Source organism: Streptomyces sp. NPDC087859 (assembly GCF_044742595.1).
Taxonomy (GTDB): domain Bacteria; phylum Actinomycetota; class Actinomycetes; order Streptomycetales; family Streptomycetaceae; genus Streptomyces; species Streptomyces canus_F.
Genome location: NZ_JBIUUU010000003.1, coordinates 220548 through 330166 on the forward strand (window position 1 = coordinate 220548; position 109619 = coordinate 330166).

Sequence of the window (109619 nt, forward strand, 5' to 3'; positions counted from 1 at the left end):
TGCCAGGGCCGAGGGTGAAAGGCCCGGTGCGAGAGGCCCGGGGCCAGGGCCGAGGGTGAAAGGCCCGGTGCGAGGGATGGGGCCAGGGCCGAGGGTGAGAGGCCCGGTGCGAGGGATGGGGCGGTTGGCCGATGTGTCCCAGGCCTGGGGCGGAAACGTGCAGGTGGGGTGGGCTGAAGGCCGGGACGGGTCTGGTGATTGCCGGTCTGTGGGGTGGGGTGGGTCAGAAGTGCGTGGGGATGTCGAAGGCGCGGCGGAGTTGTGCCATGTCGTGGCGGTCTCGGGGCGTCGGCTCGTAGCCCTGGTGGAAGTGGACCTGCTGGGCGGCGGAGAGGCAGGGGACCGGGGTGGAGCCGATCGTGCCGGTCGCGAAAGCCGAGGCGGGGTAGCGGAAGGGGTGCCGCGGGTCGAAGGAGGCCTGCGTCGCGGAGCCGTCCCCGTCGAAGGTGAGCGGGTGCAGATCGATCTCCCTGGCGTCCGGGGCCGTCACGACGAAGCGGACGGGGCGCCGGTCGAGGCTCTCCACGTACCCGGCCCCGGACAGGGCCGCCGTGACAGTGGGCTCCTGCTCCAGGCGGTGCATCAGGTCGAGGTCGCGATGGTCCCGGGTCTGCTCACCGACCAGCGCGTCGATGCCCCAGCCCCCACCGACCCAGACCTCCACACGGGCCCGGCGCAGCAGGGCGAGCACGGACAACACGTCATCGGCCGACATCACTTGGAGCATGTTAGGTGCAAGGCACACCCGCACGACTCCGCACCGAGCGCACCCGGCCCCCGCGCCCTACCCTTGGGCCGTGAACGAGATGCCCCGGGACTACCGGCCCGCCAAGTCCATCAGGGTTCTGCTCGCCGAGGACCAGGGGATGATGCGGGGCGCCCTCGCGCTGCTGCTCGGCATGGAGGCGGACATCGAGGTCGTGGCCCAGGTCGGGGCCGGTGACAAGATCGTGGACGCGGCGCTGATCCACCGCCCGGACGTCGCGCTCCTCGACATCGAACTGCCCGGCAAGAGCGGCCTCGACGCCGCCGCCGAGCTCCGCGACCAGGTCCCGGACTGCCGGGTCCTGATCCTCACCACCTTCGGCCGCCCCGGCTACCTCCGCCGGGCCATGGAGGCAGGCGCCGCGGGCTTCCTCGTGAAGGACGGCCCCGTCGAGGAACTGGCCTCCTCCATCCGCCGCGTCCTGACCGGCGAGACGGTCATCGACTCCGCCCTCGCCGCGGCCGCCCTCAGCGCCGGCCCCAACCCCCTCACCTCCCGCGAGTGCGACGTACTGAGTGCCTCGGCGGACGGGGCGACCGTCGCCGACATCGCCTCCGCCCTCCACCTCTCCGAGTCCACCGTCCGCAACTACCTCTCCTCCGCCATCGGCAAGACCGGCACCCGCAACCGGATGGAGGCGCTGCGGGAGGCCCGACAGCAGGGGTGGGTGTGACGGGAGGCCCCCGACGCACCCGCCACCGCCGTCACCTCACCGCCGTCACCTCCGCCGAACTCGCTTCCGTGCCCTTCGGGGCCAGGCAGACGAACCAGTCCACCGGGGAGCCCTCCGCCGGGCGGATCGCCGGGACGTCGGTGCTGGTGTCCTCGTTCTGCGGGGCCCTGTCGACCTTGGTCGCCGTGCCGTTCTTCCAGTTGCAGGTGACCTGCTGGACGTCCTTGCCGACCATGCCGATGACCAGGCGTTCCAGACCGTCGGGGTCGACGTCGAAAAAGGGGATCGAGGCGGTCTGGAGGTCCGTGCCCGACATGGTGTCGTCGTTCCCGAACGGGTTCAGCAACGGCGGCCAGCGGCGCAAAAGGTTCGAGGAAAGCCACACGAGGTACGACCTCTTGCCGATCAGTTCGGAGGGCTTGGTCCCGGCCGGCGCATCGCCGTACTCACCCATCGCCTCCAGCTGACCCGCCGCCTGCGCCTCGGTCCGCGGCGCCGCCCAAACGTCGATGGCGACCCGCCACTCCTTGCCGTTCTCCGTGCCGGTCGCGAGGGTCGTCCGGGCGGGGGTGAACAGGTCGGGTGCCGGCGACACCGACCGGGTCGCCGCCGGTGGTGCCACCGTCCCGTCCCCGCCCGGCAGCCCCGCCACCGCGAGCGTCGCCGAGGAACCGGCGAGTACCAGGGCCGTGGCCGCGGCGACCGCCCAGCGGCGGGCCTTGCGGCGGCGGCCGCCGCGGATGACCGCCTCGTAGGGGGCTATACCGATCTCGACCTCGTCCGCGGCTCCGGCCAGCATGGAGGCGATGTCACCGTTCGTCATGTCGTGGTTCGTCTCCCGGTCCGCGTTCATCACTTCCGCCCTCCCTGCGTCACGACGTCGGCCAACCCCGGTATGGCGCGGAGTTTCGCGATTCCCTTGGCCGCGTTGCTCTTCACCGAGCCGACGGAACAGCCCATCGCCTCGGCGGTCTGTGTCTCGGTGAGGTCCTCCCAGTACCGCAGGACGACCGCCTCGCGCTGCCGTGGCGGCAACTGGGACAACGCCTTCAGCAGCGCGTTGCGGTCCTCGGCCTGGGCGATGCGGTCGCCGGTGTCGGCGATCTCGCGCACGAGACCCGAGTCGTCCTTGGGCGCCAGGAACTCCCGGAGCCGTCGGCGGTGTTTTCGAGCGTGCGCGTTGATCATCACGCGCCGTACATAAGCCTCCGGGTCGTCGGCCGAACCGACTCTGCGCCAGGCCACGTAGACCTGTTCCAAGGTCGACTGGACCAGGTCCTCCGCGCCGTGCTGCTCCCCCGTGAGGAGAAATGCCGTCCGCATCAGCCGCGGCCAGCGGCCGATGACGAAGCTCTGGAACTCCTCGTCCCGAGCCTCTTTGCGATCCCCCATGGGCACCTCCCACCTCCTAGATGTCTAAAGGAGTCCATGAGCCGCCCAGACCGTTGCCTCAGCCGGCGGACAACTTTTCGCCCGCCCGCATCCTCCCGCCGGTCCCGGAAGCGCCGCCCCGCCTCATCCCCACCGCACAGGTCGCCTCACACCCCACCAGGCCACCCCGCGTTCGCCGCGCTCCCCGCCGATGACACCGAGCCGGAGTGCCGACGCGCGGGGCCGATGACCGAACCGGACTCGGCACCGACACGGCCGACACATCCGCCCCCCTCCCTCGGCAGCCTCCGCCTCGCCCCGCACACCGCCCGCCGCGCCCTGGAGCCGGCGCTCACCGCCCGTGTCCCGCACCCCGCGCACTGCTCCGGCCAGCGTCCGAGACGGTACGGATCGACGCCGACGAAACCGAGCCCCCCGCGCCGAGCGGGCCCCGCGCACCGGAACCACCGCCCACCTGGCCACCTGGCCACCGCCCTCGATACCGAAGCCTTCACCGGCGACCGCTCCCCCGCCCCCGTCTCACTCGGCGGAGAACTTCCCACCCGTCTCCGCCTCTGACCCCGCCTCCGCCTCGGCCTCGACGCCCACCCCCACCTCGTCCCCCGCCTCCCCCGACGCCGGAACCGCCACGGGAACAACCCCCGAAACCGCCCCCGGAACCGCCACCACCGCCGCCGGAACCCTCCGCGGCAGCCACACCAACATCACCACCGCCCCACCCACCAACACCCCGGCCCCCGTCCGGAACACCAGCGCATACCCCTCCGTCAGCGCCTCCCGCCCCGTGCTCCCCGCCGTCCGTGCCGCCGCCAGTGTCGACATCACCGCGAGTCCCAGTGAGCCGCCCATCGTGCGGGAGGTGTTGACCAGCCCCGAGACCAGTCCCGCTTCCCCGGGCGCCGCCCCCGACGTGGCCAGCGCGGCCAGGGGTGTGGTGGCGAGGCCGGCTCCGAGCATCATCAGGATGCCGGGGATCATGATGGTGACGACGTAGTCCCCGTCCACGCTCATCGTCGACTGCCAGGCGAACCCGGTCGCCGCGACGAGCGTCCCCAGCACCGCCACGTTCCGCTCGCCGAGCGCCCGCATGAACCGGGGCGCCGCCTTCGACGCCAGCACGATCGCCAGGGAGCTCGGCACCAGTGCGAGACCGGCTTCGGTCGGGGAGTAGCCGAGCACGTTCTGGGCGTACAGCGTCATGAAGAACCACATGCAGAACATCGCGGAGCCGCTCAGGAACATCGCGACGTTGGCGGAGGCCACCGAGCGCCGCCGCAGCAGTCCGAGGGGCATCAGCGGGGCCGCCGTACGCGCCTCGACCAGCAGGAACACCCCGATCAGCGTCAGGCCGGCCATGAGCGGGACCGCTGTCGCCGTCGACGTCCACCCCTCGGCCTCCGTCTGCGAGATGCCGTACGCCGTGGCCCCCAGCCCCGCCGTCACCAGTACCGCGCCCGGCAGGTCGAGCCGGCGCCCGTCCCCGGCCCGGCTCTCGGTGAGCCACCACAGGGCGCCGAGGAGGAGGACCGCGCCGACCGGCACGTTGACCAGCAGCGTCCAGCGCCACGACCACACGTCCACGAGGACCCCGCCGACGAACCCGCCCGCCGCCCCGCCGCCCGCGCCCACCGCCGTCCAGGTCGCTATGGCACGCGCGCGTGCCGCTCCCTCGGGCACCGCGGACGTGACGATCGTCAGCGTCGAGGGCGCCAGTACCGCCGCGCCCAGTCCCTGCACGGCCCGTGCGACCAGCAGCTGCCAGCCGTCCTGGGCCAGTCCGCCGCCCAGCGAGGCGAGGGTGAACAGGCCGAGCCCGACCAGGAACATCCGCTTGCGCCCGTACAGATCGCCGGCCCGCCCGCCGAGCAGCATGAACCCGGCGAAGGCGATCGCGTACGCGTTCACCACCCACTGGAGGCCCTGCTCGCTCAGGGCCAGGTCGGCCCGTACCGACGGCAGTGCCACGTTGACGACGGACATGTCGAGCACGACGAGGAACTGTCCGGCGCACGCGAGCGCCACGACCAGCCAGACGGGAGGTGTCGTACGGGGGCGGGGGGCACGGGTCAGTGCGGCGGCTTCCGGCATGGCCGTCATGGTGTCAACCGCCGAATGTCCCCGGCATCGGGATTTCGGCCCAGCCCGCCTCCGCAGGAGGACCTAGGCCGGGCCTGGGCCTGCCTCTTCTTCAAGAGAAGATAAAGAATTCGTTAGCTGGCCAAAGCATCGGAATAGTTGCCCCAGCACACCGGGTTGGCCACTGACATGAGATCTACGCCGACCGATCAGCACAGCCGCCCGGCGAGCGGCGCCCTCGTCCCGGTGCTCGCCTTCGCGGGCATCGTCGTCGCGGTGATGCAGACCCTGCTCGTCCCGGTCATCAAGGACCTGCCCCAGCTCCTCGACACCGAGCCCAGCAACGCCACCTGGGTCCTGACCTCCACGCTTCTCTCGGGCGCCGTGGCCACGCCGATCATGGGCCGCCTCGGCGACCTGTACGGCAAGCGTCGGCTGCTGATCGCCAGCCTGTCGGTGATGGTGGTCGGCGCACTGGTCAGCGCGCTCACCAGCGACCTGATCGTCATGATCGTCGGCCGTACCCTCCAGGGCTTCGCGATGGGCGCGATCCCCCTCGGCATCGGCCTGATGCGGGACATGCTGCCGCGCGAGAAGCTCGGCTCGGCGATGGCCCTGATGAGCTCCTCGATCGGCGTCGGCGGCGGCCTCGCTCTGCCGCTCGCGGCCCTGATCGCCCAGCACGCCGACTGGCACGCCCTCTTCTACGGCGCCGCGGGCCTCGGCGTGCTCTCCATCGTCCTCACCCTCCTCGTCGTACCGGAATCCCCCATGCGCGCCGAGGGATCCTTCGACGGGCTCGGCGCGTTCGGCCTCTCCACCGGCCTGGTCCTCTTCCTGCTGCCCATCACCAAGGGCAGCGACTGGGGCTGGACCTCGGCCACCACGCTCGGCCTGTTCGCCGCGTCGGCCCTCGTGCTGCTCCTGTGGGGCGTCTTCGAGCTGCGCACCAAGGCGCCGCTCGTCGACCTGCGCACCACGGCCCGCCCGGCCGTCCTCTTCACCAACCTCGCGTCGATCATGGTCGGGGTCAGCTTCTACGTCGTCTCGCTGGTCCTTCCCCAGCTCCTCCAGCTCCCGAAGGCCACCGGCTACGGCCTCGGCCAGTCGATGGTCGTCGCCGGTCTGCTGGTCGCCCCGCTGGGCCTGACGATGATGTTCACGGCGCCCGTCTACGCCCGTCTGTCCGCGAAGTACGGCCCCAAGACCACCCTCATCCTCGGCATGCTGATCATCGCGATCGGCTACGGAGCGGGTCTGGGCCTCATGAGCGCCGCCTGGCAGAGCCTGGTCATCGCCGTCGTCCTCGGCGCGGGCATCGGCCTCGCCTACTCCTCGCTGCCCGCCCTGATCGTCGGCGCGGTCCCGGCCTCGGAGACGGGCGCGGCGAACGGTCTCAACACGCTGATGCGGTCCATCGGTACGTCGGTGTCGAGCGCTGTCATCGGCATGGTGCTGGCCAACACCGCGAACACCGTGAACGGCGTCGCGATCCCGACCATGCACGGCTTCCGCGTCTCCTTCCTCATCGCGACCGGTGCGGTGGCGATCGGTCTGCTGATGGCCCTGTTCCTGCCGAAGCCGAACCGTGCGCCCCAGCTGCGGGCGAGCAGCGAGGAGGAGGACAACCTGGCGCGCGCCGAGGAGGCCCTGCGCGGATTCCGCGGCCGGGTCCTGGACGCCGAGGGCGCCCCGGTCCCCCGCGCCAAGGTCACGCTCATCGACCACCGCGGCCGCCAGGCGGGCGCGACGCTCTCCGACGAGGACGGCGGTTACGCCCTCGCGGTCCCGGCCCAGGGCGCGTACGTACTGGCCGCCCGCGCCACCGGCCACGGGCCGCTCGCCTCGTCGGCGACCCATGCGGGCGACGAGAGCGCGGTCGCCCTGGATCTGTCGCTGCCGGGCGAGACGGTAGCCACCTCCTGACACCACCCCCTGCCCCTACCTCGGTATTTCCCCTCCTCGTCACTGCCCGCACGACGCAACCACGCGGAAGCGGAAGCGGTCATATCCAGACGTGTGCCCGGCGACAGCACGGGTGCGGAATCAGCGTGGGGAGCGGGATGATCAGAACGGTGTTCCGGACTACGGACGTGCCGACGGAGGACCGGTTCGAGTACTGGCGGGAGTTGATGAGCCGGACGATCGCACCCAGTGAGCTCAGTAGCCACCATTCCGCCGACTTCTGGGCGGAGCAGCGACTGGTGAAGCTGGGTCCGGTGATCGTGTGGTCCGGGGGGCTCCTGCCGACGCGCTACCGACGGAACCCGAAACTGATCCGGCAGTCCGACCCCGAGCAGTACCACCTGCAACTGCTGCTGGGAGGCGGGCTCGGCCTCGACCACGTCGGGCGAACCGACACGTACGGCCCGTGTGATCTGTGGGTGTCCGACAGCTCGCGGCCCTACGACGTACGACCGCCGAGGGACGAGAGCCGTCACGTCGTCACCGGGGTGGCAGTGGAGTTACCCAAGGCGTCGCTGCCGCTGCCCCCGGACCAGGTCCGGGGACTGCTGAGCAGACGTCTGTCGGGCCGCGAGGGGAGCGGCGCTCTGCTGACGGATTTCCTGATCGGGCTGGACCGGCAGTCGGCCGTCCTCCAGCCGTCCGACACACCCCGCCTCAGCAGGATCCTGCTCGACCTGGTCTCAGTCTGGTTCGCCCAACCGCTGGAGGCGGAGGCCGCGCTGCCACCGGAGACCCGCCAGCACGCCCTGACCGTACAGATCCGGGCGTTCATCCAGCAGAACCTGCACGACCCGGGGCTGACACCGCCGGTGATCGCCGCCGCCCACCACATCTCCCTCAGCTATCTGCACCGGCTGTTCCAGCAGCAGACGCAGGGCGAGACGGTCGCGGCCTGGATCCGGCACCAGCGGCTGGAAGGGGCCCGCCGCGACTTGGCCGACCCCACGCAGGGTGCCACGCCGATCTACACGATCGCCGCCCGCTGGGGCCTGTCCCGCGCGTCCGACTTCACCCGTGCCTTCCGCGCCGCCTATGGGGTACCGCCGAGCGAGTACCGGCACCAGCCGGACTAGACGCACTGCCAAGTCCCAGTGCACTCATCGTTAACGACAGTCCCGGTGGCCACCTCGCATGCTGGTCGGGCAGTCGCTCTACCCGATCCGATCAACGGATACAAAGGAGCCCCCCAACTGTCATGACCATGAAACTGCTCACAAGAGTCTCCGCAGTCGCCGCCACCGCCGTGTCCGCCGTGGCCTTCGCCACACCGGCCAACGCGGGAGCAACCGCCTACGACACGCTCCTCAACTACGGGACCGCGAAGTGTCTGGCCGTCCCCAACGCGAGCACGGCCAACGGCGTCGGCGTGATCCAGTGGGGATGCAGCGGCAACAGCGAACAGCAGTGGCAGCTGGAGTCGGTAGCAGGCGGAAACGGTGACCGCTACCTCGTCAGGAACCTGAACAGCAACAAGTGTCTCGCCATGCCGAACGCCAGCACGGCCAACGGCACCCAGGCCATCCAGTGGACCTGCGACGGCGGCAGCGAACAGATCTGGATCCACGACAGCGCCGACCGCCTGCGCAACCTGAACAGCGACAAGTGCCTGGCCATCCCCAACGGCAGTACCGCCAACGGCACCGGGGCCGTCCAGTGGACCTGCACCACCAGCGACGACCAGGTGTGGCTCTGGTAGAGAGAACCACCGGAGCGGCCCTCCCCACGAGGGCCGCTCCGCCTTTGGGAACAGCAGGAACAGCTAAGGAAGCTCCCGAATGAGAAGACGCATCGCCGCCACCATGGCGGCCATCGCCATGCTGAGCGCACCTCTGCTCACAGGCTCCGCCCTCACCGGAACGGCGTCGGCGGCCGAGACAGCCGAGGCGGTCACCAACGCACGCCTCTACAACATGGGCACCGGCCTGTGTCTGGCCAACCCGAGCTCCAGCCAGACCAACGGCACCGTGATGATCCAGTGGACGTGCAGCAACAGCGACAGCAACTACTGGTCCCTCCAGCCGATGACCGGTGGCGGCTACCACGTGGTCAACAAGGCGAGCGGCCAGTGCCTGGCCATCCCCAGCGGGAGCACGACGCTCGGCGTCAAGGCCATCCAGTGGCCGTGCCAGACCACGCAGAACGACGAGCAGGTCTGGGTGCACGACGGGATCGACCAGCTGAGGAACGTCAAGACCGGACTGTGCCTGGCCATCCCCAACAGCACCACGACCGCCGGCACGGAGGCCATCCAGTGGAACTGCGACGCCGTGACCGACACGACTCCGAACCTGGACCGGGAATGGCTGTGGTGACCCGCAAGCGCGGCTGGACCGCGCTCCTGACCGCACTCGTCCTCGCCGTCCTGACCGGCCTCCTGATGCCGGGCCCGGCCTCCGCCGAGGGCACGTCGGCCGAGAAGACCGTGTACACCAACACGGCGACCGGAGGCGATGGCCCCCGCACCCCGGACATCATCAGCACGAGCGCCAGCAACGCGGTCGTGGCCTGGCGTGAAGGCCTGCGGCCCGGCAACCGGGACATGGGCTACATGCGGTACGCCTACACGACCGACGGTGGTGCGACCTGGAGCCGCCCCCAGACGCTGGCGCAGGAGACCGACCAGTACGCCTGGCACTACGTGATGCTCTACAAGTCGGGCAGCGAGCTGTTCGCGTTCCTCGGGCGCACCCCGATCGCGGACCCGACCGACGAGGACAACGACGGCGACACCTGGAACAACAACGGGCTGCCGATCACCGCCACCGTCGTCAAGCGCAGCACCGACGAGGGCCACACCTGGCAGGACTACCCCGTCACCATGCCGACCATCGGCAATCTCGCCATCTCCGGCCGCCCGATCAAGCTGGCCAACGGCAACACCGTCCTCCCGTACTGGGGCACGGGCCGGGAGAACGGGGTGCTGATCGCCACGAACCCGGACCTGAAGACCTGGACGAAGGGCGGCACCGTCTCGAACGGGAACGCCACCGGCGTCAAGGCCGGTGAGAACCAGATCGTCGTCTCGCCGGACGACCCGAACACGCTGATCATGGTCGCCCGCGCCGACAACGCCAACGCGATGACGGCCACGAGCACCAACGGCGGCACGAGCTGGACGGCCTTCACAGCCGCCACCGGTCTGCCGAGCAACAACGCTGCCAGGAGCTACTTCGGCAAGGACAGCAACGGCCAGCTCCTGTACATCTACACGACCGGCGACACCAACACCCGCCCGGCCCTCTACTACAAGACCAAGCGCCCCGGCGCGACGTCCTGGAGCGCGGCCAAGTTCTTCGCCGACGGTCCTGCGAGCCAGGAGGACCCGACACCGGCCGGCACCGGCGCGGGCTGGGACACGTACCCGATGGCCGACGAGTACGCCCCGGGCAAGTTCTTCGTCACCTGGGAGTTCGACACCACCCGCATCAAGGTGAACAAGCTGGACATCTCCGACGCGCCCTGATCGCGTTCCGGTCCCACCCCGCCGTACCCCCTGTCGCCCGCCGACCAGGGGGTACGGCAGCATGGGGCGCCCACGGACCCGTACGACCGGAAGGCCCCCGCCCATGACCGCGGCACCCAAGCCCGAGATCCTGGCCGCGTTCGAGGCGGCGAAGGGATTCATGCCGGTGGACGAGGGCCTCGCCTTCTACACGGCCGCCGTCGAGGCCGGCGCTCTCGGGCTGCCGCTCCTGGAGGTCGGGACGTACTGCGGCCGCTCCGCGATCCTGCTCGCCGACGCGGCCCGCTCGGCCGGCGTCACCGCGCTGACCGTCGACCACCACCGCGGCAGCGAGGAGCAGCAGCCCGGCTGGGAGTACCACGACCCCGGGACGGTGGACCCCGAGATCGGCCTGATGGACACCCTGCCGACGTTCCGCCGCACCCTGCACAAGGCGGGCCTGGAGGACCACATCGTCGCCCTGGTCGGCCGTTCCCCGCAGATCGCGAAGATCTGGAACTCCCCCCTCGCCCTCGTCTTCGTCGACGGCGGCCACACCGACGAGCACGCGAGCGCCGACTACGAGGGCTGGGCGCCCCACGTCGCGGAGGGCGGACTGCTCCTCATCCACGACGTGCACCCGGACCCGAAGGACGAGTTCACCGGCCAGGCGCCGTACCGGATCTATCTGCGGGCGCTGGAGTCGGGGGCGTTCACGGAGGTCTCGGCGACCGGCACGCTGCGCGTGCTGCGGCGGGTGGGTGCGGGGATCTGAGGTGCCGCGGGTCTCAGGGCTGCACGTTGATGTCGATGTCGACCGGGGTCTGGACGACATTGCCCGTGCCGACGCCCGGCTGACCGTAGACGTGGTCGACGGCACAGACGTCTTCCGGCGGCGCGCAGGGGAACGCGGCGGCCTGGGCCGTCGGCGCTCCCAGCGCGACCGCCCAGGCGACAAAGACGGCGGTGAGAACGCCCGCCATGACACGCATATATGAACTCATGGGCGATTCTCGGCATATCGCCCAGCCGTGAGCGACACCGACGGTGCCGTTCGGATGAAGCGACCCGCTCGGCGGCCGCCGGTCTGCCGCGCCGGTGACCCGCCGCTAGGGTGGCTGTCGTGTCGTACGTAGGCCCGGACTTCGATCCTCCCCAGCCCCGCCGCCCCCGGCGCCGCCCCCTCACCGTCGCGGTCGCCGCGCTCGTCCCGGGCGCGCTGCTCGGGTGGCTGGCGTACGAGACGGTGGGCGGATCCGGTGGAGGTTCCGAGGAGGCGGCGGGGACACCGACGTCGTCGTCGAGCGCACCGGCCTCTCCTACGACGTCCTCGACGCCGTCAACGTCCTCGACCTCCGCGCCCGACGACGACAAGCCGAGCCCCACCCGCACCACTTCGGCACCCGCCGCCTCCGGACCCCTCAAGGGCAAGGTCGTCGTCATCGACCCGGGCCACAACCCGAACAACTTCCAACACACGGCCGACATCAACAAGAAGGTGAACATCGGCACGGGCTGGAAGGAGTGCGACACCACGGGCACCTCCACCAACTCCGGTTACGCGGAAGCCAAGTTCACCCTCGACGTCGCCCACCGTCTGCGCACCCTGCTGGAGAAGCAGGGCGCCACGGTGAAGCTGACGCAGGACGGCGACCGGACGTTCGGCCCGTGCATCGACGAGCGGGCGAGCATCGGCAACAAGGCGGACGCGGACGCCGTGGTGTCGATCCACGCGGACGGCGCGGGCGCCGGCCAGCGCGGCTTCCACGTCATCCTCCCCGGCAAGGTCAAGGCGGGCAGCGCCGACACCGGCCCGATCATCGCCTCCTCCGCCGAACTCGGCGAGCGCATCGCCGGCAACTTCGTCCGCGTCACGGGCAGTGCCCCCTCCAACTACGTCGGCGACGGCACCGGGCTGGTCACGCGTAAGGACCTCGGCGGTCTCAATCTGTCAACGGTTCCCAAGGTGTTCATCGAGTGCGGCAACATGCGCGATAGCAAGGACGCGGCACAGTTGACCAGCGGTGCCTGGCGACAGAAGGCGGCGCAGGGGATCTCTGAGGGAATCGTGAGTTTCCTGCGCGGGTAGTGGTCCGCGGGTTGATCCCCGGGGACAGCCTCGTCGGACGGACGATAAGGTCGTCTTTACGATGAGGGGCCACCCCCGCGCTTCACACCGGGGCCTTACGGCGACATGGTGACAGCGACGCCTCCAACGAAGCCGATGACGAGACGACTGAACCGAAGGACCTAGAAGTGAATATCCGCTCCCTCACTCGAGGCGACGGCGTGGTGATCGGAGCAGCGGTACTGCTCTTCATCTCGTCGTTCCTCAAGTTCTACACCGTCGACGGGTACAGCAGCATCTCCGTCACCGCGTGGGACAACCTGGGCTACGGCCTCGGCACCTACATGGGCGGTGTCATCGGCGCCGCGCTGATCGTCGTCAACCGCCTCCTGCCGCAGCCGCGCAAGGTTGCCGGTCTGGACCTCGGGACGGTGGGCGCGGCGTTCGCCGTGCTCGTCACGTGGAGCCTGTTCTGGACCCTGGTGGACATCAGCGACGGTTCCAGCGCTGCCGCCGGTCTCATCCTCGGCTTCATCGCCGCCCTGGTCCTGACCGGTGGCGCCATCGCCACCCCTCTCGTCCCCGCCCTCCAGGCCGCTCTCGTCCCGGCCCCCCGCCCCGCCGCCCCCCAGCCCTACGGCGCCCAGCCGCCCGGCGGTTACGGCTACCCGGGCGCGGGCGCTCCGCAGCCGGGTCAGCCGCAGCCCTACGGTGGTCAGCCGCAGCCGGGCCAGCCGTACGGCGGCCAGCCGCAGCCCGGTCCGAGCCAGCCGCAGCCCCAGGCGCCCCAGCCGGCCGGGGACTTCTCCCCGTTCTGGTTCGCGGTGCCGGTGGCGCGCCCCCTCTTCGCCGAGGACGGCTCGCAGTCGCCGATCGCCGAACTCGCCCCGGGTACCTGGTACCTGGCCGTCGAGCAGCGCGGCGCCAACCTGGTCGCGCAGACGCAGGACGGCCGTCGCGGCGTACTGCAGGACACCTCGGGCATCCAGCGCGGCTGATCCCGAAGCGACATCAACGCACGGCCCCTCGCCCTTCCGGGCGGGGGGCCGTTGTCGTACAGTCGCCTCCCTCGACCGGCGAACTGACACACCGTCAGGAGGCGGCTATGCGGCTCGGTCTCGCACTCGGCTACTGGGGTCGCGGCCCCAACTCCGATCACGTACCGCTGGCGCAGGAGGCGGAGCGGCTCGGCTACGACTCCGTGTGGACGGCCGAGTCCTGGGGCTCGGACGTCTTCACCCCGCTGACCTGGATCGCCGCCCAGACCTCAAGGATCAAGCTGGGCACGGCGGTTGCCCAGATGGCGGCCCGCTCCCCGACCACGACGGCGATGCACGCGCTGACCCTGGACCACTTGTCGGGCGGCCGCATGATGCTCGGCCTGGGGCTCTCCGGCCCGCAGGTGGTCGAGGGCTGGTACGGCCGCCCGTTCCCGAAGTCACCGCTGACCGCGACGCGCGAATACGTCGACGTCGTACGCCAGGTCCTCAGGCGCGAGGCCCCCGTCGAGGTCGAGGGACGGTTCCACTCCCACCCCTACCGGGGTCCGGACGCCACGGGCCTCGGCAAACCCCTCAAGCCGATCACCCATCCCCTGCGCCCCGACCTCCCCATCCTCCTGGGCGCCGAGGGTCCGAAGAACGTCGCCCAGACGACCCGCATCGCCGACGGCTGGCTCCCCCTCTACTGGTCCCCGACCCGCCCCGAGGTCTACGAGGCCTCCCTCTCCGACGCCCCGGACGGCTTCCTCGTCGCCCCCATGGCCCAGGTCCGGGTCTGCGACGACGTACGCGAGGGCCTGCTCCCCGTGAAGACCATGCTCGGCTTCTACATCGGCGGCATGGGCCACGCGGCCCGCAACTTCCACGCCGACCTGATGGCACGCATGGGATACGAGGAGGAGGCCCGCCGCATCCAGCGCCTCTTCCTCGAAGGCCGCCGCGAGGAGGCGGTACTGGCGGTCCCCGACGCCTTCGCCGACGAGATCTCCCTGGTCGGGCCGCGCGAACGCATCGCCGGACGGCTGGAGTTGTGGCGCAAGGGCCCGGTGACGGATCTGCTGGCACTGTCACCGGACCGGGAGTCGCTTCGAGTACTGGCCGAGCTCAACCCGTGAGCTTTTCCTGTCGTGCGACCGCTCTTGCTTCACGATCCGGTTTCATACAGGAATGAGCGGCAACACGCTGGTTATGTCCTCTCGATATAGCGGTGCCAACTCGGCCGGCACGGTCATAGCGATCGTCGCCGACATCATGGCCCTCATCCTGGGCCTCTGGATCGTGATGTACCTGCTGGACGCGAACCGTGCGAACGACTTCGTGCAGTTCATCCACGACGCGGCTCGCTGGCTGGCGGGCTGGAGCCACGACCTGTTCACCTTCGACGAGGCGTGGGCAAGGGTGGTGGCCGGGTACGGCTTGGCGGCAGTGGTCTACCTGTTCATCGGACACGCCATCGCCAACCGGGTCCACCGCCACTGAACCCACCCGGGCTCTCAGGCGCAGCAGTCCGGGTCCAACCCATTCGGCAGGCGGTCGCCGCCGAACACAGCGCACGTGGCCTCATGACCACCCAGCGCGGCGACCGCCAACAGTAGCGACCCGGCCGTCCACGTGGTCAGTTCCCGGGGCCAGATGGCGCCGTCGTCGAAGACGTACCCGGTCCAGTACAGGCCGCTCTCCGGGTCCCGCAGATGCTGGATCGACTGGAGAATGTCCAGCGCACGGTCGGACTCGCCCATCGCCCAGAGCGCGAGGGCGAGTTCGGCGGATTCGCCGCCCGTGACCCACGGGTTGGGGACGACGCACCGCACTCCGAGTCCGGGTACGACGAAGCGGTCCCAGTCCGCCTCCATGCGGGACTTGGCCTCGGCGCCGGTGAGGGCGCCGCCGAGGATCGGGTAGTACCAGTCCATGGAGTAGCGGTCCTTGTCCAGGAACCGCTCCGGGTGGCGGCGGATGGCGTGCCGCAGCATGCCCAGCGCCAACTCCCAGTCCGGCTGCGGCTCTTCGCGCTGTTCCGCGATCGCGAGCGCGCACCGCAGCGCGTGGTGGATGGACGAGGAGCCCGTCAGCAGCGCGTCCGTCGTGAACGTGCCGTCGTCCTCGCCCTTCCAGCCGATCTGGCCGCCGGGCTGCTGGAGGCGCAGGACGTATTCCACCGCTGCGTGGACCGTCGGCCACATGCGGTCGAGGAAGGTGTCGTCGCCCGTCGAGAGGTAGTGGTGCCACGCGCCTACGGCTATGTAGGCGACGAAGTTCGTCTCCCGGCCCCGGTCGGTGACGTCGTCGAACGCCCCGTCCTGGTAGGCCGCGTACCAGGAACCGTCCTCGTTCTGGTGCCGGGCCAGCCAGTCGTAGGCCCGCTCGGCGGCTTCGTGCTCGCCCGCCGCGTCCAGGGCCATCGCGGCCTCGGTGTGGTCCCAGGGGTCGAGATGGTGGCCGCGGAACCACGGGATCGCCCCGTCCGCGCGCTGCGCGGCGAGGATGCCGGAGACGGTCGCGGCGGCCTCCTCGGCGGTGAGGACCCCGGACAGGACGAGGTGTTCGGTACGGGGAGTGGTCACCGCGCATCCACGGCAGGCAGGTGCGGCTTGGTCGCGTACGCCACGAAGCTCTTGCCGATCAGGGGGTTGAGGGCCTGCTCGGCGACCCTCGTCGCCAGCGGCTTCTTCATGATGTCCCAGACCAGCAGCTTGTGGTACGCCTTCACCGGCAGCGCCTTGTCGTTGTCGACGCCGAACGCGCACTTCAGCCACCAGTACGGTGAGTGGAGGGCGTGCGCGTGGTGGGTGCCGTACGGCTTGAGGCCGGCCTCGCGGATCTTCGCGAGGAGCTCGTCCGCCTTGTAGATGCGGATGTGGCCGCCCTCGACCTCGTGGTAGGCGTCGGACAGGGCCCAGCAGACCTTCTCGGGGCCGTAGCGCGGGACGGTGACGGCTATCCGGCCGCCGGGCCTCAACACCCGCACCATCTCGGCGAGTACGCCCTTGTCGTCCGGGATGTGCTCCATGACCTCGGAGATGATCACGACGTCGAAGGACTCGTCGGGGAAGGGCAGCGCCAGGGCGTCGCCCTCCATCGCGGTGGCCGTCGCGCCCTCGGGGGCCTCGCCGGCCTCCTTCATCGCCGCGAACCACTTGGCGACCTCGCGGATCTCCTCGGCGTTCTGGTCCAGCGCGACGACCTGCGCGCCGCGCCGGTAGCACTCGAACGCGTGCCGGCCGGCTCCGCAGCCGAGGTCCAGGACGCGGTCGCCCGGGGCTAGCGGGAACCGGGAGAAGTCGACGGTCAGCACGTGGCCCTGCTTTCGCGATCGGATACAACGTCAACAACTTCTTCGGCCGCGGGTGCGACGCGGCCGGCGTGCGGGGCCGCGGGCGGGAGGGCCATCGCCTCGCGGTACCGGGCGGCCGTTCCCTCGGCGGCCCGGGCCCAGGTGAACCGCGCCAGGACCCGTTCACGTCCCGCGCGACCGAGCCGCGCCCTGAGGTCACGGTCGCCGAGCAGCCGGCTCAGGGCGGTCGCGAGTGCCCCGGAGTCCCCCGGCGATACGGCCAGACAGGTCTCCCCGTCGCGCCCTGCGACCTCCGGGATCGCGCCGCCGGTCGTCGCGACCAGCGGTGTCCCGGTGGCCATGGCCTCCGCCGCGGGGAGGGAGAAGCCCTCGTACAGGGAGGGCACGCAGGCGACCTCCGCCGAGCGGACCAGGTCGACCAGTTCGGCGTCGGTGATGCCCTTGACGAAGCGGATGGCGCCTTCGAGGCCGTAGCGCTCGATGGCCTGGGCCACGGGGCCGTCCTCGGCGCGCTTGCCGACGACGACGAGGTGGGCGTCGGGGTGCTCGGTGCGGACCTTGGCGAGGGCCTCGACCAGGAATATCAGGCCCTTGAGCGGGACGTCGGCGCTGGACGTGGTGACGATCCGGCCGGGGACCACGGCCACCGAGGGATCCGGCGAGAAAAGGTCGGTGTCGGCGCCGATGTGGACGACGTGGATGCGGTCGTCGCGGACGCCGAGGTGGTCGACGATCTCCTGGCGGGAGGTGCCGGAGACGGTAAGGACCGAAGGGAGCCTGCGTGCCGCGCGCTTCTGCATGCGGGTGAAGGCGTACCAGCGCCGCTTGGCCAGGCGCTGGCCCCAGCTCCCGGCCGCGTCCAGCTCCAACTGGCGGTCCACGGTGATGGGGTGGTGGATCGTCGTGACCAGGGGGGCGCCGAGGTCGCCCAGGAGGCCGTATCCCAGCGTCTGGTTGTCGTGCACCACGTCGAACTCGCCGCGCCGGGCGCGCAGATGGCGGCGGGCGCGCAGGGAGAACGTCAGCGGCTCGGGGAAGCCGCCGGTCCACATCGTCGCCACTTCGAGGGCGTCGATCCAGTCGCGGTACTCGTCGCGCTTGGGGGTGCGAAAGGGGTCCGGAGACCGGTACAGGTCAAGGCTCGGGAGCTCCGTGAGGCTCAGCCGGCCGTCGATGTCGTCGCCCTCGTCGAGGACGGGGTAGGGCTGGGAGCCGATGACCTCGACGCGGTGGCCGAGGCGGGCCAGTTCGCGGGAGAGGTGGCGGACGTAGACGCCCTGGCCGCCGCAGAACGGGTTTCCCTTGTAGGTGAGGAGTGCGATGTTGAGCGGTCGCTCGCCGTCCGCGGCCGGGTCCGCCTGGGAACCCGCCCGACTGGCCTCAGCGGTCACTCCGGGCCCCCTTCTCCCTGCTATTTCCCGCGAGATTACGCCGGGACGCTAATCTAGAACAAGTTTCAGACTTGATCGTTCAAGAGGCTCTGAATCTACCGGCAGGTAGGGGCACTGTGAGCAGTGGATCAGGTGATTCACGCCACCACCGACACCCCTGCCATGCTGTGTGATCACTCGCCCTCACCGACTGTCACGGACGGGACCCATGCCTGCGGAAGCCATCACCCAGCGCCCCGCCTCTGCGCCCCTCACGGAGCGGCAGGAGGCCCGTCGTCGCCGCATCCTGCACGCGAGCGCGCAGCTGGCGAGCCGGGGCGGTTTCGACGCGGTGCAGATGCGGGAGGTCGCGGAGTCCTCGCAGGTGGCGCTGGGCACGCTGTACCGCTACTTCCCGTCCAAGATCCATCTGCTGGTCGCCACGATGCAGGACCAGCTGGAGCACATGCACGGCACGCTGCGGAAGAAGCCGCCGCAGGGCGAGACGGCGGCCGAGCGGGTGGCGGAGACCCTGATGCGCGCGTTCCGCGCCCTCCAGCGCGAGCCGCATCTCGCCGACGCGATGGTCCGCGCCCTCACCTTCGCCGACCGCAGCGTCTCCCCCGAGGTCGACCAGGTCTCCCGCCAGACCACGGTGATCATCCTGGACGCGATGGGCATCGAGGACCCGACCCCGGCCCAGCTCTCCGCGGTCCGCGTCATCGAGCACACCTGGCACTCGGCCCTGATCACCTGGCTCTCGGGCCGCGCCTCCATCGCCCAGGTGAAGATCGACATCGAGACGGTGTGCAAGCTGATCGACCTGACGGCACCGGATAACTAGCCCACCGCCTCCAGCCCGCTCCAGCTCCGCCCGACCAGGGCCTCCCCGGCCCACAGCTCCAGCAACCGCCGTGCCTCCTCCGGCGGGGCGGCGAGCGAGACCGACTGGGCGCCTGCCTCGGCACTCCGCTCCTGCTGGTGCGTGCCCTCGCTGCAGCACGCGCACAGCATGCGTACGGAGCTGGCGGGCTCGGCGCCGTAGCCGTGCTCGGCGAACAGCACGAGGAGCGCCTCCAGGTCGGTCCGCTCGCCCGCGTTCACGGTGACCTCCAGGGTGGGCACCTCGGAGGCCTCGAAGAGCAGCAGCTCGTCGAAGACGGGGTACGTCGTGCCGTCGACGATCCGCTCGCCGTTCGGCACGCCGTCGTGGACGACGATCTCGCCGTACCGCCGCCCGCCGGTGACGGGCACGTTGACCACACGGCCGCGCGTCGGGCAGAGCCGCTCGATCCACACGACCTCCTGCTGTCCGCCGGTGTCGAGGCGTACGCACGCGTTCCCGAGGCGGGCTTCGATCTCGCCCTCCCCGTCGGGGAGTTCGATGCCGAATCCCGCCCAGGCGTCCCGTGCGGTCGCCCACTCCCGCTGGATCGTCGCGGCGATCCCGAGGTTCCAGAACGCCGGTTCGCCCTCGCCGCGCGGGGCGCGGGCGGCGGCCTCGCGCCCCAGCTCGTACGCCTTCTGCCAGTTGCGCAGGAACTTGTGGGCGAGCGCGGCGTCGTACCACCACTCCGCGCTCGGCTTCTCGTCAGGGAAGTGGGCGAGCACCTGCTCGAAGAGCTCGGCGGCGCGCAGCCACTCCTCGGCGTCCCACGCCTGGTACGCCTGCTCGATCAGCTGCCTGGCCTCGCTCTTGTCCACGTTCCCCTGCCCGGATCGGTCCTGTGACGACCGCAGGAGCGTAAGCCGCTACTCCTCCGGCGGGAACACCGGCTCCCCGCTCCCCAGCAGCGTGATCATGATCGCCTCCACCGGGCAGCTCTCCGCGGCGGCCAGGATCTTTTCGTTGGCGTCCGTTTCCGGGTCGACGGGGTGGGACTGGCGGCCGGTGTCGAGGTGGAAGCCGTCGGGGGCGTGGTGGATGCACTGGGCCGAGCCGATGCAGATGGAGCGGTCGACCTCGACCTGCCAGCGGTCACCCATGGCCGTTCATCCCTCCCAGCCGGCCGGGAGGTGGATCATCTTGTGCTCCAGGTACTCGCCGAAGCCCTCGGGCCCGAACTCCCGTCCCAGGCCGGAGTTCTTGTAGCCGCCGAACGGGCCCAGCATGTCGAGGCTGAAGGTGTTCACCGAGTACGTGCCCGTACGGACTTGGCGGGCGACGTCGATGCCGTGCGCCACGTCGGCCGTCCAGACGCTGCCGGAGAGGCCGTAGTCCGAGTCGTTCGCGATCTTCAGGGCCTCGGACTCGTCGCCGTAGGGAAGGAGGCAGATGACCGGGCCGAAGATCTCCTCGCGGGCGATCCGCATGGAGTTGTCGACGTCGCCGAAGAGGGTGGGCTCCACGTACCAGCCGCGGTCCAGGCCCGGCGGGCGGCCGCCGCCCGTCAGGATCTTGGCGCCCTCCTCCTGGCCGATGCGGATGTAGTCGAGGTTCCTGCGCTGCTGGCGCTGTGCCACCAGCGGGCCCACCTGCGTGGCGGGGTCCAGCGGGTCGCCGACGACCAGGGCGCTCGCCGCGGCGGCGAAGGCGTCCGCGAACTCGTCGTAGCGCGAGCGCGGCAGGAGGATGCGGGTCTGGGCCACACATGCCTGGCCGTTGTTCATCCAGGCCGCCGACACGATCCCGGGGACGGACGTCTCGATGTCCGCGTCCGGCAGGACGACCGCCGCCGACTTGCCGCCCAACTCCAGTGTCACGCGCGTCAGATTGCGCGACGCCACCTCCATCACGCGCTTGCCGGCCGCCACCGACCCGGTGAAGGAGACCTTGTCGATACCCGGGTGCCCGACCAGGTATTCGCTGACCTCCCGGTCGGCGGGCAGGATCGACAGCACCCCTTCCGGCAGCCCGGCCTCGCGCGTGATCTCGGCGAGGAGATACGCGTCCAGCGGCGACTCGGGCGACGGTTTCAGCACCACCGTGCAGCCGGTGAGCAGCGCGGGCGCGAGCTTGGCGGCGGCGACGAACTGCGGGACGTTCCACGGGACCACGGCGGCGACGACGCCGACCGGCTCGCGCCGGACCAGGATCTTGCCGAGGACGCCGTCGCGCTGCTCCTCGTACGTGAAGTTCCGTGCGACCGTGATCGCCGCGTCCCACACCATCATCGCGCCGAGCGCCTGCGCGAGGACGCTCCAGGAGTACGGCGAGCCGTTCTCGGAGGAGATCACGCGGGCGATCTCCTCGTGCCGGGTGAGGATGCCGTCCTTGATGCGGGAGACGACCTCGATGCGCTCGTCGAGCGTCATCCGGGGCCAGGGCCCCTCGTCGAACGCCTTGCGCGCGGCCGCGACCGCCCGGTCCACGTCCTCGGCCGAGGCGTGCGGCACCCGTCCGATGACCTCCTCGGTGTGCGGGGAGATCACCTCGATGACGTCCTTGCCCAGGGGGTCGGTCAACTCCCCGCCGATGAACAGCTGTCCGTGTTCCACGAGCTCGGTCATGGCGACTGCCTCCCCGGGACTGGCTCTGACGGTTCATCAGATACGGGAACTGATACCAGTTCCCTTCGGAGGAGTCCACAGAGCTCACAGCCCGCTCCGAGGCTGAAGGGTGACTTGGGCTCCCATCGAAACGCGTTCTAGTTATAGTGGCGAGAACGCGGCGACAGGGGAAGCCCATGACTCAGCTCATGCCACAGGTCGGCGACCACGGCGGAGGCGTCCGGTCGATCCGGGTTCCCATCCCCGACAACCCGCTGGGCTTCACGCTGGTGTACGTCGTCGACACCGACCGCGGTCCCGTGCTGGTCGACACGGGCTGGGACGACCCGGAGTCCTGGGACACGCTCGCCGAGGGACTGCGGGCCTGCGGCACCTCGGCCACCGAGGTCCACGGGGTGGTGATCACCCATCACCACCCCGACCACCACGGTCTGTCGGGCAAGGTCCGCGAGGTCTCCGGCGCCTGGATCGCGATGCACGCGGCGGACGCGGCGATCGTCCGCCGCACCCGCGAGACCCGCCCGGAGCGCTGGTTCTCCTATATGACGGCCAAGCTGGAGGCCGCCGGCGCCCCGGAGTCCCATGTGGCGCCCCTGCGCACCGCCCGCAACCGCAAGCTCCCCGGCTTCTCCCCCGCCCTCCCCGACCGCGAGATCGTCCCCGGCGAACTCCTCGGTCTGGCGGGCCGCCGCCTGCGCGCGATCTGGACGCCGGGCCACACACCGGGCCACGTCTGCCTCCACCTGGAGGAGACCCACCCCGCCCGACTCCCGGGCAACGGACGCCTGTTCTCCGGCGACCACCTGCTCCCCGAGATCACCCCGCACATCGGCCTCTACGAGGACCCGGACGACGCCACCGTCACCGACCCGCTCGGCGACTACCTCGACTCCCTCGAACGCGTCGGCCGTCTCGCCCCCGCCGAGGTCCTCCCCGCCCACCAGCACGTCTTCACCGACGCGGCCGCCCGGGTACGGGAGTTGCTCGCGCACCACGAGGAACGCCTCACCGACCTGCTGACGCTGCTGGTCGAACCCCTCACCCCGTGGCAGCTCGCCGAGCGCATGGAGTGGAACCGTCCGTGGGACCAGATCCCCTACGGATCACGGACCATCGCGGTCTCGGAGGCCGAGGCGCATCTGCGGCGGCTGGTGAAACTGGGGCGGGCGGAGGCCGTGGCCGGGAGTGAGCCGGTGACCTACGTCGCGGTGTGAATCGGGTCGCGGGTCTTGATCCGCCCCTGGTACCACTGGTCCATGGACCCTCTGGAGCAACTCCTCGCCGAGCGCGCCTGTGAACGGCTCATCCTCGACTTCGCCCGCCGGCTCGACATCGGGGACCCGGGCTCCGTGGCCGAGCTGTTCACCGAGGACGGCAGCTGGGAGTGGCCCTCGCCGGGCGACGGACGGCGGTTCGACGGGCGCGCAGCGCTGCGGGAGTACTTCGGGTCCCGGCCCGAGGACCGGTTGTCGCGGCGGGTGATGTCCAACGTCCTGGTCACGGTGGCCTCCTCGGACACGGCGACGGCGACCTCGTACTTCACCACGTACCGGGTCGACGGATACCACGGCGGGATCGTGCCGCCGGGGGCGCCGGTCCAGGTCGGGCACTACGAGGACACGTTCCGGCGTTCGGCGGACGGGAGTTGGCTGCTGGCGTCGCGGGCGCTGCGTCTGCCGTTCGGCGGGCCGACGCCTCAGCTGAGCGCGTAGTCGACGCCTTCGTCGTACGCCATCGCCATGCCCTGCGCGTACGCCTCCTCGTACACCTGGTCGCCGAGCCGGTCGCGGAGGAGGCGTTCGCGGGCCTCGCGGGCGGCGACGCGGCCGGGCAGGCTGAACTGCTCCCTGCCCACGCGTTCCCAGGCACGACGGCTGATGCCGAGCAGCCGGGCGGAGCGGCGGCCGTCTCCGCCTTCGTCCCCGATCTCGGCAGCCACCAGGGCGTCGATACCGAAGGCGACCCCGGCGGTGTTGTGCATCAGCCGATGCCCGGCCAGCGCGCCCCGGGCATGGTCCAGGGCGGCCACGGTACGGCCCTGGGCGAGATCGGCGTCGGCGATGAGGGCGTCGACGAACGCCCCCGTCCAGAGCTCGCCGCTCCCGGCGCACAGGGCGCGCAGTTCCGCGGCCGACGCGTCGACTTCGGCGTACGCGCCGCTCATCAGTTGGGCGAGCGGCCGCATGGCGCGCATCTGGAGCTGGCCCGAGCCGCGCCAGTCCGACACGACGGGCACGAGCGGCAGGTCCGAGAACGCCTCGATCGTCGCGGACGGGCGGCCGGCCAGGACGAGGGGGCCGAGGGTGACGTATCCGGTGGCGTCGATCGCGGCCGGATCGCCGAGTTCCCGCGCGAGGTCCATGCACCGCTGCGCCCACGGAACCGCGGCTTCCGGGTGCCCCTGGGTGACCGCGACGGCCGCCCGGCTCCACAGCGCCAGCAGCAGGCCCTCGCCCGGCTCGTGCTCTACGGCGAGCACCCGGTCGAGCGCGAACCGGGCGTCGCGCAGCATGCCGCAGTGCCGCCACAGGAACCCGATGCTCCCCACCGTCTCCAGCGCGACCTGGCTGCCGGGGTCCTCCAGCGCGCAGTGCACGGCGGCGCGGAGGTTGGCCTGCTCGGCGAAGACCCGTTCGCACCAGGCGACCTGGCGGCCGGTGTTCCAGTCGGAGCAGGCCTCGCGCGCGAACCGCCGGTAGTGGTCCCGGTGCCGCCGCCGTACGGCCTCCCCCTCCCCCAACTCCCCCAGCCAGTCGGCGCCGTACTCGCGCACCGTGTCGAGGAGCCGGAAGCGGTCCGAGTCGGCCGGATGACGCAGCACCACCGACTGCCGGGTCAGACGCAGGAGCAGGTTCTCGACCTGGTCGGCGCGGAGCGGCCCGCCCGCACAGACCCACTCGGCGGCCCGCCGGGTGAAGAATCCGGCGAACACCGACAGCCGCGCCCACAACAGCCGTTCCAGCGGGGCGCACAGCTCGTGGCTCCAGCCGATGGTCGTGCGCAGGGTCCAGTGCCGCGGCGCCCCCTGTTCCGCGTTCCCCTCCGGGACGAGCACGTCGAGGCGGGAGCGCAGCCGGTCGCCGAGGAGTTCGTGGAGCCGGTCCAGGGAGTGCGACGACAGCCGTGCGACGGCGAGTTCGATGGCGAGCGGGATCCCGTCGAGGATCCGGCAGAGGTCGCCGACCTGCCGCCGGGTCGTGGCGTCGAGGACGAAGCCCGGGGTGACGGTGGCGGCCCGCTGGGCGAACAGGGCCGTGGCGTCGGGTTCCCGCAGCGGGGCGACCTCCAGCGTGAGCTCTCCCGGCATGTCCAGCGGCTCACGGCTGGTGACGAGGACGCGCAGCCCCGGAGCGACGGCGAGCAGGTCCGCGATCAGCGCCGCGCACTCCGCCAGCAGATGCTCGCAGGTGTCGAGGACGAGCAGCAGCCGCTTGTCCCGCACCCAGGCGCAGAGTGCCTGGGTCACCGGCCCGGCGGTCTGATCGGCCAGCCGCAGCGCCTCCATCACGGCCGACGGCACCTGCCCCTCGGCCCGCAGCGGCGACAGCTCCACCAGCCAGACCCCGTCGGGATACGCCGCCCCGGCCCGCTCCGCCGCCCGCAGCGCGAGCCGTGTCTTGCCCACCCCTCCCACTCCGACGAGGGTCACCGGTCGGCGCTCGCCGGAGGGCTCCAACTTCTGCGCGAGCCAGCCGAGTTCGTGCTGCCGCCCGACGAAGCCGCGGGAATCGGGCGGCAGGTTCCCGGGGAGGGTCTTCTCACTGGGCACGGGCAACAGTCTGGCCGTCGCGCCACACGCCCACACAGTCCGACCGAACCGGACGGACTGATCACCTGAAGTGGCCGTGCCGAGCCACTTCGCGACCGAACCCGATCAGGTCAGCGACCGGATCAAGTCCTCCGCCGCCCCGAGGAGTTCGACCTCCCGCGGGCTCATCGTCGGATTGACCGCCCGCCGGCGCCGCGCCTCCGCCAGCCCGTCGTCGGTCAGGGACGACGCGTCGGCGAGCAGCGCGGCCAGCATCGCGCGCGCCGGTTCGGCGAACGTCTCGTCCCCCACGGCGACCTGGGCGAGGATCACCGCCGACATGCCCCAGTCGAGACCGGGGTCGCCCTCCTCGGCGTTGGCCCAGTCGATGACGTAGGGCCCGGCGGGGGTGAGCATGACGTTGTCCGGGTGCAGGTCGAGGTGGACGACACGGCCCGGCAGGGCGTGCAGCCGCCGCAGGAGACGGGCCAGTACGACCCCCGCCTCCTCCGCGTCGATCCGTCCGGCGGCGAAGGCCCCCAGCATCGTCGGCCCGTGCAGCCGCTCCATCACCAGCTCGGTGGACGAGCAGTCCTTCACGCGCACCCGCGGTACCGGATACCCGTGCCCGCGCACCCGCTCCATGACGGCCGCCTCGACGAGCGCGTCGCTGTAGGCGTCCCGGGCGCGCCGCAGCACCCACGCGTCGTCGATCTCGTACACGTCCGAGGCCCGCCCCGAGCCGATCAGTCTCCCCGTGATGATCCCCATGCCGGGAACCTACCGGGCGCACAGCCACCCCTCAGAGGCTTTCCTACGGGCCGGTAGAGTGGCCGGGTCGTCATCACACCCGTACGGGGGGAAGCCGGTGCAATTCCGGCGCTGACCCGCAACCGTGAGCCGTCTCTGCCAGGAGGCGGCGAGCCGGATCGCCCCGTGTCGGTACTTGTGACCGGCTCACGTGCACCGGCAACCGGCCGGTGTACGGCACCGTCGAGGTATACGGAGCCGAGCCGCCGGGGTGTCCCGTGCTGCCTGGCTCCCCCGCAGGGAGAGGCACCCGCCGATCATGAACGTCCGCCGCAGCGCCGCGGTCCTGGCCGCCACCGCAGTGTTCGGGACGGCCGCACCGGCCGTCGCCGCGAGTCCTTCTCCGTCGCCGTCGGTGGTGATACCGGAGGGGTTGTACGGGGACGGGGATCCGACGTACGACGGGGTGTGGCGGCAGTCGTCGGCGTTGATCGCGCAGCACAGGGTGAAGGTGAGGCCGGCTGCCCAGGCCATCAGCTGGCTCGCCGGTCAGCAGTGTGCCAACGGGGCGTTCGCGGCGTTCCGCGCCGACCCCGCCAAGGCGTGCGACAGCAAGGTCATGGTCGACACCAACAGCACGGCCGTGGCCGTCCAGGCCCTGTCGGCGGTCGGTGGACACCAGGACGAGATCGACAAGGCGACGACCTGGTTGCAGTCCATGCAGAACAAGGACGGCGGCTGGGGCTACACCCCCGGTGGTGCCAGCGACGCCAACTCGACGGCCGTCGTCATCGGCGCACTCGGCGCGGCCGGTCAGGACGTCGCAACGGTCGTGCACGAGGGCAAGTCGCCCTTCGACGCCCTGAAGAAGCTGGCCCTGCCCTGCGCCAAGGGCGGCGCCTTCGCCTACCAGCCGGACAAGAAGGGCAAGCTGACAGCCAACGCGGACGCGACAGCGGCGGCTGTGGTCGGCCTGCGGAGCATGAACATGCTGTCGGCGGAGGCCGACACCCGGCCGGAGGACACCTGCGCCGACGCGCCCAACCCCACCGAGGAGCAGGCCGCGGCCAACGGCGCCGCCTACCTGGCACAGGCGGTGCAGAAGGACGGCCACCTCAAGACCGCGCTCCCCGGTTCCGAGGACCAGCCCGACTACGGCAACACCGCGGACGCGGTCGTCGCCCTCGCCGTGCAGCGCGGGGCGAAGGCGGCCCAGAAGCCGCTGAAGTGGTTGGAGAAGAACTCCGCCGCCTGGGCCGAGCAGAGTGGCCCCGCCGCTTACGCGCAACTGATCATCGCCGCTGACGTGGCGGGCGGCGACCCGCGTGACTTCGGCGGCACGAACCTGGTCGAGCAGCTCAACGCCACAGGGCCCACACCGCAGAAAGCGTCCGCCGAGAAGCCCGCCGCGGACAGCGGCGACGGTTCCGGCAACGCCGTCTGGTGGACCGTTGCCGCCGGTCTCGTCGCCGGGGTCGGTATCGGCTTCCTCTTCAGCGGCCGCAGGAAGAAGCAGCAGCCGTGATCCGCCGAGCCCTCGCACCGCTGCTGGCCGCGCTGGTCCTCCTGACCGGCGCGACCCAGACCGCCCACGCCGCCGGCTACCGCTACTGGTCCTTCTGGGACCGCACCGGCGCCACCTGGACCTACGCCACCCAGGGCCCCGCCACCGCCGTCCCCGCCGACGGCGACGTGCAGGGGTTCCGTTTCGCCGTCAGTGAGGACTCCGCGGACGCGACGAGGCCCCGTGGCACGGCGTCCTTCGCGACGATCTGTGCGAAGACCCCGGCGGCGGAGGGCAGGAAGCGCGTGGCGCTGGTCGTCGACTTCGGTACGGCACAGGACGCGCCCTCCGGCGAGACCCCGCCCGCGACCCGCACGGCCTGCGCGGTGGTGCCGGAGGACGCGACGACGGCGGAGGCGCTGGCGACGGTGGCGAAGCCGCTGCGGTACGGCACGAACGCGCTGCTGTGTGCCATCGCCGGATATCCGGAGACGGGGTGCGGGGAGCAGGTGGCGGGAGGGAAGGAGCCGACGTCCCCGCAGGAGTCGTCCGCACAGAAGTCGTCCGCAGACAAGAAGGACTCCGGCGGCGGCCCCTCGGTGGGCCTGTTCGCGGGGGCGGCCGCCGTGGCGGTCCTGGGCGCGGCGGCGGTGTGGCAGGCGAGGCGGCGCGGGAATGCGCGCTGACCTTCCGCGGCCGCGGAACCTGCACCCCGCCGCCTGGTGGCTCTGGGCCCTCTCCCTCGGTGTCGCGGCCACCCGCACCACCAACCCCCTCCTGCACGCCCTCCTCATCGCCACGTCCGCCTATGTCGTGGTGACCTGTCGCCCCGACGCCCCCTGGTCCCGCTCCTACTCCGCCTTCGTCAAGCTCGCCCTCGCCGTCCTCCTCATCCGCCTCGTCTTCGCCGTCACCCTCGGCTCCCCGCTCCCCGGCACCCATGTGATCGTCACCCTGCCCGAACTCCCCCTCCCCGACTGGGCGCAGGGCATCCGGCTCGGCGGCAAGGTCACCGGTGAGACGCTCCTCTTCGCGTTCTACGACGGGCTGAAGCTGGCGACCCTCCTCATCTGCGTGGGCGCGGCGAACGCCCTCGCGAACCCGAGCCGACTCCTCAAGTCCCTGCCGGGCGCCCTCTACGAGATCGGTGTGGCGGTCGTCGTCGCCCTCACCTTCGCGCCGCACTTCATCGCCGACGTCCAGCGCGTGCGCGCCGCCCGCCGGTTGCGCGGCCGACCGGACAAGGGCATGCGGGGCCTGCTGCATGTGGGACTCCCGGTCCTGGAGGGCGCCCTCGAGCGTTCCGTCGCCCTCGCCGCCGCGATGGACGCGCGCGGGTACGGCCGTACCGCCGACGTCCCGCCCCGTGTCCGCCGTACGACGACCGCGCTCACCCTCGGCGGTCTGCTCGGCATCTGTGCGGGAACGTACGGCCTGCTCACCGCCGAAGGCGGCACGTACGGCATGCCCGTGCTCCTCGGCGGAGCGGCCGCCGCCCTCGCGGGCCTGCGCCTCGGCGGGCGGCGCACCCCGCGCACCCGCTACCGGCCGGACCGCTGGAACGCGCGCGCGTTCCTCGTCGCCGGTTCCGGCGCGGTGGCGGCGGTGGCGCTGGCCGTCGCGTCCGCGACGGACCCCGCCGCCCTGCATCCTGGTGTGATCCCGCCGGTCGCCCCCACCCTGCCCCTCTGGCCCGCGGCGGCGATCCTCGTCGGACTGCTCCCGGCCTTCATCGCCCCGAACGTCCCCCGCGTCCCCCACAAGGAGCCGTCGTGATCCGCTTCGAGGATGTCTCCGTGACGTACGACGGGGCGGCCGAACCGACCGTCCGGGGCGTCGACTTCGAGGTCCCCGAGGGTGAACTCGTCCTGCTCGTGGGGCCGTCCGGCACCGGCAAGTCGACCGTCCTCAACTCCGTCTGCGGTCTCGTCCCGCACTTCACCGGCGGCACCCTGCGCGGTCGTGTCACGGTGGCCGGCCGTGACACCCGTACGCACAAGCCGCGTGAACTCGCCGACGTGGTGGGGACGGTGGGCCAGGACCCGCTGTCCCACTTCGTGACGGACACGGTCGAGGACGAACTCGCCTACGGGATGGAGTCGTTGGGCCTCGCACCGGACGTGATGCGCCGCCGCGTGGAGGAGACCCTGGACCTCCTGGGTCTGACCGACCTGCGCGACCGGCCCATCGCCACCCTCTCCGGCGGCCAGCAGCAGCGCGTGGCGATCGGCTCGGTCCTCACCCCGCACCCGAAGGTCCTCGTCCTCGACGAACCGACCTCCGCTCTGGACCCGGCCGCCGCGGAGGAGGTCCTCGCGGTCGTCCAGCGCCTGGTCCACGATCTGGGGACGACGGTCCTGATGGCCGAGCACCGCCTGGAGCGGGTCATCCAGTACGCCGACCAGGTCGCCCTTCTGCCGGGCCCGGGCACGCCCCCGATCATCGGCTGCCCCGCCGAGATCATGGCCGTATCACCGGTGTATCCGCCGGTGGTGGACCTGGGCCGCCTGGCGGGCTGGTCCCCCCTTCCGCTGACAGTGAGAGACGCGCGCCGGCGGGCAGGAGACCTGCGCGAACGTCTGAACGCAGGGTCGGCCGACGCCGCCAAGGGGCGCGGGGAACGGCGCGACCAGCCACAGACAGCCAGCACCCGCCAACAACCCACACCCCCCGAACTCTTGGGCGCCCCCGCCCGCCGCCGCTGGTTCACCCGCACCCCTACCCCTCTCCCCCCATCCCCCCACACCGCCGAAGTCCACGCCCTCTCGGTCCGCCGAGCCCACACCCAAGCCCTCAGAAACGTCACCCTCACCATCAACCCCGGCGAGACCATCGCCCTCATGGGCCGCAACGGCGCCGGCAAATCCACGCTCCTCAACACGCTCGTAGGCCTGGTCCAACCCACCACCGGCACCGTCCGCACGGGCGGGGCCGTACCCCATCTCACCGCCCCCAAGGACCTGGTCCGCCGCGTAGGTCTCGTCCCCCAGGAACCACGCGACCTCCTCTACACCGACACGGTCGCCGCCGAATGCACCGCCGCCGACGCCGACGCGGGCGCCGCCCCGGGCACCTGCCGCACCCTCGTGTCCGAGCTCCTCCCGGGCGTGAGCGACGACACCCACCCGCGCGACCTCTCCGAGGGCCAGCGGCTCGCGCTCGCCCTGGCCGTCGTGCTCACCGCCCGCCCTCCCCTGCTCCTCCTCGACGAGCCGACCCGCGGACTGGACTACGCGGCGAAGGCCCGGCTGGTCACGCTCCTCAGCGCGCTCGCCGCCGAGGGCCACGCCATCGTGCTGGCCACGCACGACGTGGAACTGGCCGCCGAGATCGCCCACCGGGTCGTCCTGCTCGCCGACGGCGAGGTGATCGCGGACGGCCCCGCGGCGGACGTCATCGTGGCCTCCCCCTCCTTCGCCCCCCAGGTCAGCAAGATCCTGGCCCCACAGAAGTGGCTCACGGTGACGCAGGTACGGGAGGCACTCGAGGCGGGCGTCGAGGGGGGCCTCGCGTGAAGTCCGTGAAGGCCATCCGCCTCGGCCCCCGCTCCCTCGCCGCCCTCGCCCTCGCCGGCGCGGTCGGTGTCGTCGCCTTCGGGTGGCCGTTTCTCGCGCCGCCGACCTCGCAGGTCGGGACGCACACGCAGGACGCGCCGTGGCTGTTCGCGGCCCTGTTGCTGCTGCTGGTGGCCGTGGTCGGGGCGGCGATCTCGGAGGCGGGGCTGGGGCCGAAGGCGGTGGCGATGATGGGCGTGCTGGCCGCGACCGGCGCCGCGCTGCGGCCGATCGGCGCCGGGACCGCCGGGATCGAGCCGATGTTCTTCCTGATGGTGCTGAGCGGCCGGGTGCTCGGCCCCGGGTTCGGGTTCGCGCTCGGTTCGACGACGATGTTCGCCTCGGCGCTGCTGACGGGCGGGGTGGGCCCGTGGATGCCGTTCCAGATGATGGCGATGGGCTGGTTCACGATGGGCGCGGGCCTGCTGCCGGGCCGGTTCCGCGGGCGGGCGGAGCTGCGGATGCTCGCCCTGTACGGCTTCCTGGCGGCCTTCGTCTACGGCACGGCGATGAACCTCGCGGGCTGGCCCTTCATGGGCGCGCTGGCCTCGAACATCGCCTTCGTCCCGGGGGACCCGGTCCCCGAGAACCTGGCCCGCTTCCTCGCCTACTGCCTGGCCACATCCCTCGGCTGGGACCTGGGCCGGGCGGTGTGCACGGTCGTCCTGACCTTCCTGCTCGGCCCTGCCGTGCTCAGGGCGCTACGCAGAGCCACCCGGCGCGCGGCGTTCGAGAGCGCGGTCACATTCGAACCTCGTTGAGCGGTGAAGCACCCCACATGACCCACATCACGAACTAACCACCTTAGTAGTACATTTCGGACGCCATGTCCACGCCATAACGGCCTCTGACCTGCGCTTTGAGAGCCAGATCACACGACCCTCTCTCGCCGCACATACGACCACAACTAGCAAAAGGGGTCATTGCGGACGGGCTCCGAGCCTGTTTATCTGGACAACGTCGCACGGCGCCGACCCGCCCCACGGGCCTCGGCGCCAACGCATGTCAGAGCCGCTCAACACGGTCACGACATACCCGCGACTCCCTGTCCCCGAAGAAAAGGTTCTCCGTGTCCGTCTCCCGCATCGTTCGCCGCATCGCTTCCCCGAAGAAGGCCATCACCACCGTCGCGATGGCCGCCGCCACCGCTGGTCTGGTGCTGACCGCGGCGCCCGCTCAGGCGGCCACCAGCTCCTCGGCCGCCGAGGCCAAGTCCATCGCGCGTCAGATGATCCCGAACGCCGCCCAGTACAACGCGTTCAGCAAGATCGTCGAGCACGAGAGCGGCTGGGATGTCGACGCCACCAACGCCTCCTCCGGCGCCTACGGCCTGGTCCAGGCCCTGCCGGGCTCCAAGATGGCCTCCGCCGGTTCCGACTGGAAGACCAGCGCCGAGACCCAGATCGAGTGGGGCCTGAAGTACATGAACGAGCGCTACGGCAGCCCGACCGGCGCCTGGGCGTTCTGGCAGGCCAACGGCTGGTACTGAGCCGACTGACAGCAGACTGACGTACGAAGGCGGCGGCTCCCTCCACGAGGGGGCCGCCGCCTTCGTCGTTCAGCGAGCGCTCATGGTCCACTGGGCCGGTGAGCACAGAGACTGAGGAGCCCACGGAGTCCGACCCCGAGGACCGCGGGCTCCGCCTGGTGCCGGTACTGCTCGCGCTGACCCTGGTCAGCGGTCTGATCGACGCCGTCAGCTATCTCGGCCTCGGGCACGTCTTCACGGCGAACATGACCGGCAACGTGGTGGTGCTGGGCTTCGCCGCGGCCGGCGCCCCCGGCTTCTCGGTGCCGCACACCGTGACCTCGCTCGCCTCGTTCCTGGTGGGCGCGGTGGTGGGCGGCCGGACCGCCGTACGTCTCGGCCGTGGCTCCCGCCGCAGGTGGGCCCGGCTCACCCTCGCCGCGGAGGCGGCCCTGCTGGGCGCGTCCGCGGTGGTCGCCTTCGTCGCGCCCGACGACACGGCCACCGTCTACACCCTCATCGCGGTCACGGCCTTCGCGATGGGGCTGCGCAACGCCACGGTCCGCAGACTCGGCGTCCCCGACATCACGACCACCGTCCTCACCATGACCCTGACGGGCCTCGCCGCGGACTCCCGCGCGGGCGGCGGACCGGGGACCCGCTCCCCCCGCCGTTCGGCCGCGGTCGTCGCGATGGTGGTGGGCGCCGCGCTCGGGGCGTGGCTGGTGCTCCACCACGGGCTGGGCATCCCGCTGCTGGTCACGGCCGTACTGGTGGGGGTACTGGCGGTGGTGGCGTCGGGGCGGGAGTAGGAAGGGGCCGTCTCGTCCGGGGACCGGCTCAGCGCCACCGCGGCGGAATGTTCGCCAGCTGCCGCAGCAGGTCCCAGCCCTCGCTCTTGCGCTTGCGCTCCGCCGACGGACTGCGCCACGGGGCGCCCTGCCCCACCCAGTAGCCGCGGTAGCCCCGCACACCCAGGACGCTGTTGTCCCCGACGTCGGACTCGTTGCCGCAGCACGAGCAGATCTCCGCCGTGGGCCAGCCGTCCTCCCAGAACACCTCGTAGCCGTCATGGCCACAGACCCGGCAGACGGTCTCCGTCTCGTTCCCCATGCGAGGACCATATGCGGGAGCCCTTATTCGGGCGACGATATTTGGTTGAGGCGGAACCCCGGGTGACCGAGCATTCGTACGATGTCCCGCGAACTCCTCCCTTACGACCTCACCTGGCCCGACGTCGACCCCCGGCGTCACCCCTTCGACAGCGATGACGCGCTCGATGTCGTCCGGAGCCTGGGCGCCGCGAGCCGGACCCCCGTCCGTCCGGCCAGGAAGCGCACCTCCCACCCCGACGAAGCCGCCGCGGAGTACGCCAGGCTCTGCCACTGGTCCCACACCGAAGGCTGGGCCTGGGCCGAGGCCATGACCGAGGAGCTCGTCGCGTGGTACGGCCACTGGAGCACCGGCTGGCGCTGGGCCCTCGACGAAGGCGACCTCGGCGGCGGACCGGTCGGCTCCTGGTGCTGCACCCTGCACTCGATCACCACCCCCGAGGAGACCCTCGAACGGGTCGCCGCCTCGCTGTGCGAATGGCGGGACTGGCTGGAGTACCTGGACCGTCGCTTCGACGCCCATCCCCTGGCCGGCCTCTCCGCCGAGGACCGCCGGGACGCCTGGGAGCGCGCCACCCACCACCTGATCGTCCAGGTCCTGGACCGCACGGGCTCCGGAGACGCCTGGTACGGCCACTGCCGTCAGGTCCTGACCTGGTTCCTCACCCGCTGGGAGGTGCCCCCGGACACCGCCGACACCCTGGTCGAGGAGGCGATCGGCGGCCGCTTCGAGAGCTGGACCGCACCGGAGGCGAAGCTGCTGACCGACGTGGCGCGGCAGCTCGCCGGCGCACTGGAGCCCGGCACCGAGCCCCCGGCCGACGTCGAGACCTACCGGTACACGTCCGCCCACCTCCAGACCTACCTCGACGAACGCCTGACGTAGCCGGACAGCCGCCGAAACCGAACGAACGCCGTGGACGGACGACCGCCGTATGAGCACCCCCGCCCCCGACCACCTCCGCACCTGGCTCACCCTCCGCGCCACCATCCCCTGGCACCGAGCCCGCACCGCCCCCCACCCCGTCACCCCCGCCCGGGACGGCGCCGCCCACGACATCCGCACCCACGACCACGCCCGCTCCCCGCAGCGCGCCGAACGCCTCCTCGCCGCCCTCACCCGGGCCCGCGCCGACGCGGCCGCCGCGGCACCCCTGGATTTCGCCCTGCTCGCCGGCTGGCAGCGCCACGTCCTGGGCACCCCCGAGCCCCCGCCCTTCCGCAGCGACCCGGCCCACGCCAAGTCCGGCCGTGAGCGCTACGGCACCGGCCCGGACCTCCCCGCTCTCCTCGAGGCCTGCCTCGCCGAGACCCAGGACCAGGCCGCCGATCCGGCACTCCCCCTCACCGCCCGGGCCGCCCGCGCCTACCTCGACGTCTGCTTCTTCCACCCCTTCGACGACGGCAACGCCCGCTCCGCGTTCCTCACCCTGACCTTCGTCCTGGCCCGGGCCGGCGTCTCCCTCGACCAGGTCGGCCCCGTACGCCGGATCCGCCGCCGCGCCGACGACCCCGAGGGCGCCCTCGCACTCGCCGACCTGCTGGCCGTCCTCATCACGGCCGCAGCGGGTCGACGGGCACCCGGTGATCCGGCTTGCCGTCCTTCGCCAGCATCGAGTGACCGTCGGCCACCGCGCGGTACAGCCTGATCCCGGAGTCGCCCCGCACGTCGTCGAGGGTCCAGACCCGCCCCCCGTGCTCCACGGAACGCCGGGAGAAGACCTCCAGCGCATGCTCGGCCGCCCCCTCGTCCACGACCTCCTCGGCCACACCGGCCATGTACACCGCCTGCCCGGTACTGATCGGCACCGACGAGTCGAAGACCGAGATCCCCACCTCGGGCCGTACCGCGATGTTCCGTGAATGGGTGACCTCCGGCGAGGACACCCAGAAGAACTCCCGATACCCCTCGTGCGCGAAGTAGACGGGAGAACCCCACGGCCGCCCGTCCGCGTCGGCGGTGGCCAGCACCATGTACCGGTTCCCGTCGACGATCCCCCGCGCGATCTCACCGCGCCCCGTCACCGAGTCCTCCGGTAGACGAGCCCGAAGTCCCGTTCCCACGGCTCCGATTCCCCCTTGGCCAGTTCCCAGGCACCCCGGATGACATCACCTTCCACCCGCCCGAGGAACCGCTGCCGGAAGGACAGCGCCGAGAAGTCCGGCGTCTCGCGCAGCAGCCGCCACTCCTCGCCGTCGAAGCTCATCGCATACGTCCGTACGACACCGCGCGTGTCGAAGTAGTGGTACGTGTACGCCCCCGACTCCGGATCGGCGGCGATGATCGCCATGCTGTCCGGCGCCCCCTCGACCGGGATCTCGGTCCGCTGCACCAGAAACCGCCCGTCCAGATCCCACGCGAACACACACCGCGCGGGCGGCCCGTCCGCCCCGGGAAGATCGGCCTCCACCGCCCACTCCCCGACCAGCACGCCCAGCCGATCCAACGCTTCCTGCCCCGCCGATCCGCCCATCGCGGACACCTCCTCCTCGCCTCTACCGACAGTGATGACCGCGGCGGCGGAAAAAACTCATCGGCCGGTCGGGCGGTCGGCCGGGGGATGCGGATCAGTCGTCGTTCTCGGTCCGGCTGCGCGCGAGCTCCCGCTCTTCGCTCCAGTCGTCCGCCAGGAGCCTGTCCGGCACGGACCGTGGCGTCCGCCGGTGGCGGGCGACGGCCAAGCCCTCCAGGATGTCGAGTGAGTTGCGCTTCATGGCCACGGCGCCTCGCCGGCACGCGAAGGATCTCCAGCGGAACCGTTGCTGTGCGCCACCCGGATCCGGGCATGCGGGTAGCGCTCGATGAGCCCTCCGCCGACCGGATCACTCCCCCGCCCCCTCCGGTCCACCCCCACCCCGTCCTTCAACACACAGTCGCGGACGCCCCGCATTCGAACCACACGACCTTCCCGCCCCCGGCCACCCCCGTCACACCCCATTTGTCGACGACCGCCTCCAGGAGCAGCAGCCCACGACCCCCTTCCGCGTCCAGCGACAACTCGTCACGTGGTACCGGACGTTGAACACACCCGTCCGCCACCTCCACCCGCACCCCGGCCACCTGACGCAGCACCACCACCTCGCACCGCCGACCCGGAACATGCCGTACGACATTGGCGACCAGCTCCGTCACCCCGAGCTCCACGGCGTCGGTCAGCCCGGCCAGTTCCCAGTCGGTGAGCAGCGAGCGGACGATACGGCGGATGTACCGGACCGAGTGTTCGCCCACGGTGAGGCGCATGCGGTACTGGGTGGAGAGGGGACCCAGGAGGATGGGGGGAAAGTATGCGTTCACGGTACGAGCCTGAACTGGCGCGACTACGCTGGGCTACAGGTCGAACACAACCAGCTCTGCAGTGGGGGCAGTTCGTGACGCACATCAACGTCCTCGACCCGGGGGCCTCGCCGCTCGATTACTACGGCTTCGAGTTGCGGCGACTGCGGGAGGCGGCTGGGCTGAGCCAGAAACAGCTCGGGGACATCCTGAACTACACCGGGTCCCTGATCGGCCAGATCGAGACAGCGAGGAAGGTGCCGACGCCGGAGTTCAGCGTGCGGGCGGACGCGGCGCTGGGGTCCGACGGGTTGCTGACGCGGCTCGTCGAGCTGGTGTTGCGCAGTCAACTCCCGGCGTGGTTCAGGCAGGTTGCCGAGCTGGAAGCGCGGGCGACCGAGATCTGCACGTTCCAGACCCACATGATCCATGGCCTCCTCCAGACCGAGCAATACGTACGAGGGGTGCTCGGCGTCCTGGACCAGAACGACCTCGACGATCGCACCGCCGTGCGGCTGGCCCGTCAACGCATCTTCGAAAAGCAGGGCCCGCCCGTCTGCTGGATGGTCGTCAGCGAGGCCGCTCTGTACCAGGAGATCGGCGACCGGGAAACCATGCGAGGCCAACTGACCCACTTGTTGTCGTTCGAGCACCGCTCTCGAATCAACATCCAGGTACTGCCGTTCTCGGCGGGAGCACACGCAGGGCTCCAAGGCTCGTTCAACCTCTACCGCTTCGCGAGCGATCCGACCATCGTCTACACCGAGGGGTACGCCAGCGGGCATCCGACCGCGAATCCGGACACCGTCCAGGACTGCTCGCTCCGTTACGATCATCTCCGGGCCGCCGCGCTCTCCTTGAAGGACTCGGCGGAACTGATCCGGCGAGTGATGGAGGAACGCTATGGAAAGCCAGACTGAGTGGCGTAAGTCCAGCTACAGCGGCGACCAAGGCGGCGACTGCGTAGAGATCGCCGCAGCCCCCGCCACCATCGCCATCGCCATCGCCATCCGCGACTCAAAGAACCCGACGGGACCGATCCTCACCATCGCCCCCGCCACCTTCCACCACTTCGTGTCCTGGAGCGGCGCTACACCTGCGGTGTGACGACACCCCCCGCCTTCGCCGCCTGGTGCGCTCTCCACTCCTTGCGGAAGAGATACGCACGCAGGACGGCGATCGCCAGGAACAGCAGCCCGAAGCCGCCCCTGCCCAAGCCCCCTACCTGGACGAACCAGTAGAAGCAAGCGCCGGCCATGGTGAGGCAGATGCCGATGACCAGCGGTTCGCGGAGGTAGAAGGGCAGGACGCGGAGGATGAGGTTGAGAAACATCGGGCAAGTTGATCAGGCCACGTCAACCTCTGTCGAGCTCATATCCGCTGGATGATCGTGCCGGTGGCGAGGCCACCCCCCGCACACATCGTCACCAGCGCGAACTCCTTGTCCACACGCTCCAGTTCATGAAGCGCGGTGGCGATGAGCCGGGCCCCGGTCGCGCCGACCGGATGCCCGAGCGCGATCGCGCCGCCGTTCACGTTCACCTTCTCCAGGTCCTGCTCGAAGACCTGCGCCCAGCTCAACACCACGGACGCGAAGGCCTCGTTGATCTCGACGAGGTCGATGTCCTTGAGGGACATCCCGGCCTTCCCGAGCACCGCCTTGGTCGCGTCGATCGGTCCGTCGAGGTGGAAGTGCGGGTCGGCGCCGACCAGGGCCTGGGCGACGATCCGGGCGCGCGGACGCAGCTTCAGCGCGCGCGCCATCCGCTTCGAGGCCCACATGATCGCCGCCGCGCCGTCGCTGATCTGGGACGAGTTGCCCGCCGTGTGGATGGCGGTGGGCATGACGGACTTCAGGCCCGCCAGCGCCTCCATGGAGGTGTCGCGCAGCCCCTCGTCCCGGTCCACCAGCCGCCACATGCCCTGCCCGGCGTGCTGTTCGTCCTCCGTCGTCGGCACCTGCACGGCGAACGTCTCGCGTTTGAAGCGCTCCTCGCTCCAGGCGGCAGCGGCCCGCTCCTGCGAGATGAGGCCCAGCGAGTCGACGTTCTCCCTCGTCAGCCCCCGATGGCGGGCGATCCGTTCCGCCGCCTCGAACTGGTTGGGGAGGTCGACGTTCCACTCGTCGGGGAACGGCTTGCCCGGTCCGTGCTTGGAACCGGACCCGAGCGGCACCCGCGACATCGCCTCGACTCCGCAGGAGATGCCGACGTCGATGACGCCCGCCGCGATGAGGTTCGCCGTCATGTGCGAGGCCTGCTGCGAAGAGCCGCACTGACAGTCGACGGTCGTCGCCGCCGTCTCGTACGGCAGGCCCATCGTCAGCCAGGCCGTGCGCGCGGGGTTCATGGACTGCTCGCCGGCGTGGGTCACCGTGCCGCCGACGATCTGCTCGACGCAGTCGGCGGGGATGCCGGTGCGGCCGAGGAGTTCACGGTAGGTCTCGCCCAGCAGGTAGGCGGGGTGGAGGTTGGCGAGCGCGCCGCCGCGCCTGCCGATGGGGGTGCGTACGGCTTCGACGATCACGGGTTCCGCGGCCATGGGGAGTTCCTCTCCTCCGTACCCGCGCGGCGCGGGGGCGTCCCGGCCCGGCCCGCCACGCGGAACTAGTACGTGTTCTAGTTCCACACGCAGTCTGCTGACACCGAGTCCATCCCCGCAAGAGTCGTGCACGCCTCTTGCTACTTCTAGAACCGGTTACTACGTTCACGACACGAACTGATGGACCGTCAGAAGACTGCCGGAACACGGCTGGAGCTGCCCATGACCTGTCCAGCGCTCCCCGACGGGTTCGACCTCACCGACCCCGACATGCTGCAACAGCGCGTACCACTACCGGAGTTCGCCGAACTGCGCCGGACGGAACCGGTCCACTGGATCGCCCAGTCGGACAATGTCGCCGGTTTCCAGGACGAGGGCTACTGGGCCGTCACCCGCCACGAGGACGTCAAGTTCGTCTCCACGCACCCCGAGCTCTTCTCGTCCATGCTCAACACGGCGATCATCCGCTTCAACGAGCGCATCGAGCGCGACGCCATCGACGCCCAGCGGCTCATCATCCTCAACATGGACCCGCCGGAGCACACCCGTGTCCGCCAGATCGTCCAGCGCGGCTTCACCCCGCGCTCGATCCGGGCCCTGGAGGACACCCTGCGCGCCCGGGCGCAGGGCATCGTCCAGAACGCCCTCGCACAAGAGGGCTCCTTCGACTTCGTCACCCAGGTCGCCTGCGAACTCCCCCTCCAGGCCATCGCCGAGCTGATCGGCATCCCGCAGGAGGACCGCCTCAAGATCTTCGAGTGGTCGAACCGGATGATCTCGTACGACGATCCCGAGTACGCGATCACCGAGGAGGTCGGCCAGGAGGCGGCGATGGAGGTCATCGCCTACGCCATGAACATGGCCGCCGACCGCAAGAAGTGCCCGGCGAAGGACATCGTGACCACGCTGGTGGCGGCGGAGAACGAGGGCAACCTGGGCTCGGACGAGTTCGGCATGTTCGTCCTCGCGCTCGCGGTCGCGGGCAACGAGACCACCCGCAACGCGATCAGCCACGGCATGCACGCCTTCCTGACCCACCCCGACCAGTGGGAGCTGTTCAAGCGCGAGCGCCCGGCGACGACCGCGGAGGAGATCGTCCGCTGGGCGACCCCGGTGGTCAGCTTCCAGCGCACGGCCACGCAGGACACGGAACTCGGCGGCAAGAAGATCAAGCAGGGCGACCGGGTGGGCATCTTCTACGCCTCGGCCAACCACGACCCGGACGTCTTCGAGAATCCGGACGCCTTCGACATCACCCGCGACCCCAACCCCCACCTCGGTTTCGGAGGCGGCGGCCCGCACTTCTGCCTCGGCAAGTCCCTGGCCGTCATGGAGATCAACCTGATCTTCAACGCCATAGCCGACGCCATGCCCGGCCTCCATCTGACCGGCGACCCCCGCCGACTGCGCTCCGCGTGGATCAACGGCGTGAAGGAACTCCAGGTGAGCGTGGGCTGACCGCACCACCCCCTACTCGGGCCGACGGCTTCCCGGCGCCGTCGGCCCGTTCAGAGACCCGGGGGAGGCAGCGAGCACCCCACCCCTACGTCCCGCTCCTGCCTCCCCCGAGGCCCGCCGCCACGGGCTCCTCCTTGGCGCCGGCCGCCACCGCCACCGTCGTACGCGCCCTCGGCCCCTGGAAGAGATACGCCAGCCCGAAGCCGCCGCCCACCACCAGCGCGCCGCCCACCGCGTCCAGGACCCAGTGGTTGCCCGTCGCCACGATCGCCGTCACCGTGAACAGCGGATGCAGCAGGCCCAGGGCCTTCAGCCACCACTTCGGGGCGACGATCGCGATGACCAGACCGCACCACAGCGACCAGCCGAAGTGCAGGGACGGCATCGCGGCGTACTGGTTCGTCAGGGCGGTCAGCGTGCCGTAGTCCGGCTTGGAGAAGTCCTGGACGCCGTGAACCGTGTCGATGATGCCCAGCGACGGCATGAGCCGGGGCGGGGCCAACGGGTAGAGCCAGAAGCCGACCAGGGCCAGCAGCGTCGCGAAGCCCAGCGACGCGCGGGCCCAGCGGTAGTCCACCGGGCGCCGCCAGTACAGGACCGCCAGCACCGACAGCGGCACCACGAAGTGGAAGGACGTGTAGTAGAAGTCGAAGAAGTCGCGCAGCCAGGCGACCTTGACCACCGCGTGGTTGGCCCAGTGCTCGATGTCGATGTGCAGCCAGCGCTCCATGTCGAGGATCTGCTGCCCGTGCGCCTCCGCCCGCGCCCGGCCCTCCGAGTTGCTGCCGCCGGTCGCCGCCAGCCGCACCTTCTGGTACGCCGCGTACGTCACCCGGATCAGCAGGAGTTCGAGGAGCAGGTTCGGGCGGGTCAGCACCCGCTTCAGGAACGGCAGCAGCGGCACCCGCCGGAAGCGGGTCGGGACCGGCTCGGCGTACTCCGCGGGAATCGCTGTCTGGTAGTACGGCGAGGTTCGGGACAGGAACGGGATCAGCGTGGCCGCCGCGAGCGCCGCCAGCAGCACGATGTTGTCGCGCAAGGGGTACAGCGACGCCATGTTCGGCAGCATCATCTTCGTCGGCAGCGTCATCACCAGCACCACCGCCACCGGCCACACATACCGGTCCGACGCCCGCTTCCCGACCCGCCCGACCACCGCGAGCAGCACCCACAGCAGCTGGTGCTGCCAGGTCGTCGGCGAGACCAGGATCGCCGCGCAGCCCGTGATCGCGACCGCGAGCAGCAACTGCCCGTCGTGGGCGTAGCGCACCGCCCGGCGCAGGGCCAGCACCGCCACCGCCGCGCCCAGCACGAGGAACAGGGCGATCTCCGGCGGCCCGGACAGGCCCGCCCGCAGCAGCGCGCCGTGCAGCGACTGGTTGGCGAGACCGTCCGCCGCGCCGCCGAGCCCGGTGCCCGCCACGTGGTGGACCCAGTAGGTGTACGAGTCGTGCGGCATCGCCAGCCACGCGAGCGCCGTGCACGCGGCGAACGTCACGCCGGCCGACAGCCCGGCCAGGCGCCGGCCCGTGAGCCACAGCAGCGGCGCGAACAGCAGCACCGTCGGCTGGAGCGCCGCGGCCACGCCGATCAGTACGCCGCCCGCTCGTTGCCCGCGGACGACGAAGCAGCCCAACAGCACCAGGAGCACCGGCATGATGCTCGTCTGGCCGAGGTACAGCGTGTTGCGGACCGGCAGCGACAGCATCAGCAGACTGATCGCGACCGGCGCGGCCAGCAGCGACGTACGTCTGTTCACCGGATGAGGAAGCGCCCGCGCGGCGACGAGGCCGAGAGCGACGACCAGGAGCAGCGTGCCGAAGGTCCAGCCCCAGCCGAGAGCCTGCTCGGCGGCACGTGTCAACGGCTTCAGAACAAGCCCCCCGAAAGGGGTACCGGTGAACAGGGTCGAGTCGTACAGCGAGCCCTTCACGTGCAGGACGCCGTCCGGGCCGACCCAGGTCTCCAGATCGGTCAGCCGCTCCCCGTCGGGGGTGCTCAGGACGACGGCCACCTGCCGGATCGCGAGTATCGCGGCGATCAGCCACAGTCCCAGGCGGGCCACACGCACGCGTGCCCGTACCGTCTCGGCGTCCGTCGCTCCGCTGTGTTCCGCATTCGCCACGCCTCGTAGGCCTCCCGCCCCGTTTTCCCACGCATTGGATGCGTGGGGGCTGCTTTGCGCACCTTAATCAAGGCTCGCGTCACCCCCGGAGAGAGACGCAGGCTGCCCCCGCCTCACCTGACGTCCGTCATGCTTTTGTCCGAATGACGATAGTCCGCGACCGGTCGCTCCGCCTCGCCGGGCGCGACGTGGATCACTTACGGCGCCGGACGGAACGGAACCGTATGCTCCCGCCGTACTACCGTCTGAAGCCGTCGACGGTACGGCGGAGGGGTCTGGGGAAATGGTCGGTTTCCTACGAGGGCGGGCGCGTCGGCGCGTGTTCTCGGTCGTTCTGGCGTTACTCGCCACCCAGATCGGCTCGCTCGTCGCCCCGGCCTACGCGTGCGGCTGCGGCGCCCTGATCCCGGACACCGCCCGGCGGGTCGGCGTGTCGCGCGAGGTGTCCGTCGTGCGCTGGGACGGCGCCCAGGAACAGATCGTGATGCGGCTGACGGTGGCCGGCGACAGCGACCGGGCCGCCTGGGTCATGCCGGTACCCCGCCGGGCGACCGTCAGGCTCGGCGATCCGGCCCTCTTCGACGAACTGGACGCGGCCACCGCGCCGGTGCACCGCACGCGCCACCACTTCTGGCCCCAGGACGGCGACTGGCCGCTCGTCTCCGGCGACGGCGGCCCCGACACCGGCGCCCCGCCACCGGGCGCCGGAGTCGGCGCCGAGCCGCCCGTGAGCGTGGTCGGCCGCCAGAAGCTCGGCCCCTTCGACGTGGCCCGGCTGACCGCGACCGACCCGGACGCACTCGGCAGCTGGCTGAACGCCAACGGCTTCGCCCTCCCGCCCCGCCTCGGCACCGCGCTCGAGCCCTACGTCCAGGACCGCTGGGAGTACGTGGCGGTGCGCCTGGCCCCCGAGACCTCCGGCACCGCCCTGAGCGGCGCCCTGGACCCGCTCCACCTCACCTTCTCCGCCGACGAGCCGGTCTACCCGATGCGGCTGTCCCGCCTCGCGCGGACCCCGCAGTCGCTGGGCCTGTACGTCCTGGCCCCGCACCGCATGGAGCCCGCCTCCGGGATCGGCGGGGAGCGGCCCCGGGTCACCTTCGCCGGCCGGGTGAGCGCGAAGTCCGGCCCGCTCGCCGAGCTGGCGCGGGGCACACCGTTCCTGACCGCCGTGGGCCAGGAGTTCCCGGCCCCGGCCCTGATCGACGGCGACCACCTGCTGCGCCGGACGGCGTCCGACACCACGTTCCAGCAGGTGGTCTACGAGGACCGGCTGCGGACGGTGGCCGGGGTCCCGGCATGGCTGCTGACGGTCGTCGGCGGTCTCGCGCTGCTCGTCACGGCCGCGGTCCTGCTCGCCGTACGGCGCTCCCGGCGCCCGGTGATCCCGCCCAAGCCGCTGCACCCACCCGCACCGGTCAACTAGCCACCCGAAAGGCACAGTTCGCATGAGCGAGTCGAAGATCTGGGACGACGTCGACGACTACTTCACCACCCACCTCACGCCCGACGACGAAGTGCTGGCCGCGGCCCTGCGCGACAGCGAGGCGGCCGGGCTCCCGCGGATCGCCGTCGCCGCCCCGCAGGGAAAGCTCCTCCAGCTGTTCGCCCAGATCCAGGGCGCCCGGAACATCCTGGAGATCGGCACCCTCGGCGGCTACAGCACCATCTGGCTGGCCCGCGCGCTGCCCGCCGACGGCCGGCTGGTCTCGCTGGAGTACAGCCCCCGGCACGCCGAGGTCGCGACCCGCAACATCGCGCGGGCCGGCCTCGACGAGCTCGTCGAGATCCGGGTCGGTCCGGCCCTGGAGTCGCTGCCCCGGCTGGCCGACGAGGCCCCGGCCCCCTTCGACCTCGTCTTCATCGACGCCGACAAGGACAACAACCCGCACTACCTGGAGTGGGCCCTGAAGCTGACCCGCCCGGGCAGCCTGATCATCGTCGACAACGTCGTACGCGGGGGCCGCGTCGCCGACTCCGGCAGCACCGCCCCGGACGTCACCGGGACCCGGGCCGCGATCGAACTGATCGGCTCCCACCCCAAGTTGAGCGGCACGGCGATCCAGACGGTGGGCGGCAAGGGCTACGACGGCTTCGCGCTGGCGCGGGTGCTGCCGTAGCCCGCTGCGGGGCCCGGGAAAGATCAAGCCTCGTGGTAGAAACCCACGTTGACGGTACGGGGGGCGGTGCGGTCCCGGATGACGATCTCGCCGTTGCCGCCCCTGGGCAGCGGGATGGTCCCGCCGTAGACGAGCGGCTGCGCGTACTGGCCGACGACCAGGTGCACCTCGGAGGACGGTTCGGGCTGTGAGCCCTGGAGCCAGGTGACCTGCCAGCCGCCCTCGGGGCCGCACAGGAACTCCAGATGGACCCGGGAGACGAACAGCCAGTCGTCGGGCGTCGAGAGGCGGCACACGGACTTGTCGCGGCCGACTCGCAGCACGGCGCCCGGATCACTGGGCGCGTCGGCCATCTGCATGCCGGCCGTGGCACCCTCCTCCGCCGCGGATACGGCGGCCATGGTGAGTTCGAGCACGTGCGCTCCCTTGTGCAGTTGCTGAAATGTCCCTGTGCAAGTGTGCTTGCACAGCGGCCGCATGATAAATCGCCCGGCCATTCCGCGTCCGGCACAATGGACTCATGACCGAGCGAAAGCCACCCGGCGTCCCGTTCGAGTCCTGGGTCGACCGACAGATCCAAGACGCGCAGGGCCGCGGCGACTTCGACCGACTCCCCGGCGTGGGCGAGCCCCTGCCCGCCGATCTCGACAGCCCGTACGACGAACTCTGGTGGATCAGACGGAAGATGGCCCGCGAGGGTCTCGCCGTGCTGCCGCCCGCGCTGGCCCTGCGCAAGGAGGCCGAGGACACCCTCGCCGCCGCGTTCGCGGCACCCTCGGAGCGGATCGTCCGGAAACTGATCACGGACGTCAACGTCAAGATCCGCGAGATGATGTTCAGGCCGCCGCCCGGCCCCCCGCTCGGAAAAAAGCCGTACGACGTCGAGGACGTCGTACGGCAATGGCGGGAACGCCGCGCGGCGGCGGGCAGGTCAGAGGTGCAGTAGCCGGTCCGCCAGCTCGCGGTAGTCGCGCAGGGCGAGGCGGAGCTGCTCGGTGTCGCCGGCGTTCGCGTGCTTGTCCTCGCCGTCCTGCCAGGAGGTGCGCAGGGTGCGGCGGCGCTGGGTCAGGGCGTCCGTGACGCGGGAGGCGACCTCCTCCATCACGTGGTCGGCCTCCTCGACGGCGTTCCGGGGCCCGTCGACGAACCCGGCGACCGCGTGCTGGAGCCGCAGCGAGAGCTTGTCGCACTCGTCGTGCGGAAGCAGCCGACCGGGGTGCGAACCCTCGCCCTTGGTCGTCGCGGCCGTCTCGTGACCCTTGGTCGCCGCCTCGTGCCCGGCGGGCCCGGCGACGAGGGGTGACCGCGAGCCGTCGCCCCTCTCCGGCTGCTCGGTCCGCTCGGCACCGGAGGTGTCGCGCGTGTCGTGGCCCGCCACGAGCGGGGCGCTCTCCTGCCCCTGGGGGCCCTTGGAGCGGTCGCCCTGGGGGAGGTTCGACTGGCCGCCCGTCACATAGGCACGCCCAGCCGGGCCCTCGCCCGCCGTCTTCTCGCCGCGCCGTGCGCCGTCGGCGCCCTGGCCGGTCGTCGCGTCCGTCATGTCACTCAACTCCCCTTCGCGTGACGCCGGGTGGATGCCCACGGCAGATGGCCGCGGCTCTCGGTACGGGCGGGTCGGCTCCCGCCGTCGGATGCCTCGTGCTCGGGTGTGTTCTCCGCCCGCTCGGCCGTCCGGGACGAGTCCCCGTGGCGGCCGTTGTGGCCCACCAGGTCCTCGAACAGGGACCGGGCCTCGACCATGGCCTCGCGCATCTCCTCGGTGCCGGCGCGGCCACCGTCCTGCGTCTCACTGCCGCGCAGATGGACGGCTTGGTGCACACGCCGGTAGCCGTGCACATGGTCCGCGTGGTGCACGGACAGTGCGGCGAGCTGCTCGTCGTACTGTCCGCCGTCCGGGAACCCCTTGGCCCCGGCGAGGTCGGCGAGCAGCCGGTCCGCCTCGGCCACGGCCTCCTGCGGCGAATCGACGAAGCGCTCCTGGGCTGCCGCCCAGCGGGCCTCGTACTGCTGGCGCTGCGCCGGCTCCAGCGGCCGCTCGCGCAGCGAACCATGCCTCTCGACACGTGCGGCGAGCTCCCGCTCGGCGGCCTGTGGGTCGCCGTCATGCCGGGCCAGGGCACGGTCGTACTCGGGCCCGAAGCGCCGCTTCAGACTCGGGCCGCGCTGCGGCCCCCGAGCACGCCGGGCAAGAACGGCCGCCACGGCAATGACGGCCACAACGATCACGATCAGAGCGATGATCAGGCCAGTTGACATGGCTACCGGGTAGCCCCGAAGAGGCCCCTCAAACCGCCCTGTCGTGCGCCGCGTAATTCGCCGCGCCGACGTGTCGATCCGGCAGAGGCCCGATCGACACAGAGGTACAGAGGAAATCGAGGAGGTTGTCATGGGTGAGGTCATCGCACAGCTGTCCGTGTCGCTCGACGGATACCTCGCGGGTCCGGACTCGGGGCGCGAGCATCCCCTGGGCATCGGCGGGGAGCGGCTGCACCGGTGGGTGTACGGGCTGCGGACCTTCCGCCGCATGCAGGGGATGAAGGGCGGGACGGGCGGACCCGAGGACGAGCTGCTCGCGGCCTGGGTGGAACGGCCGGGCGCGGTGGTGATGGGGCACGGCATGTACATCACCGGCGAGATCCCGTGGGGCGACGACCCGCCCTTCGGCATGCCGGTCCACGTCGTCACCCACCATCCGCGGGAGTCCCTCGTGAAGGAGGGCGGCACCACCTTCCACTTCGTCACGGAAGGCCCCGAGCGCGCCCTGGAGCTGGCCCGGGAAGCGGCCGGCGGCAAGGACGTCTCGCTGGCGGGCGGCGCCGACCTGGTGCAGCAGTTCATCCGGGCCGGCCTGCTCGACGAGCTGTGGCTGCACATCGTCCCCGTCTTCCTCGGCAACGGCCGCCGGCTCTTCGACGGCCTCCCCGACCAGCTCGTCGAGTGGCGCAAGACGCAGGTGCTGGACTCGCCGGAGGCCACGCATATTCGCTTGCGGTCGGCATAGCGGACCTCCCGAGAATGGCCGCATGACCTCCTGGACCGTGTCCCCCGAGCCCTACGACTCCCCCGTCGCCTCAGCCCTGTGGCGGGCGTACTACACGGAGGTCAGCGACCGCTACTACCTCCTGCACGAGGGGCGGCGCACCGAGCCGGAGGAACTGGAGCGGGAGGTCACCCGCGCGGACTGGTCCGCCCTCACCCCGCCGAAAGGGCGGCTGCTGGTGGCCCGGTACGGCGGTGAGCCCGCCGGCACCGCGGGCGTGCGCCTCCTGGACACGGACACCGCCGAGCTGAAGCGGGTGTACGTCCGCGAGGAGCTGCGCGGCAAGGGTGGTGGTCCCGTCCTCGTCCGCGCCGCCGAGGACACCGCCCGCGAACTGGGCGCCGCCCGCATGGTCCTCGACACCCGCAACGACCTCACCGAGGCACGTGCGCTGTACGCGCGCCTCGGCTACGAGGAGACCGAGCCGCACAACGACGACCCGTACGCGGAGCGCTGGTTCGCCAAGGGGCTGTAGGTCGCGAGGGCGGTCATTCGAGGCGTGCCGTCGAGCCGTTGTGGGGCTGTTCGCGGTCCGAGCCGCAGAGTTCGTTGTTGAGGTCCTTCACGAGGCGCTCCAGGTCCGTGGGGCGGTCCGGGCCCCACCAGTCGCCGAGGAGCTCCGCCAGGGACTCCTCGCGGGCCTGGGCGAGGCGGTCGGCGGTCTCGTGGCCGGTGTCGGTCAGGACGAGGTCGATGCCGTCGCGCCGGGCCAGGCCCCGTCCCTCGACCTGGCGGGCGGCGTCCATGATGACGTGCAGCGGAACGGAGCTGCGTTCGGCGAGCAGGGCCGGCTCCACCCAGCCGTACTTCTTCATCCGCAGCAGCAGCCAGCTCGCGCCCGGCAGCAGGTCGTACCCCGCCCGCTCGGTGATCGTCCGGTAGATCTCCCGCCGCCCCTCCCGCGTACCGAGCACCGACAGCGCCCGGCACACCTCGTCGTACGACGACCGCTCCACCGGATTGCTGGCGAGCGTCTCGGTGAGGTCCGGCGCCGTGACCGAGCCGCGCAGCCGGTCCTCCTTGAGGAACCAGGCCAGCACGAAGCCGACCAGCGCGACCGGCGCGGCGTACAGGAAGACGTCGGTGATGGACGAGGCGTAGGCGTGGATCGCCGGCGGCTGGAGCGCGCCCGGGAGCTCCGTGATGCCGCGCGGGTCGGACTCCAGCCCGTCCACCGAGGCGCCGGGCGGGAGTTCGGTGCCGCGGAAGGCGGCGGTGAGCTTGTCGCCGAGGCGGTTCGCGAAGACCGTGCCGAAGATGGCGACGCCGAAGGAGGCTCCGATGGACCGGAAGAAGGTCGCGCCGGAGGTGGCGACGCCCAGATCCTCGTACGAGACCGCGTTCTGCACGATGAGGACCAGCACCTGCATCACCAGGCCCAGGCCCAGACCGAACACGAAGAAGTACGTGCTCATCTCCGCGGCCGAGCTGTTCTCGTCCAGTCGGTGGAGCAGCAGCAGACCGATGGTGGTCACCCCCGTGCCCACGACCGGGAAGACCTTCCAGCGTCCGGTACGGCTGACGATCTGCCCGGACGCGGTCGACGACAGCAGCAGTCCGGCCACCATCGGCAGCATGTGCACACCGGACATGGTCGGGCTGACGCCCTGCACGACCTGGAGGAACGTCGGCAGGTACGTCATCGCGCCGAACATCGCGAAGCCCACGATGAAGCTGATGACCGCGGAGAGCGTGAACGTGCGGATGCCGAAGAGCTTGAGCGGGAGGACGGGTTCGGCCGCCTTCCGTTCCACGGCGACGAAGGCCACGCCGAGCACGACGCCGAGCACCGCCAGGCCGATGATCTGCGGCGATCCCCAGCCCCAGGTGGTGCCGCCGAGGGACGCCACCAGGACCAGACAGGTCGCGACGGAGGCGATCAGGAACGTGCCGAGGTAGTCGATGACGTGCCGTGTCGCCTTGCGCGGGATGCGGAGCACGGTGGCGATGACGGCGAGGGCGACGACGCCCACGGGGAGGTTGATGTAGAAGACCCAGCGCCAGCTGAGGTGCTCGGTGAACAGCCCGCCGAGGAGCGGGCCGAGGACACTGGTCGCCCCGAAGACCGCGCCGAACAGTCCCTGGTACCGCCCGCGTTCGCGCGGCGAGACGATGTCGCCGACGATCGCCATCGACAGCACCATGAGCCCGCCGCCGCCGAGGCCCTGCAACGCCCGGAACGCGATCAGCTGCGGCATGTTCTGCGCCATGCCGCACAGCGCCGAGCCGATCAGGAAGATCACGATCGCGGTCTGGAACAGCTTCTTCCGGCCGTACTGGTCGCCGAGCTTGCCCCACAGCGGGGTCGCGGCGGTCGAGGCGAGCAGATACGCGGTGACCACCCATGACAGGTGCTCCAGGCCGCCGAGGTCGCTGACGATGGTGGGCAGCGCGGTGGAGACGATGGTCTGGTCCAGGGCGGCGAGCAGCATGCCGAGGAGCAGAGCGCCGATCGAGACGAGGACGTTGCCGGACACGTGGGGGTCCTGCGTCTGGCCGGGTGTTCTGTCCCCGGCTGGGTTTCGTGGGTCCTGCACATCACCCGTCATACCGTCCGCATCCGCGGCCATGAAGACCTCCCGAAGGTCTCGTTACCTCTCCATCGTGGTTGGTGTGACCGTTTATGGCCTGTTGAGTCCTGTTGGAAGCCGGTATTCCGGGGGCTTATGGGACGGGAGTGTGGAGGGAGTCTGCATAATCTCTGGAGTTCGCGAGGGGAGGGACGAACACATGGCGCAATCGCATGGCCATCTGTGCCCGGAGTGCGGGGCACCGAGAGGGACCGACAACACGCCGTCGTGCGGGTGCACGCAACGGGCGTCCGACGCCCTGCGCGATGCGCGTACGGCGGAGGCGGCCGCGGCGGAGGATTTTGATCCGTTGCGCATACGTCCCTACGTGGAGCTGGAGGGGGAGGCGTCGACGGGGTCGGCGAACGGAGCGGCGACCGGGGCTGCCGCAACCGGGGCGGCCGACGTGACGATGCCGTTGCGTGCCGTGCCGGGTCCGGCGCCCAGCACGAGTGACCTGAGCCTGTTCGAGGGGGCGGGCCGGGAAGGCGAGGGCGCGAACCCGGACGACCTCTCCCACTTCGACGACTTCGACGACGCACCGCGCCGACGCCCCCGCCGCACGGTCCTGCTGGGCGCGGCGGGCGGGCTCGTCGCGGTGATCGCGGCGGCCGGGCTGGCGAGCGGAATGTTCTCGTACGACACCCCCACCCGGAACGGAGCGTTGCCGCAGGAGGTACGGGCGAGCGTCCCGGACGCGTCACCGACGACGGGAGCGGCGTCCCAGTCCCCCACCACGACGGCACCCCGCCCCACCGCGGTACCCCCGCAGGCGTCCGCCTCCACCACCCCGTCACAGCCCCCGTCCCCGTCCCCGACCCCGACAAGCGCCTCCCCGACCCCGTCCCGCTCGACGGCCTCCCCCACAAGCTCCCCCGCCACCCCCACCACAGCCGACGACTCCTCCGACGCCCGCGAAAGCACTCCCCCCGTGCTACGCCGCGGCTCCCAGGGCGACGAGGTCGTCGAACTGGAACTCCGCCTCACCCAACTGGGCCTCTACACCCGCAAGGCGAGCGGCCACTACAACGAGGGCGTCGAGGACGCGGTGACCCGGTACCAGTGGGCACGGGGAGTCCAGACGGACGAGCACGGGGTGTACGACCTGGCGACGCGGGAGCGACTGGAGTCGGAGACACAGGAGCCGTGAGCGCCTGACGGCGAGTGGGCGGATGCCTGCGGCGGCCCGTGACGGCTTCTACTCGCCGTCGGGCGGGGCTGCGCGGCGAGCCGTGAGCGGCTGACGGCGAGTGGGTGGATGCCTGCGGCGGCCCGTGGCGGCTTCGGTGGGGGCGTGCGTCGCGCACTACGGTCCGGTTGTGGGTCGGTGCCGCACCGGGGGGTGTCCGTCCTCGGTCGGGCGGTGCTGTGGGCTGGGGATGTGCTCTTGGTTGGTCGCCCGACGCTGCGGGCGGACACCCCCCGGTACGTCCCCTTCTCGCCGTTGCGCCGGCGCGGGTGGTGCCCCGCCTGGGGTCACAGGAGACGGAGACGGCGGCGGAGACTGCTCTACGGCCATGCCGGTGCAGGTCTTTCAGCCCGTCCGGCGTTTGAGGACGAGGCCCCTTCAGGGCCGATGGGGGTCCGGGGGGCGGAGCCCCCTGGGGGCGGGGGCGAAGGGGCGGCAGCCCCTGGGGATGGGAACGGGTAAGGGCGGCGGGGGCGAAAACCGGCCTAGCGGACGTACAGCCGTATCGTGCCGTCCGCCGTGGGCTCCACGCGGACCTGGGTCAGGTCACGGACGACGACGTCCGGATCGTAGAAGTCGGCCCGCGGCCCGACGCCGACCACCCGCATCCCCGCAGCGCGCCCCGCGGCGATCCCCGCCCCGGAGTCCTCGAAGACGACGCAGTCCTCCGGCGCCAGCCCCAGTTCCGCGGCCCCCTTCAGAAAGCCCTCCGGATCCGGCTTGCTCGCGCCGACGGACTCGGCGGTGATCCGGATGTCCGGCAGGGGCAGACCGGCCGCGGCCATCCGCGCCGTGGAGAGGGCGACATCCGCCGAGGTCACCAGCGCATGCGGCACATCACGCAAGGACGCCAGAAACTCCGACGCCCCCGGTATCTCCACCACGCCCTCCATGTCCGCCGTCTCCTCGGCGAGCATCAGCGCGTTGTCCGCGTGGTTCTGCTCCATCGGCCGGTCCGGCAGCAGCAACGCCATCGAGGCGTACCCCTGCCGCCCGTGGACGACCTTCATGACCTCGTCGCCGTCCAGCCCGTGCCGCGACGCCCACCGCCGCCAGCAGCGCTCGACGACGACATCGGAGTTCACCAGGGTGCCGTCCATGTCGAGCAGGAGGGCGCGGGCGGTCAGCACGGTGGGTACGGCGGTGGCCGTCATCGGCAGCTCCAAGGCGCGGGGGCCGGGGGTGACCCGGAGGGACAAGGCGGCCCCCACCCGCCGGTCAGGGAGAACGAGCGGGGAGCCACTTTGTTTCTCTACGGTACAAAACCAGGCCCGCTTTGCGCCAGCGCATCCCGGAACTGTTCACCGAGCGTTCAGCTCACCCGGTGACCGCCTCCCACAGGCTCCAGAGCCCGAGCCCCAGCATCAGCAGCGCCGCCACCTTCGTGATCAACCGCAACGGCACCCGCTTCATCAGCGCCTTTCCACCGACGATGCCCAGCCCTGCCACCGCCCAGAGCGCGAGCACCGCACCGAGACCGACGGAGAGCGGATCGTCGTAACGGGCGGCCAGATTCGCCGTCATGATCTGCGTGAGGTCACCGAACTCCGCGACCAGGATGAGCATGAAGCCGGCGCCCGCGACCTTCCAGAAGGACTGGTCCTCCGGGCGCCGGATCTCCTCCTCGCCCTCGCCCTTCTTCCTCAGCAGCACCGCGGCACCGCCCAGGAAGAGGACACCCGTGAGCGCGTGGACGAGCTGCTGCGGCAGGAGCGTGAGCACGCTGCCCGCCGCCACGGCCAGCGCCACATGGAGGGCGAAGGCCGCCGCCACGCCCGCGAAGACGTACGACGCGCGATAGCGGGTGCCCAGGACCAGACCCGCCAGCGCGGTCTTGTCCGGCAACTCTGCGAGGAAGACGACGCCGAAGACGACGGCCGTCACGGTGAAGCTGATCAAGGTTCCTCAATCGGTCGGGGCTGCCCCGCCGAGAGTGTTACCGCGAAAACGACACCTCGGCACGGCAGCACACAGTCAGTGCGCTACTGGCCGAAGGTCTCGCTGGCCGGTCACGGATGACCTGCCTCCGGGCGCCGGCTCAGACGAGCTGAGCAGTATGTCGACGGTCCGGCGAAGAGCTACTCCCCTTCAACTCCGTCAATCATACGAGATCGTTTCGCCGTAAACCTTGTCGTGTCATGTACGCGTCATTAACTTCTAACCCAACGCATACCTCCCCGCAACGCGGAGCCGCGAGAGTTCCCTCGCTCGCGCTTCAACACCCCCACCCCTCAAAGGGAGTTCGCATGGCGAAGTTCTACGCGCGTCGACGGCTCAGCATACTCGCGGCCCTCACCGGTCTCATAGCCTCGGTCGGGCTCTTCAACGGTCCGACCGCCTCCGCCGCCCTCCCCACCCCGGTCAGCGCGGCCACCGCCCGTACCTACCTCGCCTCCCTCACCGTGGCGACCGAGGACCGTACCGGCTACAGCCGTGACCTGTTCAACCACTGGATCACCATCTCCGGCACCTGCAACACCCGTGAGACGGTCCTGAAGCGGGACGGTTCGAACGTCGTCACCGACTCCGCCTGCGCCTCCACCAGCGGCAGCTGGTACTCCCCCTACGACGGCGCCACCTGGACCGCCGCCTCCGACCTCGACATCGACCACCTGGTCCCGCTCGCCGAGGCCTGGGACTCCGGCGCCGACAGCTGGACCTCCGCCAAGCGCCAGAGCTTCGCCAACGACCTGACCCGCCCGCAGCTCATCGCCGTCACGGACAACGTGAACCAGGCCAAGAGCGACCAGGACCCGGCCACGTGGATGCCGTCGGTCACCTCGTACCGCTGCACCTACGTCCGCGCCTGGGTCCAGGTGAAGTACTACTACGGCCTGTCCGTGGACTCCGCGGAGAAGAGCGCGCTCACCGGCTACCTCGCGAACTGCTGACGATTCGGCGACGGAATCTCCCCGTCGGCCTCCGTCGTTCCGTACCGTACGGGGCGACGGAGGAGGATCACGTGGCCGAACTTCGGTTGGGACCGCTGCTCAGGTATGCCGGCGGCTCGTCCGCGACCGTATGGGTCGAGGCGAGCCGGCCGTGCGCCGCCGAGGTGCGCTGCGCGGACGGGGCGGGCGGTGAGACCCAGACCTTTCAGGTCTGCGGTCATCACTACGCCCTGGTTCCGGTCACCGGTCTGACGCCGGGGACCTCGTCGCCGTACGAGGTCCTGCTCGACGGAGTACGTGTGTGGCCGCTGCCCGACTCCCCGTTCCCGGAGTCCGTCATCCGCACCCCGGCCGAAGGGGACACCGTCCGCGTCGCCTTCGGGTCCTGCCGCTGGGCCGCTCCGCCACACGGCGAGCCGGACCCCGTCGGCCTCGACGCCCTGGACACCCTGGCGGCCCGGATCGCGACCGACCCGGACGGTGAACGGCCCGACGTGCTGCTCCTGCTGGGCGATCAGGTCTACGCCGACGAGACCTCCCCCGCGACCCGCCGCTGGCTCGCCGCGCGCCGGGATCTGAGCGATCCGCCGGGCAGCGAGGTCGCGGACTACGAGGAGTACACCCACCTCTACTACGAGTCCTGGCTCGATCCCGAGATCCGATGGCTGCTGTCCACCGTGCCCAGTTGCATGATCTTCGACGATCACGACGTGATCGACGACTGGAACACCTCCGCCGCCTGGGTGGAGGACATGCGGGCCACCCCGTGGTGGCAGGAGCGGGTGCTGAGCGGGCTGATGTCGTACTGGGTGCATCAGCACCTCGGGAACCTGTCCCCGGCGGAGCTCGACTCCGACCCGCTCTACGCCGCCGTACGCGAGACCCCGGACGGCACCGACGAGTTGCGGGCCTTCGCCTGCAAGGCCGACGTCGATCCGCCCTCCGTGCGCTGGAGTTACCGGCGGGACTTCGGGCGTGTGCGGCTCGTGATGGTCGACAGCCGGGCGGCGCGGGTCCTCGACGAGGAGAACCGGTCGATGCTCGCCCCCGGCGAGGAGCGATGGGTGCGCGAGCAGGTGCTGGACGGACCGGGGTCCTACGACCATCTCCTGATCGGGACCTCGCTGCCCTGGCTGCTGCCGCATCTGGTGCACGACGCCGAGGCGTGGAACGCGGCACTGTGCCGGGGTGAACGCGGGGCGCGCTGGGCGCGGTTCGGGGAGGATCTGCGGCGACGGGCGGACCTGGAGCACTGGGCGGCCTTCCCGGAGTCCTTCGAGTCGCTGGTGGAGCTCATCGCGGAGGCGGGGTCGGGCCCGGACGCGCCGGCGACGGTGTGTGTGCTGTCGGGCGACGTCCATCACGCGTACATCGCCGAACCGAGGTGGCCGGAGGGGAGCGGACCCGATGCGCGGGTGCTGCAGCTGACCTGCTCCCCCGTCCACAACTCCATCCCGTTGTCGATACGGCTCGGCTTCCGCTTCGGGTGGAGCGCGGTGGGCCGCTTCCTGGGGCGCCGGTTCGCCGGACACGGGGCCTGTCCCCAGCCGTCGGTGGACTGGCGGCGGACGGGCGGGCCCTGGTTCGGCAACCAGCTCATGACGCTGACGCTGCGCGGGCGCTCGGCGGGACTGCGGCTGGAGCAGGCACGGGCCGTGCGGGGCGGGAAGGCGCGGCTGACCGTGGTCTCGGAGTCGGTGCTGAGCGAGAAGTGACCGCACCGTGCACAAGTGAGCCCAGGGAAAGGTGAGTTGAGCACAGTTGATTCTTCAGCAAACCCGCGTTCGAACATACGCTCCTCCGTACTCGGGCCCCGCTGACGGCCCAACTGCGCGGAGGAAAAGCCTTGTTGAAGAAGATCGGCATCCCGCTCGCCGCCGCCGGAGCGGGCCTCGCCCTCATGGCGGCTCCGGCCCACGCTGGGACCTGGTATCCGACGGGGTGGCCGCAGCACGCGTACACCTCCGACAACGCGGGCGAGGGCGCGTTCCAGGCCGAGGGTGACTGGTTCATGGCGAATGACATCGGAGAGGACAGAAAGAGCGCCGTCACCCGCTGGGAGACCAACTACGGCCGCTCGGGCGAGTGCAAGGCCACCGGGGGCGCGTTCACCGGCCGGGAGCAGTGCAATGAAAACCTCGACGAGGACTACAAGGTCCGGATCAAGGTGTGTCTGCGCAACTACTCCAATGACATCGGCTGGGAGAACTGTTCGACCTGGACCCCTTGGCTGAGCATCGCCACCGGCAACGCGTAATCCGGGGTACCCGACGCCCGGCCGGCGCACGGCAGGCATGATGAGGCGGACCGTCCGCTTCCGGTGGGCGGTCTGCTGCCAAGCGCCCCCACACGCCCGGGAGTCCCCGTTTTGTCCGCACCGACCACGGCCTGCGCGCCGGTCTCCGTCGCCGTGGTCGGCGCCGGACCGCGCGGGACCAGCGTGCTGGAACGCCTCTGCGCCTCCGCGCCTGAACTGCTCCCGCCCGGCGCCCGGCTCACCGTCCACGTGGTCGACCCGGCACCGCCCGGCGCCGGCCGCGTCTGGCGCACCGCACAGCCGGCGGACCTCCTGATGAACACCGTGGCCTGTCAGGTGACCCTGTTCACCGACGAGAGCGTCGACTGCTCCGGACCCGTCCGCCCCGGCCCCAGCCTGCACGAGTGGGCGTCCGGCGAGCTGGGCCCGGACGAGTATCCGACCCGCGCCCACTACGGCCGTTATCTGGAGTGGGTGTTCGCCCGTACGGTGCGCGAGGCACCGCCCGGCGTCCGCGTACGGACGCACACGGCCCGTGCGGTACGGCTCGACGACGCTCCCGACGGCCGCCAGGTCCTCACCCTCGACGACGGCCGTGAACTGACCGGCCTGTCCGCCGTCGTCCTCGCCCAGGGCCATCTGCCGACCGTCCCCGACGCGGCGCAGCGCACCGTCTCGTCGTACGCCGAGACCCACGGCCTGCTCCACGTCCCGCCCGCCAACCCGGCCGACGTCGACCTCTCCGCCGTCTCCCCGGGCGAACCGGTGCTGTTGCGCGGTCTCGGCCTCAACTTCTTCGATCACACGGCCCTGTTGACGACCGGCCGCGGCGGCCGTTTCGTGCGCGATCGGGGCGGGCTGCGGTACGTCCCCTCCGGCCGCGAGCCGCGGCTGTACGCCGGGTCCCGGCGCGGCGTCCCCTACCAGGCCCGGGGCGACAACGCGAAGGGGCCGTACGGCCGTCACACCCCGCTCGTCCTGACGCCGGAGGTCATAGCGGGCTTCCGCAAGCGTGCCGACTCGGGTGAGGCGCCCGACTTCCTCGCCGAGATATGGCCGTTGGTGGCGAAGGAGGTGGAGACGGTCTACTACTCGGCGCTCGTACGGCGACCGGACCTCGCCGACCGGTTCCTCGCCGTCCCCCACCGGGACCCTCAAGAGGCGCTGATCCTCGACGAGTTCGGCATACCGGACGCCGACCGCTGGAGCTGGGACCGGATCTCCCGCCCGTACACGGGACTTGGTTTCCCCCATCCCGGGCGGTGGCGCGCGTGGCTGCTGGCGCATCTGCGCGAGGACGCCGCGCAGGCCGCTCTCGGCAACACGGACGGCCCGCTCAAGGCGGCCCTCGACGTGCTGCGCGATCTGCGCAACGAACTCCGGCTGACCGTCGACCACGGCGGCATCGCCGGTGCCTCCCGCCGGGATCATCTCGACCGCTGGTACACCCCCCTCAACGCCTTCCTGTCCATCGGCCCGCCCCGGCGCCGGATCGAGGAACTGGTGGCGCTGATGGAGGCGGGTGTGGTGGAGGTGCTCGGGCCGCGCCTGGAGGTCCGGGCGCAGGACGGGGCCTGGGTGGCGCGCTCGCCCGACGTCCACGGGTCCGGCGTACGCGTGACGACGCTCATAGAGGCACGGCTTCCGGAACCGGATCTGCGGCGCACGGCGGACGGGCTCCTCGCCCGGCTGCTGAGGACCGGGCAGTGCCGGCCGCACTCGGTCGGCGGTTACGAGACGGGCGGACTGGACGTGACACCTCGCCCATATCACCTGATTGACCGTCAAGGAGGCGTGCACACAAGGCGGTTCGCGTTGGGGGTGCCGACGGAGGGGGTGCACTGGGTGACCGCGGCGGGTGCGCGTCCGGGTGTGGATTCGGTCACGCTTTCGGACGCCGACGCGGTGGCGAGAGCCGTTCTACGTGCGACTACAGCAGGAACGGAACCTCAAACGGAAGCAAAGCCGTGGCCAAATGTTGAACTTGCAAGCATTGATTAGTCCGACCTAACGTGGGGTGCTCGCTCGGTTCCGTCCCCCGACCGGTCCGCCCCAGGGACCGGCCCGACCGTAGGAGTACCCCCCACATGACCGGACGCCTCAACAGCGCCCAGCCGTACGTCCTCGGCCTGTTCCGTATCGTCGTCGGACTGCTCTTCACCAGCCACGGCGCCGTCGCGCTCTTCGGTGTGCTCGGCGGCGCGGACGGCAAGGGCGGCACCGTCGAGCTGGGCACCTGGCCCGGCTGGTACGCGGCCGCGATCGAACTCGTCGGCGGCTCCCTCGTCCTGATCGGCCTGGCCACCCGCTTCGCCGCGTTCATCGCCTCGGGCGCGATGGCCTACGCCTACTTCAAGGTGCACCAGCCCAACGCCCTGTGGCCGATCGAGAACAGCGGCGAGGGCGCGGCGATGTTCTGCTGGGCCTTCCTGCTGCTGGTCTTCACCGGCTCCGGCGCCTTCGGGCTCGACCGGCTGTTCCAGAAGCGCTCGGCCGCCGCCGAGCGGCCGGCCTCGGACCAGGCACCCGTGGCCGTCTGAGCCACACCCGCACCCGACGGCGCCCGTCCCCGCAGGGGGGCGGGCGCCGCGACGTGTCGGCCGGGTGAACATGCTGTGCCGAACACACGCGCCCCCCATGAATCTCCTGTCACACCTCGGGCGTACGCTGTAAGGCTGTTACGGGGGAAAACGGGGAGTGACGGTGTTCGAGAGTCTCGGGAATATGGGCGTGCTGACCGGCAGCCCAGGAATCATCTACGCGATGGTGGCCGCGTCCGTGCTGCTGGACGTGTTCCTGCCGGTCCTGCCCAGCGGCGTCCTGGTCATCACGGCCGCCACAGCCGCGGCGGCGGGCACCGGAGCGGCGACCGGCAAGGTCCCCGGCGAGGTTCCGGACCTCCTGCTGCTCACCCTGGTCGCCGCGACGGCCTCGGTGCTCGGCGACCTGGTCGCGTACCGGCTCGCCTGGCGCGGCGGCGCCCGTCTGGACCGGGCCATCGCCCGCTCCCGCCGCCTCACCTCCGCGCAGGAACGTCTCGGCTCCGCCCTCGCCGACGGCGGCGGCCCCCTGGTCGTCCTCGCCCGCTTCGCCCCGGCCGGCCGCTCGGTCGTCTCCTTCGTCGCGGGCGCCGCCCACCGCCGGGTCCGGGAGTTTTTGCCCTGGTCCGCCCTCGCGGGCCTGGCCTGGGCGGCGTACAGCGTCGCCCTCGGCTACTACGGCGCCCAGTGGCTGGGCACGACATGGCTGGCGACCGGCGTCTCGGTACTGGCCCTGTTCGCCGCGGGAGCCGGAGCGGCGTTCGTCATGCGCCGCCGCCCGGCATAGCCCGCGCGCCCACCGGCCCGAGGCGTGGGGGAGGACCGGCGGGCGGGAGACGGATCTGCCCGTCGCCGAGCCGCCGACGGCTCGGCGACGCGGCTAGCCGGCGCGTTGTGCGGCGGCGCCTCGGACCTCGAGGTCGGCCAGTAGTTCGGCCGTAGCCTCGGCCACCGCGGCCACCGCCCGCTCGAAGACCTCCTTGTTGTGCGCGGCCGGTGCCCGGAAGCCGGACACCTTCCGTACGTACTGGAGGGCGGCGGCGCGGATCTCGTCCTCCGTCGCCTCCTCGGGCAACGCGGGCGGGCGAAGAGTCTTGATGCTGCGGCACATACCCCCAGTCTCGCCCCGGACGGGGAATAGCGCCGGGCGTCCGCGGAATTGTGTGGAGCATGACGACCGTGGAGATCTCCTACGTCGGCGGCCCGACCGCCGTTCTGTCTCTCGGGGGCGTGCGTCTCCTCACCGACCCGACCTTCGACGCGCCCGGCGAGTACCCCATCGGCTCCCGCGCGCTGGTGAAGACGACGGGCCCGGCGCTCGCGGCGGCGGACCTCGGCGCGGTGGACGCCGTGCTGCTCTCCCACGACCAGCACCCCGACAACCTGGACGCCGCGGGCCGCGCCTACCTCGCCGGTGTCCCCCTCGTCCTGTCGACCGCCGCCGCCCACGACCGCCTCGGCGCCCCCGTCCGCGCCCTGCCCGCCTGGGAGAGCGTCGAGGTGGGCGGCGTACGCGTCACCGCCGTCCCCGCCCTGCACGGACCCGAGGGCTCCGAGCCCCTCGTCGGCGAGGTCACCGGCTTCGTGCTGTCCGGGGAGGGCCTGCCCAAGGTGTACGTCAGCGGCGACAACGCCTCTCTCGACCGGGTCCGGGAGATCGCCGACCGCGAGGGCCCCTTCGACGTGGCCCTGCTGTTCGCGGGCGCGGCACGCACTCCCCTCGTACCGGACGCGACCCTGACCCTGACCAGCGAGCAGGCCGCCGAGGCGGCGACGATCCTGGGTGCCCGGCATGTCGTACCGCTGCACTTCGAGCACTGGGGTCACTTCACCCAGGACGGACCGACGCTGACGAAGGCCTTCGCGGAGGCCGGCCTGACGGACCGGCTGCACCTGCCGGCGCCCGGGGAGTCCGTACGGCTCTGACGTCTGCAATGATCGATTCCGAGGCGGCCACCGTTCAAGGGGCCGACCGACGAAGGGACTTCGTGTGATGACGCACGACGAGAAACTGACCGTGGCCGTGCTGGGCCCGGGCGGCATCGGCGGCCTGCTCGCCGGACTGCTGTCGCGGGCCGGGCACCGGGTGATCTGCCTGGCCGGGGATGAGACGGCCGCAGCTCTGCGGACATCCGGAATCCGCGTCCGCAGCGGCCGGTTCGGGGACTTCAGGGCCGAGGTGGAGGCGGACACCGAGCTGCGGATGCCGGTGGACGTCTGCCTGGTCGCGGTGAAGCACACCGCGCTGGAGGCGGCGCTGGACCGCGTACCGCCCGCGGCTCTGGGCGACGCGCTCCTGGTGCCGTTCCTGAACGGTGTGGAGCATCCGGCGACGCTGCGGGCCCGCTTCCGCGAGGACGTGGTGGCCCCGGCGGTGATCCGCGTGGAGTCGACGCGGGTGGCGCCCGGGGAGATCGTGCACGGCAGCCCGTTCGCGGAGATCGACCTGACCGGCGACGGGGTGGCGAAGGAGCGCCTGGAGTCGCTGGCGGACGCTCTGGGCGCTGCCGGTCCGACCACCCGGGTACTGCCGGACGAGACGGCGGCGCTGTGGGCCAAGATGTCGTTCCTGGCCCCGTTCGCCCTCCTCACCACGCGGTACGCCCTCCCTCTGGGCGAGGTACGCACCCGCCACCGCGAGGAGCTGACGGCACTCGTCGAGGAGACAGCAGCGGTCAGCCGCGCGTCGGGCGCCCCGACCGACCCGGCACAGGCCCTCGCCCGCTACGACGCCTTCCCGCCGCAGACCAAGTCCTCCATGCAACGTGACGCCGAGGCGGGTCACCCCCTCGAACTGGACGCGATCGGCGGCGCGTTGCTCCGCGCGGCGGAGCGGCACGGAGTACCGGTGCCGGTGGCGACGCGTCTGGTACGGGAGTTGAGGGACGCCGGCCACTGACGCCCGAGGGGCGCGGGGCCGTTGCCCGGCGGCGATGAGTTCGTCAGTCGCCGTCCCTGGAGGACGAGCCCCCGCCCCGATTCTTCCCCGAGCTCTGCAGCACCTTGCCCAGGCCGATCGTCACGGCCGCCACGGCGCGGACCCAGGTCGGTCCGCCGCGCTCCGCCCACACCACGCACACGCACCCGAAGACGGCGAGGCCCAGAACGCCCACCAGCACCAGAACGGTCATGTCCCCACCCCTGCGTTTGTACGGTTCCGGTGATCTTCTCAGATCGCCCCTCCCCGAACACATGAACTACCCCAAGAAACTCGCACCCCTAAATCGAACAGGCGTAGCATTGCGTCGTGGCTACGACCTATGACTTTCCGAGTGACCTCCTCGCCGGTCAGGAGGAGCTGCATCAGGTCCGGGCCGAGCTGTCGGCCCTGCTCAAGCGGCTGCCCTGGTCGGTCGAGCCCCTGGACGGCTTCAGCGACACCGCGGGCTGGCGCAAGGTGGAACGCCCCGCCTCCCCGGGCTGGACACCCGACGAACAGGCCGAGGTCGAAAAGCTCAGACAGCGCGAACACGAACTCGCCGTCTTCATCACCGGCCACCGCTTCTGGGCGGAGGTCGCCGGCGGGGAGCGCGTGGACGCCCGCATGAGGCTGAAGCACGCGCGGGAGGACAGCTGAGAAACGAGGAAGACCCCGGCCGTGATCGGCCGGGGTCTTCTTTCCGTGTGGGCGCGGACGGTTTCGAACCGCCGACATCCTGCTTGTAAGGCAGGCGCTCTACCCCTGAGCTACGCACCCGGGTCCCGAACACGCGCGCTCAGGACGAGTCGACAGACTACCTTGCCCGGGGCCCCGTCCTGCAAACGCGTATCGCGGGGGCCGGATCTCGGGGTCGAACCGGGGGTTTACCCCACCCCGGATCCGGGAGCGTCCCGGATCCCGCGACGGCGCCCCGCTCCGTACGGTCGAAGAGCCTCATCATTCTGGCTCAGGGGGAGATCCCAATGGCACGTACCGCCACCGCTCGCATGGTCCTCGCCGCAGGCGCCGTCGCTCTCATCGCGAGCGTCAGCGCCTGCGGTGCCTCCGCCGGGGACGACAAGGACCCGGACCAGCGGTCGTTCGCGCTGGAGGGGAAGACGCTGACCATCGACTCCGACGACTCGGCGCTGGAGATCGTCGCCGCCGACGGCAACAAGGCGGGCCGGATCGAGGTCACCCGCTGGTTCCAGGGCACGGTCGCCCTCGGCAAGGACCCGAAGGTCACCTGGTCGATGACGGACGACACGCTGAAGCTGCGGATGAAGTGCACCGGCGTGGTCGCCGACTGCGCGGCCAAGCACCGCATCGAGGTCCCGCGCGGTGTCTCCGTGAAGGTCGAGGACGGGGACGGGAGTGTGCGCGCCAGGGGGTTCGAGGACGCGCTGAGCATCAGTACGGGCGATGGATCGGTGCATGTCACCGACTCCAGCGGGCCGCTCGACCTGAGGACCGGCGACGGGTCCGTGCGCGCCGACGTCACCTCGCGCGACGTGCGCTCCCGGACCGGCGACGGCTCGGTCCACCTCGAACTGGGCGCCGTCCCGGACCGCGTGGAGTCCAGGAGCGGCGACGGCTCCGTGACCATCGACGTCCCCGACGCCACGTACAAGGTGACGACCCAGACCGGCGACGGCGGGGTGGAGGTGACCGTGCCGCGGGCCGACTCCAGCTCGCACGTCATCACCGCCCGTACCGGCGACGGCAAAGTCACGGTCCGGACCGCGAACTAACGGGCCCGTGTGTTCGTCCTTAACCGGTGGGAGAATGACACCGGGCCAGGACGGACACAGCACGGGAGAGGGATGTGACGGCGACACCAGCGCAGCCGTACTCGCCGTCGAAGCCGCGCGCACATCATGCGCTGCGCGACACGCTCACTCTCATCGCTCTGCCGCTGGTCGCGGCCCTCGCGCTGCCGGCCGCGTTCGCCGGTGGCGGCACCCGGCGCTGGTTCGGGGGGCGCTCCGAGAGCCAGCGGGCCGAGGCGCAGGCCGCGAAGGACGCCGCCGCGGCCGCGTTCTACGAGCTCGACACCGCCCAGCGCGATCTGCGGATCTCGATAGAGACGATCACCGCGGTCGACGACTCCCCCGCCGCCCGGCGCGCGGTCGCCGACTTCGAGGCGATCAGCAGGCGGATCGACGAGGCCAGTCACCAGTACATCGAGGCCGTCGACGCGCACGACCTGGACCGGGACGACCTGGAGGCGTCGGTCGCCGTCCGCGCGCGCACCGAGCTCACCAGGGCCAAGGACGAGCTCGCCAACGTCAAGCGGGAGCTGGACCGCTTCGGCGACAGCCTCGGTCCGCTCCTCGGCAAGGCCGAGACCCAGCTGGTCCGCCTCGCTCCCGCCGTCGAGCGGGCCAGGCAGGGACTGCTGGCCGCCTCGAACGCCCTTGACGCCGTACGGCAGTCGGGTCTGAAGGCCGACGACCTCGCCGCCCGGCTCGCCGCCCTCGGCCCCGAGCTGACCAAGCTGAACCAGGGCGCCGGGCAGCACGGCGTCCCGGACACCCTGGAGCGTGCCGAGCGCGTGGCCCGGGAGGCCGAGGCGGTCCGGGTCGAGTCCGAGCGGCTGCCCGAGAAGGCCGCCGAGATCGACCACCGGCTCGTCTCCCTGCGCACCCGCGCCCAGGCCCTCACCACCCGCGCGGGCCAGGTCGACCCGGTCCTGAGCGAGCTGCGGCGGCGCTTCACCGCGGCCTGCTGGCAGGACCTCCAGCAGGTCCCGGACCAGGCCGCGGAGAACGTACGCCAGGCCGAGCGCAAGCTCACGGAGGCCCGCGCCGCCCGTGACGAGCAGCGCTGGCCGGACGCGACCGCCCTGCTGTCGACCGTACGGGCCCTGCTGAACAGCACCGACGAATCCGTCTCCGCGGCGGGCGACCGGCTGCGGCGCCTGAACGCCGTGCAGAAGGACCCCCAGCAGGAGATCGACCGCACCCGCTTCGCGATCCGTGACGCGCAGCGGCTGGCCATGACGGGCCGGAACACCCCCGATCCGCGTCACGCACGTCCCCTGGACGACTCCGTGGCCCGGCTGGAGCGGGCGATCGGCACGCTGGAGGGCCGGCACCCCGACTTCTGGCACTTCCTCACCGAGACGGAGGCGGTGCGGCAGACGGTGGCGCGGGTGGTGGCGCAGATCCGGGAGGAGCGCGGGGCCGGGCACTGAAGCCTCTACAGCCGTCGGCCGCCGCCGGTTAACCTGTGCGTATGCCTCGCTACGAGTACCGCTGCCGGACCTGCGGCGACACCTTCGAACTGAGCCGTCCGATGGCGGAGTCCGCCGCCCCCGCGGACTGCCCGGCCGGCCACGGCGACACGGTGAAGCTCCTGTCGACGGTGGCCGTCGGCGGCTCGGCCTCCGCACCGGCCCAGGCCCCCCGCTCCGGCGGAGGCGGCGGCGGTTGCTGCGGCGGGGGCTGCTGCGGCTGACGGACAGCGACTTCAGGAAACCTTCAGCTGCGGTTTCCTACCGTGGGCGGCATGACAGCCGCACCGCAGTGGATCAACGGACTCATGGACACGCTCGGCGCGCCCGGCGCCGGCCTGGCCATCGCCCTGGAGAACCTCTTCCCGCCACTGCCGAGCGAGGTCATCCTGCCGCTCGCGGGGTTCGCGGCGAGCACGGGGCAGATGAGCCTGTGGGCCGCGCTGCTGTGGACGACCGCCGGTTCGGTGATCGGCGCGCTCGCCCTGTACGGCGTCGGCGCGCTGCTCGGCCGTGACCGGACGGTGGCGATCGCGGCGCGGCTGCCCTTGGTGAAGACGAGCGACATCGAGAAGACCGAGGCCTGGTTCCTGCGGCACGGCACCAAGGCGGTCTTCTTCGGCCGGATGATCCCGATCTTCCGCAGCCTGATCTCGGTCCCGGCCGGCGTCGAGCGCATGCCCCTGCCCGTCTTCCTCGGTCTGACCACGCTGGGCAGCGCGCTGTGGAACACGGGGTTCGTGATGGCGGGCTACACGCTGGGCGCCAACTGGACCCAGGTCACCGACGTGGTGTCCACGTACTCGAAGATCGTCCTCGCGCTCGCCGCCGCAGCAGTCGTGACCTTCCTGGCCGTACGACTGCTGCGGCGGCCCGCGTCTAGCGAGGTGTCCGAGTCGTCCTGAGGAACTCCCGCAGGATCCGCTCCCCCGCCAGCACGCCCCGCTCCGGCAGCGCGCAGACCGTCGGAGCGGTGAAGGCCTCGTCGGCCAGCTCGCCGTGGCCCGGCCGCCAGCCCTGGTCCGCGGCGAGGAGCAGGTCGGCGTCGAGGAGGGAGTCACCGGCGGCCAGCGTCAGCTCCGCGCCGCTGCGGCGGGCGACCTCGTGCAGGGCGGCGCTCTTGGTCAGCGGCTTCGGGACGGCGTAGATCTTGCGGCCCTGGAGCGAGACCGTCCAGCCGCGGTTCTCCGCCCATACCGCGAGTTCCTTCACCCAGTCCTCGGTCAGCAGTTCACGCTCGACGACGAGGTAGGCGAAGAGGTCCTCGGCGACCCGGTGCTTGCGCACCCACACGGGGTCGGCCGTCCGCAGCAGGTGCTCGCGCACCTCGTCCAGCGGCGCGCACTCGTCGGCCAGCCGGGCCTGCACGCGCGCGTGCCAGTCGGCGTCCGTCACCCCGTCCACCAGCAGGTGCCCGCCGTTGGCGCAGATCGCGTACTTCGGGGGCGGGCCTGGCAGGTTGATGCGCTGGTACTGCTTGCGGGTCCGCGTGGTCGTCGGCACGAACACCGCCGCGTCGCCGAGTTCGGCCAGCAGTCCGGCGGCCGTCTCCGTCATGTACGACAGCGGCTTGCTCTCGTGCACCTCGACGCAGAGCAGCCGGGGCGCCCGCGCGTCCGGCATGGTCAGCGCGAGGGCCGCGGAGGAGTAGATGAGCGTACGGTCGAGGTCGCTCGCCACCAGCACCGGCATCAGACGTTCACCGCCTTGCCGTCGGCGCCCGTCGCGCCCCGCGTGTACTTGGGGTGGATCAACCCCACGCAGGTGTACGGGAGTTCGTCGACCTCTTCCACCGGGACACCTCTCTGTTCGGCCAACAGGCGTACGTGGTCGAGGTCGGCGCCCGCGCCGGCCCGCGCCAGGATCTTCCACGGCACCCGGCGCAGCAGCACCCGGGTGGTCTCGCCGACGCCGGGCTTGACGAGGTTCACGTCGTGGATGCCGTACTCCTCGCTGATCCGCTCGACGGCCGCCCAGCCCTCCCAGGTCGGGTCGCGGTCGCTCGACAGCAGCTCCTTGGTCTGGGCGTCCACCGCGTCCACGACCTCCGGGAAGGTGGCGGCGACGGCGTCGATGAACTCCACCGAGACGTCGGCGCCGGCGAGTTCGCGGTAGAACTTCGCGCCGTGGAAGTCGTTCGGGCCGACGAGGTCCGCGCGCAGCACGGTGCGCGAGATCAGGCCGGAGACCGTGGAGTTGAGACAGGCGGAGGGGATGAGGAAGTCCTCACGGGTGCCGTACGTCTTCACGCACGAGCCCGGGTCGGCCAGTACGGCGATCTCCGGGTCGAAGCCGGTGATGCCGTCGGACTCCTCGAACTCCTTGACGGCGTCCGCCAGTTCACGGGTGATCGCGCCCTTGCCTGTCCAGCCGTCGACGAACACGACGTCGGCCGGGTCGTGGTGGGCGGCCAGCCAGCGCAGCGCGTTGGCGTCGATGCCGCGGCCGCGCACGATCGACACGGCGTAGTGCGGCAGGTCCAGGCCGTGCCGGAACTGGGCCCAGCGGCGCATCAGGACACCGACGGGGGTGCCGGCGCGGGCGAGGGAGACGAGGACCGGGCGGGGTGAGCGCTCCGCGAGGACGATCTCGGTGACCGCGCCGACCGCCTGCGCGAGCCGTGCCGCGGAGCCGGCCAGCGCGGTGTGGAAGAGCCGCTGGTACTGCTCGCTCGGCTGGTACTCCACCGGCAGCGACTCCGCGTAGTGCGCGCCGCCGCTCTGGATGGCCTCCTCGCGTTCCTCGGTCGGCGCCTCCAGCGTCACGTCCGAGAGGTCCTGGAGCAGCCAGCCGACGTCTTCCGGGGCGTACGAGGAGAAGGCGGGGCCGCGGAGGGGCTCGGGCAGCATCGGGGGCCTTTCGGGGACGTACAGGGGCTCTGGGACGTACGACGGGACGACCGTGAGCAGCACCTGCGGGGTGTGCGCGTGCAGCTGCGCGAGCAGACCGTCGGGGGCGTGCAGCTCCGCTGTGTCGGCGGTGGAGTCGATGACGGCGACGATCGCGTCGAAGCCGGCGTCGGCGATGTTGTAGGCGTAGCGCTCGCCGGGGCCGTCCGCGGGGTTGTCGTGGGCCGGGAAGGCGATGCGGGTGCGGATCGCGTAGCCCGGGTCGTCGACGGCCAGGACGGGTGAGCGGGTGGTGGTGGAGTAGCGGACCTCGGCGTCGGTGATCTGCTCCAGCTCGCGGGCGAGGCGGAGGGGGGCGTACATCAGCTCTTCGAAGCCGAGGACGTGGACGCGGCGGGCGGTTGCCGGGAGGGCCTCCGCCAGGCGGGCGGCCATCGCGGGGAGTGCGTTGTCCAGGCGTATTCGGTGCTGGGGGGTGAAGCCGTGGCGGCCGCCGTCCGGGAGGCCGGGGGGCCAGTGCAGGTCGACTCGGGTGGCGTTGTGTGTCGGCTGCGGGCCGGTGGGGGCTTGTCGCGCAGTTCCCCGCGCCCCTGGGGCGCCTTCGTACTCGGCAACCAGAGCTTGCCCCCTTTCCAGTACCCCTGCCGGCAGGCTTACGGTGCCCGACGCCGCCGCCACCAGATCCACCCTCGCGCCGATCTCCCGCGCGAACTCGTCCAGGCGGCCCGCGTCCGCCTCCGAGCGCATGTCGACCAGGGCCACGACCACGTACCGGCTCCTCGGATACCGGTCGTGCAGGTCCCTGATGGTGTTCAGGACCGTGTTGCCCGTGGAGAACTCGTCGTCGACGAGGACCAGCGGGCCGTTGCCGACCAGCAGGGCCGGGTCCTCCGGGAGCAGCAGGTGCGAGGTGGCGTGGGAGTGGGACTCCTCGAAGCCGCCCGCCGTGGCCACGCCGGGCACCGGGCGGCGGGTGGAGTGGAGGTAGGGGGCGAGGCCGACGCCGTCGGCGACGGAGTGGCCGAGGCCGGTCGCGGTCTCCGCGTAGCCAAGGACGACCGCGCGGGCCGCCTCCTCGGCGCCCAGGAGGTCCCTGACCCGGCGGCCGAGCGCGAGGCCGTGGCCGTACACCACGGACGGTGACTGGGGGACGTGCTTGCCGAGCACGTGGGAGACCAGCAGATGAGCCCGCTTGGGGTTGCGGCGCAGGGCGAGGCCCAGCAGGTCGGTCAGCGTCTCGTCGCCCAGGAGTTCGACCCCGAGCCGCTCGGCGACCCAGGTGCCGGACCAGATCCCGCCAGGCACCTCGTTGTTCACTGCGTTGTTCATGCGTCCCTTGTGTGTAACCGACCCAGCCACTGTGTGTCTCAGTCGGGGATTCCGGCGGCGAGCAGCTCCACGAAGCCGATGTCCTCGTTGGCCACCCCGAACACCTCGGCGCGCAGCATGGTGCGCTCGGCCCAGGCCCGGTGCGGCTTCACCTCGTTCATCTTGTTCGTGTACTGCGACCGCAGCACTCCCCCGCCGCCGCGCTCCGGGCGCAGGATGTCCGCGGCGTCACTGAACTCTTCGTGACTGACCACCGACAGCGCGTGCACGGGCAGCACGTGCGAGGGGTGAATACAAGTCTTACCCATCAGGCCGTTGGCCTGATCGAGGGAGATCTCGCGCAGCAGCCCGTCCATGGCGTGCTCGATGAGCGCCTCGCGCAGCTCCTCGGCCTGGCCCTCCAGGAAGGGGCTGCGGCGCAGCTGCGGCTTGAACATGCGCTCCTGGACGCGGAAGTACTCCCAGACCGGCCCGGTCACCGTGAAGCCGGTGCCGTCGGCCCGGCCCAGCATGTTCACCACGTCGGCGATCACGGAGGCGACGATCTGGACGTCCCAGGCGGTCATGTCGGGGGCGCGGCGCAGGCCGTAGGAGGAGCAGAAGTCGGTCACGCCGAGGCGGAGCGCCAGCACCCGGTCCCGGTACTTGTCGACCGCGCGGGCGATGCCCTCGAGGGTCTCCACCCGTGACTCGCGGTACATCAGGTCCGGTGACTCCAGCACCGGCATGGCGAACAGCCGCCGCCCGCTGGCCGCCTCGGCGCCGGAGAGCGCCTCCAGGAAGGGGATGCCGCGTTCCTCGGTGAACTTCGGCAGCACGAACCCGGACAGCAGCCGGACCGCGGGGCCGAGCCGCCGGACGAGGTCGGGGATCTGCTCGGGGTGGCGGACCCGGATGAAGAGCAGCGGAAGATCGGCCACCGCTCCCTCGGCGAGCTCCGCGAACTGTCGTACGAGGTTCTCCTCGGCCTCGACGACGTCCTCGTCGCCGATCGAGTCCTCCAGGCACAGCACCATCGAGACCACGCCACGCCCGACCTGTTTCAGGATGTCGTCGGCGAGCCGCGGCCTGGTGGCCGGGCTGTAGAGCGTGGCGCCCAGGGCCGCGGAGAGCAGCCGGGCCGAGGAGTCCGCGTCGAACTCGCACGGCTCCTGATGGAAGAGGCGCTGACGCACCTCAGGGGCGATGTGCCCGAAATGACGCATATGACTCCCCCGTGGCGGCTGGGCCTTCTGTGAACGGTTCACAGGTGGCCGGTAATAGTACGTACAAACCCATGTCAGGGGTTCCCATCGGGCATGAACTTCAAGTAACGCGGGCGCGCACGCCCGGGTCGGATTTCCTTGCGGAACCCGCACCCCCGCGTTGTCGTGACCAGGACCGAGAAGGCAGGATGACCGCATGACGCACGCCATGCTGAAGGGGTCGAACGTCCCGCTCGAAGTCACCACGGTGCGGGCCGTGGTGCGCTGGACCCCTGGGCAGGGGGTCCCGGTCGTCGATGCCTCCGCGCTGCTCCTCGGCCCCGACGGTCGTGTGCGCTCCGACGAGGACTTTGTCTTCTACAACCAGCCCCGGCACCCGTCCGGGAAGGTCTGGCGCCTCGGCCAGAAGCGTGTCGCCGAGGGCCTCACCGACACGATCCAGACAGATCTGTCCGGTGTCGAGCCCGACATCGGACAGATTCTCGTGGTCGCATCGGCGGAGGACGTCACCTTCGACCGCGTGCAGGGCCTGCGCATCCTGCTGTACGACGCCGCGGTCGCCGACGGGGAGCCGCTGGCCTACTTCGACATCAAGCCGGAGACCGGCCAGGAGACCGCGCTGATCTGCGGGGAGCTGTACCGCCGCGGGGAGGGCTGGAAGTTCCGTGCCCTGGGCGAGGGCTACTCGGACGGCCTGAAGGGCCTGGCGGGCGACTACGGCATCTCGGTGGACGAGTCGGAGGCGGCGGCACAGGAGCCGGCCCCGGAGTTCTCCCAGCCCCTGCCCCCGGAGCAGCCCACGACAGTGGTCCCGCCCCAGCCCGCCTACGGCTACCCCCAGTCCCCGCCTCCGACCCAGCCCGCGTACGGCTACCCCCAGCCGACCAGCCAGCCCGCCTACGGCTACCCCCAGGCCCCGGTCACGGTCTCTCCGGACCCGGACTTCCGGCTGCCTCCGCAGGGCCCCCAGTTCATCGGGCGCTGACGGGGCTCAGCGGTCCGCCTTGGTCTTGAATCCCCGGCCCCACTGCAGTCCCCACCCGTACAACCGGTCCAGCTCCGCCTGGAACCCGTAGACGAACTTCACCTCGCGCCGGACGACGATCTCGCCCTTGACGTTCTCGATCATCACGACAGCGCAGGAGCGGGCCTGGGGGTGACGTTCGTCGAGGCCTATCTCGATGCGCGGCCCGTTGCTCGGATACAGCGTCACGATCGCGTGCGTACGGTCGAACGCCGGCGTCTGGTCGTAGATGTAGACGAACACCAGGATCCGCTTGATGGCGTCCTTGTGGTCGAGGTTGACGTAGATCGTCTCCCCGGACGCCGATCCGAACCGGTCGTCCCCGCTGAGCTTCACGTACGGCGCCGAGTTGACGTCCCCGAAGAACGAGCCGAGGGGCTGTACGACGCCCTTCGTCCCGTCGGCCAGCTCGTACAGGCACCCCAGGTCGAGGTCGACGTTGACCATGCTCTGGCTGTGCCCCATCACCTCCGGCGGCTTGAGCGCCCTGAAGGGGTGCCTGAGCAGGCTCTCGCGCTGTGAGCCGCCGAAGTCGGAGGTCCGCATCCGCCAGGCGAGGTTGATGCGCAGATGGCCCGTCTCGGCGCCCTGCTCCTTGAGGGAGACCCGGTCGTGCCGTTTGGTCAGCACGATCGAGTTGGTCGCCGCGTTGCCCGAGTCGAAGTCGGCCGCGCGTCCGCTCCGGAGTCCGTCAAAGAAGCCCATGTTCCCGCCCCCACGTTCACGTCAAAGACCGACGGGGCGGCGTCGAGGAGTCGACGCCGCCCCGCTCAGAGCGTTCCTCACCCGAGGCCGGGTCACACCCCGGACGAGACCTCAGTCTTCTCGTCCGAGCCCGCCGCTTTTCCCTCGGCTTCCGCCAGCCGCTTGTTGCGGCGTACGGAGGACCAGAAGGACCAGGCGATCAGGACGACACCGACGAGGCCGGTGATGACCTCGTGGATCTGGTACTGGATGGTGATCATGAGGATCACGGCCAGCGCGCCGATCGCGTAGTGCGCGCCGTGCTCCAGATAGACGTAGTCGTCGAGGGTGCCCTGGCGGACCAGGTACACGGTCAGCGAACGGACGTACATGGCGCCGATACCCAGGCCCAGCGCCATCAGCACGATGTCGTTGGTGACGGCGAAGGCGCCGATCACTCCGTCGAAGGAGAAGGAGGCGTCGAGGACCTCGAGGTAGAGGAACATGAAGAACGCGGCCTTGCCGGCGAGGGCGACGGCCGAGCGCGGCTTGCCGGAGCGCGCCGCCTCTTCCTCCTCCTCGTGCTCGCGTTCCTCGTCCTCTTCGAGCTTGTCCTCGAAGTAGCCGGAGAGACCACCGACGATCATGTACGTGATCAGACCCGCGATACCGGAGAGCAGAACCGTCTCCGCCTTGTCGACGTGCGCGCCGCCGTGCTGGTGGGCATGGGTCGCGAAGGTCATGGCGGTGGCGAGCAGGACGACGAGCGCGATGCAGACCGACAGCATGTCGACCTTGCCGAGCTTGGCGAGCGGGCGCTCCAGCCACGCGAGCCACTTGATGTCCCGGTCCTCGAAGATGAAGTCGAGGAAGATCATCAGCAGGAACATGCCACCGAACGCGGCGATCGCCGGGTGGGCGTCGGTCACGAGCTCCTGGTAGTGATCCTTGTCGTTGAGGGCGAGGTCGACCGCGTCGATCGGGCCGATCTTGGCGCTGATCGCGACGATCACGACCGGGAACACCAGTCGCATGCCGAACACGGCGATGAGGACACCGACGGTGAGGAAGATCTTCTGCCAGAAGGCATTCATCTTCTTCAGGATTCCGGCGTTGACCACCGCGTTGTCGAAGGACAGCGAGATCTCGAGGATGGAGAGGATCGCCACGATGCCGAACCCGGTCCACCCCCCGTAGAAGACCGCCGCTACGAGGCCGAGCGCGGTGACCGCGAACGACCAGCCGAAGGTTTTCAGAACCACTGGCTACCCAATCCTGTATGTACGGGTCTCCCCCGCTGCCCTACTCGGCTTTTTACCGAACTTTGAAGCGGAGTCTAGTCGGCCCCCCTCCGCACCCCACCCGGCCCCGGTTTTTGCTCATATCGCGTTACGAGACGTTGACCCCGAAGTCGAGCGCGATACCCCGCAGGCCGGACGCGTACCCCTGGCCGACGGCGCGGAACTTCCATTCGCCCTGGTACCGGTAGAGCTCGCCGAAGATCATGGCGGTCTCGGTGGAGGCGTCCTCGCTGAGGTCGTAGCGGGCGAGCTCCTGGCCGTCGGCCTGGTTCACCACGCGGATGAAGGCGTTGCTGACCTGACCGAAGGTCTGGCCCCGGTTGTCGGCGTCGTGGATCGAGACCGGGAAGACGATCTTGTCGCACTGGGCCGGCACCTTGGAGAGGTCGATCAGGATCGACTCGTCGTCACCGTCGCCCTCACCGGTGAGGTTGTCGCCGGTGTGCTCCACCGAGCCGTCGGGGCTCTTGAGCTGGTTGTAGAAGACGAACCACTCGTCCCCCATGACCCGTCCGCTGTTGCAGACCAGCGCGCTGGCGTCGAGGTCGAAGGGGGCTCCGGTGGTGGAGCGTGCGTCCCAGCCGAGCCCGACCATCACCTGAGTGAGGTTGGGTGCGGCCTTGGACAGGGAGACATTGCCTCCCTTGGCGAGCGTGACGCCCATGATCCTGATCCCTCCCCGTGTACTGCTTCCTAGGTGGTCCTGCGCGTCCGGCGCCGCACGCGGTCGGTGCGGCGCCGGACGTGGGTGGTGCGGGTGGAACGGCTCAGACGTTCACGCCGAAGTCCTGCGCGATGCCGCGCAGGCCCGAGGCGTAGCCCTGGCCGATGGCGCGGAACTTCCACTCCGCTCCGTGCCGGTACAGCTCGCCGAAGACCATCGCGGTCTCGGTGGACGCGTCCTCGGAGAGGTCGTAGCGCGCGATCTCCGCCTCGCCGGCCTGGTTCACGACGCGGATGAACGCGTTGCGGACCTGGCCGAAGGACTGCTGCCGGTTCTCGGCGTCGTAGATCGAGACCGGGAAGACGATCTTCTCGATCTCGGCCGGGACGCCCGCGAGGTTGACCTTGATCTGCTCGTCGTCGCCCTCGCCCTCACCGGTGATGTTGTCGCCGGTGTGCTCGACCGAGCCGTCGGGGCTCTTGAGGTTGTTGAAGAAGACGAAGTTCGCGTCGCTGCTCACCTTGCCCGAGCCGTCGATCAGCAGCGCGCTGGCGTCCAGGTCGAAGTCGGTGCCGGTCGTGGTGCGGACGTCCCACCCGAGACCGATGATGACCGCAGTCAGCCCGGGGGCCTCCTTGGTCAGCGATACGTTGCCGCCCTTGCTGAGGCTGACTCCCACGAGTCCTCCATTGGTGTCCAGGGGCGGGGAGCCCCGCCATGCGTTTGATACCGGATCAACGAGTCGATCCTAGTGACGGGTTCCCGCCCTACGCAGGGCTTGGAACCTAACAATCACAGGGTGTCGAGCGCCTTCACGTACTCGTTCAGGTCACGGGCGTCCGGAAGGGCGTTGACGACGGTCCAGCGGACCACGCCCTCCTTGTCGATGACGAAGGTGCCGCGGACCGCGCAGCCCTTGTCCTCGGCGAAGACGCCGTAGGCGCGCGAGACCTCGCCGTGCGGCCAGAAGTCGCTGAGCAGCGGGTACTCCAGGCCTTCCTGCTCGGCGAAGACGCGCAGGGTGTGGATGGAGTCGTTGGAGACGGCGAGCAGCTGGGTGTCGCGGTCGGAGAACTGCGGCAGGTTGTCGCGCAGCTCGCAGAGCTCGCCGGTGCACACCCCGGTGAAGGCGAAGGGGTAGAAGAGCAGGACGACGTTCTTGCTGCCGCGGAAGTCCGACAGCTTCACGGCCCTGCCGTGGTTGTCCTTGAGCTCGAAGTCGGGGGCCTTTTCCCCGGCCTGGATCGCCATCGTCGTGAATCCCTCTCGGGTGGACTGTTCGGGTGAGAACACCCTACGCAGCGATCACGACAGACTGACGGACGGGCTGAGTGGAACTCAGCCCGTCCGGTAATCACTGGCGGAGGATCACCGCTTGGACTTGGCTGCCTTCGGCGTCACCAGCCGGCTGCCGCTCCAGTCCTTGCCGACGCTGACGCTCTTGGAGGCGGAGAGCCCCGCCGTCGTCGCGGCTTCGGAGATGTCGCTGGGCTCGACGTAGCCGTCGCGGCCGGTCTTCGGCGTCAGCAGCAGGATCGAGCCGCCCTCCTCGATGTACGTGGTGGCGTCCACCAGTACGTCGGTGAGGTCGCCGTCGTCGTCGCGGAACCAAAGCACTACGGCATCGGCGACGTCGTCGTATTCCTCGTCCATCAGCTCGCTGCCGATGACTTCCTCAATGGACTCGCGGAGCTCCTGGTCGACGTCGTCGTCGTAGCCGATCTCCTGGACCACCTGCTCGGGCTGGAACCCCAGCCTTGCGGCAGGGTTCGTCCGCTCCTCCGCGTGGTCCGCGGTCGCGCTCACGGGTTGCCTCCTGATCATGTTTCGGGAATAACTCAGCCACGCGCGTGCGCGAAGCATTGGCCGTAGTCCACACGGGCGGGACGGATCGCGCAAGTACCCGGCCGTTCAGACCGCCGAAACGGTGACGTCCTGGCCGTGTCACCGCAACTCCAGGCACACGATTGTGGTCATAAGTGACCTACACCACACCTTTCTGCCCGGTTTGTGGCATTGGGAACCCGAGTGAAGTTCGAGGAACCCGTGAAGAGCCCTGGTTACCAATCAGTAGAGATGACGTTTGCTTTTCCGAGGTACACGATGGGGAGCGGTGCAGACCTCCCTCATACCCATGGAAAACAGCCCTCTGACAGCGAAGGAACAGCGTGGCTTCCGGATCCGATCGCAATCCGATCATCATTGGCGGCCTTCCGAGTCAGGTTCCTGACTTCGATCCCGAGGAAACCCAGGAGTGGCTCGACTCCCTGGACGCCGCCGTCGACGAGCGCGGCCGCGAGCGGGCCCGCTACCTGATGCTGCGGCTGATCGAGCGGGCCCGCGAGAAGCGCGTGGCCGTGCCCGAGATGCGCAGCACGGACTACGTCAACACCATCGCCACCAAGGACGAGCCGTTCTTCCCGGGCAACGAGGAGATCGAGCGCAAGATCCTCAACGCGACCCGCTGGAACGCCGCTGTCATGGTGTCCAGGGCCCAGCGCCCCGGTATCGGCGTCGGCGGCCACATCGCCACCTTCGCTTCCTCGGCCTCGCTCTACGACGTCGGCTTCAACCACTTCTTCCGCGGCAAGGACGAGGGCGACGGCGGCGACCAGGTCTTCTTCCAGGGCCACGCCTCCCCTGGCATCTACGCGCGCGCGTACCTCCTGGACCGGCTCAGCGAGCAGAACCTCGACGCCTTCCGCCAGGAGAAGTCGAAGGCGCCCCACGGCCTGTCCAGCTACCCGCACCCGCGCCTGATGCCGGACTTCTGGGAGTTCCCGACCGTGTCGATGGGCCTCGGCCCGATCGGCGCGATCTACCAGGCCCGGATGAACCGCTACATGCACGCGCGCGGGATCGCCGACACCTCCAAGTCGCATGTGTGGGCCTTCCTCGGCGACGGCGAGATGGACGAGCCCGAGTCGCTCGGCCAGCTGACGATCGCCGCCCGTGAGGGCCTGGACAACCTGACCTTCGTCGTCAACTGCAACCTCCAGCGCCTCGACGGCCCGGTACGCGGCAACGGCAAGGTCATCCAGGAGCTGGAGTCGGTCTTCCGCGGCGCCGGCTGGAACGTCGTCAAGCTGGTCTGGGACCGCTCCTGGGACCCGCTGCTCGCACAGGACCGCGACGGTCTGCTGGTCAACCGGATGAACACCACGCCGGACGGCCAGTACCAGACGTACGCCACCGAGACCGGCGCGTACATCCGCGACCACTTCTTCGGCGACGACCAGCGGCTGCGCGCGATGGTCGAGAACATGACCGACGACCAGATCCTGCACCTGGGCCGCGGCGGTCACGACCACAAGAAGATCTTCGCGGCGTTCTCGGCGGCCAAGGCGCACAAGGGCCAGCCCACGGTGATCCTCGCCAAGACCGTCAAGGGCTGGACGCTCGGCCCCAACTTCGAGGGCCGCAACGCCACGCACCAGATGAAGAAGCTGACGGTCGACGACCTCAAGGGCTTCCGCGACCGGCTGCACATCCCGATCACCGACCAGGAGCTGGAGTCCGGCGCCCCGCCGTACTACCACCCGGGCCGGGACTCGGAGGAGATCCAGTACATGCACGACCGCCGCAACTCGCTCGGCGGTTATGTCCCCACCCGTGTCGTGCGCGCCAAGCCCCTCGCGCTGCCGGACGAGAAGACGTACGCGACCGTGAAGAAGGGTTCCGGGCACCAGTCGATCGCCACCACCATGGCCTTCGTACGACTGCTCAAGGACCTCATGCGGGACAAGGAGCTCGGCAAGCGGTTCGTGCTGATCGCGCCGGACGAGTACCGCACCTTCGGCATGGACTCCTTCTTCCCGAGTGCGAAGATCTACAACCCGCTCGGCCAGCAGTACGAGTCCGTGGACCGCGATCTGCTCCTCGCCTACAAGGAGTCGCCGACCGGCCAGATGCTGCACGACGGCATCTCCGAGGCGGGCTGCACGGCCTCGCTGATCGCGGCGGGCTCGGCCTACGCCACGCACGGCGAGCCGCTCATCCCGGTCTACGTCTTCTACTCGATGTTCGGTTTCCAGCGCACCGGCGACCAGTTCTGGCAGATGGCCGACCAACTGGCGCGCGGTTTCGTCCTGGGTGCGACCGCCGGACGTACGACTCTGACCGGTGAGGGCCTGCAGCACGCCGACGGCCACTCGCAGCTGCTCGCCTCGACCAACCCGGGCTGTGTCGCCTACGACCCGGCGTACGGCTTCGAGATCGCGCACATCGTGCAGGACGGTCTGCGGCGGATGTACGGCCCCGACAGCGAGGACGTCTTCTACTACCTCACCGTCTACAACGAGCCGATCCAGCACCCGGCCGAGCCGGAGAACGTGGACGTCGAGGGCATCCTCAAGGGCATCCACCGCTACCGCGAGGGCACTTCGGGCACCATCCCGGCGCAGGTCATCGCGTCCGGTGTCGCCGTGCCCTGGGCCATCGAGGCGCAGAAGATCCTCGCCGAGGAGTGGAACGTCAGGGCGGACGTCTGGTCGGCGACCTCCTGGAACGAGCTGCGGCGCGAGGCGGTCGACGTCGAGCGGCACAACCTGCTGCACCCCGAGGAGGAGCAGCGGGTGCCGTACGTGACCCGGAAGCTGTCGGGTGCGCAGGGTCCGTTCGTCGCCGTGTCCGACTGGATGCGGGCGGTGCCGGACCAGATCGCGCGCTGGGTGCCGGGGACGTACCAGTCGCTGGGCGCGGACGGGTTCGGCTTCGCGGACACCCGGGGTGCGGCGCGGCGGTTCTTCCACATCGACGCGCAGTCGATCGTGGTGGGCGTGCTGACCGAGCTGGCCCGGGAGGGCAAGGTCGACCGGTCCGTGCTGAAGCAGGCCATCGACCGCTACCAGCTGCTCGACGTGGCGGCGGCCGACCCGGGCGCCGCCGGAGGCGACGCGTAGGCATCGCGGTGATGTGAAGGGCGGTGGGGCTCAGGCCCCACCGCCCTTACCTCTTCTTTACGATGCGGTCATGAAGGAACAATCGGCGCAGGTTCGTTGGGAACACCTGACCCAGCGGCCTCTGATGGCGCTCGCGGTGTTGTTCGCCGTCGCCTATGCCGTGCCGATCGTGGACGACACGGCCGGCCGGTCGCTCACGAGGGTGTGCACGGCGGTCGAGTGGACGGTGTGGGGCGCGTTCGCCGCCGACTACCTCGTACGACTGTCGCTCTCCCGGGACCGGCGGCGATTCGTCCGCGACCACTGGCTGGACCTGTGTGCGGTGCTGTTGCCCATGCTCCAGCCGCTGCGGCTGCTGCGGCTGGTGGCGACGCTGCTGCTGGTGCAGCGGCGGGCGCGGATGGCCTCGCAGATCCGGCTGACGACGTATGTCGCGGGCGCGGTGGTCGGACTGCTGATGTTCGGCTCGCTCGCGGTGCTCTCGGTGGAGCGGGACTCGCCGGACGGGAACATCCGGACGCTGGGTGACGCGGTGTGGTGGTCGTTCACCACGATGACGACCGTGGGGTACGGGGACCACGCGCCGACCACCGGACTGGGCCGGATCATCGCGGTGGGGCTGATGCTCTCCGGCATCGCACTGCTCGGTGTCGTCACCGCGAACATCGCGGCCTGGTTCATCGCCCGCTTCGAGAGGGACGACGTGGAGGAGCGGCGGCAGACGGAGGCGATCGTGGCGCTGACCGAGGAAGTGAAGGCGCTGCGGGCCCAGGTGACCGCGTTGCAGGAGCAGCGGTCGGTCAGACACTGAGGTGGGCCCCCGGCCCATCCGCCGGGGGCCCTCCCCTCACTCCCCCCGGCTCAGAACATGCCGCTTCCGGGGGTGGCCGCTCCGGCCAGCCAGATGATGGCCAGGAGCGTGTCTATGGCGCCCAGTACGACGGCGACCAGGGCCGTCACCGGGCGGGAGCCCGTCCAGCTGCGGCCCATTCCGAGCCAGCCGGTCACGATCGCGATCGGGCCGAGGATGATCCCCAGTACGAAGAATCCCGCGACCGCGCAGATGACACCGATGATTCCGAGCGTCGCGCGATCCGGCCCGGTCCGTGACCACGTCCGGCCACGTGAGCGGGGGTGCCTGCGCGTGCGCGTGCCGTTTCCGAAACCCGCCATCATCAACAACTCCCTGAACCCCTAGGCAGATTGGGTTCGAGAGGGCGAGTACCCCCGCTGCGGGGCTCAATCCTCCGGCCTTGCGGCGCGCCGCCCCCCTCCGGCAGCGCGCCGCAGCACCGGCCGCCCTCCGCGGCATATGCACTGCCGTGCGGAGGGCTTGACTAACTGTGACCTGCGGCGCGTACCGGGGGCGAGGAATCTTTAGCGTCTTCACCCTGATAGGCGAAGTCGCCTGAAATCCCGTCAGTTTCGGCCCGCGGAAACTCCCGCGGGACAGGACCCGTCAGACGTGGCCCACTCCCGCGCCCGCCTCCGCGTTCTCGCCGCGCTTGGTGAGCAGGGCGACGAAGACGGCGATGGCGGCGACTCCGGCGGCGACCAGGGACGCCAGGCTCATGCCGGAGATGAAGGTGTCGTGCGCGACGTCGGTGATCTTCGCGGCGATCGCCTCCGGGGTTCCCTTGGCGACCGGCGGCATACCGACCTGGACCGCCTCGGAGGCCTGGGCCTCCTGGGCCGCGGTGAGCGGCGGCAGTCCCGCGTCCTTCCAGTTGCCGGCGAGGTCGCTGTCGACCTTCGACGCCATCACGGCGCCCAGGACGGCGGTGCCGAGGCTGCCGCCGATCTGCATCGCCGCCTGCTGGAGACCGCCGGCGACACCGGAGAGCTCCAGGGGGGCGTTGCCCACGATGACCTCGGTCGCGCCGACCATGACCGGGGCGAGGCCCAGGCCCAGCAGCGCGAACCAGAGGGACATCACCGCACTGCCGGTGTCCGTCTCCAGCGTGGACATGCCGTACATGGCGATCGCGGTGGCCGCCATGCCGCCGGCCAGCGGGATGCGCGGGCCCAGCTTGGTGATCATCACGCCCGCGAGCGGGGAGCCGACGATCATCATGCCGGTCAGCGGGAGGAGGTGGAGGCCGGCGTCGATCGGGCTCATCCCGTGCACGTTCTGGAGGTAGAACGTCACGAAGAACAGGCCGCCCATGAAGGCGATGGCCATGAGGACCATCAGGACCACGCCCGCGGACAGCGCGACCGAGCGGAACAGGCCCAGCGGGATCAGCGGCTCCTTCACCTTGGTCTCCCAGAAGGCGAAGAGCGCGAAGCCCAGGACCGACGCGGCGATGAAGGTCCACGTCTGTCCGTCGCCCCAGCCCCACGCCGGGGCCTTGATGAGGGCCCAGACCAGGCAGAACATCGCGGCCGACAGCAGGGCGATGCCGAGGATGTCGAAGGAGCGCGGGGCGTTCTCGGCGCGGTGGTCGAGCAGGATCAGGATGCCCATGACGAGGGCGAGGACGCCGACCGGCACGTTGATGAAGAACACCGACTGCCAGTTGACGTGCTCGACGAGGACGCCGCCGAGGATCGGGCCGCCCGCGGTGGAGGCGCCGATGACCATGCCCCAGATGCCGATGGCCATGTTGAGCTTCTCGGCCGGGAAGGTCGCCCGCAGCAGACCGAGCGCGGCCGGCATCAGCAGGGCACCGAACAGGCCCTGCAACACCCGGAACGTGACGACGAACGCGATGCTGTCGGACAGGCCGATCGCACCGGAGGCGGCCGCGAAGCCGACCACGCCTATCAGGAAGGTCTGGCGGTGGCCGAAGCGGTCACCGAGCTTGCCCGCGGTGATCAGGGAGACCGCGAGGGCGAGGAAGTAGCCGTTGGTGATCCACTGCACCTCGGCGAAGGTGGCGCCGAGGTCCTGCTGGATGGCCGGGTTGGCGATGGCCACGATGGTGCCGTCGAGGGCCACCATCATGACGCCCACGGCGACGGTGATGAGGGTGAACCAGGGGTGGCCGCGCAGCCCCGAGGCACGGGCTCCGTCCGACGGGGCGGCCGGCCTGTCGTCCCCCGGCCCCGTCTTGTCGAGCGTGGTCTGACTAGTCATACGGCGAGGCTAATGACAGCCACTGACAGTTGACAATCCAATTCATAAGTCGGTAACTGACACAGCATGGAAAACCTGCGCGAACGCAAGAAACAGCGCACCCGCGAGGCGCTGATTCGAGCCGCTCTCGAGCTGTTCACCACCCGCGGCTACGAGGGGACGACCGTCGACGACATCACGGAAGCCGTCGAGGTCTCGCAGCGCACCTTCTTCCGCTACTTCGCCAACAAGGAGGAGGCCGCCCTCGCCGTCGTCGAGATGGCCGTCGCGCACTTCACCGAGGCGGTGCGCGAGCGGCCGCCGCACGAGGCGCCGCTGGAGGCGATGCGCCAGGCGGTCCTGGAGGGCTGGGACTCGCTCAACGAGGTGATCGAGTCCGTCGTACCGGTGGAGCTGTATCTACAGATGTACCGGGTGATCGAGTCGACGCCGGTGCTGCTCGCCGCCCATCTGCGACGCTCCATGGAGGTCGAGGAGACCCTGGCGCGGGTGATCGCCGAGCGCGAGGGCCTCGACGTGGCGGCCGACCCGCGGCCGCGGCTCGCGGTGGCCGTCTTCAGCGGGGTGATGCGGGTGACGGAACGGCAGTGGAGCGCGGCTGCGGACTTCAGCCTTGACGCGATGCGGACGCTCACCGTTTCGTATCTCGAACAGGTGGGGCCGGCACTGACGGAGAACTGGCGAACACACTGAGGTCATCGCCACGCACACCGAAACGTGACCTCTGTCACTCGGTTAACGCGAGACCCTCTCGTTCTCCTAGTGTGTCCTTTCAGTGACTTCCTTCGACACCTCTCCCCAACTGAACGCGTCGCGCGCACTGCTCGCGCTGGCCGTGGTGTTCGTGATGCTCGCGACCACCGGCTGGACCGCCCTGCGCAACCAGCGGAACACGACCGAGCTCCAGAGCTCGCTCAGCTCCTGGGAGCACGGCCGGATAGCGGGACACCGGCTGCCCGACCCGGACGACTCGACCTCCGCCGCGCTCTCGCGCTTCTTCGCCTCGCTGACCACTCAGCAGCGCTCCGCCCTCGCCCGCCGCTATCCCCTCGCGGTCGGCAACATGAACGGCGCCCCCGTCGAGCTGCGCTACCGCGCCAACCGCATCGCGCTCGGCCAGGCCCGCAAGGTCGAGCTGAAACGCATGCACGACAGCCGGCTCTCGGCCGACGGGCAACGCCAGGCGGGCCACCGTATGCAGCGCTTCGAGGCGCTGATGAACACCAAGCGCAAGATCCTCGCCTTCGACCCGGCCGGCTCCGGGCGGGTCGCCGAGGTCTTCGGCAATCTGGACAAGGCGCAGCGGATCTCGGTCGTCGTCCCCGGCGTCGACACCGATCTGCTCACCTTCCAGCGCACCTACCGCAAGTACTCGGCCCCGGTCGGCATGGCCAAGTCGCTGTACGCCGCGGAGAAGGCGGCGAGCCCTTCGACGCGTACGGCCGTCATCGCCTGGGCCGACTACACCGCCCCCGGCGGCCTCGGTCTCGACTCGGCGACCGCGGCCCGCGCCGAGGGCGGTGCCGTCCGGCTCAACGCGCTGGTGCGCGCGCTGCCCGGCAGCACGTCCGTCTCCCTGTTCTGCCACAGCTACGGCTCGGTGGTGTGCGGTGTCGCCGCGCACACCCTGCCGGAGCGGGTGACCGACATCGCGGTGGCCGGCAGCCCCGGGATGCGGGTCTCCAACGCCGCCCAGCTGCACACCTCGGCCCAGGTGTGGGCGATGCGGGACGCCGACGACTGGATCCAGGACGTGCCGTACCTGGAACTCGGCGGTCTGGGCCACGGTGCCGACCCGGTGTCCTCCGCGTTCGGGGCACGGGTGCTTTCGGCGGCGGACGCGAAGGGGCACAGCGGCTATTTCGAGCCGGGTACCGAGAGCCTGCTGAACTTCGCCGAGATCGGCGTCGGCGCATATCGCTCGGTGCACTGTGCGAAGGACGACGAGGCCTGCCGCGCCGGTTTGTCCGGCACCGTGGCGGGCTGACGCGCGTAGAGACGCAGGAAATTGCGGTCTGCGCAGGGAGGCGACGGAGGAGCTCGTGCCGCATACGATGAGCCGCATGGGTGACGTACTGGCCGGATTTCATGCCGCCTGGGAGTTCGAGTCCGACTCCGTCCTCATCCGTTACGAGCGGGGGATTCGAACACCCAAGCTATTCCAGTCCCTGGGAGAGCGACGGATCCCCCTCTCGGCACTGTCCGGTGTGACACTCACCCCCGGCAAGCGCGGCACCGTGGTGCTGCGCGCCGAGCCCCGCCCCGGCGCCGACCCGCTGATGGAGGCGGCCGCGGGGCAGCTGAAGGAAGCGTGCGATCCGTACCGCCTCGTGCTGCCCGCCGAGCGCGAGGTGCTCGCCGAGTACTACGCCGACGAGCTGCGTGCCCTGCTGAAGCCGGACGACGGTGAGCCGGCCGAGCGGTTTCTGGTACCTGCGCCCGAAGTGCCGCTGTCCTTCAAGGCGTACGACGGGAAGGCGTCCTTCGACGGGAAGACCGTGCACTTCCGGTGGTTCTGGACGGGCGCGTCCTCGGCGAAGTGGAAGGCCGGCGACCAGAGTTTCCCGGTCACCGACCTCGGTGGGGTGGAGTGGCGCTCGCCCGAGGTGTTCGAGGGACATCTGCGGCTGATCCCGCGGGACGGCGACGGGCAGCCGGTGCAGGCCGACCAGGATCCGGCCGCCGTGGTGTTCGGGCTCGGATACGGGCCGGTGCACGAGTCGTTGCCGTTCGCTGCGGCGGTCTTGGCGGCGGTTCGGGAGCGGGGGGCGGTCGCGGCGGTGCCGGCCAGTGCGCCCAGGCGCGATCCGGCCGACATCGCCGAGCGCATTCGTCATCTCGGGGAGCTGCACCAAGCGGGGTTGGTGACCGACGAGGAGTTCTCAGTCAAGAAAGCGGAGTTGTTGGCTGAGCTCTGAGGTGCCCCTGGGTGGGTTCACTCACGGCCGGCAGAGGTGAACGTCATGTCTGCGTAGCGGTCGCCTGCCACCTTCGCCGCGATCGGCTCCAGCAGGGCCAGTTCGGCCTCCGTCAGGACGATGGCCGTCGCCTTCACGTTCTCCTCCACGCGGGTCGGCTTTCGCGTGCCCGGGATCGGGACGACCGTCAGTCCATGAACGTCGGCCTGTTGCTGGACCCAGGCCAGGGCTATCTGGCCCAGGGAGGCGCCGTGGGCCTCGGCGATCGTGCGGACCGGGTCCAGGAGGGCCGTGTTCGCGGCCGCGTTGTCGCCGGTGAAGCGGGGCTGGTGGCGGCGGAAGTCGTCGGCTGTCAGATCCTTGTCGGCGTCGGCGAAGGAGCCGGTCAGGAAGCCTCGGCCCAGCGGGGAGTACGGGACGAGGGCGACGCCCAGGTCACGGGCGGCCGGGACCACGCCCGTCTCGATGTCGCGGCTGAACAGGGACCACTCCGACTGCACGGCCGCGATGGGGTGGACGGCCTGGGCCGTACGCAGCTCCGTGCCGGTGACCTCGCTCAGGCCCAGGTGCTTGACCTTGCCCTCGCGGACCAGCTCGGCCATGGTCGCGACGGTCTCCTCGATCGGCACGTTCGGATCGCGCCGGTGCATGTAGTAGAGGTCGATCGCGTCGACGTCGAGTCGCTTCAGGCTCGCCTCGACGGCCTGGCGAATGTACGGGGTGTCGTTGCGGATGACGCGCCGGGTCGGCTCGTCCGGCGGGATCGACAGGGCGAACTTCGTGGCGATGACGACCTCGTCACGGTGGGCTTTGAAGAATGGCGAGAGGAACTTCTCGTTCTCCCCCGCGCCGTAGGCGTCCGCCGTGTCGTAGAGCGTGACGCCGAGTTCCAGGGCGCGCTCCAGGGTCGCCCGGGACGCGTCCGCGTCCGTGGGGCCGTACGCGAAGCTCATGCCCATGCAGCCCAGGCCCTGCACGCCCACCTCGGGGCCGTCGGCGCCCAGTCGTGCGGTCGGGATCCTGTGGTCGGTCATCCGGCCTTCTCCGTTTCGTAGCGGTGACCGGCGTCGGCGTAGAAGCTGATCTTCCGGTCGAGCACGGCGAGCGTGTCCTGCAGTTCCGTGATCCGGGACAGGACGTCCCGGCGGGTCGACTCCAGCAGTTCGAAACGCTCGCCGAAGGTGTGGTCGCCCTCGCGGACCAGTTCCGCGTAGCGCACCATGTCGGCGACCGGCATCCCCGTGAGCCGGAGCTTGCCGACGAAGTCGAGCCAGTCCAGGTCGCGGTTGCTGTAGCGGCGCTGACCGGTGTGCGAGCGGTCGATGTGCGGCATCAGGCCGATGCGCTCGTACCAGCGCAGCGTGTGCGCGGTCAGCCCGGTGAAGGCGACGACCTCGCTGATCGTGTAGCTGTCCTGGCCCTGGGGGCGCCGGTGCGGGTGCGGCGGGGCGCTGCAGCTGTCGGTCCTGGTACCCGTCGTGGTGGTCTCCATCACCGTCATGACCTCAACGCTATGACCTTGGAGTGCACTCCAAGCAAGCGAAACCGGTAAGAATTCGCGGGACGCCGACCGGGCGGGGTGGCTAGCGTGCGGGACATGAGTCTCGTACGACGTGCCACGCCCGAGGACGCCGGGGAAGTGCTGCGGCTGCGCCAGGTGATGATCGACTCGATGGCCGGCACCGATCCGTCCACCCAGTGGCATGCCGGGTCCCTGCCCGCCCTGAAGGCGCGGCTGGCCGACCCGAACGGGGACTTCGCGGTGTTCGTCGTCGATCATCCGGAGCGGCCGGGAGCGGCGGCGATGGCGGCCGGGACGCTGGAGTACCGGATCGGGCGGGCGGACAATCCGCACGGGCGGGTCGGGTACGTCTTCAGCGTCGCGACCGACCCCGACGCCCGCCGTCGCGGTTACGCGCGGGCGTGCATGACCGAACTGCTGGTCTGGCTCCGCGAGCGGGGCGCCGCCCAGGTCGACCTGAACGCCTCCGCCGAGGCCGAGCCGCTCTACGCCTCCCTCGGCTTCGTCCGCAAGCCGGACCCCTCGATGCGGCTGGCACTGTGACCGGCATAGTCTCGACGGCATGTCGCTGAAGAGCCTCGCCCTGATCGAGAACTGGCCGGTTCCGACCGCCGCCGCGGCCGTCGTACGGGCGGACGGGACCCTGCTCGGTACGCACGGTCCCGTCGGGCACCGGTTCCCGCTGGCGTCGGTCACCAAGCCGCTCGCGGCGTACGCGGCGCTCGTCGCGTACGAGGAGGGCGCGATCGAGCTCGACGAGCCGGCCGGGCCCGCGGGGTCCACGGTGCGGCATCTGCTGGCGCACACCTCTGGACTCGCCTTCGACGAGCACCGGGTCATGGCACCCGCGGGTGAGCGTCGGCTGTACTCCAACGCCGGGTTCGAGCAGTTGGGCGACCACATCGCGAAGGCGACGGACATCGCGTTCGCGGAGTATCTGCGGCAGGCCGTGCTGGAGCCGCTGGGCATGGTGTCGACCTCGCTGGAGGGATCACCGGCCAAGGACGGGGTCTCCACGGTCGAGGATCTGGTCCGGTTCGCCGCGGAGGTCCAGGCACCTCGGCTGCTGGATCCCCGTACGGTCGCGGACGCGATGACCGTCCAGTACCCGGGGACCAAGGGTGTCCTGCCGGGGTACGGGCACCAGAGCCCCAACGACTGGGGGCTCGGCTTCGAGATCCGTGACTCCAAGTCCCCGCACTGGACGGGGTCTTCGTCCTCCCCTCGTACCTTCGGGCACTTCGGGCAGTCCGGTACGTTCCTGTGGATCGACCCCGTCGCGGGCGCCGCCTGCGTGGCGCTGACCGACCGCGCCTTCGGGCCCTGGGCGATCGAGGCATGGCCGGCCTTCACGGACGGGGTACTCGCGGACCTGCGAGGCTGAGCCCGCTTTCCTCGCCCCCGCCGCCCCTACCCCGTTCCCATCCCTGGGGGCTGCGCCCCCAGACCCCCGCTGTCGGCCCTGAACGGGCCTCGTCCTCAGACGCCGGACAGGCTGAAAGATGCGGACCGGCCTCGAGAAGCGAAGCCCCGGCGAGCGGGTCGGGCCCTACATCTCCCAGATCAGCAGTTCCGCCGCCGTCACACCCACCGCTTCCAGGCCCTCGGCGTCCGTGACGCGGGCCGCGTCGCCCGGGTGCAGGTGTTCGCCGGCCAGTTGTACTTCGCCGCGGACCACGTGGACGTACAGGTGTCGGCCGTCCGGCACCGCCGTCCGCTCGCCGATCGCGAGCCGGCGTACGTGCAGCATCGCCGCGGCCTCCGGGACGGCGTACGGCGTCGAGTCGGCGATGCCGCGGACGATCTCGTAGGACGGTTCGCCGCCGGGCTCCAGGGGGGCCAGCCACATCTGCACGAAGGTCAGCGGGGTGTCGCCGTCGTTGCGCTCCACGTGGCGGACACCTGCGGCCGAGCTGAGGCGCTGCACGTCCCCGGGCCGCACGGTCGTCTCGTGGCCCGTCGAGTCGCGGTGGGTGAGCTCGCCCTCCACCACCCAGGTCACGATCTCGGTGTGGCTGTGCGGATGCTCGTCGAACCCGGCGCCGGGTTCGAGCCGCTCCTCGTTGCAGGCGATCACCGCGCCGAAACGGAGGTTGCCGGGGTCGTAGTGCGGACCGAAGGAGAAGGCGTGGAAGGACTCGATCCCGGTCGCCGGATCGCCCCCTGGGTAGCGCTCAGCGGCGCGCCGTACGTCCATCACGGACCCCACCGTAGCCCTCACCCGGTACCCGGCGGAGCGCACTCACGTCCGGATAAGGCAGTCTTGTCCCGTGCCCGAACCCGAAGCCAGCAACACCGAAGCCTTCGCACGTGACTCCCATCCGCACTCGGCGACCCTGAAGCGGCTGGAGAAGTCAGCCGGGTCCCTGGCGGCGCAGGCCATCGCGCGGATGGACGAGACGCTGTCGTGGTACCGGGCCATGCCCCCGGAGAACCGTTCCTGGATCGGGCTGGTCGCGCAGGCCGGTATCGCCGCGTTCACCGAGTGGTTCCGGCATCCCGACGCCCCGCAGGCGATCTCCACCGACGTGTTCGGAACCGCTCCGCGCGAGCTGACCCGGGCCATCACGCTGCGGCAGACCGTGGAGATGGTGCGCACCACCATCGAGGTCATGGAGTCCGCCATCGACGAGGTGGCCGCTCCCGGTGACGAGTCCATCCTGCGCGAGGCCCTTCTCGTCTACGCCCGCGAGATCGCCTTCGCCACCGCCCAGGTCTACGCCCAGGCCGCCGAGGCACGCGGTGCCTGGGACGCCCGGCTCGAATCGCTGGTCGTCAACGCCGTGCTCAGCGGCGAGGCCGACGAGGGGGCCGTCTCCCGGGCCGCCGCGCTCGGCTGGAACGCGCCCGAGCATGTGTGCGTCGTCCTCGGCACCGCTCCCGACGGGGACTCCGAGCTCACCGTCGAGGCCATTCGGCGGGCCGCCCGGCATGCCAAGCTCCAGGTGCTCACCGGGGTGCTCGGCGACCGGCTCGTCGTCATCGCCGGCGGCAGCGACAATCCGCTCGCCGTCGCCAAGTCGCTGATCGGGCCTTATGCGGCCGGACCCGTGGTCGCGGGGCCCGTCGTACCCGATCTGCTGGCCGCCACGCGATCCGCGCAGGCCGCCGCGGCGGGGCTCAAAGCCGGTACTGCCTGGCAGGACGCCCCGCGCCCGGTACTGGCGGACGATCTGCTTCCGGAGCGCGCCATCGCGGGTGACCCGAGCGCGCGCGAGCAGTTGGTGGAGGAGATCTACAGACCACTGGAGGAAGCCGGTTCAGCGCTCCTCGAGACGCTCTCGGTCTATCTCGAACAGGCGAGCAGTCTCGAAGGCGCCGCGCGGATGCTCTTCGTCCATCCCAACACCGTGCGCTACCGGCTTCGACGTGTGACTGACGTCACCGGCTGGTCGCCCTCCGACGTACGTTCCGCGTTCACGCTGCGGATCGCCCTCATCCTGGGGCGTCTGGTCGACGGAGATATCCAGCTCTAGGCTTTTGTCGGGGGTCCACAAAACCCCCTCCTGTTCTTCGTCCCTGTCCCCACGGGCGGCCGTGCCCGTCCACAAGAGAGAGTGTGAGAGTGCTCGTACTCGTCGCTCCCGGCCAGGGCGCCCAGACGCCCGGCTTCCTGACCCCCTGGCTCGAACTCCCCGGTGCCGCAGACCGCGTCGCCGCGTGGTCGGACGCCATCGGCCTGGACCTCGCCCACTACGGGACCCAGGCCGACGCGGACGAGATCCGTGACACCTCGGTGGCCCAGCCGCTGCTGGTCGCCGCCGGAATCCTGTCCGCCTCGGCACTCGGTGCCGTCACCCCGGGCGCCGTCGCGGGCCACAGCGTCGGTGAGATCACCGCCGCCTCCTTCGCCGGTGTCCTCGACGACACCGCCGCGCTGACCCTCGTACGCAAGCGCGGTCTGGCCATGGCCGAGGCCGCCGCGATCACCGAGACCGGGATGTCGGCGCTGCTCGGCGGCGACCCCGAGGTGAGCGTCGCGCACCTGGAGAAGCTCGGTCTGACCCCGGCGAACGTGAACGGCGCCGGCCAGATCGTGGCCGCCGGCACCATGGAGCAGCTCGCCGCGCTGAGCGAGGACAAGCCCGAGGGCGTCCGCAAGGTCGTCCCGCTGAAGGTGGCCGGCGCCTTCCACACGCACCACATGAGCCCCGCGGTCGACGCGCTGGCGAAGGCCGCCGAGGCCCTCACGCCCGCCGACCCGAAGCTCCCCTACGTCTCCAACAAGGACGGGCAGACGGTCGCCACCGGCGCCGAGGTCCTGGCGCGTCTGGTCGGCCAGGTCGCCAACCCGGTCCGCTGGGACCTGTGCATGGAGACCTTCAAGGAGCTCGGTGCCACGGCCCTGATCGAGGTGTGCCCCGGCGGCACCCTCACCGGTCTCGCCAAGCGCGCGCTGCCCGGCGTGAAGACGCTGGCGCTCAAGTCCCCCGACGACCTCGACGCTGCTCGCGAGCTCCTCGCAGAGCACAGCGCCTGAAAAGGAGCCAGAGAGCAATGTCGAAGATCAAGCCCAGCAAGGGCGCCCCGTACGCGCGCATCCTCGGTGTCGGTGGCTACCGGCCGACGAGGGTCGTGCCGAACGAGGTGATCCTCGAGACGATCGACTCGTCCGACGAGTGGATCCGCTCGCGCTCCGGCATCGAGACCCGGCACTGGGCGAGCGACGAGGAGACCGTCGCCGCGATGTCGATCGAGGCGTCCGGCAAGGCGATCGCCGACGCCGGGATCTCCGCCGAGCAGATCGGTGGCGTGATCGTCTCGACCGTGTCGCACTTCAAGCAGACCCCGGCCGTCGCCACCGAGATCGCCCACAAGCTCGGCACGGACAAGGCGGCCGCCTTCGACATCTCGGCCGGCTGCGCGGGCTTCGGCTACGGCCTGACCCTCGCCAAGGGCATGATCGTCGAGGGCTCGGCGGAGTACGTCCTGGTCATCGGCGTGGAGCGGCTGTCGGACCTGACCGACCTGGAGGACCGGGCCACGGCCTTCCTGTTCGGTGACGGTGCCGGCGCGGTCGTCGTGGGCCCCTCCCAGGAGCCGGCCATCGGCCCGACGGTGTGGGGCTCCGAGGGCGACAAGTCCGACACGATCAAGCAGACCGTGGCGTGGACCGAGTACGACAGCAAGGACAAGTTCCCCGCCATCACGCAGGAGGGCCAGGCGGTGTTCCGCTGGGCCGTCTTCGAGATGGCGAAGGTCGCCAAGGAGGCGCTGGACGTCGCCGGCATCACCGCGGACGAACTGGACGTCTTCATTCCGCACCAGGCCAACGAGCGGATCATCGACTCGATGGTGAAGACACTCAAGCTGCCGGAGTCCGTCACGGTCGCGCGTGACGTACGCACCACCGGCAACACCTCGGCCGCCTCGATCCCGCTCGCGATGGAGCGGCTCCTGGCGACCGGCGAGGCGAAGAGCGGCGACACCGCGCTCGTCATCGGCTTCGGGGCGGGTCTCGTCTACGCCGCGACTGTCGTTACCCTCCCCTAGGCACTCCGTGCCGGATCAGCAACGATCCGGTCCGGAACGCACTGCCAACCCTCTGGACAACAACGAAGGAGCGCCTCTCATGGCCGCCACTCAGGAAGAGATCGTCGCCGGTCTCGCCGACATCGTCAACGAGATCGCCGGCATCCCGGTCGAGGACGTCCAGCTGGACAAGTCCTTCACCGACGACCTGGACGTCGACTCGCTGTCCATGGTCGAGGTCGTCGTCGCCGCCGAAGAGCGCTTCGACGTCAAGATCCCGGACGAGGACGTCAAGAACCTCAAGACGGTCGGCGACGCCACCGACTACATCCTGAAGAACCAGGGCTGATCCCCGGATCAGTCCATTGCCCCGCCACCCGGCGGTGGCGCCGCTGAATCCTCGTAATCGTTGGAGAAAGATTTCCCGTGAGCCCGACCAATCGCACCGTGGTCGTCACCGGTATCGGCGCAACCACACCGCTGGGTGGCGACGCAGCCTCTACCTGGGAGGGTCTGGTCGCCGGCAAGTCCGGCGTGAAGCCCCTGGAGCAGGAGTGGGCGGCCGACCAGGCCGTCCGTATCGCGGCGCCCGTCGCCGTGGAGCCGACCGAGGTCATCCCGCGGCCGCAGGCCCGGCGCCTGGACCGGTCGGCGCAGTTCGCGCTGGTCGCCGCCCAGGAGGCGTGGGCCGACGCGGGCTTCACCGGCAAGGCCGGTGAGGACGGTGCCGTCGACGCCGACCGCCTCGGCGCGGTCATCGCCTCCGGCATCGGTGGCGTCACGACGCTGCTCGACCAGTACGACGTGCTGAAGGAGAAGGGCGTCCGCCGCGTCTCCCCGCACACCGTCCCCATGCTCATGCCGAACGGCCCGTCCGCCAACGTGGGTCTCCTCGTGGGCGCCCGCGCCGGTGTGCACACCCCGGTCTCCGCGTGCGCCTCGGGCGCCGAGGCCATCGGCTACGCCATCGAGATGATCCGCACCGGCCGCGCCGACGTCGTCATCGCGGGCGGCACGGAGGCGGCGATCCACCCGCTGCCGATCGCCGCGTTCGGCAACATGATGGCGATGTCCAAGAACAACGACGACCCGCAGGGCGCCTCGCGTCCCTACGACACCGCGCGCGACGGCTTCGTCCTCGGCGAGGGCGCCGGCGTGATCGTCCTGGAGTCCGCGGAGCACGCCGCCCGGCGCGGTGCGCGCGTGTACGCCGAGGCGGTCGGCCAGGGCATCTCCGCCGACGGCCACGACATCGTGCAGCCCGAGCCGGAGGGCCGCGGTATCGCCCAGGCCCTCAAGAACCTGCTCGCCAACTCCGACCTGGACCCGGCGGAGATCGTGCACGTCAACGCGCACGCCACCTCGACGCCGGCCGGTGACGTGGCCGAGCTGAAGGCGCTGCGCAAGGTGTTCGGCGACGAGGCCGACCACTTCGCGGTGTCCGCCACGAAGTCCATGACGGGTCACCTGCTGGGTGGCGCCGGCGGTGTGGAGTCCGTGGCGACGATCCTCGCCCTCTACAACCGTCTCGCCCCGCCGACCATCAACGTCGAGAACCTCGACCCGGAGGCGGAGGCCAACGCCGACATCGTCCGTGGTGAGGCGCGCAAGCTGCCCGTCGAGGGCCGTATCGCCGCGCTGAACGACTCGTTCGGGTTCGGCGGCCACAACGTGGTGCTGGCGTTCCGTACGGTCTGAGAGACCTCCGTACACAACTGAAGGGCCCCCACCGGTGGGTGGGGGCCCTTCGGCATGTCCGGATTCCTAGACGACCTGGTGCAGCCAGCGGACCGGGGCGCCCTCTCCCGCGTATCTGAAGGGCTCCAACTCGTCGTCCCACGGCTTGCCCAGGAGCTTGGCGATCTCTGCTTCCAGATTGGTCTCGCCGCCCTGTGAGCGGGCCAGTGCCGCTCTCAGACGGTCCTCGGGGATCAGGATGTCGCCGTGGATGCCCGTCACCGCGTGGTAGATGCCGAGGTCGGGGGTGCAGCTGTAGCGCTCGCCCTCGGCGGTGGGGCAGGGCTCGGCCGTCACCTCGAAGCGCAACAGGTGCCAGCCGCGCAGGGCCGACGCCAGCTTCGACGCCGTGCCCACCTCGCCCTTCCAGGAGAACTCCGAGCGCCAGGTGCCAGGGGCCGCCGGCTGCCGGATCCAGTCGAGGTTGACGCGCGTGCCGAGCACCCCGGCGACGGCCCACTCGACGTGCGGGCACAGCGCGCGCGGCGCGGAGTGCACGTACAGAACTCCACGTGTCGTCACCGGGACCTCCGGGCAGAGCGGGACCATTGTGCGAATGGGCGGAACGGTGGTGGCGGCAGCCACGTTGATGGCGAGGCTACCGTGCGGCGGCGCAAGGAGTGTGACGTACCGTCGGTCCCGGTGCCCCGAAACGCCCGCCATTCACCCGGCAGGACGCTAGTACGGGTGTGAGCCGTTGCACGGCGACGGCTGGTGAGGGTCGGGAACTCCCGTGCGTTGGTATGGAGGGGGACGAAGTTCGCGGGGGACTGCATGTCGACCGAGGGGATCACCAAGGGATGCGGAAGCGAAGCCACCGCTCGCGCGCCGTTCTCGCCGTCGTGACGGCGACCGTCCTGGGCGCCGCCGGCTGTGACGCCGTCGGCGGCAACGAGTCGGCACCGTCCGCCTCCGGCACCGAGGCGCAGAGAGCGAAGCCCTCCCCCACTCCGACGACGCCCGCCTGGGACTCCAGCCCGTCCTCCCTCGCCGCCGTGGGCGACTCCATCACCCGCGGCTTCGACGCCTGTTCGCTCCTCCAGGACTGCCCGGAGGCTTCCTGGGCGACGGGCAGCCGCGCCGAGGTCGACAGTCTCGCCGTACGGCTGCTGGGGTCGGCGAAGGCGGTCTCCCACAGCTGGAACTACGCGGTCAGCGGGGCGCGGATGACCGATCTGGCCGGGCAGATGGCGCAGGCCGCAGCGAAGAAGCCCGGGCTGGTGACGGTGATGGCGGGGGCCAATGACGCGTGCCGGGACTCCACCTCGCTGATGACGTCCGTGGCCGACTTCCGGGCGCAGTTCGAGGACGCGATGAGCACCCTGCGCGACGCGGCGCCCAAGGCGCAGGTGTACGTGGCGAGCGTGCCGAACCTGAAGCGGCTGTGGTCCGAGGGGCGCACCAACCCGATGGGCAAGCAGGTGTGGAAGCTCGGGATATGCCCGTCGATGCTGGGCGACGCGGATGCCCTGGACACGGCGGCGACCGAGCGGCGCGACACCGTGCAGGACCGGGTGGAGGCATACAACAAGGTCCTGGAGGAGGTCTGCGCCAAGGACGAGCGGTGCCGTTTCGACGGGGGCGCGGTGTACGAGTTCCGGTTCGGCACGGAGCAGCTGAGCCATATCGACTGGTTCCACCCGAGTGTGAACGGGCAGGCCAGGCTGGCCGAGATCGCCTACCGGGAGGTCACGGCGGAGAAGGCGTGACCTAGAGTTTTGAACATGAACGAACTCTTCGGCACACTTCCCGACGGCACCCCGGTCCACCGCTGGACGCTGGAGCGGGCCGGCGTTCGGGTCAGGGTGCTGTCGTACGGCGGGATCGTGCAGTCCGCCGAGGTCCCGGACCGGGACAAAGGCACCGGGAACGTGGTGCTGGGGTTCGCGGATCTGGACGGATATCTCACACACACCGGGCCCTACTTCGGTGCGCTGATCGGCCGGTACGCGAACCGGATCGCCGGCGGCCGATTCCCGCTGGACGGTGTGACGTACGCGCTGGCGCCCAACAGCGCGCCGAACTGCCTGCACGGCGGCGAGCGCGGCTTCGACAAGCGCGTGTGGGACGTCGCGCCCGTCGAGCACGGCATCCGGCTCTCCCGGGTGAGTCCGCACGGCGAGGAGGGCTTCCCGGGCCGGCTGGAGGTCTCGGCGACGTACACGCTGGACGCGGAGGGTGCGCTGCGGATCGCGTACGAGGCGGTGACGGACGCGCCGACGGTTCTCGCCCTGACGAACCACAGCTACTTCAACCTGGCCGGCTCCGGTGACGCGTGCGGCCATGAACTGCGGATCGCCGCCTCCCGGTTCACGCCGGTCGACGCGGACGGGATCCCGACCGGGGTGCTCCAGGACGTGACCGGCGGGCGCTTCGACTTCCGGGAGAGCCGGAAGGTGGGCTCGGCGTACGACCACAACTTCGTCCTCGACAAGGGGGTGACGCGGTCGCCGGCCGAGGTCGCCGAGCTGCACGACCCCTCCACCGGGCGGGTGCTGACGGTGTCCACCACCGAGCCGGGCCTGCAGCTGTACACCGCGGACCACCTGGAGGAGCCCTTCGTGCCCTGCGAGGGTGTCGCGCTGGAGACCCAGCACTTCCCGGACTCCCCGAACCGGCCGGAGTTCCCGAGCACGGTGCTGCGGCCGGGCGAGGTGTTCCGGTCGGAGACGGTGTACGCCTTCTCCACGCGCTGAGGCCCCGCCGGGGGTCGCGGAGAACGACAAGCCCCGGCCCGGGTGTCAGGTCCCGGACCGGGGCTGCTCGTGGGGAGACTTATCCCGGATCAGACGTTAATCGTGGCGGTGAGGCGACGGTCCGTGATCGAGCGGCCGACCTGGATCTCGTACGAACCCTTCACAAACGACCATGAGCCCTCCGCGCCCTCTCCCCCGGTCCATGTCTCGAAGGCGCGGCGCGGGATCTCGACGGTGACCTCGGTGCTCTCGCCGGGCGCGGCCTCGACGCCCGCGAAACCGGCCAGCTGCCGCTCGGGGCGGTCGGGGCCGGGAGCTTCGGCCGGGGCGAGGTAGACCTGGACGACCTCGCGGCCGGTGCGCTCGCCGGAGTTGCGCAGGCGGACGCGGACCGTGGCGCCCTCGACCTGGACGGACTCGTACGTCCAGTCGGTGTAGCCGAGGCCGTGGCCGAAGGGGTACGAGGGGGTACGGCCCTCCTTCGCCCAGGCGCGGTAGCCGATGAAGACGTCCTCGGTGTACGGGAGTTCGCCGTCCGCGGGGATCACCCGGGTGACCGGGGCGGCGTCCAGGGACCCCCAGGTGGTGGGCAGGCGGCCGCCGGGCTCATGGGCGCCGGTGAGGACGTCGGCGAGGGCGGCACCGCCCTCCTGGCCGGGGAACCAGCTCAGGAGTACGGCGGCGACGTCGTCGCGCCAGGGCAGTTCGACCGGGGAGCCGGAGTTGACGACGACCACGGTGTTCGGGTTGGCGGCGGCGACGGCGCGGACGAGGTCGTCCTGGCGGCCGGGCAGTTCGAGGTCCCCCCGGTCGAAGCCCTCGGACTCGACGCGGTCGGTGGTGGCGACCACGACGACGGCGGTGTCGGCGTTCCGGGCGGCCTCGACGGCCTCGGCGATCAGCTCGTCGGCGTCGCGCCGCGGCTCCTGGTGGGCGAGCGCGAAGGCGATGACCATGAACGGGATGCCCTCGGGCAGCTGGAAGACATAGGTGAGGGAGACCTCGACCGGCTCGCCCGCGGTCAGTTCGACCTCGCCGTGCGGCACCGGGGAGCCGAAGAAGGCCTCGAAGGGGTCGCTGGTGTCGGCGGGGAGCTGGAGGTCGTCGTAGTACGTCGTGCCGTCGACGGTGAGGGTGAAGGCGCCGACGCCCTTGATGCCGAAGGTGTGGGTGCCGCTGTCGCGCGGGGTGAAGGTGCCGGTCAGCTCGATGGTGTGGAGCGTGTCGTGGGTGACGCCGTCGGGCAGGTCGTTGCCCATCCACTGGATCTGGCCGTTGGGGGCGTTGCCGGTGCCGATGACCTTGCCGTCGATGTCGCGGCAGACGGCGCGCAGGGTGAACCCCTTGTCGGCGACGGCGAGTTCGGTGTTGGGGTCGGCGCCGACGGCGTAGGTGAGGGTGCCCTCGGGAAGGGCGGCGGTGAGGCCGTCGAGCGGGGAGACGATCCGGGGCGGGAAGACGGTGGCGGAGCCGCCGCCGAGGACGCGGGCGTCGCGGGCGGCGGCGCCGATCAGCGCCACGGTGCCCTGCTTCAGCGGCAGCGCGCTGGTCTCGTTGCGGACCAGGACGAAGGCGCGGCGGGCGATCTCGCGGGCCAGCGCCTCGCCGTCGATGGTGTCCGGAAGCTCGGTGACGACCGGCTCGGCGCTCTCCAGGATGCCCACGCGGGCGGCGAGCCGCAGGACGTTGCGTACCGCCTCGTCGACCTTGGCCTCCTCGACCTCGCCGTCGCGGACGGCCTGGGCGAGGGCCTCGCCGTACACGGTCTGCGGGCCCGGCATGGCGACGTCGAGGCCGCCCTCGATGGCGCCCTTCGTCGAGCGGGCGGCCATCCAGTCGGAGACGTTGTAGCCGTCGAAGCCCCACTCGCCGCGCGCGATGTCGTTCACGAGGTGGTGGTGTTCGGTCATCGTCACGCCGTTGACCTGGTTGTACGCGGTCATGATGCCCCACGGGTGGGCGTTCTCGACGATGAGCTCGAAGGGCCGCAGGTAGAGCTCGCGCAGGGCGCGCTCGGAGACGACGTTGTTGACCGTGAAGCGGTCGGTCTCGGCGTCGTTGGCGACGAAGTGCTTGACGGTGGTGCCGACTCCGCCGGACTGCACGCCGTTCACATAGCCCGCGCCGATGAGTCCGGTGAGGTACGGGTCCTCGCTGTAGGCCTCGAAGTGGCGGCCGCCGAGCGGGGAGCGGTGCAGATTGACGGTGGGGGCGAGCAGGACGTGGACGCCCTTGCGGCGGGCCTCCTGGGCGAGCAGCGCGCCGGCGCGGCGGGCGAGTTCCGGGTCCCAGGTGGCGCCGAGCGCGGTCGGGGACGGCAGCGCGATCGAGGGGTCGTCGGCGGTCCAGCGCACGCCCCGGACGCCGATCGGCCCGTCGGACATGACGAGGGACGCGAGGCCGATCTCGGGCAGGGCGGGCAGCGTCCACATGTCCTGGCCCGCCAGCAGCCGGGCCTTCGCGTCCAGGTCGAGCTTGCCGAGAGCCGCCTCCACGGCAGCCTCGCGTGCCTGGTCCGCCGGGGTGGAGTGGGTGCCCGCCATTGGGTCCTCCTGGTTTCGGGTCCGTGCCGTTCCCCCATCGTGCACCCGTTACCTGTAGACCGGTAGGTTTCGTTATCTGGCCGTTACATATGGCATACGGTCATGCCGTACGGTGACCCCATGAACGCCAGGGTCAGGAGCGAGGAACGACGCGCGGAGATCGTCCGGGCGGCCCTGGAGGTGATCGCCGAGCGCGGCTACCGCGGGGCGAGCCTCGCCGCCGTCGCGGAGCGCGTCGGGCTCACCCAGCAGGGGCTGCTGCACCACTTCCCCACGAAGGAAGCCCTGCTGGTCGCCGTGCTCAAGGAGCGGGACCAGTGGGACGCGGTGCCGGACACCCAGTGGCGGATCGATCTGCTCGCCTCGCTCGTCGAGTACAACGCGATGCGGCCCGGCATCATCCAGACCTTCTCGGCGCTGCTCGGCGAGAGCGTGACGGACGGGCATCCGGCGCGCGGGTACTTCACCGAGCGCTATGCGCAGGTGCGCGAATCCATGGCGGCGGTGCTGCGTGCCGAGTACGGGGACCGGCTGCCGAACGGGCTGACGCCCGAACGCACGGCGCCGCTGCTGGTGGCGGTCATGGACGGGTTGCAGTACCAGTGGCTCCTCGACCCCGATTCGGTGGACATGCCGGGAGCGTTCCGGGACTTCCTCAGTCTGCTGGGCGAGAACCCCGCGAACCCCGAGAATCCTGAGAACCCGGACTGACCGCGGCGACCACCTCCACCTCGATCCGGGCCTCCGGCCGGAACAGCTTCGGCACCTCGAAGGTCATGCTGGTGGGCGGGGTCCCGGTGAGGAACTCCCTTCGTACGGCGCCGTATTCCTGGAGCCTGTCGATGTCGGTGAGGTAGGTGCGGATGTTGATGACGTCCGCGAGGGTGCCGCCGTGGGCCTTCAGCAGGGCGGCGATCGTCTCGAAGACGCCTCGGCTCTGCTCGGCGAGGGTCTCTCCCTCGGCGATCTGTCCGGAGACGAACAACAGGGCGCTGCCGTCGGCCTGTTCGACTCGGGCGACCTGGGAGTAGTAGGGGCTCAGGGGCTGGGGCGCGGAGGCGGGGTTGTCGATGGTGACCTTCATGGATCTCCCTTGTCTGCGAGGTCAGGCGGTGCGGATGCGGGCCGCGGCCCGGGAGATGTCCTCGCCGGGTGCGGCGACCCGGCGGTAGTGCTCCGACGCGGCCTCGATGACGGGCAGTCGCGCCGTCTTCGTGGCCAGGTCGAGGTCCTTCAGCGCGAGCGTGGTGTCGAAGTGCACGCCCTCGGCGTGGGCGCGGGCGACGACTCCGGCGAGGGGGCCGCTCGCGAGGGCGGTGCGGGCCGTGCCGCCGTCCAGGCCGAGGGCGTCGGCGAGCCGCAGGGCTTCGGCGACCACCGCGATTGCGCTGATGACGGCCGAGTTGAGGACGAGCTTGAGGGCGGCGCCGGAGCCGAGGGGTCCCGTGCGGGTGACGTTGCCGAGGGGGGCGAGGAGGTGCTCGACGCCGGTCGTGTCACCGCCGGCGAGGATGCCGAGGGCGCCCGCGGCCGCCTTGTCGGTGCTGCCCATGACGGGGGCGTCGACGAGGGTGACGCCTTCGGGCAGTCGGGCTGCGAGGCGGTGTACGGCGTCCGGCCCGACGGTCGACATCTCGATCCAGTGGACGCCCGGCCGCAGGGCCTGCGCGGCGGCCCCTGCCACCGCCTCCAGCGCGTCCGGGCCGGCGAGCATGGTGATGACGGCGTCGGCGTCCCGGACCGCGTCGGCCGGGGAGGCGGCGAGTCCGGCGCCCTCTTCGACGAGCGGGCCGGCCTTCTCGGCGGTGCGGTTCCAGACGGTCAACGGGTGGCCCGCGGCAAGGAGTCGGCGGGCCATGGGGGCGCCCATGTGTCCCAGGCCGAGGAATGCGATGTGCTCCATGGCGCCGACGCTATGTCCGCCCCTGAGATGCGACAAGCGAATGTCTAGCATGGCTCCCATGCCGTCTCCGCATGAGTCGCCCGATCTCTCCACCGTCTGGCTGCGCGCCTTCCTGGAAGTCGCCCGCCGGGGTTCCTTCACGGTCGCCGCGCGGACCCTCGGCTGGACCCAGTCCGCGGTGTCCCGGCAGATCTCCGCGCTGGAGTCGGCGCTGGGCGGGGCCCCGCTCTTCGACCGGCTGCCGCGCGGCGTACGGCTCACCGAGGCGGGCCGGGTGCTCGTGCCGCACGCGGAGGCCGTCGTCGAGGCGCTGCACGGGGCCGGGCGCGAGCTGGCGGCGCTGCGCGAAGTGGCGGGCGGACGGCTGCGGTTCGGGGCGTTCGCCACGGCCGACGCGGCGCTGGTGCCGCGTGCGCTCGGTGCCTTCCGCGATCGCCATCCGCGCGTGCGGGTCTCGCGCGAGGAGGGGTTCACGCCGGTGCTCCTGGAGCGGCTGACCGCGGGTCACCTGGATCTGGCGGTCGTCTCCACGACAGGCCACACGCCGCTGGACCCGTACGAGCTGCACCACCTCCTCGACGAGTCCCTGTACGTCGCCGTCCCGGCCGGGCATCCACTGGCGGGCGACGGCCCGGTCCGGCTCGGTCAACTCGCAGACGCCGACTGGATCTCCGGCAGCGCGCGTCCGGAGGGCACGCTGTTGGACGCCGCCCTGCGGCAGGGCTTCCGGCCGCGCGTCGCGCACGTCGTCGCCGAGTGGACCGCCAAGCAGGGCTACGTCGCCGCGGGCCTCGGCGTGACGCTGGTCCCGGCGCTGGCGGCGGAGTCGGTACGGCCGGACGTCGCGCTGCTGCCGGTGCTGGACGAGGAGGCGCCGGCGCGGGCGGTGTACGCGGCGACGGTACGGGGACGGGCGCAGGCGCCCGCGGTGGAGGCGTTCGTGGGGGCCTTGCGGGAGGCCGTGCGGCGCATCCCGGGTTGCTGAGTGCTGTTCCGTGTGCGATCGTCCGCGGCGCCGTCGTGGCTGGTCGCGCAGTTCCCCGCGCCCCTTGCGGGCGCGGCACCGCGCTGATGAACCCCCCTCCCGAGTCACACCCCATGGCGTAGACCACTTCCGTCACGCATACTGCCGCCGTCGGCACCACCACGCTCCCCACGGCGACGGAAGGCTGAACTTTCTTGAATTCCCTACGTGTTCGGGTCGGTGTGATCGGGTTCGCCCTGATGGCCGGGCTCGCGATACCCCAGGCCGCCGAGGCGGCTCCCACCGCCACCGTCGAGGAACAGCGGCTCGACAAGGCCGTGCCGCAGGAGATTCTGCGGCGCTCCGGGTTCGACTCCGTGGCACCGGAGTTCGCGCGGGAACTCGGCTCGGCGCGCAGCTACGCGCAGGCCCGCCGGATCGTCGCACGCGAAGGATCCGCGCTGTGGAAGCGGGCCGTCGACCGGGCGCAGGGGCGGGGGCCGGCCGGGGGTGATCTGAGCCGGGACGACGACCGGCCGTTGTACTGGGCGCGGTTGGGGATGACGCGGGAGGTGCGGACCTGGGAGCCGGGGTTCGAGCTCGGCGACAGGCAACGGGCCGCGCTGCTGGACGAGTTGGAGCGGACCTCGCGGGGGCAGACCGCCATCCGGTATCCGTCCGGGAAGAAGGTCAAGCGGATCCTCGTCACCGGGTTCGATCCGTTCACGCTGGACCGGGACATCCGCATCTCCAATCCGTCCGGGGCGACCGCGCTCGCGCTCGACGGCACGGTGATCGAGACGGCACAGGGACCGGCGCGGGTGGAGACGGCCGTGTTCCCCGTGCGCTGGCGGGACTTCGCGGAGGGGACGGTGGAGCGGACGTTGCGGCCGTATCTGAGGAAGGCCGACCTCTTCACCACGGTCAGCCAGGGGCGGGTCGGGCGGTTCGACATCGAGCGGACCAACGGGGCCTGGCGGGGCGGGTTCCCGGACAACGAGAACATCTCCCGGACGGAGACCGTCCCCGTCACCGATCCGGCCTCGCAGCCGCAGTGGACGACGACGACCCTGCCGTACAAGGAGATCGTGGCGGCGAGTACGGGACGCTTCCCCGTGTACGACAACACGAGCGTGACCGAGATCCCGGCGGGCGGGACGGTACCCGTCGTACGGGCAGACGGTCCGACGGCGGGGTCGACGGCGCGGGCCGGGGGCGGCGGGGACTACCTGTCGAACGAGATCGCCTACCGGGCGACCCTGTTGCGCGACCGGTCGGGCCTGCACGACGAGCTGCCCGGCGGCCATGTGCACACGCCGGTGCTGCAGTTCGCCGCCGGCAACACCACCGAGGTCACCGACCCCGACTTCGTGCGGAACCGGCTGGACATCATCGCCCAGGTGCGGTCGATCGTGACCGTGGCGGTCAATGAGACGGGGCGAACGCGAGACTGACGCCGAGGCCGGCCAGGACCGAGCCGATCACCTTGTTGAGGATCTTCTGGCCGCGGAGCATCAGGGTGCGCATGCGGTCGTGCGAGAAGAAGACCGCGACGACGCCGAACCACAGCAGGTGGGCCAGCGACATGAACAGGCCGTAGCCCACCTGCTGGTAGACGGGGGTGCCGGGGCTGACGACCTGGGCGAAGGTCGAGACGACGAACAGGGTCGTCTTCGGGTTGAGGACGTTGGTGAGGAAGCCGGCGCGCAGAGCCTTGAGCGGGGTCAGGTCCGACGTGGTCTCCAGGTCGACCTGGACCTCGCCGCGGGTGCGGAAGGTGCGGACCCCGATGTAGACGAGGTAGGCCGCGCCGACCAGCTTGATCACCGTGAACAGGAAGGTGGAGGAGGCGATCAGCAACCCCACGCCGAGCATCGTGTAGGTGACGTGCACGAGGACGCCGGCGGCGACGCCGAGCGCGGCGAGCAGGCCGGTGCGGCGGCCGTGGAGGTAGCTGTTGCGGACGACCATGGCGAAGTCGGCGCCGGGGGCGATGACGGCCAGGACGGTGATGACGGCGACGGCGAGTATCTCGGTCAAGAGGTGATCCCCTCCGTGTCGTTGTCGTTGTCGTCGGAGTCCTCGCGGATCTCTTCCCCGAGCAGTTCGCGCGCCATCAGAGTGGCGCCCGCGACCGCGCCCGGCATCAGGAACACCGCGACGAACGGCACCAGGAAGGCCACGGCGAGGGGGGTGCCGAAGCCCCAGATGAGGGTCTTGCGGGAGCGGAACAGGGCGAGCCGGTCGCGGAGTTCGACGCCGCGGCGCTGGAGGGCCACGGCGGCGAGTTCCTCGGTGAGGAAGAAGCCGGTGACGAAGAAGCCGATCACCGGGACGACGGTCTGTCCGACGAACGGGATGAAGCCGAGGGCGAAGAGCAGGACCGCCCAGACCAGGGCACGGACCACGATCCGCAGGCTGTCGCGGCCCGAGATCCACAGCTCGCGCCAGAGGGGGAGGCCGGACTCGGGGGCGGTGCCGTCCGGGGACACATCGCGGTCGACCGTCTCCGAGAGGCTCTCGTAGAAGGGCTGGCCGATCAGGAGCGTGACCGCGGTGAAGGTCAGGACCGCGAGGAGGAGGGCGAGGGCCCACAGCACGACGGTGAGGAAACCGCGGAAGAGGCCGAGCCAGGGGCTGGACCAGTCGTCGGCGAAGGGAGTGGCCCAGCCGATGAAGTCCTCGCCCCAGACGGCGAGCGAGACGAGCGCCGCCGCGTAGAGAACGAGGGTGATCAGGCCCGGTATCAGCCCGAAGCCGTACTGCTTGCCGTGCCGGGCCACCCATCGCTGGCCCTTCAGCAGATATGTGAAGCCCACCCCAAGATCGCGCATGGGGGAACTCTATCGGGCGCCGGTGACAGGGTTCCCGGCCGTGGCCGCCGCCGAACTCCGCCCCCGTTCTGGTGGCTCGGCTCAGCGGTCCCGCTTCTGGTCACCCCGGCACCACCGCCACCACGACCCCCCGCTCATCCGCCGGACTCACCGCCGCCTGCACCCGCACCGCCGCAGCCCGGGCCACCCGGCCCGCACGCGACGCCCCGGCCAGCAGCACCGGCTGGAGCTGCTCAAGACCCGCCACCAGCAGCTCCTCCCCGGCGATCAGCACCGGACGGGCCGCCTTCGTGGTCGCCGCCGCCGCTTCCGTGAGGTCGGCGAGGGGCTGGAGGGAGGCGCGGACCACGCCCGCGCCCGCGGCGGCCGCGCGTTCCGCCAGGGCGAGCTGGAGCGGCATCAGTGGGGCCAGTGCCGCGGTCAACGCGTCGGCGATGCGGCGGAGTTCTGGGGAGGAGTCGCGCAGGATCTCCGCCGCCGTACGGATCACCGGGGTCAACGCGAGCAGGGTGCCCGCCGCCAGCCCGGCCGCCGCGGGCAGCAGCGGGGACATCGCCTCCACCAGGTCGCCCAGCGCGGTCGCGAACTCCTCCACCGCCGGCTCCACCGCGTCCAGCACCGGCAGCAGGCTGTCGCCCAGCGCCATCAGCAGGGCCTGGGCCGGTTCGCTGACCGGGTGGACGGCCAGGGGGGCGCCGCTCGTGCCGAGCCGGGTCAGGGTGTCCACGATCCGGTAGAACGCCTCCTGCGCCTGCGGCGACGCGCTCGCCTCCGCCAGCTCCGCCGTCGTCTCGCGCAGGACCCGCAGCACCTCCTGGCCGGAACCGTCCCTGGGGTCGAAGGTGTTGATCGCGATCTTCGTGATGTTCCCGGCCGTGTCCAGGAGTTGGCCGGTGATGTCGCTGGTGCTGCGCGCCATGCGCAGCATGTCTTCCCTGCTGGGAAGAGGGGGGATCGGTGCCATGAGGAGCTCTCCTCGTGTCGCCAGACAAGCCGCCGTTGCCGGGTCCGTCGCCGGGTGTCCCGAGGTCAGCATGCCCCGTCCGGACCTCTCGGGATGCGCCATCCGGGGCATCCGTGACACGAACTCCCTCTTGTTCCGGTTGAGTCGAACAGGTACATGTCGCCGTACCGATCTCAGGAAGCTCCCGGAGGAGGTACGACGCGTGCGCACCACGAGAACCGCACCCGCGAGACCCGTACTGATCGCCACCCTCGCCCTCACCACGGCAGGCGCACTGCTGCTCACCCCGCACACGGCCGGCGCGGAACCCGCACCGCCCGTCATCCGGGACGAGGCCCCGCTCGACCAGCGGGCCGCACAGGCCCCCGCGAGCGCCGCCAAGAGGGCCCTCGCCGACGAACAGGCGGCCGGTGGCGCGGTCCGCGGCTACCCCCGCGAGCAGATCCTCTCCCCCGACCCGGAGAACCCCGCCGACAAGTCCATCAAGCTCGGCCTCACCCCGTACCACGCGATCGCCCCGAAGCTGAACGCCGTCCAGGCCCTCGGCGACCGCGTCAGCGTCGAGGTCGCCGGACGGTCGGCCGGCGGGCACCGGCTCTACCTCGTGACCGTCACGGCACCCGAGACGGCCCGCCAGGCCCGCGCCCAGGAGCGGATGCGCGACCTCATCGAGAACTCCCCCGCACAGGCCGCCAAGTCGCCCGAGATCAAGGCCGGTTACAAGGCGCCCGTCTTCTTCAACAACAACATCCACGGCAACGAGTGGGAGGGCACCGACGCCTCCCTGAAGCTCATCGAGCAGCTCGCCACCGCCACGGACTCCAGGACCCGGGACCTGCTCGCCCACTCCCGGCTCTACTTCAACATCACCGCCAACCCGGACGGCCGTATCGCCGGCACCCGCGCGAACGCCAACGGCTTCGACATGAACCGGGACTTCGTCACCGCCTCGCAGCCCGAGGTGCGGGCGATGCGGCAGATCGAGATCGACAAGCAGCCCGCCGTCATGCTCGACCTGCACGGCTACGTCAACGGCACCCTCATCGAGCCCACCACTCCCCCGCACGGCGAGAACTACGAGTACGACCTCTTCCTGAAGAACACCTACGCCAACGCCCTCGGCATGGAGGCCGCCGTCAACGGCCTCGGCTACACGCCCGCGAAGGACGGGGTGCAACCCGCGCAGATCCCCTTCCGGGACCAGGAGGAGGGCTGGGACGACTGGCCGCCGATCTTCACCCCGCAGTACGCGGCGTTCCACGGCACGGTCGCCGCGCACACGGTCGAGATCCCGTTGCAGGTGAACAACGCGGCCTACGACAGCCTGCCGGTGGCGGAACTGCGGCGCCGTTCGGCCGTCAACGTGGACGTCGCCGGTGCCGCCATCCGCGCCACGCTCGACTTCGTCCGGGCCCACCGCGCCGCGCTGGTGAACGACCAGATCGAGGTGTTCCGCCGCGGGGCCACGGGCGCCGCGCAGATCCCCGTCTCCTCCGAGACGGTCCCCGGAGTCCCCGGCATCGGCCCCGAGGACGTCTACACGACCGTCTTCCCGCGCGCCTACGTCCTGCCCGGCGGCCCGAAGGCCACCGCCACCGCCCGCCTGGTCGACCACCTCCTCGCCAACGACGTCCGCGTCACCCGCGCGAGCCACGCCTTCCGGCTCGGCGGAAAGACGTACGCGAAGGGCTCGTACGTCGTCGACATGCACCAGCCCAAGCGGGGCCTCGCCAACGTGCTGCTCGCCGACGGACGGGACATCAGCGACAAGGTCTCGGTGATGTACGACATCTCGGGCTGGAGCCTGGGCCGGCTGTGGGGCGCCCCGGTGGAGCCGGTGACTTCCGGGACCCTCAAGGGCCTCGCGCTGCGGTCGGTCAGCGAGGCCGCGGCCGTCGGCCACGTCGCCCCACGCGGCGCCCTGCGGCTGCGCCTGGACGACCCGCAGGCGATCGCCGCCGCCAACTCCCTTCTCCAGCAGGGTGTTCCGGTACGACGGACAGCCGACGGTGGCAGCGCGATCGTCCCGGCGTCGGCACGGCGTAAGGCCGCCGAACTGGCCCGGACGTACGACGTGGCCTTCGACGCGACGACCCTCACCGGCACCCAGGCCCTCCACCGCACCCGCGTCGCCGCCGCCGTGACCTCCGGTGAACTCTTCGCGCTGCGTGAGATGAACTTCGAGGTCACCCCGGTCTCGACGGCTATCGCCAACGCGGGCTTCGACTGGTCGTCGGCGGACGTCCTGTTCGTGTCCACAGGGCTGGAGTACGGCGCTCTCACCCCGTCCGCCCGCACGGCCCTGGACGCCTTCCTCGACGCCGGTCACGGTCTCGTCGGGCGCGGGGTCACTGGAGCCGAACTCGCCACCGCCACCGGCCTGCTGGCCGCGAAGCCGGTCGAGGGCAACGGGGACGCCAACGGTGTGGTGCGGGTGGTGAACTCAGGGCCGGTGACCGCGGGCGCTCCCGGGCACGGCTTCGTGTACGCGCCGGTCTGGTTCACGGACCTCGGCCCGCAGGTCCGCGTGGAGCAGTCGTACGCGACCGGTAACCCCCTTGTCTCCGGGCACTGGCGCCCATCGGCGGACGGCAGCGGCGGCCCCCTGGCCGCAGCCGGACAGCCCTCGGTCGTCAGCGGTCCGCAGTCGGTCCTCTTCGGCACCGAGCCCCTCTTCCGGGATCATCCGAAGGGAGAATTCCCGCAGGTCGCAGGGGCGTTGTTCCGCATGGCCGGCGTCGGCTAGCGGTGTAGATCAGTCAAGGAGAGCGGATGACACAGGAGATACACGGCACCGTCGCCGACGGCTTCGAGGCGGTGCGCGAGGAGTTCGCCGCGATCGTGACCGGTGAACGCCCCGACTACGAGGGCCAGTTGTGCGCGTACGTCCATGGCCGCAGGGTCGTGGACCTGTGGACGGGCGACGGCAACGACGCCGACTCCCTGCACGCGGTGTTCTCGTCGACGAAGGGTGCCGCGTATCTCGTGGCCGCTCTCCTCGTCCAGGACGGCACGCTCGAACTGGACCGCAAGGTGACGTACTACTGGCCGGAGTTCGCGGCCGAGGGCAAGGGCGCGCTGACCCTGCGCGAGCTGATCACGCACCGGGCCGGGCTGGTCGGGCTCGACGCCGGGTTCAGCCGGGACGAGCTGGCCGACGACCGGGTGATCGCCGAACGCCTGGCCGACCAGCGGCCGTTCTGGCGCCCGGGCACGGCCTTCGGCTACCACGC

Annotated in this window: 115 protein-coding genes, 1 tRNA gene and 1 riboswitch (1 of these 117 only partly in view); of the genes, 65 read left to right on the forward strand and 51 right to left on the reverse strand. The window is 70.8% G+C overall.

Features of this window, described 5'->3' with window-relative positions:
* Window positions 1-223 precede the first annotated feature (223 nt).
* Window positions 224-715 (reverse strand): nucleotidyltransferase domain-containing protein, encoded by a 492-nt coding sequence (locus tag ACIOHP_RS08335; RefSeq protein ID WP_401884509.1) that lies wholly within the window; start codon window positions 713-715, stop codon window positions 224-226.
* 91 nt (window positions 716-806) lie between these two features.
* Here ACIOHP_RS08335 and ACIOHP_RS08340 point away from each other — a divergent pair, with 91 nt between their 5' ends.
* On the forward strand, window positions 807-1439 hold the full coding sequence (locus ACIOHP_RS08340; RefSeq protein WP_401885231.1) for a response regulator: 633 nt from the start codon (window positions 807-809) through the stop codon (window positions 1437-1439).
* Window positions 1440-1470: 31 nt separating this feature from the next.
* Here ACIOHP_RS08340 and ACIOHP_RS08345 read toward each other — a convergent pair whose 3' ends face one another.
* From ACIOHP_RS08345 to ACIOHP_RS08355, 3 genes are all read right to left on the reverse strand, one after another.
* A complete protein-coding gene (locus ACIOHP_RS08345; protein ID WP_401884511.1) occupies window positions 1471-2292 on the reverse strand; it encodes a hypothetical protein in 822 nt (273 codons plus the stop codon).
* Window positions 2292-2831, reverse strand: coding sequence for a SigE family RNA polymerase sigma factor (locus ACIOHP_RS08350; RefSeq protein ID WP_266893200.1), 540 nt, complete (start codon window positions 2829-2831; stop codon window positions 2292-2294). Before ACIOHP_RS08350 ends, ACIOHP_RS08345 begins: the two co-directional genes overlap by 1 nt.
* Before the next feature lie 519 nt (window positions 2832-3350).
* On the reverse strand, window positions 3351-4928 hold the full coding sequence (locus ACIOHP_RS08355) for an MFS transporter (protein ID WP_401884516.1): 1578 nt from the start codon (window positions 4926-4928) through the stop codon (window positions 3351-3353).
* A 168-nt stretch (window positions 4929-5096) separates the two neighbouring features.
* Here ACIOHP_RS08355 and ACIOHP_RS08360 point away from each other — a divergent pair, with 168 nt between their 5' ends.
* From ACIOHP_RS08360 to ACIOHP_RS08385, 6 genes are all read left to right on the forward strand, one after another.
* On the forward strand, window positions 5097-6833 hold the full coding sequence (locus tag ACIOHP_RS08360) for an MFS transporter (RefSeq protein ID WP_401884519.1): 1737 nt from the start codon (window positions 5097-5099) through the stop codon (window positions 6831-6833).
* Window positions 6834-6970: 137 nt separating this feature from the next.
* Window positions 6971-7948, forward strand: a complete 978-nt coding sequence (locus ACIOHP_RS08365; RefSeq protein ID WP_401884522.1) for an AraC family transcriptional regulator — start codon at window positions 6971-6973, stop codon at window positions 7946-7948.
* A 122-nt stretch (window positions 7949-8070) separates the two neighbouring features.
* Entirely contained in the window at window positions 8071-8571 is a 501-nt protein-coding gene (locus ACIOHP_RS08370; RefSeq protein WP_401884525.1) for an RICIN domain-containing protein, read from the forward strand.
* Window positions 8572-8650: 79 nt separating this feature from the next.
* Window positions 8651-9187, forward strand: coding sequence for an RICIN domain-containing protein (locus tag ACIOHP_RS08375; RefSeq protein ID WP_401884527.1), 537 nt, complete (start codon window positions 8651-8653; stop codon window positions 9185-9187).
* On the forward strand, window positions 9175-10338 hold the full coding sequence (locus ACIOHP_RS08380) for a sialidase family protein (protein ID WP_401884529.1): 1164 nt from the start codon (window positions 9175-9177) through the stop codon (window positions 10336-10338). Before ACIOHP_RS08375 ends, ACIOHP_RS08380 begins: the two co-directional genes overlap by 13 nt.
* A gap of 103 nt (window positions 10339-10441) precedes the next feature.
* A complete protein-coding gene (locus tag ACIOHP_RS08385) occupies window positions 10442-11092 on the forward strand; it encodes a class I SAM-dependent methyltransferase (RefSeq protein ID WP_401884532.1) in 651 nt (216 codons plus the stop codon).
* A gap of 13 nt (window positions 11093-11105) precedes the next feature.
* Here ACIOHP_RS08385 and ACIOHP_RS08390 read toward each other — a convergent pair whose 3' ends face one another.
* Window positions 11106-11300, reverse strand: a complete 195-nt coding sequence (locus ACIOHP_RS08390; RefSeq protein ID WP_401884534.1) for a chaplin family protein — start codon at window positions 11298-11300, stop codon at window positions 11106-11108.
* A 140-nt stretch (window positions 11301-11440) separates the two neighbouring features.
* On the opposite strand from ACIOHP_RS08390, the gene ACIOHP_RS08395 reads away from it, so the two are divergent.
* The 4 genes from ACIOHP_RS08395 (at window position 11441) to ACIOHP_RS08410 (ending at window position 14865) form a co-directional block, all read left to right on the forward strand.
* The gene (locus ACIOHP_RS08395; RefSeq protein WP_401884537.1) at window positions 11441-12406 is read left to right on the forward strand and encodes an N-acetylmuramoyl-L-alanine amidase; all 966 of its coding nucleotides are present in this window, start codon (window positions 11441-11443) and stop codon (window positions 12404-12406) included.
* Window positions 12407-12573: 167 nt separating this feature from the next.
* Complete coding sequence (locus ACIOHP_RS08400) at window positions 12574-13383, forward strand: DUF5336 domain-containing protein (protein ID WP_401884539.1); 810 nt, start codon at window positions 12574-12576, stop codon at window positions 13381-13383.
* Window positions 13384-13490: 107 nt separating this feature from the next.
* The gene (locus ACIOHP_RS08405) at window positions 13491-14501 is read left to right on the forward strand and encodes an LLM class F420-dependent oxidoreductase (RefSeq protein WP_401884542.1); all 1011 of its coding nucleotides are present in this window, start codon (window positions 13491-13493) and stop codon (window positions 14499-14501) included.
* Between the two features lie 73 nt (window positions 14502-14574).
* Window positions 14575-14865, forward strand: a complete 291-nt coding sequence (locus tag ACIOHP_RS08410; protein WP_351689881.1) for a hypothetical protein — start codon at window positions 14575-14577, stop codon at window positions 14863-14865.
* 14 nt (window positions 14866-14879) lie between these two features.
* Here ACIOHP_RS08410 and ACIOHP_RS08415 read toward each other — a convergent pair whose 3' ends face one another.
* Genes ACIOHP_RS08415 through ACIOHP_RS08425 form a run of 3 tightly spaced genes read right to left on the reverse strand, consistent with a single transcriptional unit; the run spans window position 14880 to window position 18072 of the window.
* Entirely contained in the window at window positions 14880-15950 is a 1071-nt protein-coding gene (locus ACIOHP_RS08415; protein WP_361540014.1) for a prenyltransferase/squalene oxidase repeat-containing protein, read from the reverse strand.
* A complete protein-coding gene (locus ACIOHP_RS08420; RefSeq protein WP_046260928.1) occupies window positions 15947-16681 on the reverse strand; it encodes a class I SAM-dependent methyltransferase in 735 nt (244 codons plus the stop codon). The genes ACIOHP_RS08415 and ACIOHP_RS08420 overlap by 4 nt, the downstream gene beginning before the upstream one ends.
* Window positions 16675-18072 carry a glycosyltransferase family 4 protein gene (locus tag ACIOHP_RS08425; RefSeq protein WP_401884547.1) on the reverse strand — a complete coding sequence of 466 codons (1398 nt, stop codon included), beginning with the start codon at window positions 18070-18072 and terminating at the stop codon, window positions 16675-16677. Before ACIOHP_RS08425 ends, ACIOHP_RS08420 begins: the two co-directional genes overlap by 7 nt.
* A 208-nt stretch (window positions 18073-18280) precedes the next feature.
* On the opposite strand from ACIOHP_RS08425, the gene ACIOHP_RS08430 reads away from it, so the two are divergent.
* Complete coding sequence (locus ACIOHP_RS08430) at window positions 18281-18895, forward strand: TetR family transcriptional regulator (RefSeq protein ID WP_361540021.1); 615 nt, start codon at window positions 18281-18283, stop codon at window positions 18893-18895.
* Here ACIOHP_RS08430 and ACIOHP_RS08435 read toward each other — a convergent pair.
* The 3 genes from ACIOHP_RS08435 to ACIOHP_RS08445 are packed head-to-tail and all read right to left on the reverse strand — an operon-like array spanning window position 18892 to window position 21501.
* Entirely contained in the window at window positions 18892-19755 is an 864-nt protein-coding gene (locus ACIOHP_RS08435; protein WP_361540024.1) for a tetratricopeptide repeat protein, read from the reverse strand. The genes ACIOHP_RS08430 and ACIOHP_RS08435 overlap by 4 nt on opposite strands.
* Window positions 19756-19803: 48 nt before the next feature.
* Window positions 19804-20037 (reverse strand): ferredoxin, encoded by a 234-nt coding sequence (locus ACIOHP_RS08440; RefSeq protein WP_361477472.1) that lies wholly within the window; start codon window positions 20035-20037, stop codon window positions 19804-19806.
* Window positions 20038-20043: 6 nt separating this feature from the next.
* A complete protein-coding gene (locus ACIOHP_RS08445; RefSeq protein WP_361540027.1) occupies window positions 20044-21501 on the reverse strand; it encodes an aldehyde dehydrogenase in 1458 nt (485 codons plus the stop codon).
* Window positions 21502-21689: 188 nt separating this feature from the next.
* On the opposite strand from ACIOHP_RS08445, the gene ACIOHP_RS08450 reads away from it, so the two are divergent.
* Together ACIOHP_RS08450 and ACIOHP_RS08455 are read left to right on the forward strand one after the other, a co-directional pair.
* Window positions 21690-22715 carry an MBL fold metallo-hydrolase gene (locus tag ACIOHP_RS08450; RefSeq protein ID WP_401885236.1) on the forward strand — a complete coding sequence of 342 codons (1026 nt, stop codon included), beginning with the start codon at window positions 21690-21692 and terminating at the stop codon, window positions 22713-22715.
* A gap of 42 nt (window positions 22716-22757) precedes the next feature.
* Complete coding sequence (locus ACIOHP_RS08455) at window positions 22758-23213, forward strand: nuclear transport factor 2 family protein (RefSeq protein WP_401884552.1); 456 nt, start codon at window positions 22758-22760, stop codon at window positions 23211-23213.
* Here the strand turns inward: ACIOHP_RS08455 and ACIOHP_RS08460 are convergent.
* Window positions 23198-25270 carry an ATP-binding protein gene (locus tag ACIOHP_RS08460; protein ID WP_401884556.1) on the reverse strand — a complete coding sequence of 691 codons (2073 nt, stop codon included), beginning with the start codon at window positions 25268-25270 and terminating at the stop codon, window positions 23198-23200. The two genes, ACIOHP_RS08455 and ACIOHP_RS08460, sit on opposite strands and share 16 nt — an antisense overlap.
* Window positions 25271-25375: 105 nt before the next feature.
* Window positions 25376-26020, reverse strand: coding sequence for a phosphotransferase (locus ACIOHP_RS08465; protein ID WP_401884560.1), 645 nt, complete (start codon window positions 26018-26020; stop codon window positions 25376-25378).
* A gap of 47 nt (window positions 26021-26067) precedes the next feature.
* Window positions 26068-26201, forward strand: a riboswitch (cobalamin riboswitch).
* Window positions 26202-26318: 117 nt separating this feature from the next.
* On the opposite strand from ACIOHP_RS08465, the gene ACIOHP_RS08470 reads away from it, so the two are divergent.
* From ACIOHP_RS08470 to ACIOHP_RS08500, 7 genes are all read left to right on the forward strand, one after another.
* Window positions 26319-27524, forward strand: coding sequence for a prenyltransferase/squalene oxidase repeat-containing protein (locus tag ACIOHP_RS08470; RefSeq protein ID WP_401884565.1), 1206 nt, complete (start codon window positions 26319-26321; stop codon window positions 27522-27524).
* Complete coding sequence (locus ACIOHP_RS08475; RefSeq protein WP_401884569.1) at window positions 27521-28189, forward strand: SCO2322 family protein; 669 nt, start codon at window positions 27521-27523, stop codon at window positions 28187-28189. Before ACIOHP_RS08470 ends, ACIOHP_RS08475 begins: the two co-directional genes overlap by 4 nt.
* Window positions 28179-29279 carry an energy-coupling factor transporter transmembrane component T gene (locus tag ACIOHP_RS08480; RefSeq protein WP_401884572.1) on the forward strand — a complete coding sequence of 367 codons (1101 nt, stop codon included), beginning with the start codon at window positions 28179-28181 and terminating at the stop codon, window positions 29277-29279. The genes ACIOHP_RS08475 and ACIOHP_RS08480 overlap by 11 nt, the downstream gene beginning before the upstream one ends.
* Window positions 29276-31018, forward strand: a complete 1743-nt coding sequence (locus tag ACIOHP_RS08485) for an ABC transporter ATP-binding protein (protein WP_401884576.1) — start codon at window positions 29276-29278, stop codon at window positions 31016-31018. Before ACIOHP_RS08480 ends, ACIOHP_RS08485 begins: the two co-directional genes overlap by 4 nt.
* Entirely contained in the window at window positions 31015-31818 is an 804-nt protein-coding gene (locus ACIOHP_RS08490; RefSeq protein ID WP_401884578.1) for an ECF transporter S component, read from the forward strand. The genes ACIOHP_RS08485 and ACIOHP_RS08490 overlap by 4 nt, the downstream gene beginning before the upstream one ends.
* 308 nt (window positions 31819-32126) lie before the next feature.
* Window positions 32127-32546 carry a transglycosylase SLT domain-containing protein gene (locus tag ACIOHP_RS08495; RefSeq protein ID WP_361540053.1) on the forward strand — a complete coding sequence of 140 codons (420 nt, stop codon included), beginning with the start codon at window positions 32127-32129 and terminating at the stop codon, window positions 32544-32546.
* Window positions 32547-32644: 98 nt separating this feature from the next.
* Window positions 32645-33337 carry a YoaK family protein gene (locus ACIOHP_RS08500; RefSeq protein ID WP_361540056.1) on the forward strand — a complete coding sequence of 231 codons (693 nt, stop codon included), beginning with the start codon at window positions 32645-32647 and terminating at the stop codon, window positions 33335-33337.
* Between the two features lie 28 nt (window positions 33338-33365).
* On the opposite strand, the gene ACIOHP_RS08505 is transcribed toward ACIOHP_RS08500, so the two are convergent.
* Window positions 33366-33638 carry a hypothetical protein gene (locus ACIOHP_RS08505; protein WP_361540059.1) on the reverse strand — a complete coding sequence of 91 codons (273 nt, stop codon included), beginning with the start codon at window positions 33636-33638 and terminating at the stop codon, window positions 33366-33368.
* An 81-nt stretch (window positions 33639-33719) separates the two neighbouring features.
* On the opposite strand from ACIOHP_RS08505, the gene ACIOHP_RS08510 reads away from it, so the two are divergent.
* Together ACIOHP_RS08510 and ACIOHP_RS08515 are read left to right on the forward strand one after the other, a co-directional pair.
* Window positions 33720-34523 (forward strand): hypothetical protein, encoded by an 804-nt coding sequence (locus tag ACIOHP_RS08510; RefSeq protein ID WP_401884582.1) that lies wholly within the window; start codon window positions 33720-33722, stop codon window positions 34521-34523.
* Window positions 34524-34572: 49 nt separating this feature from the next.
* Window positions 34573-35286: a Fic family protein gene (locus tag ACIOHP_RS08515; RefSeq protein ID WP_401884586.1), complete on the forward strand. Its 714-nt coding sequence runs from the start codon at window positions 34573-34575 to the stop codon at window positions 35284-35286.
* Here the strand turns inward: ACIOHP_RS08515 and ACIOHP_RS08520 are convergent.
* The 4 genes from ACIOHP_RS08520 to ACIOHP_RS08535 all read right to left on the reverse strand — a co-directional run bounded on the left by ACIOHP_RS08520 (window position 35192) and on the right by ACIOHP_RS08535 (window position 36932).
* Window positions 35192-35662 carry a pyridoxamine 5'-phosphate oxidase family protein gene (locus tag ACIOHP_RS08520; RefSeq protein ID WP_401884590.1) on the reverse strand — a complete coding sequence of 157 codons (471 nt, stop codon included), beginning with the start codon at window positions 35660-35662 and terminating at the stop codon, window positions 35192-35194. The two genes, ACIOHP_RS08515 and ACIOHP_RS08520, sit on opposite strands and share 95 nt — an antisense overlap.
* On the reverse strand, window positions 35659-36111 hold the full coding sequence (locus tag ACIOHP_RS08525; RefSeq protein WP_401884592.1) for a hypothetical protein: 453 nt from the start codon (window positions 36109-36111) through the stop codon (window positions 35659-35661). The genes ACIOHP_RS08520 and ACIOHP_RS08525 overlap by 4 nt, the downstream gene beginning before the upstream one ends.
* Window positions 36112-36205: 94 nt before the next feature.
* A complete protein-coding gene (locus ACIOHP_RS08530) occupies window positions 36206-36352 on the reverse strand; it encodes a hypothetical protein (protein ID WP_401884595.1) in 147 nt (48 codons plus the stop codon).
* Between the two features lie 148 nt (window positions 36353-36500).
* Window positions 36501-36932 carry an ATP-binding protein gene (locus tag ACIOHP_RS08535; RefSeq protein ID WP_401884597.1) on the reverse strand — a complete coding sequence of 144 codons (432 nt, stop codon included), beginning with the start codon at window positions 36930-36932 and terminating at the stop codon, window positions 36501-36503.
* 74 nt (window positions 36933-37006) lie between these two features.
* Here ACIOHP_RS08535 and ACIOHP_RS08540 point away from each other — a divergent pair, with 74 nt between their 5' ends.
* Both ACIOHP_RS08540 and ACIOHP_RS08545 read left to right on the forward strand, forming a co-directional pair.
* Window positions 37007-37831, forward strand: a complete 825-nt coding sequence (locus ACIOHP_RS08540) for a helix-turn-helix domain-containing protein (RefSeq protein ID WP_401884600.1) — start codon at window positions 37007-37009, stop codon at window positions 37829-37831.
* Entirely contained in the window at window positions 37815-38018 is a 204-nt protein-coding gene (locus ACIOHP_RS08545) for a DUF397 domain-containing protein (protein WP_401884602.1), read from the forward strand. The genes ACIOHP_RS08540 and ACIOHP_RS08545 overlap by 17 nt, the downstream gene beginning before the upstream one ends.
* On the opposite strand, the gene ACIOHP_RS08550 is transcribed toward ACIOHP_RS08545, so the two are convergent.
* Both ACIOHP_RS08550 and ACIOHP_RS08555 read right to left on the reverse strand, forming a co-directional pair.
* Window positions 38002-38244: a hypothetical protein gene (locus ACIOHP_RS08550; RefSeq protein ID WP_361477529.1), complete on the reverse strand. Its 243-nt coding sequence runs from the start codon at window positions 38242-38244 to the stop codon at window positions 38002-38004. The two genes, ACIOHP_RS08545 and ACIOHP_RS08550, sit on opposite strands and share 17 nt — an antisense overlap.
* Window positions 38245-38282: 38 nt before the next feature.
* A complete protein-coding gene (locus ACIOHP_RS08555; protein ID WP_401884606.1) occupies window positions 38283-39452 on the reverse strand; it encodes a steroid 3-ketoacyl-CoA thiolase in 1170 nt (389 codons plus the stop codon).
* 222 nt (window positions 39453-39674) lie between these two features.
* On the opposite strand from ACIOHP_RS08555, the gene ACIOHP_RS08560 reads away from it, so the two are divergent.
* A complete protein-coding gene (locus ACIOHP_RS08560; protein ID WP_361540089.1) occupies window positions 39675-40910 on the forward strand; it encodes a cytochrome P450 in 1236 nt (411 codons plus the stop codon).
* 85 nt (window positions 40911-40995) lie between these two features.
* Here ACIOHP_RS08560 and ACIOHP_RS08565 read toward each other — a convergent pair whose 3' ends face one another.
* On the reverse strand, window positions 40996-43035 hold the full coding sequence (locus ACIOHP_RS08565; protein WP_401884610.1) for a bifunctional glycosyltransferase 87/phosphatase PAP2 family protein: 2040 nt from the start codon (window positions 43033-43035) through the stop codon (window positions 40996-40998).
* 283 nt (window positions 43036-43318) lie between these two features.
* Here ACIOHP_RS08565 and ACIOHP_RS08570 point away from each other — a divergent pair, with 283 nt between their 5' ends.
* Both ACIOHP_RS08570 and ACIOHP_RS08575 read left to right on the forward strand, forming a co-directional pair.
* On the forward strand, window positions 43319-44461 hold the full coding sequence (locus tag ACIOHP_RS08570) for a DUF2330 domain-containing protein (RefSeq protein WP_401884612.1): 1143 nt from the start codon (window positions 43319-43321) through the stop codon (window positions 44459-44461).
* A gap of 22 nt (window positions 44462-44483) precedes the next feature.
* Complete coding sequence (locus ACIOHP_RS08575) at window positions 44484-45155, forward strand: O-methyltransferase (RefSeq protein ID WP_401884614.1); 672 nt, start codon at window positions 44484-44486, stop codon at window positions 45153-45155.
* A 23-nt stretch (window positions 45156-45178) separates the two neighbouring features.
* On the opposite strand, the gene ACIOHP_RS08580 is transcribed toward ACIOHP_RS08575, so the two are convergent.
* Window positions 45179-45571: an FHA domain-containing protein gene (locus ACIOHP_RS08580; RefSeq protein WP_046263438.1), complete on the reverse strand. Its 393-nt coding sequence runs from the start codon at window positions 45569-45571 to the stop codon at window positions 45179-45181.
* 104 nt (window positions 45572-45675) lie between these two features.
* On the opposite strand from ACIOHP_RS08580, the gene ACIOHP_RS08585 reads away from it, so the two are divergent.
* Window positions 45676-46101 (forward strand): DUF1992 domain-containing protein, encoded by a 426-nt coding sequence (locus ACIOHP_RS08585; protein ID WP_401884616.1) that lies wholly within the window; start codon window positions 45676-45678, stop codon window positions 46099-46101.
* Here ACIOHP_RS08585 and ACIOHP_RS08590 read toward each other — a convergent pair.
* Together ACIOHP_RS08590 and ACIOHP_RS08595 are read right to left on the reverse strand one after the other, a co-directional pair.
* Entirely contained in the window at window positions 46087-46695 is a 609-nt protein-coding gene (locus ACIOHP_RS08590) for a hypothetical protein (RefSeq protein ID WP_401884618.1), read from the reverse strand. The two genes, ACIOHP_RS08585 and ACIOHP_RS08590, sit on opposite strands and share 15 nt — an antisense overlap.
* Before the next feature lie 5 nt (window positions 46696-46700).
* A complete protein-coding gene (locus ACIOHP_RS08595) occupies window positions 46701-47411 on the reverse strand; it encodes a hypothetical protein (protein ID WP_401884623.1) in 711 nt (236 codons plus the stop codon).
* Between the two features lie 130 nt (window positions 47412-47541).
* On the opposite strand from ACIOHP_RS08595, the gene ACIOHP_RS08600 reads away from it, so the two are divergent.
* Window positions 47542-48156, forward strand: a complete 615-nt coding sequence (locus ACIOHP_RS08600) for a dihydrofolate reductase family protein (protein WP_361540108.1) — start codon at window positions 47542-47544, stop codon at window positions 48154-48156.
* Between the two features lie 22 nt (window positions 48157-48178).
* Window positions 48179-48670 (forward strand): GNAT family N-acetyltransferase, encoded by a 492-nt coding sequence (locus tag ACIOHP_RS08605; RefSeq protein WP_401884627.1) that lies wholly within the window; start codon window positions 48179-48181, stop codon window positions 48668-48670.
* A 13-nt stretch (window positions 48671-48683) separates the two neighbouring features.
* On the opposite strand, the gene ACIOHP_RS08610 is transcribed toward ACIOHP_RS08605, so the two are convergent.
* A complete protein-coding gene (locus tag ACIOHP_RS08610; RefSeq protein ID WP_401884630.1) occupies window positions 48684-50765 on the reverse strand; it encodes an MDR family MFS transporter in 2082 nt (693 codons plus the stop codon).
* Between the two features lie 310 nt (window positions 50766-51075).
* Here ACIOHP_RS08610 and ACIOHP_RS08615 point away from each other — a divergent pair, with 310 nt between their 5' ends.
* Window positions 51076-51915: a peptidoglycan-binding domain-containing protein gene (locus ACIOHP_RS08615; protein ID WP_401884635.1), complete on the forward strand. Its 840-nt coding sequence runs from the start codon at window positions 51076-51078 to the stop codon at window positions 51913-51915.
* Window positions 51916-52439: 524 nt separating this feature from the next.
* Here ACIOHP_RS08615 and ACIOHP_RS08620 read toward each other — a convergent pair.
* The gene (locus tag ACIOHP_RS08620) at window positions 52440-53108 is read right to left on the reverse strand and encodes an HAD-IA family hydrolase (RefSeq protein ID WP_401884638.1); all 669 of its coding nucleotides are present in this window, start codon (window positions 53106-53108) and stop codon (window positions 52440-52442) included.
* Between the two features lie 163 nt (window positions 53109-53271).
* Window positions 53272-53853: a TMEM165/GDT1 family protein gene (locus ACIOHP_RS08625; RefSeq protein WP_401884642.1), complete on the reverse strand. Its 582-nt coding sequence runs from the start codon at window positions 53851-53853 to the stop codon at window positions 53272-53274.
* 347 nt (window positions 53854-54200) lie between these two features.
* Here ACIOHP_RS08625 and ACIOHP_RS08630 point away from each other — a divergent pair, with 347 nt between their 5' ends.
* The 6 genes from ACIOHP_RS08630 to ACIOHP_RS08655 all read left to right on the forward strand — a co-directional run bounded on the left by ACIOHP_RS08630 (window position 54201) and on the right by ACIOHP_RS08655 (window position 60429).
* Window positions 54201-54845: an HNH endonuclease family protein gene (locus ACIOHP_RS08630; RefSeq protein WP_401884646.1), complete on the forward strand. Its 645-nt coding sequence runs from the start codon at window positions 54201-54203 to the stop codon at window positions 54843-54845.
* Between the two features lie 71 nt (window positions 54846-54916).
* Complete coding sequence (locus tag ACIOHP_RS08635; protein ID WP_401884650.1) at window positions 54917-56560, forward strand: alkaline phosphatase D family protein; 1644 nt, start codon at window positions 54917-54919, stop codon at window positions 56558-56560.
* 131 nt (window positions 56561-56691) lie between these two features.
* Window positions 56692-57102, forward strand: a complete 411-nt coding sequence (locus tag ACIOHP_RS08640) for a hypothetical protein (RefSeq protein ID WP_351692188.1) — start codon at window positions 56692-56694, stop codon at window positions 57100-57102.
* Between the two features lie 111 nt (window positions 57103-57213).
* A complete protein-coding gene (locus ACIOHP_RS08645; protein WP_401884656.1) occupies window positions 57214-59103 on the forward strand; it encodes an FAD/NAD(P)-binding protein in 1890 nt (629 codons plus the stop codon).
* A gap of 86 nt (window positions 59104-59189) precedes the next feature.
* A complete protein-coding gene (locus ACIOHP_RS08650; protein ID WP_401884660.1) occupies window positions 59190-59642 on the forward strand; it encodes a DoxX family protein in 453 nt (150 codons plus the stop codon).
* A gap of 184 nt (window positions 59643-59826) precedes the next feature.
* Window positions 59827-60429 carry a DedA family protein gene (locus tag ACIOHP_RS08655; RefSeq protein WP_401885240.1) on the forward strand — a complete coding sequence of 201 codons (603 nt, stop codon included), beginning with the start codon at window positions 59827-59829 and terminating at the stop codon, window positions 60427-60429.
* A 93-nt stretch (window positions 60430-60522) separates the two neighbouring features.
* Here the strand turns inward: ACIOHP_RS08655 and ACIOHP_RS08660 are convergent, their stop codons facing one another.
* Window positions 60523-60753 carry a DUF2277 domain-containing protein gene (locus tag ACIOHP_RS08660; protein WP_171146715.1) on the reverse strand — a complete coding sequence of 77 codons (231 nt, stop codon included), beginning with the start codon at window positions 60751-60753 and terminating at the stop codon, window positions 60523-60525.
* 59 nt (window positions 60754-60812) lie between these two features.
* Here ACIOHP_RS08660 and ACIOHP_RS08665 point away from each other — a divergent pair, with 59 nt between their 5' ends.
* Both ACIOHP_RS08665 and ACIOHP_RS08670 read left to right on the forward strand, forming a co-directional pair.
* Window positions 60813-61568 (forward strand): MBL fold metallo-hydrolase, encoded by a 756-nt coding sequence (locus ACIOHP_RS08665; RefSeq protein ID WP_361540137.1) that lies wholly within the window; start codon window positions 60813-60815, stop codon window positions 61566-61568.
* A gap of 67 nt (window positions 61569-61635) precedes the next feature.
* Complete coding sequence (locus tag ACIOHP_RS08670; RefSeq protein WP_401884667.1) at window positions 61636-62541, forward strand: ketopantoate reductase family protein; 906 nt, start codon at window positions 61636-61638, stop codon at window positions 62539-62541.
* Between the two features lie 43 nt (window positions 62542-62584).
* Here ACIOHP_RS08670 and ACIOHP_RS08675 read toward each other — a convergent pair whose 3' ends face one another.
* Entirely contained in the window at window positions 62585-62773 is a 189-nt protein-coding gene (locus ACIOHP_RS08675) for a hypothetical protein (RefSeq protein WP_361540143.1), read from the reverse strand.
* 116 nt (window positions 62774-62889) lie between these two features.
* Here ACIOHP_RS08675 and ACIOHP_RS08680 point away from each other — a divergent pair, with 116 nt between their 5' ends.
* On the forward strand, window positions 62890-63219 hold the full coding sequence (locus tag ACIOHP_RS08680; protein WP_401884670.1) for a hypothetical protein: 330 nt from the start codon (window positions 62890-62892) through the stop codon (window positions 63217-63219).
* A 48-nt stretch (window positions 63220-63267) separates the two neighbouring features.
* Here the strand turns inward: ACIOHP_RS08680 and ACIOHP_RS08685 are convergent.
* A tRNA-Val gene (locus tag ACIOHP_RS08685) sits at window positions 63268-63339 on the reverse strand.
* Window positions 63340-63545: 206 nt separating this feature from the next.
* On the opposite strand from ACIOHP_RS08685, the gene ACIOHP_RS08690 reads away from it, so the two are divergent.
* The 4 genes from ACIOHP_RS08690 to ACIOHP_RS08705 all read left to right on the forward strand — a co-directional run bounded on the left by ACIOHP_RS08690 (window position 63546) and on the right by ACIOHP_RS08705 (window position 66702).
* Window positions 63546-64313: a DUF4097 family beta strand repeat-containing protein gene (locus tag ACIOHP_RS08690; RefSeq protein ID WP_401884674.1), complete on the forward strand. Its 768-nt coding sequence runs from the start codon at window positions 63546-63548 to the stop codon at window positions 64311-64313.
* Between the two features lie 74 nt (window positions 64314-64387).
* On the forward strand, window positions 64388-65758 hold the full coding sequence (locus ACIOHP_RS08695) for a hypothetical protein (RefSeq protein WP_401884677.1): 1371 nt from the start codon (window positions 64388-64390) through the stop codon (window positions 65756-65758).
* Between the two features lie 41 nt (window positions 65759-65799).
* Window positions 65800-66021 carry a zinc ribbon domain-containing protein gene (locus tag ACIOHP_RS08700; RefSeq protein WP_401884679.1) on the forward strand — a complete coding sequence of 74 codons (222 nt, stop codon included), beginning with the start codon at window positions 65800-65802 and terminating at the stop codon, window positions 66019-66021.
* Window positions 66022-66072: 51 nt separating this feature from the next.
* Complete coding sequence (locus ACIOHP_RS08705) at window positions 66073-66702, forward strand: DedA family protein (RefSeq protein WP_401884682.1); 630 nt, start codon at window positions 66073-66075, stop codon at window positions 66700-66702.
* Here ACIOHP_RS08705 and ACIOHP_RS08710 read toward each other — a convergent pair.
* Genes ACIOHP_RS08710 through ACIOHP_RS08720 form a run of 3 tightly spaced genes read right to left on the reverse strand, consistent with a single transcriptional unit; the run spans window position 66677 to window position 71180 of the window.
* On the reverse strand, window positions 66677-67489 hold the full coding sequence (locus tag ACIOHP_RS08710) for an HAD family hydrolase (protein ID WP_401884687.1): 813 nt from the start codon (window positions 67487-67489) through the stop codon (window positions 66677-66679). The two genes, ACIOHP_RS08705 and ACIOHP_RS08710, sit on opposite strands and share 26 nt — an antisense overlap.
* Window positions 67489-69975, reverse strand: coding sequence for a phosphoribosyltransferase (locus tag ACIOHP_RS08715; RefSeq protein ID WP_401884690.1), 2487 nt, complete (start codon window positions 69973-69975; stop codon window positions 67489-67491). Before ACIOHP_RS08715 ends, ACIOHP_RS08710 begins: the two co-directional genes overlap by 1 nt.
* A 38-nt stretch (window positions 69976-70013) precedes the next feature.
* A complete protein-coding gene (locus ACIOHP_RS08720) occupies window positions 70014-71180 on the reverse strand; it encodes an HpcH/HpaI aldolase/citrate lyase family protein (RefSeq protein WP_361477614.1) in 1167 nt (388 codons plus the stop codon).
* A gap of 196 nt (window positions 71181-71376) precedes the next feature.
* Between ACIOHP_RS08720 and ACIOHP_RS08725 the strand changes: the two genes are divergently transcribed.
* A complete protein-coding gene (locus ACIOHP_RS08725; RefSeq protein WP_401884695.1) occupies window positions 71377-72165 on the forward strand; it encodes a TerD family protein in 789 nt (262 codons plus the stop codon).
* A gap of 6 nt (window positions 72166-72171) precedes the next feature.
* Here the strand turns inward: ACIOHP_RS08725 and ACIOHP_RS08730 are convergent, their stop codons facing one another.
* The 6 genes from ACIOHP_RS08730 to ACIOHP_RS08755 all read right to left on the reverse strand — a co-directional run bounded on the left by ACIOHP_RS08730 (window position 72172) and on the right by ACIOHP_RS08755 (window position 76659).
* Complete coding sequence (locus ACIOHP_RS08730) at window positions 72172-72909, reverse strand: Tellurium resistance (protein ID WP_361540170.1); 738 nt, start codon at window positions 72907-72909, stop codon at window positions 72172-72174.
* Window positions 72910-73001: 92 nt separating this feature from the next.
* Window positions 73002-74150, reverse strand: coding sequence for a DUF475 domain-containing protein (locus tag ACIOHP_RS08735; RefSeq protein ID WP_307031464.1), 1149 nt, complete (start codon window positions 74148-74150; stop codon window positions 73002-73004).
* A gap of 127 nt (window positions 74151-74277) precedes the next feature.
* Window positions 74278-74853 carry a TerD family protein gene (locus ACIOHP_RS08740; RefSeq protein WP_266893065.1) on the reverse strand — a complete coding sequence of 192 codons (576 nt, stop codon included), beginning with the start codon at window positions 74851-74853 and terminating at the stop codon, window positions 74278-74280.
* A gap of 103 nt (window positions 74854-74956) precedes the next feature.
* On the reverse strand, window positions 74957-75532 hold the full coding sequence (locus tag ACIOHP_RS08745; protein WP_046259138.1) for a TerD family protein: 576 nt from the start codon (window positions 75530-75532) through the stop codon (window positions 74957-74959).
* A 113-nt stretch (window positions 75533-75645) separates the two neighbouring features.
* A complete protein-coding gene (locus ACIOHP_RS08750; RefSeq protein ID WP_401884704.1) occupies window positions 75646-76104 on the reverse strand; it encodes a peroxiredoxin in 459 nt (152 codons plus the stop codon).
* Between the two features lie 117 nt (window positions 76105-76221).
* Entirely contained in the window at window positions 76222-76659 is a 438-nt protein-coding gene (locus ACIOHP_RS08755) for a DUF3052 domain-containing protein (RefSeq protein WP_046259140.1), read from the reverse strand.
* Window positions 76660-77021: 362 nt separating this feature from the next.
* Here ACIOHP_RS08755 and aceE point away from each other — a divergent pair, with 362 nt between their 5' ends.
* Window positions 77022-79754 (forward strand): pyruvate dehydrogenase (acetyl-transferring), homodimeric type, encoded by a 2733-nt coding sequence (gene aceE / locus ACIOHP_RS08760; protein WP_361540175.1) that lies wholly within the window; start codon window positions 77022-77024, stop codon window positions 79752-79754.
* 70 nt (window positions 79755-79824) lie between these two features.
* Window positions 79825-80565 carry a potassium channel family protein gene (locus ACIOHP_RS08765; protein WP_361540178.1) on the forward strand — a complete coding sequence of 247 codons (741 nt, stop codon included), beginning with the start codon at window positions 79825-79827 and terminating at the stop codon, window positions 80563-80565.
* A 50-nt stretch (window positions 80566-80615) separates the two neighbouring features.
* Here ACIOHP_RS08765 and ACIOHP_RS08770 read toward each other — a convergent pair whose 3' ends face one another.
* Together ACIOHP_RS08770 and ACIOHP_RS08775 are read right to left on the reverse strand one after the other, a co-directional pair.
* Window positions 80616-80930 (reverse strand): small hydrophobic protein, encoded by a 315-nt coding sequence (locus ACIOHP_RS08770; RefSeq protein ID WP_307031452.1) that lies wholly within the window; start codon window positions 80928-80930, stop codon window positions 80616-80618.
* 283 nt (window positions 80931-81213) lie between these two features.
* A complete protein-coding gene (locus ACIOHP_RS08775; RefSeq protein WP_401884714.1) occupies window positions 81214-82833 on the reverse strand; it encodes an MFS transporter in 1620 nt (539 codons plus the stop codon).
* Between the two features lie 66 nt (window positions 82834-82899).
* Between ACIOHP_RS08775 and ACIOHP_RS08780 the strand changes: the two genes are divergently transcribed.
* From ACIOHP_RS08780 to ACIOHP_RS08790, 3 genes are all read left to right on the forward strand, one after another.
* On the forward strand, window positions 82900-83526 hold the full coding sequence (locus ACIOHP_RS08780; RefSeq protein ID WP_401884716.1) for a TetR family transcriptional regulator: 627 nt from the start codon (window positions 82900-82902) through the stop codon (window positions 83524-83526).
* Between the two features lie 82 nt (window positions 83527-83608).
* Window positions 83609-84820, forward strand: a complete 1212-nt coding sequence (locus tag ACIOHP_RS08785; protein ID WP_361540187.1) for an alpha/beta hydrolase — start codon at window positions 83609-83611, stop codon at window positions 84818-84820.
* A 67-nt stretch (window positions 84821-84887) separates the two neighbouring features.
* Entirely contained in the window at window positions 84888-85751 is an 864-nt protein-coding gene (locus ACIOHP_RS08790) for a DUF4429 domain-containing protein (RefSeq protein WP_401885243.1), read from the forward strand.
* 17 nt (window positions 85752-85768) lie between these two features.
* Here the strand turns inward: ACIOHP_RS08790 and ACIOHP_RS08795 are convergent, their stop codons facing one another.
* Both ACIOHP_RS08795 and ACIOHP_RS08800 read right to left on the reverse strand, forming a co-directional pair.
* The gene (locus ACIOHP_RS08795) at window positions 85769-86785 is read right to left on the reverse strand and encodes an aldo/keto reductase (RefSeq protein WP_401884720.1); all 1017 of its coding nucleotides are present in this window, start codon (window positions 86783-86785) and stop codon (window positions 85769-85771) included.
* Window positions 86782-87252 (reverse strand): MerR family transcriptional regulator, encoded by a 471-nt coding sequence (locus ACIOHP_RS08800; RefSeq protein WP_307031443.1) that lies wholly within the window; start codon window positions 87250-87252, stop codon window positions 86782-86784. Before ACIOHP_RS08800 ends, ACIOHP_RS08795 begins: the two co-directional genes overlap by 4 nt.
* A 96-nt stretch (window positions 87253-87348) precedes the next feature.
* Between ACIOHP_RS08800 and ACIOHP_RS08805 the strand changes: the two genes are divergently transcribed.
* The gene (locus ACIOHP_RS08805) at window positions 87349-87816 is read left to right on the forward strand and encodes a GNAT family N-acetyltransferase (protein WP_361540192.1); all 468 of its coding nucleotides are present in this window, start codon (window positions 87349-87351) and stop codon (window positions 87814-87816) included.
* A 19-nt stretch (window positions 87817-87835) separates the two neighbouring features.
* Window positions 87836-88657 (forward strand): serine hydrolase domain-containing protein, encoded by an 822-nt coding sequence (locus tag ACIOHP_RS08810; protein ID WP_361477649.1) that lies wholly within the window; start codon window positions 87836-87838, stop codon window positions 88655-88657.
* A gap of 165 nt (window positions 88658-88822) precedes the next feature.
* Here the strand turns inward: ACIOHP_RS08810 and ACIOHP_RS08815 are convergent, their stop codons facing one another.
* Complete coding sequence (locus ACIOHP_RS08815) at window positions 88823-89470, reverse strand: pirin family protein (RefSeq protein ID WP_401885245.1); 648 nt, start codon at window positions 89468-89470, stop codon at window positions 88823-88825.
* A gap of 73 nt (window positions 89471-89543) precedes the next feature.
* Here ACIOHP_RS08815 and ACIOHP_RS08820 point away from each other — a divergent pair, with 73 nt between their 5' ends.
* From ACIOHP_RS08820 to fabF, 5 genes are all read left to right on the forward strand, one after another.
* On the forward strand, window positions 89544-90749 hold the full coding sequence (locus tag ACIOHP_RS08820) for a CdaR family transcriptional regulator (protein WP_046259152.1): 1206 nt from the start codon (window positions 89544-89546) through the stop codon (window positions 90747-90749).
* An 89-nt stretch (window positions 90750-90838) separates the two neighbouring features.
* Complete coding sequence (locus ACIOHP_RS08825; RefSeq protein WP_401884727.1) at window positions 90839-91753, forward strand: ACP S-malonyltransferase; 915 nt, start codon at window positions 90839-90841, stop codon at window positions 91751-91753.
* 17 nt (window positions 91754-91770) lie between these two features.
* Complete coding sequence (locus ACIOHP_RS08830; RefSeq protein WP_361477656.1) at window positions 91771-92766, forward strand: ketoacyl-ACP synthase III; 996 nt, start codon at window positions 91771-91773, stop codon at window positions 92764-92766.
* 79 nt (window positions 92767-92845) lie between these two features.
* A complete protein-coding gene (locus ACIOHP_RS08835) occupies window positions 92846-93094 on the forward strand; it encodes an acyl carrier protein (protein ID WP_019067091.1) in 249 nt (82 codons plus the stop codon).
* A gap of 77 nt (window positions 93095-93171) precedes the next feature.
* On the forward strand, window positions 93172-94443 hold the full coding sequence (gene fabF, locus ACIOHP_RS08840) for a beta-ketoacyl-ACP synthase II (RefSeq protein ID WP_401884732.1): 1272 nt from the start codon (window positions 93172-93174) through the stop codon (window positions 94441-94443).
* Between the two features lie 66 nt (window positions 94444-94509).
* On the opposite strand, the gene ACIOHP_RS08845 is transcribed toward fabF, so the two are convergent.
* Window positions 94510-95004 (reverse strand): DUF3145 domain-containing protein, encoded by a 495-nt coding sequence (locus ACIOHP_RS08845; RefSeq protein ID WP_361540205.1) that lies wholly within the window; start codon window positions 95002-95004, stop codon window positions 94510-94512.
* Between the two features lie 278 nt (window positions 95005-95282).
* Here ACIOHP_RS08845 and ACIOHP_RS08850 point away from each other — a divergent pair, with 278 nt between their 5' ends.
* Both ACIOHP_RS08850 and ACIOHP_RS08855 read left to right on the forward strand, forming a co-directional pair.
* Window positions 95283-96191 (forward strand): SGNH/GDSL hydrolase family protein, encoded by a 909-nt coding sequence (locus ACIOHP_RS08850; protein ID WP_361477666.1) that lies wholly within the window; start codon window positions 95283-95285, stop codon window positions 96189-96191.
* A 15-nt stretch (window positions 96192-96206) separates the two neighbouring features.
* Complete coding sequence (locus ACIOHP_RS08855; RefSeq protein ID WP_361540208.1) at window positions 96207-97178, forward strand: aldose epimerase family protein; 972 nt, start codon at window positions 96207-96209, stop codon at window positions 97176-97178.
* Between the two features lie 89 nt (window positions 97179-97267).
* Here ACIOHP_RS08855 and ACIOHP_RS08860 read toward each other — a convergent pair whose 3' ends face one another.
* Window positions 97268-99721, reverse strand: a complete 2454-nt coding sequence (locus tag ACIOHP_RS08860) for a glycoside hydrolase family 3 protein (RefSeq protein WP_401884742.1) — start codon at window positions 99719-99721, stop codon at window positions 97268-97270.
* Between the two features lie 102 nt (window positions 99722-99823).
* Between ACIOHP_RS08860 and ACIOHP_RS08865 the strand changes: the two genes are divergently transcribed.
* A complete protein-coding gene (locus ACIOHP_RS08865; protein ID WP_361540214.1) occupies window positions 99824-100432 on the forward strand; it encodes a TetR/AcrR family transcriptional regulator in 609 nt (202 codons plus the stop codon).
* On the opposite strand, the gene ACIOHP_RS08870 is transcribed toward ACIOHP_RS08865, so the two are convergent.
* Together ACIOHP_RS08870 and ACIOHP_RS08875 are read right to left on the reverse strand one after the other, a co-directional pair.
* Entirely contained in the window at window positions 100377-100805 is a 429-nt protein-coding gene (locus tag ACIOHP_RS08870) for a RidA family protein (RefSeq protein WP_401884749.1), read from the reverse strand. The genes ACIOHP_RS08865 and ACIOHP_RS08870 overlap by 56 nt on opposite strands.
* Before the next feature lie 21 nt (window positions 100806-100826).
* Window positions 100827-101624 (reverse strand): NAD(P)-dependent oxidoreductase, encoded by a 798-nt coding sequence (locus ACIOHP_RS08875; RefSeq protein WP_401884752.1) that lies wholly within the window; start codon window positions 101622-101624, stop codon window positions 100827-100829.
* Between the two features lie 49 nt (window positions 101625-101673).
* Between ACIOHP_RS08875 and ACIOHP_RS08880 the strand changes: the two genes are divergently transcribed.
* Together ACIOHP_RS08880 and ACIOHP_RS08885 are read left to right on the forward strand one after the other, a co-directional pair.
* The gene (locus tag ACIOHP_RS08880; RefSeq protein ID WP_401884756.1) at window positions 101674-102609 is read left to right on the forward strand and encodes a LysR family transcriptional regulator; all 936 of its coding nucleotides are present in this window, start codon (window positions 101674-101676) and stop codon (window positions 102607-102609) included.
* 194 nt (window positions 102610-102803) lie between these two features.
* Complete coding sequence (locus ACIOHP_RS08885; protein ID WP_401884760.1) at window positions 102804-104042, forward strand: pyroglutamyl peptidase; 1239 nt, start codon at window positions 102804-102806, stop codon at window positions 104040-104042.
* Here the strand turns inward: ACIOHP_RS08885 and ACIOHP_RS08890 are convergent.
* The 3 genes from ACIOHP_RS08890 to ACIOHP_RS08900 form a co-directional block, all read right to left on the reverse strand.
* On the reverse strand, window positions 104014-104628 hold the full coding sequence (locus ACIOHP_RS08890; protein ID WP_361477690.1) for a LysE family transporter: 615 nt from the start codon (window positions 104626-104628) through the stop codon (window positions 104014-104016). The genes ACIOHP_RS08885 and ACIOHP_RS08890 overlap by 29 nt on opposite strands.
* Window positions 104625-105422, reverse strand: a complete 798-nt coding sequence (locus ACIOHP_RS08895; protein ID WP_401884763.1) for an EI24 domain-containing protein — start codon at window positions 105420-105422, stop codon at window positions 104625-104627. The genes ACIOHP_RS08890 and ACIOHP_RS08895 overlap by 4 nt, the downstream gene beginning before the upstream one ends.
* Before the next feature lie 100 nt (window positions 105423-105522).
* Complete coding sequence (locus ACIOHP_RS08900) at window positions 105523-106386, reverse strand: hypothetical protein (protein WP_401884765.1); 864 nt, start codon at window positions 106384-106386, stop codon at window positions 105523-105525.
* Between the two features lie 202 nt (window positions 106387-106588).
* Between ACIOHP_RS08900 and ACIOHP_RS08905 the strand changes: the two genes are divergently transcribed.
* Together ACIOHP_RS08905 and ACIOHP_RS08910 are read left to right on the forward strand one after the other, a co-directional pair.
* Window positions 106589-109132: a M14 family zinc carboxypeptidase gene (locus tag ACIOHP_RS08905; protein WP_401884767.1), complete on the forward strand. Its 2544-nt coding sequence runs from the start codon at window positions 106589-106591 to the stop codon at window positions 109130-109132.
* Between the two features lie 26 nt (window positions 109133-109158).
* Window positions 109159-109619, forward strand: partial view of a serine hydrolase domain-containing protein gene (locus tag ACIOHP_RS08910; protein WP_401884769.1) — the beginning only. 691 nt of this gene lie beyond the right edge of the window; only the first 461 of its 1152 coding nucleotides appear in the window; it begins with the start codon at window positions 109159-109161; its stop codon lies beyond the right edge, outside the window.

Excerpts from the sequence above, each read along its gene's own strand:
- ACIOHP_RS08515 (WP_401884586.1), top strand. The coding sequence starts at position 34,573 with ATGAGCACCCCCGCCCCCGACCACCTCCGCACCTGGCTCACCCTCCGC.
- ACIOHP_RS08450 (WP_401885236.1), top strand. The coding sequence starts at position 21,690 with ATGCCACAGGTCGGCGACCACGGCGGAGGCGTCCGGTCGATCCGGGTT.
- ACIOHP_RS08620 (WP_401884638.1), bottom strand. The coding sequence starts at position 53,108 with ATGACGGCCACCGCCGTACCCACCGTGCTGACCGCCCGCGCCCTCCTG.
- ACIOHP_RS08740 (WP_266893065.1), bottom strand. The coding sequence starts at position 74,853 with ATGGGCGTCACGCTCGCCAAGGGAGGCAATGTCTCCCTGTCCAAGGCC.
- ACIOHP_RS08510 (WP_401884582.1), top strand. The coding sequence starts at position 33,720 with ATGTCCCGCGAACTCCTCCCTTACGACCTCACCTGGCCCGACGTCGAC.
- ACIOHP_RS08480 (WP_401884572.1), top strand. The coding sequence starts at position 28,179 with ATGCGCGCTGACCTTCCGCGGCCGCGGAACCTGCACCCCGCCGCCTGG.
- ACIOHP_RS08705 (WP_401884682.1), top strand. The coding sequence starts at position 66,073 with ATGACAGCCGCACCGCAGTGGATCAACGGACTCATGGACACGCTCGGC.
- ACIOHP_RS08730 (WP_361540170.1), bottom strand. The coding sequence starts at position 72,909 with ATGGGCTTCTTTGACGGACTCCGGAGCGGACGCGCGGCCGACTTCGAC.
- ACIOHP_RS08830 (WP_361477656.1), top strand. The coding sequence starts at position 91,771 with ATGTCGAAGATCAAGCCCAGCAAGGGCGCCCCGTACGCGCGCATCCTC.
- ACIOHP_RS08370 (WP_401884525.1), top strand. The coding sequence starts at position 8,071 with ATGACCATGAAACTGCTCACAAGAGTCTCCGCAGTCGCCGCCACCGCC.
- ACIOHP_RS08525 (WP_401884592.1), bottom strand. The coding sequence starts at position 36,111 with ATGGGCGGATCGGCGGGGCAGGAAGCGTTGGATCGGCTGGGCGTGCTG.
- ACIOHP_RS08650 (WP_401884660.1), top strand. The coding sequence starts at position 59,190 with ATGACCGGACGCCTCAACAGCGCCCAGCCGTACGTCCTCGGCCTGTTC.
- ACIOHP_RS08795 (WP_401884720.1), bottom strand. The coding sequence starts at position 86,785 with ATGACCGACCACAGGATCCCGACCGCACGACTGGGCGCCGACGGCCCC.
- ACIOHP_RS08365 (WP_401884522.1), top strand. The coding sequence starts at position 6,971 with ATGATCAGAACGGTGTTCCGGACTACGGACGTGCCGACGGAGGACCGG.
- ACIOHP_RS08390 (WP_401884534.1), bottom strand. The coding sequence starts at position 11,300 with ATGGCGGGCGTTCTCACCGCCGTCTTTGTCGCCTGGGCGGTCGCGCTG.
- ACIOHP_RS08605 (WP_401884627.1), top strand. The coding sequence starts at position 48,179 with ATGACCTCCTGGACCGTGTCCCCCGAGCCCTACGACTCCCCCGTCGCC.
- ACIOHP_RS08530 (WP_401884595.1), bottom strand. The coding sequence starts at position 36,352 with ATGAAGCGCAACTCACTCGACATCCTGGAGGGCTTGGCCGTCGCCCGC.
- ACIOHP_RS08445 (WP_361540027.1), bottom strand. The coding sequence starts at position 21,501 with ATGACCGAGCTCGTGGAACACGGACAGCTGTTCATCGGCGGGGAGTTG.
- ACIOHP_RS08850 (WP_361477666.1), top strand. The coding sequence starts at position 95,283 with ATGCGGAAGCGAAGCCACCGCTCGCGCGCCGTTCTCGCCGTCGTGACG.
- ACIOHP_RS08550 (WP_361477529.1), bottom strand. The coding sequence starts at position 38,244 with ATGTTTCTCAACCTCATCCTCCGCGTCCTGCCCTTCTACCTCCGCGAA.
- ACIOHP_RS08790 (WP_401885243.1), top strand. The coding sequence starts at position 84,888 with ATGAGCCGCATGGGTGACGTACTGGCCGGATTTCATGCCGCCTGGGAG.
- ACIOHP_RS08455 (WP_401884552.1), top strand. The coding sequence starts at position 22,758 with ATGGACCCTCTGGAGCAACTCCTCGCCGAGCGCGCCTGTGAACGGCTC.
- ACIOHP_RS08555 (WP_401884606.1), bottom strand. The coding sequence starts at position 39,452 with ATGGCCGCGGAACCCGTGATCGTCGAAGCCGTACGCACCCCCATCGGC.
- ACIOHP_RS08380 (WP_401884529.1), top strand. The coding sequence starts at position 9,175 with ATGGCTGTGGTGACCCGCAAGCGCGGCTGGACCGCGCTCCTGACCGCA.
- ACIOHP_RS08900 (WP_401884765.1), bottom strand. The coding sequence starts at position 106,386 with ATGGCACCGATCCCCCCTCTTCCCAGCAGGGAAGACATGCTGCGCATG.
- ACIOHP_RS08660 (WP_171146715.1), bottom strand. The coding sequence starts at position 60,753 with ATGTGCCGCAGCATCAAGACTCTTCGCCCGCCCGCGTTGCCCGAGGAG.
- ACIOHP_RS08560 (WP_361540089.1), top strand. The coding sequence starts at position 39,675 with ATGACCTGTCCAGCGCTCCCCGACGGGTTCGACCTCACCGACCCCGAC.
- ACIOHP_RS08835 (WP_019067091.1), top strand. The coding sequence starts at position 92,846 with ATGGCCGCCACTCAGGAAGAGATCGTCGCCGGTCTCGCCGACATCGTC.
- ACIOHP_RS08385 (WP_401884532.1), top strand. The coding sequence starts at position 10,442 with ATGACCGCGGCACCCAAGCCCGAGATCCTGGCCGCGTTCGAGGCGGCG.
- ACIOHP_RS08360 (WP_401884519.1), top strand. The coding sequence starts at position 5,097 with ATGAGATCTACGCCGACCGATCAGCACAGCCGCCCGGCGAGCGGCGCC.
- ACIOHP_RS08610 (WP_401884630.1), bottom strand. The coding sequence starts at position 50,765 with ATGGCCGCGGATGCGGACGGTATGACGGGTGATGTGCAGGACCCACGA.
- ACIOHP_RS08880 (WP_401884756.1), top strand. The coding sequence starts at position 101,674 with ATGGCTCCCATGCCGTCTCCGCATGAGTCGCCCGATCTCTCCACCGTC.
- ACIOHP_RS08805 (WP_361540192.1), top strand. The coding sequence starts at position 87,349 with ATGAGTCTCGTACGACGTGCCACGCCCGAGGACGCCGGGGAAGTGCTG.
- ACIOHP_RS08855 (WP_361540208.1), top strand. The coding sequence starts at position 96,207 with ATGAACGAACTCTTCGGCACACTTCCCGACGGCACCCCGGTCCACCGC.
- ACIOHP_RS08440 (WP_361477472.1), bottom strand. The coding sequence starts at position 20,037 with ATGGGTGACCGCTGGCAGGTCGAGGTCGACCGCTCCATCTGCATCGGC.
- ACIOHP_RS08595 (WP_401884623.1), bottom strand. The coding sequence starts at position 47,411 with ATGTCAACTGGCCTGATCATCGCTCTGATCGTGATCGTTGTGGCCGTC.
- ACIOHP_RS08895 (WP_401884763.1), bottom strand. The coding sequence starts at position 105,422 with ATGCGCGATCTTGGGGTGGGCTTCACATATCTGCTGAAGGGCCAGCGA.
- ACIOHP_RS08670 (WP_401884667.1), top strand. The coding sequence starts at position 61,636 with ATGACGCACGACGAGAAACTGACCGTGGCCGTGCTGGGCCCGGGCGGC.
- ACIOHP_RS08350 (WP_266893200.1), bottom strand. The coding sequence starts at position 2,831 with ATGGGGGATCGCAAAGAGGCTCGGGACGAGGAGTTCCAGAGCTTCGTC.
- ACIOHP_RS08545 (WP_401884602.1), top strand. The coding sequence starts at position 37,815 with ATGGAAAGCCAGACTGAGTGGCGTAAGTCCAGCTACAGCGGCGACCAA.
- ACIOHP_RS08870 (WP_401884749.1), bottom strand. The coding sequence starts at position 100,805 with ATGAAGGTCACCATCGACAACCCCGCCTCCGCGCCCCAGCCCCTGAGC.
- ACIOHP_RS08800 (WP_307031443.1), bottom strand. The coding sequence starts at position 87,252 with ATGACGGTGATGGAGACCACCACGACGGGTACCAGGACCGACAGCTGC.
- ACIOHP_RS08375 (WP_401884527.1), top strand. The coding sequence starts at position 8,651 with ATGAGAAGACGCATCGCCGCCACCATGGCGGCCATCGCCATGCTGAGC.
- ACIOHP_RS08410 (WP_351689881.1), top strand. The coding sequence starts at position 14,575 with ATGTCCTCTCGATATAGCGGTGCCAACTCGGCCGGCACGGTCATAGCG.
- ACIOHP_RS08715 (WP_401884690.1), bottom strand. The coding sequence starts at position 69,975 with ATGAACAACGCAGTGAACAACGAGGTGCCTGGCGGGATCTGGTCCGGC.
- ACIOHP_RS08780 (WP_401884716.1), top strand. The coding sequence starts at position 82,900 with ATGGAAAACCTGCGCGAACGCAAGAAACAGCGCACCCGCGAGGCGCTG.
- ACIOHP_RS08770 (WP_307031452.1), bottom strand. The coding sequence starts at position 80,930 with ATGATGGCGGGTTTCGGAAACGGCACGCGCACGCGCAGGCACCCCCGC.
- ACIOHP_RS08690 (WP_401884674.1), top strand. The coding sequence starts at position 63,546 with ATGGCACGTACCGCCACCGCTCGCATGGTCCTCGCCGCAGGCGCCGTC.
- ACIOHP_RS08630 (WP_401884646.1), top strand. The coding sequence starts at position 54,201 with ATGGCGAAGTTCTACGCGCGTCGACGGCTCAGCATACTCGCGGCCCTC.
- ACIOHP_RS08655 (WP_401885240.1), top strand. The coding sequence starts at position 59,827 with ATGGGCGTGCTGACCGGCAGCCCAGGAATCATCTACGCGATGGTGGCC.
- ACIOHP_RS08465 (WP_401884560.1), bottom strand. The coding sequence starts at position 26,020 with ATGGGGATCATCACGGGGAGACTGATCGGCTCGGGGCGGGCCTCGGAC.
- ACIOHP_RS08750 (WP_401884704.1), bottom strand. The coding sequence starts at position 76,104 with ATGGCGATCCAGGCCGGGGAAAAGGCCCCCGACTTCGAGCTCAAGGAC.
- ACIOHP_RS08430 (WP_361540021.1), top strand. The coding sequence starts at position 18,281 with ATGCCTGCGGAAGCCATCACCCAGCGCCCCGCCTCTGCGCCCCTCACG.
- ACIOHP_RS08585 (WP_401884616.1), top strand. The coding sequence starts at position 45,676 with ATGACCGAGCGAAAGCCACCCGGCGTCCCGTTCGAGTCCTGGGTCGAC.
- ACIOHP_RS08570 (WP_401884612.1), top strand. The coding sequence starts at position 43,319 with ATGGTCGGTTTCCTACGAGGGCGGGCGCGTCGGCGCGTGTTCTCGGTC.
- ACIOHP_RS08355 (WP_401884516.1), bottom strand. The coding sequence starts at position 4,928 with ATGACGGCCATGCCGGAAGCCGCCGCACTGACCCGTGCCCCCCGCCCC.
- ACIOHP_RS08665 (WP_361540137.1), top strand. The coding sequence starts at position 60,813 with ATGACGACCGTGGAGATCTCCTACGTCGGCGGCCCGACCGCCGTTCTG.
- ACIOHP_RS08860 (WP_401884742.1), bottom strand. The coding sequence starts at position 99,721 with ATGGCGGGCACCCACTCCACCCCGGCGGACCAGGCACGCGAGGCTGCC.
- ACIOHP_RS08865 (WP_361540214.1), top strand. The coding sequence starts at position 99,824 with ATGCCGTACGGTGACCCCATGAACGCCAGGGTCAGGAGCGAGGAACGA.
- ACIOHP_RS08875 (WP_401884752.1), bottom strand. The coding sequence starts at position 101,624 with ATGGAGCACATCGCATTCCTCGGCCTGGGACACATGGGCGCCCCCATG.
- ACIOHP_RS08775 (WP_401884714.1), bottom strand. The coding sequence starts at position 82,833 with ATGACTAGTCAGACCACGCTCGACAAGACGGGGCCGGGGGACGACAGG.
- ACIOHP_RS08710 (WP_401884687.1), bottom strand. The coding sequence starts at position 67,489 with ATGCCGGTGCTGGTGGCGAGCGACCTCGACCGTACGCTCATCTACTCC.
- ACIOHP_RS08810 (WP_361477649.1), top strand. The coding sequence starts at position 87,836 with ATGTCGCTGAAGAGCCTCGCCCTGATCGAGAACTGGCCGGTTCCGACC.
- ACIOHP_RS08340 (WP_401885231.1), top strand. The coding sequence starts at position 807 with ATGCCCCGGGACTACCGGCCCGCCAAGTCCATCAGGGTTCTGCTCGCC.
- ACIOHP_RS08345 (WP_401884511.1), bottom strand. The coding sequence starts at position 2,292 with ATGAACGCGGACCGGGAGACGAACCACGACATGACGAACGGTGACATC.
- ACIOHP_RS08815 (WP_401885245.1), bottom strand. The coding sequence starts at position 89,470 with ATGGACGTACGGCGCGCCGCTGAGCGCTACCCAGGGGGCGATCCGGCG.
- ACIOHP_RS08335 (WP_401884509.1), bottom strand. The coding sequence starts at position 715 with ATGTCGGCCGATGACGTGTTGTCCGTGCTCGCCCTGCTGCGCCGGGCC.
- ACIOHP_RS08405 (WP_401884542.1), top strand. The coding sequence starts at position 13,491 with ATGCGGCTCGGTCTCGCACTCGGCTACTGGGGTCGCGGCCCCAACTCC.
- ACIOHP_RS08470 (WP_401884565.1), top strand. The coding sequence starts at position 26,319 with ATGAACGTCCGCCGCAGCGCCGCGGTCCTGGCCGCCACCGCAGTGTTC.
- ACIOHP_RS08600 (WP_361540108.1), top strand. The coding sequence starts at position 47,542 with ATGGGTGAGGTCATCGCACAGCTGTCCGTGTCGCTCGACGGATACCTC.
- ACIOHP_RS08765 (WP_361540178.1), top strand. The coding sequence starts at position 79,825 with ATGAAGGAACAATCGGCGCAGGTTCGTTGGGAACACCTGACCCAGCGG.
- ACIOHP_RS08575 (WP_401884614.1), top strand. The coding sequence starts at position 44,484 with ATGAGCGAGTCGAAGATCTGGGACGACGTCGACGACTACTTCACCACC.
- ACIOHP_RS08720 (WP_361477614.1), bottom strand. The coding sequence starts at position 71,180 with ATGCGTCATTTCGGGCACATCGCCCCTGAGGTGCGTCAGCGCCTCTTC.
- ACIOHP_RS08675 (WP_361540143.1), bottom strand. The coding sequence starts at position 62,773 with ATGACCGTTCTGGTGCTGGTGGGCGTTCTGGGCCTCGCCGTCTTCGGG.
- ACIOHP_RS08505 (WP_361540059.1), bottom strand. The coding sequence starts at position 33,638 with ATGGGGAACGAGACGGAGACCGTCTGCCGGGTCTGTGGCCATGACGGC.
- ACIOHP_RS08590 (WP_401884618.1), bottom strand. The coding sequence starts at position 46,695 with ATGACGGACGCGACGACCGGCCAGGGCGCCGACGGCGCACGGCGCGGC.
- ACIOHP_RS08725 (WP_401884695.1), top strand. The coding sequence starts at position 71,377 with ATGACGCACGCCATGCTGAAGGGGTCGAACGTCCCGCTCGAAGTCACC.
- ACIOHP_RS08700 (WP_401884679.1), top strand. The coding sequence starts at position 65,800 with ATGCCTCGCTACGAGTACCGCTGCCGGACCTGCGGCGACACCTTCGAA.